The organism is Microbacterium sufflavum (genome assembly GCF_023091155.1).
GTDB classification, from domain to species: Bacteria; Actinomycetota; Actinomycetes; order Actinomycetales; family Microbacteriaceae; genus Microbacterium; species Microbacterium sufflavum.
Genome location: NZ_JAHWXK010000001.1, coordinates 497,627 through 606,736, shown reverse-complemented (window position 1 = coordinate 606,736; position 109,110 = coordinate 497,627). Strand labels below are relative to the sequence as shown.

Here is a 109,110-nt window from a genome sequence, read left to right as displayed (position 1 = left end):
CTGCTGAGGTGCTCGATCAGGCTGGCCAGATAGGCGTTGCCCGCCATCGCCACGATGTCGCGGTGGAAGCGGATGTCGTGGTCGACGAGCTCCTCGATGCTCACGCCGGCGTCGATGCCGGCGACCTCCTCCTGCACGGCCGCGATCGCCTCCTCGCTGCCGAGCGTCGCGGCGAGCCCGGTCGCCTGCGACTCGAGCATTCGCCGCACCGCGAACATCTCCAGCATCGAGTCGTCGTCGTGCATGTCGACCACGAACGCGATCGCTTCGAGCAGCAGATGTGGCTCCAGGCTCGTGACGTAGGTGCCGTCGCCGCGGCGCACGTCGAGCACGCGGATCACCTCGAGCGCCTTGACCGCCTCGCGCATCGAGTTGCGCGAGAGCCCGAGTCGTTCGGACAGCTCCTTCTCCGGGGGCAGGCGATCGCCGGGCGCCAGTTCGCCCGACACGATCATCGCCTTGATCTTCTCGATCGCCTCGTCAGTGACAGCCATGGCGTCATCCTTGCACAGTGATCGGATGTCTACGGCAGGATGGGGGCATGCGCACCCTCGACTCGCACCTGCACCTGTGGGACCCGGAGGTTCTGACCTACTCGTGGCTGGAGGGGCCCCTCGCCGCGCGGTTCGCCGCGGAGGAGATCGAGGGCGCCCGCATCGACGGGTCGACCGAGGAGCGCGCGATCTTCGTGCAGGCGGGCACCGCGGTCGACGACGAGCTCGACGAGGTGCGGTGGGTCGCGGGACAGGCCGAGCGGCTCGGGGTGGTCGGCATCGTCGCGGGTGCCCGACTCGACCGCGGCACCGACACGACCGTCCACCTGGAGAGCCTCACGGCGGAGCCGCTGGTGGTGGGCGTGCGGCACATCCTGCAGGACGAGCCGGATGCGGTGGCGCTGTCGTCCGCGTTCGTGACGGGCGCGCGAGAGGTCGCGGCCCACGGCTGGGCGTTCGACGCGTGCGTGCGGTCGTGGCAGCTGCCCGACGTCGCGCGGCTGTCCGCCGCGATCCCCGAGCTGCGCATGGTGCTGGATCACCTCGGCAAGCCCGCGGTCGGCACCGCGCACGCTCCGCTGGCCCCGACCGCGGAGTGGGAGCGCGACCTCGCCGAGCTCGCACGCCACCCGCAGGTGTACTGCAAGGTGTCGGGTCTTCCGGCGGAGGCGGGTGGTGACTGGAGCCTCGTGCAGCTCGAGCCGTTCCTGGACACCGCGGCCGACGTCTTCGGGCCGGAGCGCCTGATGTGGGGTACCGACTGGCCGGTCTCCGCGGTCGGCCCGGCCCGCACGGACGCCGCCTCGGACGCCCCGTCGACGTATCAGCCGACCGCCCGCAGCCGCTGGGCCGACGCGGTCTCGACGTGGGCGGACTCCCGCGGCATCGACCGGGCCGCCCTCTTCCACGACACCGCGGCCGCGTTCTATCGCCTCTGACCCCCCCCGCCCCGTCCGCCCCATCCCGTCGCGCGGTGCGCGTGCGATATGTCACCCCCGAAGCTCCTGCGCGGCACGTTTTCGATCCCGCACCGACTCCGCACGGCAGGCCACACGCGAGAGGGCCCGGCGGCTCAGGGAGTCGCCGGGCCCTCTCGTCGGGGAGGGTGCGAGGTCACTCGGGGCGGAGCCGCAGCTGCGCCATCCCGCCGTCCACCTCGAGGAACGTGCCCGTGGTCGAGCCCGCGCCCGGTCCCACCAGGTAGGCGACGGCCGCGGCGACCTCGTCCGGGCTGACGAGCCGTCCGTGGGGCTGTCGTGCTTCGAGGGCGGCGCGCTCGGCCGCGGGGTCGGCGGCGGTGTCGAGCAGTCGTCCGACCCAGGGGGTGTCGGCGGTGCCGGGGTTCACGGCGTTGACGCGGATGCCCTCGCGCAGGTGATCGGCGGCCATCGCGCGGGTGAGGGCCGACACGGCGCCCTTCGACGCGGAGTAGAGCGCGCGCTGCGGGAGGCCGGTGGTGGAGGCGATCGACGCGGTGTTGCACACGGCGGCGGCGGGCGACGTCCGCAGCCACGGCAGTGCGGCCGAGGTCACGCGGGCGATGCCGGTCACGTTGATCGAGAGCACGCGCGCCCACTCGTCGTCGTCGTTCGCGGCGATGTCGCCCTGCGCGCCGATGCCGGCGTTGTTGACCACGATGTCGATGCGGCCGAAGCGCTCGGCGACCGCGGCCACGGCCGCGTCGACGCTCGCGCGGTCGGACACGTCGGCGGTGAACGCGGCGAAGCGCTCGTCGGCGTTCGTCGTGTCGCGGTCGAGCACGGCGATCGTGGCGCCGTCGTCGTGCAGTCGGCGGGCGATCGCCGCGCCGATGCCGGAGGCTCCGCCCGTGACGATCGCCACCAGGCCGTCCATCGTTCCGCTCACTTCTGCGCCTCCCATGCCACGAACTCCTGTCGCTGCCGGCCGAGGCCGTCGATCTCGATCTCCACCACGTCGCCCGGGGCGAGGTAGGGGTACTTGCCCGACAGGGCCACGCCCTGCGGGGTGCCGGTGAGGATCAGGTCGCCGGGCTCCAGCGTCACGTACTGCGACAGGTGGTGCACGATCTGCTCGACGGGGAAGATCATGTCGCTCGTGTTCGAGTCCTGCCGCGGCTCGCCGTTGACGAAGCTGCGGAGGCCGAGGGCCCGGTGGTCCACCTCGTCGGGCGTGACCAGCCACGGTCCGGTGGGGTTGAAGCCGAACGCGATCTTGCCCTTCGACCACTGCCCGCCCGACACCGCCATCTGGAAGTCGCGCTCCGACACGTCGTTCGCGGCGACGAAGCCGGCGACGTGCGCCATCGCCTCGTCGGGGGAGTCGAGGTAGGCGGCGCGGGCGCCGATCACGATGCCGAGCTCGACCTCCCAGTCGGTCTTCTCGCTGCCGCGCGGAATCGTGACGGTGTCGTTCGGGCCGACCACGGTGTTCGGGGTCTTGAGGAAGATGATCGGGATGGTCGGCGGCTCGGAGCCGGACTCGGCCGCGTGCGCGGCGTAGTTCATGCCGATGCAGATGACCGCGCTGGGGCGGGCGATGGGGGCGCCGACGCGCATCCCCGCAGCGTCGGGCAGCTCGGGGAGCTCTCCGGCGTCGCGCGCGGCGGCGACGCGGGCGGCGACGTCTCCGGCGAGGAAGTCGCCGTTGACATCGGATGTCAGTGGGCGGAGGTCGAGGTAGCGGTCACCCTCCACGAGGACGGGGATCTCCGCCCCAGGGGTGCCGAGCCGCGCGAACTTCATGATTCTCCTGATCGTTCGGGAAGCCGCTCTGCGGCGGCCGGTCTCGTTGACAGTATAGACATCGGATGTTTACACTCCAAGGGATCCGCACGGAAGAAGTCCCGTGCATGGAGAGGAATCCCGTGAGCCGTATCGTCGCCCTCGACACCACCGACATCCGCTTCCCTACGTCCCTGAGCCTGGACGGGTCGGACGCGATGAACCCCGACCCCGACTACTCCGCCGCGTACGTCATCGTGCGCACGGATGCGGAGGACGACATCGAGGGGCACGCGTTCGTGTTCACGATCGGACGGGGCAACGACGTGCAGGTGGCTGCGATCGACGCCCTCGCGGGGCACCTGGTCGGCCGGGAGCTCGAGCCGCTGCTCGACGACATGGGCGGCACCTTCCGCGAGATCATCGGCGACTCGCAGCTGCGCTGGCTCGGGCCGGAGAAGGGCGTCATGCACATGGCCATCGGCGCCGTGATCAACGCGCTGTGGGACATCAAGGCCAAGCGCGCGGGCCTGCCGCTGTGGCAGCTCCTCGCCCGGATGACGCCGGAGGAGCTGGTCGACCTGGTCGACTTCCGCTACCTCACCAACGCCCTCACCCGCGACGAGGCGCTGGACATCCTCCGCGCCGCCGAGCCCGGCCGCGCCGAGCGCGAGCAGCAGCTGCTCGCCACCGGCTACCCCGGCTACACCACCAGCCCGGGGTGGCTGGGCTACTCCGACGAGAAGCTCGAGCGCCTGGCGCGCGAGGCGATGGCCGACGGCTTCACGCAGATCAAGCTCAAGGTCGGCGCCGACCTGCAGGACGACATCCGCCGCTTCCGCAAGGCGCGCGAGGTGTGCGGCCCCGACTTCCCGATCGCGATCGATGCCAACCAGCGCTGGGAGGTGTCGGAGGCGATCGAGTGGGTGAACGCCCTCGCCGAGTTCCACCCCGCCTGGATCGAGGAGCCCACGAGCCCCGACGACATCCTCGGGCACGCCGAGATCGCCCGCGGGGTGGCGCCCATCCGCGTCGCCACCGGCGAGCACGCGCAGAACCGCATGATCTTCAAGCAGCTGCTGCAGGCCGACGCGATCTCCGTCATGCAGATCGACGCCGTGCGCGTGGCCGGGGTCAACGAGAACATCGCGAACCTGCTGCTCGCCGCGAAGTTCGACGTGCCGGTCTGCCCGCACGCCGGCGGCGTCGGGCTGTGCGAGGCCGTGCAGCACCTGTCGATGTTCGACTTCGTCGCCGTCTCGGGCACGCGCGAGGGCCGGCTGATCGAGTTCGTCGACCACCTGCACGAGCACTTCGTCGTGCCGACCGACATCCAGGGCGGCTCGTACATGGCGCCCACCGCGCCGGGTACCGGCATGGAGATGAAGGCCGACAGCATCGCCGAGTACACCTGGACGGGTGCGCATGTCGGTGCCTGACCGCCTGGCCGTCCCGACGCTCGGCTACGGTGCCGCGAACGTCGGCAACCTGTTCCGGGAGCTGTCCGACGACGACGCCTGGGCCGTGCTGGACGCGGCGTGGGAGAGCGGCATCCGCTTCTACGACACCGCGCCGCACTACGGGCTCGGGCTGTCCGAGCGTCGTCTCGGCGCCTTCCTGCGCACGAAGCCCCGCGACGAGTACGTGCTGTCCACCAAGGTCGGACGGCTGCTGCGCCCCAACCCCGACCACGCGGGCGGTCTCGACACCGCGAACGACTTCCACGTGCCCGACGACCTGCAGCGCGTGTGGGACTTCTCGGCGGAGGGCATCCGCACGAGCCTCGACGAGTCGCGCGAACGCCTCGGCATCGAGCGCATCGACCTGCTCTACCTGCACGACCCCGAGCGCCACGACCTCGACCTCGCGCTGGCGGAGGCCCTCCCCGCGCTGGAGCAGGTGCGTGCGGACGGCGAGGTGACCGCGATCGGCATCGGCTCGATGGTGTCGGAGGCGCTCGCCGCGTCGGTGCGGGCCGCGGACCTCGACCTCGTCATGGTCGCCGGGCGGTACACGCTGCTCGAACAGCCCGCCGCGGTCGACGTGCTGCCGGCGTGCCGCGAGACCTCGACCGGCATCGTGGCGGCCTCGGTGTTCAACTCCGGGCTGCTCGCGTCGAACGAGCCGCGGCGCGACGGACGCTACGAGTACGGGCAGCTGCCCGACGAGCTGTGGGACCGGCTGGTGCGCATCGCCGCGGTGTGCGCCGACCACGGGGTGCCGCTGCCCGCGGCCGCGATCCAGTTCCCGCTGCAGTCCGACGTGGTGCGCTCGGTGGTCGTGGGCGGCAGTCGCCCCGCACAGCTGACGCAGAACGCCGAGTACGCTGCGCGGGAGATCCCGTCTGCACTGTGGGAGAACCTCGCCGCCGAGGGTCTCATCCCCGCCTGACCCGAGAGGAGCCGTCGTGCTCGAAGGAATCCACCCGCTGCTGACCGGCGAACTGCTGCTGCACCTCGACCGCATGGGGCACTCCGACGCCGTGGTCGTCGCCGATGCGCACTTCCCCGCGTGGGGGCTGGGCGCCCGGGTGGTCGACCTCCCCGGCACGACGACGCCCGAGGTCGTCGCGGCGATCCGCACGGTGCTGCCCCTCGACGATGCGCCCGGCCTCGACCTGATGGCGTCAGCCGACGGCGAGGTGCTCGACGTGCAGCGCGAGCTCATGGACGCGGCGGGCACGGCGGTCGACACGACCCGGTTCGTGGAGCGCTTCGCCTACTACGGCGTCGCGAAGGACGCGTATCTCCTGGTGCGCACGGGCGAGACCCGCAAGTACGGCAACGCCCTGCTCCGCAAGGGCGTCGTCGGCCACCCCTCCGCCTGACGATCGGTTCATGACTCAGGGGAACAGCGGGGACACCGCGCGCTACCGGCGCCGGACGCGCCCCTTCTCCGGAGGTGTGACCCGGATCCGGCGCCCACGGTGCGTGCGGTGTGATGCGGGTCAGCGGCCGCGGGTGGATTCGCGGATGATGAGCTCGGCGGGGAACGGCGGGGTCGCGGGCGGGGGAGCCGCGGGGTCGGCGAGCTGAGCCAGCAGCGCTGCACCGGCCGCGCGACCGATCTCGTAGCCGGGCTGGCGGACGCTCGTGAGCGGCACGACGCTCTGGTGCGCCTCGGCCACGTCGTCGAAGCCGACCAGCGCGATGTCCTCCGGCACGCGGATGCCGTGCCGCAGCAGCTGTGTCAGCACGCCGAGCGCCACCATGTCGTTCGCGGCGAAGATCGCATCCGGCCGTTCGTCCGCCGGTTGCGCCACGATCTCCGCGCCCGCGGTCAGTCCGTCCTCGGTGGCGAGGTGCCCGACCTCCCGCACCTCGACCTCCGCGCCCGTGCCCGCCGTGGCGTCACGCAGTCCCGCCAGGCGGTCGTTCGACTCGGTCACCGCGGGGTTGCCCAGGAAGAGGATGCGCCGCCGCCCGAGGTCGACGAGGTGCTCGCCGGCGAGCCGTCCGCCCGCGCGATCGTCGAACAGCACGGAGGCGACGGTGGCGGATTCGCGGATCGGCCCGACCACGACGGAGCGGATGCCGCGATCGGCGAGTCGCTCCAGGCGCGGCACCACGTCGCCGAGCGGGTAGATGACGATGCCCTGCACGCGATGCGCCTCGAACATGTCGATGTTGCGCTGCTCGCGGTCGGCATCCCGGTCGCTGTTGCTGAAGAAGAGCGACCAGCCGCCCTCGCGCGCCACGTCGTCGACACCGCGGGACAGCTCGTGGAAGTACGGCAGCCACGCGTCGAGGAGGATCAGCGCCAGGGCCTTGCTCGACCCCGCCCGCAGCTGCCGCGCCGATTCGTTCGGCACGAAGCCCAGCTGCTCGATGGCCGCCCGCACCTTCTCCCGGCTGCCCTCCCCGAGCACGTGGGGGTGGTTGAGGTAGTTGGAGACCGTCGAGGAGGAGACGCCGGCGAGGGCGGCCACGTCTTTCACGCTGGCGGGCATCGGTCTCCTTCGTCGGAACGGGCCGAGGCGACCCCGGCGGCGACACCAGGCTAGCCGAGGGATTGCAACGTGCCAAGAAAGTTCTTGACAGGCCGTCGTCGTCGGACGTAACGTGTGTCGAACCCGGAATTGGAACGTGCCAAGTCCGGACGGCGACGGTGCCGCACACCCGCCGGGAGAGGTCTCATGAACATCGGCTGTCACGGACTCGTCTGGACCGGAACCTTCGACGCCGACGGTATCCGCCTCGCGGTGGAGAAGACGAAGCAGGCCGGGTTCGACCTGATCGAGTTCCCGCTGATGGACCCGTTCACGTTCGACGTCGCGGCGGCCAAGGGCGCCCTCGCCGAGCACGGTCTCGCGGTCAGTGCCTCCCTCGGGCTCTCCGCGGAGACCGACGTCACGAGCTCCGACCCGGATGTGGTCGCGGCCGGTGAGGCGCTGCTGCTGCGCGCGGTCGACGTGCTGGCCGAGCTGGGCGGGACCCACTTCTGCGGCGTGATCTACAGCGCCATGCAGAAGTACATGGACCCGGTGACACCGGAGGGGCTCGCGTCGAGCCGTCGCACGATCGCCCGGGTCGCCGACCACGCCGCCGAGCGCGGGGTCTCGGTGTCGCTCGAGGTGGTGAACCGCTATGAGACCAACGTGCTCAACACCGCGCGGCAGGCCCTGGCGTACCTGGCGGAGGTGGACCGCCCGAACCTCGGCGTGCACCTGGACACGTACCACATGAACATCGAGGAGTCGGACATGTTCGCCCCGGTGCTCGACGCGGCTCCGGCGCTGCGGTACGTGCACATCGGCGAGAGCCACCGCGGGTATCTGGGCACCGGCACGGTCGACTTCGACACCTTCTTCAAGGCGCTCGGCCGCATCGGCTACGACGGGCCGATCGTCTTCGAGTCGTTCTCGTCGGCGGTGGTCGCTCCCGACCTCAGTCGCATGCTGGGCATCTGGCGCAACCTCTGGACCGACAACGACGAGCTCGGCGCGCACGCCAACGCCTATATCCGCGACAAGCTCGTGGCGGTCGACTCGATCCGGCTGCACTGAGCCGGGTCAGCGGCGACGGGATCCTCGGTCGAGATCAAGATGTTATTACAGGTCTTCCCGATCGAATGATCTTTAGATACATTTAGATACAACTTGCACCAGCCCGGGTGCAGGACGCAGAATTGATCCGATGTTTACGGCGGAATGATCCGCCAATCGCGAGACGACCTCCAAGGAAGCAGGTGAGCGCATGAGTGGACCCATCCTCAGGGTCGAGGGGATCAGCAAGGGATTCCCCGGCGTGCAGGCGCTGAAGGATGTGCACCTCGAGGTGCGCGAGGGCGAGGTGCTCGTGCTCGTGGGAGAGAACGGCGCCGGCAAGTCCACGCTGATGAAGATCCTCTCCGGCATCTACACCAAGGACGAGGGCACCATCACGTTCGAGGGCCGCGAGGTCGAGCTCACCAGCCCGCTGCAGGCGCAGGAGCTCGGCATCACGATCATCCATCAGGAGCTCAACCTGATGCCCGACCTCACCGTCGCCCAGAACATCTACGTCGGCCGCGAGCCCACGACCGGCCCGTTCCTGTCGGAGCGCAAGCTCAACACGCAGACGGCGGAGCTGCTCCAGCGCCTCGGCATCCACCTCAACCCGCGACAGCTCGTCGGCGAGCTCACGGTGGCCGAGCAGCAGATGGTCGAGATCGCCAAGGCGCTGTCGTTCAACGCCAAGGTGCTCATCATGGACGAGCCCACCTCGGCCCTCACCGACAGCGAGGTCGAGACGCTGTTCGTGCTGATCGAGCAGCTCAAGGCGCGCGGCACCGGCATCGTCTACATCTCGCACCGGATGGACGAGCTGCGGCGCCTCGCCGACCGCGTGACCGTCCTCCGCGACGGCACATACATCGGATCACTCGACAAGGCGGAGATCACGATCCCGAAGATCATCGAGATGATGGTCGGCCGCGTGATCGACGAGGGGACCCGCCCGCAGGCCCGCGAGCACCTGAACGACCCGGTCGTGCTCGACGTGCAGGGGCTGTCGACGAAGACCCTCCTGAAAGACGTGTCGTTCCAGCTGCACAAGGGCGAGATCCTCGGGTTCGCCGGCCTCATGGGCGCGGGACGCACCGAGACCGCCCGTGCCGTGATCGGCGCCGACCACCGCGACGGCGGCACCATCACCATCGGCGGGCGCCAGGCGCGGATCGCCCAGCCCGCCGACGCGGTCAAGCACGGCGTGGGCTACCTCTCCGAAGACCGCAAGCTGCTCGGGCTCATGCTCGAACAGGACGTCACGTTCAACACCGTGCTCGCCTCGCTCGGCAGCTACGCCAACGGCATCGGCTGGATGGGCGACGGCAAGGCCAAGAACCGCACCAAGGAGTACGTGCAGCAGCTGCGCGTGAAGACCCCCTCGGTCAACCAGGTCGTCAAGCTGCTCTCCGGAGGGAACCAGCAGAAGGTCGTCATCGCCCGGTGGCTGATGCGCGACTGCGACATCCTCATCTTCGACGAGCCGACGCGAGGCATCGACGTCGGCGCGAAGGAGGAGATCTACCGCCTCATGCAGCAGCTCGCCGACAGCGGCAAGTCCATCATCGTCATCTCGTCGGAGCTCCCCGAGATCCTGCGCGTCGCGAACCGCATCGCCGTGTTCGCGAACGGGCGCATCACCGGGACGCTCCGCAACGAGGAAGCCAGCCAGGAGAAGATCATGCAACTCGCAGCCCACGGGGAGGAAGACTGATGAGCACCCCACAGCAGCCCGGAGGGTCGACGACGACCATCATCCAGACGGCCGTGAACGAGAACACCGACAAGCGCGACATCGGCGGATTCCTGAAGCGCCAGTTCCAGCAGTCGCTGGCCTTCGGCACCCTGATCGTGCTGGTCATCTTCTTCTCGATCGCCAGCCCCAACTTCTTCACCTTCAGCAACATCGCCACCGTGCTGCTGTCGACCGCGGTCATCGGCATCCTCGCCCTCGGCACCACGTTCGTCATCATCACGGGCGGCATCGACCTGTCGATCGGCACCGGCATGGCCCTGTGCGCCGTGATGACCGGCGTGATCGTCACCAACCTCGGCCTCCCCGTCTGGCTGGGCGTGATCGGCGGCATCGCGACCGGTGTGCTGATGGGCCTCATCAACGGCGTGAACATCACGTTCCTCCGCCTTCCCCCGTTCATCGCCACGCTCGCGATGATGATGATCGCCGGCGGCCTCGCCCTCGTCATCTCGAACGTCGCGCCGATCTACTTCTCGACCTCGGCGCCCGACTTCAAGAAGATCGCGCTCGGCGTGATCATCCCCGGCATCCCCAACGCCGTGCTGATCACCGCCGCCCTCGCGATCGTCGCCTACCTCGTGCTGTCGAAGACGCTCCTCGGCCGCTACACCTTCGCGATCGGCTCGAACGAGGAGGCCACCCGCCTCTCCGGTGTGAACACGCGCCGCTGGACGATCCTCATCTACATGTTCGCCGGGGCCTTCACCGGAGTCGCGGGCATCGTGATCGCCTCGCGCCTCGACTCCGCCCAGCCGCAGATCGGCACCGGGTACGAGCTGCAGGCCATCGCGGCCGTCATCATCGGCGGCACCTCGCTCCTCGGCGGACGCGGCTCGATCCTCGGCACCGTGATCGGCGCGCTGATCATGAGCGTGCTCGTGAACGGACTGCGCATCATGTCGATCCAGACCGAGTGGCAGAACATCGTCGTCGGCGTGGTCGTGCTGCTGGCGGTCTTCCTCGACTCGCTGCGCAACCGGCAGCGCACCTGAGACCAGGGCGGCGGCGAAACCCGTGCCCGCCGCCGCCCCACCCGGCCCCGGCCGGACCCGCGGAGTCCCTCCGCACAGGCACCAGGAATGTCCCACAGCCGGCCCTGGCCGGCATCACACAGAACCATCCGGCTCGTACTCAAACAATGGAGTTTTCATGAAATTCGGGAAGAAGACCGCCTTCGCAGCCCTCGTGGCCGCTTCCGCGCTCGTGTTCGCCGGCTGTGCCGGCGGTGGCGGCGACGTCATCGAGGAAGGCTCCGGCTCCGGCAGCGGCAGCGGCGACGGCGAGATGTACATCGCGCTCGTCTCGAAGGGCTTCCAGCACCAGTTCTGGCAGGCCGTGAAGAAGGGTGCGGAGCAGAAGGCCGAGGAGCTCGGCGTGAAGATCACGTTCGAGGGCCCCGCCGCGGAGACCGAGATCGCGCAGCAGCTCGAGATGCTGACCGCCGCGATCGACAAGAACCCCGACGCCATCGCCTACGCCGCGCTCGACCCCGAGGCGTGCGTCGCCCCGCTCGAGCAGGCGAAGTCGAAGGACATCCCGGTGGTCTACTTCGACGCCCCGTGTGACGGCGACGTGGGCCTGAGCCTCTCCGCGACCGACAGCAAGGTCGCCGGTGCGCTCGCGGCCGAGCACATGGCCGAGCTGATCGGCGGCGAGGGGCAGGTCGCGATCGTCGGCCACTCGCAGATCAACTCGACCGGTGTCGAGCGTCGCGACGGCTTCGTCGAGAAGATCGAGTCGGACTACCCCGACATCGAGATCGTCGACATCCAGTACGGTGACGGCGACCACCTCAAGTCGGCCGACATCGCCAAGACGCTGATCGCCGCCCACCCCGACCTCAAGGGCATCTACGGCACCAACGAGGGCTCCGCGATCGGTGTCGTGAACGCCGTCAACGAGCTGGGCCTGGAGAAGGGCAAGATCACCATCGTCGGCTTCGACTCCGGCGCCGCGCAGATCAACGCGATCAAGGACGGCACCATGGCCGGCGCCATCACGCAGGACCCGATCGGCATCGGCGCGCAGGTCGTGCAGGCCGCATACGACGCCGCGAACGGCGACGACGTCGAGGAGTTCTACGACACCGGTTCCTACTGGTACGACAAGAACAACATCGACGACGACAAGATCGCCGCGGTGCTCTACGAGTGACACCCCGCTGAACCACGGAGCCCCTCGCCTTGCGGCGGGGGGCTTCGTGTTTCCGGGACAAGAGGATCATCAGGACAGGATCTGACCGCGGTGCACGGCATCCTGTGCGGAACGAAAGGATGCACCATGCCCACACCTGCTCCCGTTCCTGCCGGGTCGAACACCGTCAACCCCTTCCTCCTGACCGACGATGCCGCCCGCATCATCGATTTCGTGATCGAGGTCTTCGATGCCTCGGATGTGCCCCAGGCGCGAACGCTCGACACCGACGGCCTGATCCTGCATTCCGAGCTGCGCATCGGGGACTCGATGATCACGGTCGCCGACCGCAAGCCGGACTGGCCGTTCACCCCCGGGTTCCTCCAGGTGTACGTCGTCGACGTGGAGGCAACGCTGGCGCGGGCCGTCGCCCTCGGCGCCCGCGTCGTGACCACACCGACCGACTTCTTCGGTGACACGCTTGCGCGGTTCGTCGACCCCTCGGGCAACCTCTGGTGGGTCTACCGGCACGCCGCCCAGGAGCAGACCGACGACACGAGCGGTGAAGACGAGGCCTGGTCCACGGATGGCGCCGACACCGCCGAGGACTGGTCGAGCTTCACATCGCCGGAGTTGGACTACATCCACGAGAGCCTGGTCCAGGCGATCGCATCGCTCCGGGACCCGCGACTGCCGAGCTGACGGGATTGCAACCGTGTTGTTGATCCTCGCGCACACGCCCGTCGCCGACTCGACCTGAGCAGGGGAGGCCGGAGGACACCCCGGCGGTCTCCGTCGACGCTCCGTGCGACGGCGACGGGACGGGAGTCAGCAGCCGGCTGCGGTGGGCTGCTCGTCGCACGTGTAGCGGACGAGAGCGGACGTGGCCTCGTAGATGCGGATGCTGTGGGCGGGCCCGGCGACCGAGAGGTCTCCCGCGACGGGGAACCAGCCGTTGCCCAGGTCGACCTCGGCCGTGTAGCGGACCGTGGTGACGGCGGTGTAGGTGCCGCGGTCGCGGTAGACGTGGCTCGTCGGAGTCGGGGTGAACTGCGGCTGGTGGGCGGCGGCCCAGGTGCGGCCCCCGGTGGCGGTGGTGGCGCTGGTGCCGTCGCCGAACGTGGTGTCGAACGCGACAGGGGTGAAGCGCACCGTGACGGCCAGGTCGAGGATGGTGCCCTGCTGCGTGTGCGCGGTCGCAGCGGTGACGAAGTTCGTCGGAAGCCCGGCGACCCCGACCCCACCCGGCTCGGCCGCCGTGGCGACCGGCTCGGGAGCGAACCGGGCGAGATCCGAGATGGTGAGCGGGTCGCCGTCGGCGCTGGTGACACGGACACCGTAGATCCCGCACGAAGCCTTGTACGGGTACGGCACGGCGGCGCACGGGTCGGCCGGCTTCGGCTCGGCGCTGCCGTTCTTCCGACCGCGGGGAGCGCTGTCGCCGCGCGGTGCGGGGGTGGTCTGGGTTGCGGTGACGGTGAGGCTGGACGTACCGACGGTCGATAGCCAGGCTGATTCTTCACCGCCACCCGGGGGTGGCGATGTCGGCGGAACGGTGGTCGTCAGAGAAAGCAGGGCAAGCAGCGCCACTGTCGACGTCAGCATTCGAGCTCCTTGGTTGCATCACTCGAAACGATCGCCAATCCTGTGCTCGTCAGCGCAGGCTTCAATTGCAATTCCAGTGCCTGCCGAGGCTGCCGGTCGGTCGACACGACGGACGCTCCGGTGGAATCCAAGACATCAACGTGCGACACGTCAATGCACAGTCTGGCGGTCACGTCCTCGCCGTCGTAGGAGATGGGGGTGAAGTGATCGAAGGTGGTCTCGCCGACCCGCCTCCATCCCTCTGCGTCGTAGTAGCTGTACGCCTTCTTGGCAGAGGAAAGCGCGTCTGCTCGCAACCACTTGTAGACGTCCTCGAATGTCCTCGCGTCGGTCAGTACGGTCGCATTGCCGGCGTCGTTGTAGGCGCGATACGTGGCCTCGGCGGCGGCGAAGGCGTCCTTCTTCGAGGCGAACTGCGGGGTCGGCGTCGGAGACGGGGAGGGTTTCAGATCGGCAGTGCAGCCGGTGAGCAGGACGAGGGAGACGGCGAGGGCGGCGAGGGCGCGCGTCGAAAGGGAGTGGGGACGAGTCACCGGGCCACGGTACGTGCAACGCCGGCGCGTCGGTCCGGGTTGTCCACAGGAGCCCGCGCGCGCACCTCGGACAGGGGCTCAGACGCGGCGGAGGAAGGTGAGGATCGAGGCCGGCTCGACGATCAGCTCTTGCAGCGCGGCGTTGAACGGGACCCCGGCGGACGCCGCGAGGTGCTCCTGGAACGCGGCCTCGTCGCGGTACACCTCGTATACGAAGAAGCGGTCGGGGTCGTCGACGAGTCGCGTGGCGTCGAACACCACGTTGCCCTCCTCGGCGCGGACGATCTCGGCGAACTCCCGCAGGAGTGCGGCGACCCGGTCGGCTGCCCCGGGCTTCGCGGTGAAGACGGCGTGCAGGATGGTGGGTTCGGTCATGGGGGCTCCTCGGGTGGAGGCGACGAGACGGCGTCGGGCGGCGCGGTCTCAGTGGTCGAGGGTGAGCAGTCGTGCGGGCGTGTGCACGAGCATACGCTGCACGGCCGCATCGCCGACCGCGTCGCGCAGTCGCGGCAGGTACCGGTCGCCGAGGTAGGCGAGCCCGGGCATCCCGCCGTAGGCGATGTACCGCGTGCGCCGGGCGACGTCGCCGCCGAGCACGATGCGGTCGCCCGCGCCGCGTTCCACCACGGCGGCGGTCAGGGCCAGCAGTTCCGCGTCGGATCGGGTGCGCGGACGGGCGAAGCCGTCGTAGCCGAGGTGGGCGCCGCGCTCCGCGAGCGACACGTGAAGTCCGGGGTCGGGGTCGCGGTCGGCGTGGGCGAGCACGACCCGATCGCTCGCCACGCCCTCGGCCGCGAGCAGATCGAGCACCTCGTGCGCCGCCGTGCAGAACTCCAGGTGCACCATGACGGGGGCACCGGTCTCGCGGTGCGCGGCCGCCACCGCGCCGAGGGTCGTGCGCTCGAACGGGCTGATGCGCCAATAGTCGATGCCCGCCTTGAGCATCCCCGCGCGCACCGGGGCGCCCGTGGGCGAGGTCGCGACGGGCACATCGGGCGCGGCGAACACCGCGTCGTCGGAGGCGGGCATGCCGCGGGTGAGGTCCGCCACGAACAGCGCGGACAGCCGCTCCGCGTCCCACACCTGCATCGGGTGGTCGTCGCCGTAGTGGGCTTCGCGGTGCCGCCCCGTGGTCGCGACGATGCCCAGTCCGGTCGCCGCGCTGATGCGGACCAGGGCCTCCGGGTTCCGGGCGAGCCCGAACGGCGTGGCGTCGACCATCGCGTCGAAGCCGCTCGTCTGCAACGCCGCCGCCTCGTCGCCCGACGCCTGCTCGTCGTCGAGCTCGTCGCCCGGCAGCAGCGGCGACACCTGGAACAGGTGCTCGTGGTAGTTCACGCGCCCGAGCTCCGACGCGTCGACGTCGCCGAGCACCGTGCGCACGACGGGCATCAGCGCACCGACTCCGCTGCCGCGGCCAGCCGCTCCACGGTCTCGGGCGTCAGCTCCAGCTCGAACACGTCGGCCACCACCTGCGACCAGCCGTGGATGAAGTAGCGCCAGCCGTCGACCACGTGCAGGTCGCGCGACGCGCGCTGCGCCTCGGCCTGGTGCAGGAACTCCAGCGACCCGCGGTAGTTGAACTCCCACGCGTACGCGCCCGCGGGGAACACGACCGCGTCGCTGAGCGGCGAGCCGGGACGGTCCTTGCCGAGCCCCGTGGCGTTCGCGATCACGGAACCCGCGGGCGCCGCCGCCACCAGCGCATCGGCCTCCTCCGGCGTCTCCGTCACCACGTAGCGCAGCAGGCCGTCGGGGGTGCCGTGCTGGCGGTGCACCTCGCGCAGGTGGTCGAGCTTGTCCTGCGTGCGCGCGGTCACCGTGATGCGGGCGGGGGCGTCGGTGCGCTCCGCAAGGGCCCAGCTGAGCGCGGTGCCCGAGCCGCCCGCACCCAGGATGACGACCTCCGCCCCGGTGCGGGCGAAGTGGTCGGCGGGCAGGAAGTCGTTCAGGGCGAGGTCGACCGTGATCGGATCCTTCGCGCGGCCCGACAGGCGCGAGCCCCGCTTGGCGATGCTGGAGATCTCGGAGCACGACACCGCGAACGGGTCGAGCTCGTCGAACAGGTCGGACGCCGCCGCGTACACATTCATCTTGTGCGTGGTCACCAGGGCGCCCCGGTGGTGGGGGTCGTCGCGGATCTGCTCCACCATCGCGCGGTACTGCGCGGGGTCGGCGTCCATCGGCAGGTCGTGGCCCACGAGCCTGCGGGTCGGGAGGTCGAGGATGTCGGCCCAGAGCGGGAACACCTTCATGATCGACGACGAGGCGGTGGTCACGCCCACGAACCCCATGTAGTCGGCGGTGGCGGTGTCCGCGGCGGGTGCGGCGGTGTCGGCGGTGGTGGTCATCGCATCTCCTGGGGAACGGGCACGGGGTGGGCGGGCTCGGCGCCGCGCAGCACGGCGATCACGTCGTCGAGCGACAGGGAGCCCATGTTGTCGACGGCCTGGGTGGTCTGCGCACCGAGGTGGGGGGTGACGATCACGCGGTCGACGAGATCGGCCGCGAGCAGCGGACTGTCGTGGGCGGCGGTGTCGCCGTCGAGCGTGTCCGCCGCGTAGCCGGCGAGCGTGCCGTCGCGCAGGGCCTCGGCCACCGCCTGTTCGTCGACCAGGTCGCCGCGAGCCGTGTTCACCAGCGCCGTGCCGCGGCGCATGTCCGCGAGGCGCTCGGCGTCGACCAGCCGCTGTCCGCCCGGCGCGTGCAGGGTGATCACGTCGGCCGCGCGGAACAGCTCGTCGAGCGGGACCGGCTCCGCGCCCTGCGCCCGCACGAGCTCGACGGGAAGGAACGGGTCGGCCGCGAGCACCCGGGAGCCGAAGCCGCTCAGGCGCCGCGCGACACCCTGGCCGATACGGCCGAAGCCCACGATGCCCACGGTCGCGGCGCCGAGCTCGCGGCCGCGCCGCACACCCCAGTCGCCCGCTCGCACCCGGCGGTCGCCGTCTGGCACGAACCGGAGTGCCGCGAGCATGAGTCCCACCGCGTGGTCGGCGACCGCGTCGGCGTTGGCGCCCGGGGTGTTCGTGACGGGGATACCGCGCTCCCGGGCCGCCGCGAGATCGACGGCCTCGGTGCCCACGCCGTAGCGCGCCACCACCTTGAGCTTCGGTGCCGCGGCGAGGTGCGCCTCGGTCACGGGACCGGTGCCCGCGATCCACGCGTCGGCCCCGTGCAGCAGCGACCGCAGCTCGTCGAGGTCGTGATGCGCGGGCCCGCGGAGGATGCGGTGCCCCGCCCGCGCCGCGCGCTCCACCAGGTCGAGGTCGCCGTCGGAGAACGAGCGACTGGTGACGAGGATGACGCCCATCAGCGTGGCCGTCCGGCGAACCAGGGCGCGAGCGCGGTGTAGGCGTCGGCGAACCGGGCATGCCGTTCGGCGTACACCGCGTGCCGGGCGGGGTCGGGCGTGAACTCGGCTGTGACCTCGCTCAGCGCCCGCGCCGCCGAGAAGTCGGTGAGCCCGAGACCCACGGCTCCGGTGACCGCCGCGCCGAGGCTGTTCGCCTCCTCCACGATCGTGCGCCGCCGCACGGGAACGCCCCACACATCCGCGAGCACGGAGAGGTACACGTCGCTCTGGGCCCCGCCGCCCACCGCGTCGATGCGGTCGATCACGGCGCCCGACTCCCGGAACGCCTGGATGCACGTGAGCAGGTTGAACGCGGTGCCCTCCAGTACGGCCCGCACCAGGTGTGCCCGGCCGTGATGGCGCGCGAGACCCACGAACGCCCCGCGGGCGTCCGGGTCCCACAGCGGAGAGCGCTCGCCGAGCAGATAGGGGAGGAAGTAGAGGTCGTCGGTGTCGACGTCGGCCGAGGCCTCGGCGGTCAGGCGCCCGGTCTCGGGGTGCGCGGGATCGGGCGACAGCGCCTCCGCGATCCACTGCACCGACGCGCCGCCCGCCTGCATGGTGGCCGTCGGGACGAACGAGCCGGGCACGACGTTGTCGAACGTGAAGGTGCGCATGGCCGGGTCGTGCAGCGGGGCGTCCGCCGCGAACGAGATCCACGACGAGGTGCCCAGGCAGACATAGGCGCCGTCCTCGGGGGCCACGACGCCGGAGCCGACCGCGGCCAGGGGTCCGTCGCCGCCGCCCATCACCACGCGCACGCCGGTGTGCAGGCCCAGGGCCTCGGCCGCCGCGGGGGTGAGGGGACCTGCGATCTGCGTCGACTCCAGGATCTCGGGGAACAGGGCCGGGTCGAGCCGAGCGGCTGCCAGCACCTCGCTCGACCACGTGCCGGCGGCCTGGTCGTAGGCGTTCATGCCCGAGGCGTCGGAGCGGTCGGTGGCCAGGCGCCCGGTGAGCCGCAGCACGATGAAGTCCTTCGCGACGCACACCCGGCGCACGCGCGACCACACGTCGGGCTCGTTGTCGCGCACCCACATGATCTTCTCGACCGAGTAGGTGGGGTTCAGGCGGTGGCCGAGGATGCCGTACGCCCGCTCGGCGCCGAGCACGGCCTCGAGCTCGCGCTGCTGCGCACCGGCGCGGGTGTCGGCCCAGATGATGGCGGGACGCGCGGGCTCGCCGTCGCCGTCGAGCAGCACGGCGCCCATCATCTGTCCGCTCACCACGAGCCCCGCGACGTCGGAGGGTGCGGTGGCCGTGCGTGCGAGCAGGTTGCGGGTGGCGGCGACGACCGCGTTCCACCAGTCGTCGGGGTTCTGCTCGGCGATCCCGCCCGCGGCGAAGTGTGCGGGATACGGCACCGTGACCGCGGCGATCAGGCGGCCGTCGTCATGGTGCAGCGAGGCCTTGTTGCCGGTGGTGCCGAGGTCGTGCGCGATCAGCATGGCCGGAGCCTATTCCGCGTACGGGCGCAGGTCGACGCCGGACTCCGCACGGTAGGCGCGCGAGCCCATGCCGTGCTCCAGCACCCACCCGTAGTCGTGCCCCGCGCCGCCCGGGTAGACGGCGAGGAAGGCGTAGGGCTCGTCGCCGGTGTTGACCGAGCGGTGCGCCCAGCCCGGGGGGATGTAGCCGATGGTGCCGGGGAGCATGTCGAGCCACTCGGTGCGCTCGCCGTCGAACATGAGCAGTCCGCCGCGGCCCTTCAGCGCCAGGTAGATCTCGCCCTGGTGGTCGGGGTGCTGGTGGCCCTTCGTCATCCACAGCTCGCCCGACGTGTCGCCGGGCATGATCGTCGTGATCGACTGCGGCAGCTCGCGGTCGACCTCGGGCACGGGGGAGCTGACGACGGTGTAGACCACCGGGTCGTCGCCCGATGCGGAGGCGGCCCAGGCGTCGTGATCCCGGAACAGGCCCTCGAGGTCGGACATCCGCCGCGTGAGCGTGGGGCCCTCGGGGGAGAGCGTCAGCTTCTCGGCGTCGAAGGTGATGGCCATCGGCGGGATCGGCGGGGTCTGGTACTCGGGCATCGATGCTCCTCGGACGGGATGCTGCGGCGCTGCGCAACCTGTAATGACAAGCTCACTGTACCTGTTATGACAGGTTGCGTCCAGTGCTCGCGTGCGCGGACCCGCGTGCGCGCCTGCGGCATCTCCGGGCGCTCACCGGGCGAGCACGCGCTCCAGATGTTCCCGGCCCTCGCGGATCGCCGCCGCCGTGACGGCCGCCCACCCGGGGTACTCGGCGTGCCCGGCTGGGAGTACGGCGAGCTCGACCTCGCGGGCACCGGCGGCCACGGCGAACTGCCCCTGCGGCGGCACGTACTGGTCCCACAGGGCGGCCTCCACGCGCACCGGCATGCGCGCGAAGCCGATGCTCGTGGAGGAGTCGAACCAGCGCAGCACCTCCCGCGCCTCGGGGTGGCGGCGCACGTGCTGCCGCACGGTCTCGCCGCTGCCGAGGCACCGCACGGCGAGGCGCTCGTCGTACTGCCCGAAGCTCGGCACGATGAGCGTCGCGCCCACGAAGCGCTCGTCCCAGGGCAGCGCCAGCGCACCGATGCCGCCGCCGAAGCTCTCACCGACGTAGTACAGCGGCAGCTCCCCGACGAGGGCGGACAGGGCGTCGGCCGCCAACCACAGGTCGCGCGCGCAGAGGCCGAGCACGTAGCGCTCCGGGTCGTCGATGCCGGCGAGCACGTGCTCCGCGGTCGACTCGGGTGCGCCCACCCCGGCGTTGAGGGCGCCGAGGCCGCGGGCGACCGGGAAGATCGCCGCGAGGCCCTCGGGCACGCGCGCGAGGTCGACCTCCTCGCGGCCGCCGTAGCCGTGGCTGTGGACGACGCCGGCCCGCGGTCGCCCGTCGAGGGGCTCCACGACCCAGGCCCGCAGACGCACGCCGTCGACGCCGCTGTGCTCGACCACCGACACCCTCCGCCCGTGCTCGACCGCCGACGACAGCACGACGGGAGCCGCGTCCACCGCGGCGGCCTCACGGCGCCAGCGCCGCCACCGCTCCGCGAAATCCGGCGGCGCGGGCGCGGGCGCGACCGCGCGGAGGTCGGCCTCGGTGCGTCCGTAGCGGCCGTCGAACGCGGCAGCGGGGAACCAGGTGGCGTAGGGCTCGGGGAGGGTCATGCGACGTCGGGGATCCTGTTCCGGGAGTGGGGCGGGCGGGGGTGCGTCGACCCCGGCGGGCCGTGGGGGCGCGTGGCAGACTGGAGGCCCCACCGGAAGGAGACCGCGTGCTGGTCACGGAGCGACGCGAGCGCATCCTCGCCCTCACCCGCGACCGCGGTACAGCCTCCATCGGCGAACTCGCCGCCACGCTGCAGGTGAGCGAGATGACGGTGCGGCGCGACATCGACCAGCTCGCCGAGGAAGGCGCCGTCGAGCGCATCCGCGGGGGCGTGCGCGTGCGCGGCCCGCAGCGGCTGCTCCCGGCTCCCGCGATCTCGGACGAGCGGCGCGCGATCGTCGCCGCGGCCGCCGCGCTCGTGGAGCCCGGCATGGCCGTCGGCATCTCCGGGGGAGCCACCGCGCTGGCCCTGGCCCGCGCGCTCGTGCAGGTCCCCGAGCTCACGGTCGTCACCAACGCGCTCCCGGTGTCCGACCTCTTCTCGCCGCCCGAACGCGCCGACGCGCCCTACACGCAGACCGTCGTGCTCACCGGGGGCGTCCGCACGCCGTCGCAGGCCCTCGTCGGCCCCGTGGCCGTGCGCGCGCTCGAGCACCTGCACTGCGACCTCGTCTTCCTCGACGCGCACGGCCTCGACGTCCAGGCGGGCATGACCACGATGAACCTGCTCGAGGCCGAGACGAACCGCGCGCTCATGGCCGCCGGCCGCGAGGTCGTGGTGCTCGCCGAGCACGACCGCTGGGGCGTGGTCGGTCTCACGACGGTGGCCGACCTCAGCGACATCGACCGTCTCATCACCGACGACGGGCTCGACGACGCGGCCAGGGAGGCGCTCGACGCCCACGTCGGAACCCTGCACCTCGCGCCGCGCGACGCCGGCGACGAGCGGGCGCTCGCCACGGCCCTGGCGGACTGAGTCCGCGACGGTCATCGAGCCGTGCTCGCCCGACGGACGAGCCGGGCATCGACGGTCACGTGCCGCACCGGGAGGTCGGCTCCGGGCGGGGCGGCGATCTGACGCTCCAGCTCGGTGAACGCGGCATCGACGAGCTTCTCGTGGTCGGGGGCGATCGTCGTGAGCGCGGGGACCGCGAAGCGCGCGGCGCGGATGTCGTCGATCCCCACCACCGCGACATCGGCCGGCACCCGTCGCCCCCGCGCCTGCAGGGCAGCGAGAGCGCCGAGGGCCACCGAGTCGTTCGAGCACACGAGGCCGTCGAGGTCGGAGATCGCGGCCGCCATGGCCCCCGCCACCCGCTCGCCCTCCTCCGCCGTGAACGCATCGACCTGTGCGGTGAGGACGGGGTCGGCGGGAAGCCCCGCAGCCGCGAGGGCCTCCAGGTATCCGGTGTGCCGCCGGTCCGCCGCATCCGAGGGGCGCGCGTCACGGCGCCCGACGAAGCCGATGCGACGACAGCCGACCGCCAGGAGATGCTCGGTGGCCGTGAACGCCGCCGCGCGGTTGTCGATCGTCACGTGCGTGAACGGGCTCACCTGGATGTGCTCGCCCAGCAGCACGAGCGGGCCCGGCGACGTGCGGCGGGTGAGGTCGGCCACCGTGAGGGAGCGCGGGATGTGGATGAGACCGTCGATCGGCGGGAGCCCCACACCGTTCGCGACGTCGATCTCGCGGCCGTGGTCGCCCTCGGTCTGGACGATGAGCACGGCGAGACCGCGCTCATCGGCGGCGCGCACGATGCGCGACCCCAGCTCGGCGAAGTAGGGCTCCTCCAGGTGCGGCACCGCGAGCGCGATGAGGCCCGTACGGGTGGCGCGCGCGGCGGGGAGCACGCGGCCGCCGGGCGAGGTGGTCACCTGCGGCCTCCTGGAGGGACGACGGTCGCCGCCGTGCCGGCGGATGCCCTTCACGTTAGCGCTCTCCGTCACGATTGCACCCGGAACGCGACGACCCTGGCCTCCGCGGCGCCGTTCGTGCGCTCCACCACGAGGCGCGCCGCGGTGAACGGCCCGAGGTCGGCGGGGAGCGGGTGCACCCGCAGTCGATGGCGGTTGTCGTGCTCCTCGGCGACCACGCGCCACTCGTCCGCACCGGGCGCCTGCACCTCGACACGGTAGTCGCGCACGAGCGGGGGCATCACCTCGTCGGGGCTGCGGTGGTGGTGCAGCGTGTTGAGCTCGAGGTCGACGTCGTCGTCGAACACCAGGCGCACCTCCGCGGCTTCGACGGGGTGCTCCCAGTCCAGGCGGAGCCAGGCGGGCCCGTCCGCCGCGGGGTCCGACGCCCACAGGTGGGGTCCGCCGAAGGGCCGGTTGTACCCCGACGTCGCCCGCTCCGGGGCCAGCGCCTCCGAGGGCGGGCTCGTGCGGAACACGGGGCTGCGTCCGCGCAGGGGCTTCGTCGGCCACTGCACCAGCAGGCCGTCGCGGTCGACCTCGACGTTGCGGTCGTCGTTGTCGACGCGGTGCACCAGCGTGAGCACGCCGGGCGGCAGCGGAGACGTCAGGTGCGCGTGCACGCCAGGGGCGGCCCTCACCACGACGATCGCGTTCTGGGGCTCGTCCGGGGCGAACGGGGTGTCCGCGCGCACCCACGAGGGTCCGCCGGCCGGAACCTCCACCACGGTGCGGTGCTCGAGCCGCGCGGGCACGACGTTCTGCGGGCGACCCGTCGACCACACCTCGACGGTGACCTGCGTGTCGGCCTCGGCGGAGAGCAGGAGCTCGGTCGTCTCCAGTCGCGGATGCACCGGAACCACGATGCCGAGGTCTTCGACGAGCGCGTGCGGGACGGCGTCCGCGGTGGCGCTCGCCGCGGTGCCGATGGTGCGCAGCGTGCTGGAGGCGGTCACGGCGGCGGTGCGGGCGAGGTCGGAGTCGTCCTCGTTGGCGACGCCGATGAGGCTGGCGTCGGCGCGCAGCAGCGTCTGGCGCAGCTCCGCGCGGTGCTGCTCGTACAGCTCGCGCGGGGTGGCGTCGAACGCATAGCAGAGGGCGGCGGCGGTGCCCGCGGCCTCACCCATCGCGGCGCAGGTGGCCATGACCCGCGCGGCCCCGAACGCGATGTGCGTCGCGGAGATGTCGCGACCGGCCATGAGCAGGTTGTCGACGTTGACGGAGTACAGCGACCGGAACGGGATCTCGAACACCCCGTCGGAGAAGCGCTGCACCGCGCCGGCGCCCGACGCGTACATGCCCTCGGCGGGGTGCAGGTCGATGGACCAGCCGCCGAACGCGATGCCGTCGTCGAACGACGTCTGCTCCAGGATGTCCTGCTGGCGCAGCGTGTAGTCGCCGATGAAGCGGCGGTACTCGCGCTTGCCGGGGATGTTCCCGATCCACTCCAGGGTGAGGGTGTCGGCGTCGAACTCGCCGGAGTTCTTGATGTGGTCCCAGATACCCAGGATCACGGAGCGCAGCTCGTCGCGGATCGCCTCGTTGTCGTCGACGATGTCGAGCGTGCCACCCCATTCGATCCACCAGTAGTGGGCGCCGCTGTCGCCGCTGCGGATGATGCGGGAGGACGGGATCGGCGTCGTCGAGATGTCCTTCGCGCTCTCGGGGGCGACGTACTTGACCGGGTGCCCGAGGTCCTTCGTGTAGAACAGCAGCGTCGAGCCGAGGAACTCCCGCACCGGCTGCTCGGGGGCCCAGTCCTCGCCGAACTCGCTCCTGCTCTCCTTGCCGAGCCGGTGCCGCGCACCGACCAGGCGCCCCACCAGGCCGTCGCCCGTGCAGTCGATGAACAGCGGGGCACGGAACACCGTGCGGATCTCCGAGCCCATCGTCCACCCGGTGACCGACCGGACCCGACGGGCGTCGTCGGGTCCGGTGGCCTCGGCCTCGAGCACCTCGGTGTTGAGGAAGAGGGTGAGGTGGGGCTCCCGGCGCACGATGTCGAGCACCACGTCGTCCCAGTACACCGGGTTGCCCTCGGGATTGCGGTACTGGTTCTCGCGGTACATCTCGCCGATGATCCCGGTCTCGCGCGCCCAGCGCTGATTGCCGTGCGCGGTCGCCCCGCACACCCACACCCGCACCTCCGACGAGGAGTTGCCGCCGAGCACCGGCCGGTTGTTGATCAGCACGGTACGTCGGCCGAGGCGGGCGGCCGCGACGGCGGCGCTCACTCCGGCGAGGCCGCCGCCGACGACGATGATGTCGGCTTCGACGGTCTGGGTGCGCATGGGGGTCCTTTCGGGGGTGGGGAGAGGGGTGCCGCTCAGAGGGCGGCTGCGGCGACGGCGGTGGTCACGAGCCCGTGTCCGTGCAGCCGCCGGCGTCGCCGCGCAGGGCGGACACGATCGCGGCGAGGGAGGTGCCGCCCTGCTGCCCGTCGCGCGGCACCTCGGCGTGGCGGAGGGTGCCGCCGCCCGGAACCGCGGGTGCGCTCAGGTACACCACATCGGTGCCGTCATCGCGCGTGGCCGCCCGGAGGCGCTGCTGCCCGGTGACCGGGTCGCCGACGGCCTCGACCGCCCAGCCCGACGCGCCGGACGTGTGCGACAGCAGCACCGTCTGCGTGCGGGTCACTCCGCAGTCCTGCACCGACACCACGGCGTAGACACGGGTCTCGGAGCCCGCGGTCGTGGTGTCCAGCGCGGCGATCGTCTGCACGCCGCTGCCGAGGGCGCCGGTGTCCACGAGGGTCTCGCTCGTCCAGGCCGAGCCGTTCCAGGTGGCCCAGCGCACGTCGAAGTCGTTCTCGGTCGTGTCGGCGTAGCGGTAGGTGACACCGACCAGCGCGCCGTCGGCGATCGCCATCTTCGCGGTCTGCACGGCGGGCACGGCGTCGCCGATGGTCTCGCCCTGCTCGTGCCCGCGCCACACGACCGCCCCGGGGGTGTCCGGACGGATCGGGGTGGGCAGGGCCTGGCCGGCGACGTCGCGGAAGCCGCCCGTGGCCGGGTCGTACACCGCGTACGAGCCGAGGTGACGGTAGGGATCGGCGGGCCAGGGCCCCCACTCCCACAGCACGTGCACCCTGCCGTCGGCATCGACCTCGAGGTCGTCCGGGTAGAAGGAGTGGTTGACGGCGGCGGCGATCACGGTCTCGCGGGCCCACGTGCCGACGGCGGGATCGTAGTGGTACAGCACGCCGTCCCTGCGGGCCTGCGGGTCGGCGCCGACGCGGACCATGAGCCATACGTCCCCGTCCGCGCCCTGGGCGGTCACCGGGTACGAGATCGCGGCACCGGCGTCGGGCATCTCGGCGCTGACGTCGACGAGCGAGGTGACGTCGAACGGCGTCGTGGAGCGGAAGTACTTCCAGGGCTCGTGGTGCATCGACACGAACGCGTGGATGTGTCCGTTCCCGTCGACGGCGAGCGACGGCTGGTTGTGGCCATTGTCGTCGTCGTACTCGGCGCAGACGCCCGTGGCGAGCTTCAGGCACCCCGAGGTCCACGTGCCGTCCGCGGCGCGCACGGCGACGTTCACCCGGTGCTTCGCGGCGACCGAGCCCGGCACGTTGTAGGCGAAGAAGGTGCGGTCGCCGACGACGACGAGCGGGTTCCACCAGCCGGACTGGTTGGAGCTGTCGACCGTGACGGGCAGGGTCTCGACGGTGGTGGTCGTGACGTCGGCCTGTGCGGGCACGGCGAGCGCGACGGCGGCGACCACGGCGGCGACGGCGGCGCCGGTCTTCGAGCGGAAGGACATGGCGGCGGCCTCAGCCCAGCAGCTTCTGCGCTTCGTCGCCGGCCTGGGACATGGCGTCCTTGGCGCTCTGCTGGCCCACGAGCACGGCCTGCACGCGGTCGGCGATGGCGGTCTCGATCTGCGCGTACTGGGGGAACTGCCAGAACGGGTTGGTGGTGGCGGTCGCGGTGATCTTCTCCGCGAAGCGGGCGCCGAACGCATCGGACGAGACGACCTCGGACGTCTGGGCCTCTTCGGTCACGGGCGGCAGGCCCCGCAGCTCGTAGTCGCCGAGCACGGCGTCGAGGTCGCTCGTGGCCCACTGCCCGAAGTCGGCGGCGGTGCGGGCGCTGTCGCCCTCGCCTCCGCCCACGATCGCGATCGCGCCGCCCCACACGAGCGCGCGCGGGGTGTCGCCCTTCTTCAGGACCGGCCGCGACTCGGGCACGAGCTTGGACGCGAGGTCCGGGTCCGGCGAGTCCTTGGTGACGGAGCCGCGGCCCACCGGGGCGTCGTCGTAGATGGCGGCACGCCCCTGCGCGAACAGGGAGCGGGCGTCGAAGCGGTCGACGTCGGCGGCGATGAGGCCCTGGTCGTACAGCGACTTGTACCAGGACACCGCCTCGATGCTCGCGTCGTCGCCGATCGTGACCTCGCCGTCCTTGACGAGGTCGCTGCCGAAGGTCTGCATCCAGATGAGGATGTCTTTGAGCTGGGCGGCCTTGGTGGAGGCGGCGTAGGGGATGAGCCCGCCGCCGAGACCCTTGAGCTTCTTCAGCGACGACTCGAAGTCGTCGACCGTGGTCGGGAACTGCGAGATGCCGGCCTTGTCGAGGATCTCGGAATTGGTGATGAGGCCGATCGCGCCGATGGTCCACGGGAACGCGTACTGCACGCCGTCGAGCTGAGTGGCCTCGAGGCTGGAGGCCGTGTAGCCGCGGTCCTTCGTGAGCGCCGAGACGTCTTCGAGCTTGCCGAGGGCGGCGAGGGAGGCGAGCCAGGCGACGTCGACGTGGGCGGCGCCCGTGAACTGCCCGCCGCGCACCTGCAGCATGAGCTGCTTGAAGTACTCGTTGTAGGGGAACGACACCTCGGTGATGCCGACCTTCTGGGCGCTGGTGTAGCCCTCCAGCAGGGCGCGGGTGGCCGGGGCCGCGGCCTCTTCGGTGAGCGACCAGCTCGAGAACGAGAAGTCGGTGGCGGTGAAGTCGCCGGTGCCGAAGGCGGAGCCGGCGGACGACGCGGGGCTGGTGGAGCCGCTGCCGCCGCCGCTCGGCATGCAGCCGGCGAGCAGGAGGCCGGCGGCGCCGAGCCCGGCGAACTGGAGGAGCTGGCGACGGGAGACGGTGGTGTTCTCGGACATGGGGGTGCTCTCTCTTCTTCGAGGGACTGCGGGTGAGGGGTGGTGCGGGTCAGCCCTTGACCGCGCCGGCGGTGAGACCGCCGACGAGGAAGCGCTGCAGGGCGATGAACGCGATGGCCACGGGGAGCGAGACCACGAGCGAGGCCGCCATGAGCTCCGGCCAGGCGGTCGACGCCTCGCCGATGAACGTGTTGACGAGGCCGGGCGGCAGGGTCTGCTTGTCGGGTCCGGCCAGGGTGAGGGCGAAGATGAAGTCGTTCCAGCCGCGGACGAACGCGAACAGTCCGGCGGCGATGAGGCCGGGGGCCGCGAGCGGCAGGACGATCGAGTGGATGATGCGCATCCGGGAGGCGCCGTCGACGCGGGCGGCCTCGATGAGCTCGTCCGGGATCGTGTCGAAGAAGCCCTTCAGCATCCACACGCACAGCGGCAGCGTGAACGTGGTGAACGACAGCACCAGCGCCGTGTAGGTGTTCAGCAGCCCATAGGCCGAGAACACCGCGTAGAGGGTGATGAGCAGCAGCGCCTGCGGGAACATCTGCGATGCCAGCACGAAGTACATGAGGCTGCGGCGCCCGCGGTAGCGGAACTTCGAGAACGCGTAGCCCATGTAGGCGGAGACCAGCACCGAGAGGATCGCGGTGATGACCGAGACCACGATGCTGTTGCGGAGGTAGCCGAACAGCGCGGGGTTGTTCGCGAGCGCGGCATAGGCCTCGAAGGTGATCTCCGTGGGGAAGAGCTTGGGCGGGTAGCTGAACACCTCGGTGCGCGGGGTGAGGGAGGTCGCGAGCAGCCAGTACACGGGCAGCAGCGCGAACCCGCCGAACACGACCACGGCGATCCAGGCACTGATGGTGGAGGCGCGGCGGTCGGCGCGGGTGCGGCGGCGCCGCGGGGGAGCGGGCGGGGCGGCGACGGCGGTCACCGTCTCCTCGGTCAGCACGGCGGTCATCGCTTCTCTCCCTTCTCGGACAGGCGGACGTAGACGACGACGAGCGCCATCAGCAGGACCATCCAGAGGAGCCCGATCGCGCCGGCGTGACCGAGGTCGAAGCCGTCGAACGCGGTCTCGTACACCGCCGTGGCGAAGGTCTGGGTGGAGCCGGCGGGGCCGCCGCCGGTGAGGACATAGATGATGTCGAAGTGCTGGAAGTTCCAGATGAACTCCAGCAGGATCACGAGCCCGATGATGCCGCTCATCTGCGGGACCGTGATGGAGAAGAAGCGGCGGATGGTCCCGGCGCCGTCGATCTCCGCGGCCTCGTGCAGTTCGATCGGGACGGTCTGCAGGCCGGCGAGGAGCATGACCATCATCCAGGGGAACGACTGCCAGGTCTTCGCGACGATGACGGCGATCATGGCGGTGGTGGGGTTGGCGAGCCACGCCTGCGGGGAGTCGATGAGTCCCACGGTCTCCAGGGCCGCGTTGAGCACGCCGTAGTTGGCGTTGAAGATCCACATCCACAGGAACGACACGACCACGCCGGGGATCAGCCAGGGGATGAGCATGAGGCCGCGCAGCACCTTGGCGCCGCGGATGCGCGTGTTGAGGGCGAGCGCGAGACCGAAGCCGATGACGAACGGCGCGATGGTCGTGCCGAGCGTGAAGACGAGGGTCTGCACGAGGAGCTGGACGAACTCCCCGGTGAGGACGTCGACGATGTTCTGGAAGCCGACGAACTCGCGTCCCGGTTCGACGAGGCTCTGCTTGTAGAACGCGGTGATCAGCGCGGTGATGAGCGGGTACACGACGACCGCGGCGAGGAGCGCGAGGCCGGGGGCCGTGAGGAGGAGCGCGAACATCCCGTCGGAGAGGCGACGGGGGCGGCGACCTGTTCCTATCTGTGAGGAAATGGTCTGTTCTGTCATCTAGGTCATCCTTGGCCTGGGGTGATGTGTCCGCACGCTCGCGGTGCGGTCTCGGGCTTCCTCAGTATTTCCGGCAGATTACGGACTCGTCAACCGGAGAGCCCAAGAGTGATGAATTGGTATGAACTGTGAAATCTGTGAAGCGCTGCACATGCTTAAGAATCGATCCTTGATAGTCGATTATCGATTGGGTAGGGTCCTGTGCAGCCGCCCGCTGCGGCACCGCGCGAGCTCTTCGCGCGGGAATCGAGAGTTCGGAGACGCAATGAAGCGTGTGCTGGCAGGACTGGCCCTGGCCGCCGTGTTCGGATCCGCCCTCGGCGTCGCCCCCGCGGCGTCGGCCGCGGTCGACGACGACGCCCTCTACATCGCACCGGGGGGTGACGACGACGCCGCCGGAACCAAGGACGACCCGCTCGCCACCCTCGAGGGAGCCAGGGACCGCATCCGGGCACTCAAAGCCGACGAGCAGATCCCCGCAGACGGCCTCACGGTCTACCTGCGCGAGGGCGAGTACCCGCGCAGCGCCTCGTTCGAGATCGGCGAGCAGGACTCCGGTACCGCCGACGCCCCGATCACCTACCGCTCCTATCCGGGCGAGACCGCCACGCTCACCGGCGGTCGCGCGCTGCCCCGCGACGAGTTCGCGCCCGTCGAGGACGCCGCCGTCACCGACCGGATCATCGACCCCGCCGCCCGCGACCAGGTGGTCGCGGTCGACCTCGCCGACCTCGGCATCACCGACTACGGCCAGCTCAGCCGCCACGGCTACTGGAAGGCCAACGACGTCAGCACCACCCCGCCGATGGAGCTCTTCATCGACGGCCAGGGCATGACGCTCGCGCGCTGGCCCAACGCCGACGCCGCCACCCCCACCGTGCAGATGGGCGACATCATCGACGTCGGCCCCGACCGCAACGACCCGGATCTGCAGAACCGCGGCGGCACCTTCACGTACGGCTACGACCGGCCCCAGTACTGGACCCAGGCCGACGACGTGTGGCTGGACGGCATCTTCGGCTACAGCTGGGAGTGGTCGTACAACAAGATCGAGAGCATCGACACCGCGGCGAAGACGATCACCCTCCGCTACGGCGAGATGTCCGGGATCATGAAGAGCTGGTTCCCCGACTTCCACTTCGCGCAGAACCTGCTGGAGGAGCTCGACGCACCGGGCGAGTACTACATCGACCGCGCGGCGGGGAAGCTCTACCTCATCCCCAACGCCGCCTTCACGTCCGGACGCGGCGACGTCACCGTCACCACGCTCGACGAGCCGATGCTGCGCGCCGACGGGGCGTCGTACGTGAACTTCGACGACCTCGTCCTGGAGTACGGCCGCGCCACCGCCGCCGTGATCCTCGGCGGCTCCCACGTCACGATCTCGCACAGCGACATCCGCAACTTCACCGACGGCGGCGTGCTCATCAACTCGCCGGGGCGCTACACCTACGACGGCATCCCGGTGAACCGCGGCGGCCGCGACCATGCCGTCACCGACAGCCGGCTCACGCACGTCGGCGGCGTCGGCGTGGTGCTCCAGGGCGGCGACAAGACCACCCTCGAGCCGGGCCGCAACCGGGTCGAGAACTCCGAGATCGCCGACTTCGCGTACTACCACAAGGCCTACAACCCCGGTGTGATGTTCGACGGGGTCGGCAACGTCGCCAAGAACAACGAGATCCACGACGCGCCGCACCCCGGCATCATCGTGCACGGCAACGACCACCTCTTCGAGCGCAACGAGGTGTACGACGTCTGCAAGCAGTTCCACGACCTCGGCGCGATCTACATGAACTCCGGCAAGACGCCGCAGCAGCGCGGACACGTCTTCCGGGAGAACTACTTCCACGACATCGGCGCCGGCATGGCGGGCGTCGAGGGCATCTACGCCGACAACTTCACGTGGGACCTCACGATCGAGAAGAACGTGTTCGTCAACATGGGCAACGGCGCCATCAAGAGCGGATCCGCCGACTACATCGAGGCGCGCAACAACGTCTTCGTCGACGCCTACGCGCCCTACGACAACTACGAGCAGTGGATGGGCGACCACGAGGGCAACGTCGTCGACAAGGACTACATGCCCGCCTGGCAGCAGGTGTTCGCCGACAACAACGACTTCGTCGGCACGCCGTATCTGGAGAAGTACCCCGAGCTCGGGCACTTCTTCGAGGACGACCACTACTTCCCGAACCACAGCACGTTCGCCGAGAACGTGGTCTGGAACCCGAACCGCCCCCGCATGGCGGGCGTCAACGAGCACGGCGCCAAGGACGGCAAGAACCTGCTGAACTACGAGGACAACTGGGTGGCCGACGCCGACCCCGGGTTCGTCGACGCCGCCGGCGGCGACTACACGCTGAAGGCCGACGCCGCCGTGTTCGACCAGATCCCCGGCTTCGAGGCGATCGCGTTCGGTGAGATCGGGGTCGACGGACACATCGGCCAGACGCAGCAGCCGCAGTCCGTCCCGCTGGAGGACATCGCCTTCGACAGCGACTCGGTCACGATCGACGCCGGCGACCAGGTGCGCGTGCGCGCCGTGCCGCTGCCCTGGAACGCCGACGACACCGCGGTGACCTACGCCTCCGCCGACGCCGCCGTCGCGACCGTGGACGACACGGGCGTCGTGCTGGGCATGGGCCCCGGCACCACGACCATCACGGCGACCGCGAAGGCCGACGCCGCCAAGACCGCGACCATCGAGGTGATCGTGGAGGAGGGCGACGGCGTGCTGCACTTCACCGACTTCGAGTCGGGATCGAACGGCTGGGCGACCGACCCCAACCGCAGCATCCAGGCCGACGCCACGGGTGACAAGGTCTACCGGATCCTCAAGGGCGCGAACAGCATCCTGCCCCGCGACTTCACCGAGTTCGTGCTCGACTTCGACGTGACGACACCGGCGACGACGCCCACCAACGCGGGGCTCATCGTGTACGATCGCAACGGCAAGGGCGGCGGCTACATCCGCTTCCGTCAGGCCGCGGCCGGCCCGACCTGGACCATCTTCGACGACGCCTGGCAGGTCGTCGCCGAGAAGGTCGTGCCCGCCGAGCAGGGCCTCGTCCCCGGTGCGACCTCGCACGTGCGCATCGCGGTCCAGGACGGGCGGATCCGCATCTCCGTCAACGGCGCGATCGCCCTCGAGGGGGCCGATCCCGCGCCGGGTGCGGCCGGTCGCGTGGGCTTCTACGTCGAGAACTACCCGTCGCTGGACTTCGACGACATCGGGTTCTCCCTCTCCGGGGTGCCCGTGACCGGGGTCACCCTCGACGCCGACGCGGTGGCGCTCTCGGTGGGGGAGCGGCGGACGGTCGCCGCGACGGTCGCCCCGCAGGACGCCAGCGACGCCAGGGTGACCTGGACCAGCGACGCCCCCGCGGTCGCCACGGTGGCGGACGGCCGCATCGCCGCCGTCGCCGCGGGCACCGCGACCATCACGGCCACCTCGGTCGCGGACCCCGCGTTCAGCGACACCCTGACGGTCACCGTCGCCGACGCGGAGTACCCGACGACCTGGCTCGACGCGCAGCTGAAGGACCCCGCGGCCTGGAGCACATCCGACCACATCGCCGTCGACGACGCGGGCGTGGTGATCAGCGGCGAGGGGGTGCACGGCTACGAGGGCGAGCGCTTCGGCGACACGCTCCTGCAGTTCGACGCGGACTTCGGTGCCTTCTCCGGAGGGTGGTACGGCTTCCAGGCGCGGTCCGACCAGACCGGTGTGCCCGCGTGGCAGAACTCCAACACCGGGTACCTCGTGGTGATCAAGCAGGACACGATCGAGTTCCAGAGCTGGACCCCCGGTCAGACGATGCTCGACGCGATCCCCAACACCGTCATCGCCCCCGACACCTCGCACCGCATCGAGTTCGGCGCGATCGCGGAGGGCGAGGGCACGCGCATCGTGTTCCGGGTGGACGGCGTGACCGTGTGGAGCATGGTCGATGCGCGGGAGAACCTGCGCATCGGAGCGGACGGCTTCTTCAACGTGTACCACTACGGCAAGACGACGGCCCTCGCCGTGCGCCCCACGCCGCCGCCCGCGAGCGTGACCGGCATCTGCTGGGCCGCGGAGGCCGACCCCAAGACCCGCTACCTGCGCGGCGAGGAGCTCGACGTCACCGGGATGATCCTCGGGGTGCGCTGGAGCGACGGCACCCTCACGACGCAGCAGGTCACGGCCGATATGGTGAGCGGGTTCGACAGCAGCAAGGTGCGTCCGCACCAGACGCTGACCGTGGCCTACGCGGGCGCGACGGTCGAGCTGGAGACCTCGGTCAAGCCCAAGCTCAAGGACGATGAGGAAGAGGTGCCCCGGTGCGAGTGACGTTCATCGGAGACTCCATCACGGATGCGGGGCGCGACCGTGCCGACCCCGACTCCCTCGGTGACGGCTACGTGGCCCTCCTCGCCCCGGAGCTGCGGGCGGCCGGCGCGACCGTGCGGAACCTCGGCATCGCCGGGAACCGTGCGCGCGACCTGGCCGCCCGGTGGGACTCCGAGCTCCTGCCGACCGCGCCGGAGCTGCTGACCGTGTACGTCGGCGTGAACGACATGTGGCGACGGTTCGACAGCGACGACCCGACGTCGGCGGAGGAGTTCCGGGCGACGCTCGACCCGCTGCTGGCCGGCGTCGCGGGGGAGCGCGGCCCCCGCCTGATCCTCATGGAGCCGTACTTCCTTCCGGTGACGGAGGAGCAGCGCGAGTGGCTCGACGACCTCGACGGCAAGCGGGCGGTCGTGCGCGACCTGGCCGCGTCGCATGGCGCCGCCTTCGTGCCGCTCCACGAGGTGCTCACGGCCGCCGCCACACGGCAGCCGGTGGCGGAGCTCGCCCCGGACGGCGTGCATCCGACGCCGCGCGGATCGGCGCTGATCGCCGAGGCCTGGCGCACGGCCGCGTCCATTAGCGATAGTCGATAATGGACGTAGACTGATGGTCATGACGGATGCTCTGGGCACAGCGGGACTGCAGCGAGGACTGCTGTCGGATCAGATCTACGCGATGATCAAGGCGATGATCAAGGAGTCGACCCTCGCCCCGGGCGAGCAGCTCGTCGAGTCCCAGCTCGCGCGACAGCTCCAGGTGAGCCAGGCTCCCGTGCGCGACGCCCTCAAGCGCCTCGCGCACGAGGGGCTCGTGTCGCACGTGCGGCACCAGGGCAACTTCGTCGCGAGCTACTCCGCCGAGGAGGCCGAGCAGGCCAAGGTCGCCCGGGTCGAGCTCGAGGGCCTGGCCGGCCGGCTCGCGTGCGGCGCGCTCGACGCCGCCCGCCGCGACGAGCTCGTGTCGCTCATCGCGCAGATGCATGAGGCGGCCGAATCCGCCGACCTCGCCCGTTTCCGCGAGCTCGACTTCACGTTCCACCGCGCCGTGATCGAGGCGAGCGGCAACGTGTACCTGCCGCGGATGTGGGATCTGCTCGAGCCGAGCCTGCGGGTGATGCACGTGCTGGGCGACCCGACGTTCACCGGCGACTGGCACGAGGTGGCCGACTGGCACAAGGGGCTGCTCGACGTGCTCGACGCGGGCGATGTCGAGGCCGCGTCCGCGCTGTTCCGTCGCCACGCCGCCGGCACCCTCCTCGACGACGCCTAACCTTCCCGCGCCGTCCCGCGACTCCGTGCCAGCCGCCGCGCGACGAGACAGACGGCGGGGGTCAGGCGCCCGTGGGGTAGAGGCGGTCGGCGGTCGCGGACCAGAACGCCCGTTCCTCGGCGCCGGAAAGGCGGGGCAGCGCCGCGCGCGTCGCGGCGAGCACGTCCGCATAGCCGATGCTCCGCGTCGACATCGGCCAGTCGCTGCCGAACGCCAGCCGCTCCGCGCCGAAGAGGTCGAACGCCAGCCGCAGCAGGCCGCGCGATTCCTCCGCGCCGCGGGCCGAGAGGTCGAGCCCGGAGACCTTCGCCGACACCCCCGGCGCCGACGCGGCCTCGTCCAGTGCTGCCCGCCACGTGCCGTCGGCCGTCCGCGCCCCGAGGCCCAGGTGGCACACCACGATCGCGGTGCCCGGGTGCCGGCGAGAGAGGGTGGCGGCGGCGGGCAGCTGCTCCGGGCGGATCAGCAGCTCGAGCGCACGGCCGGTCGCGCCGAGGTGGTCGGCGAGCGCGTCGAGGCCGTCCACGTCGGACAGGTCGGCGGCGAACTGGGGCACCGCCGCCCGCACGCCGACGACCGCGGGGGTGACGGCGACGCCGGTCGCACCGGCCGCTCGTCCGGGCGCGGGGGAGTACTGCAGCACCACGCGCCGCAGGAACGGGTCGCGCGCGGCGGTCGCGGTCAGCCACTCCGCCTCCGCCACGGAGTCCGCGGCCTGCACCGCGATCGCGGAGGCGACACCGGCCGCGGTCACCTCCCGTCCGAGCCCGACGGCGGAGGCGTGCCGCGGCAGGTCGAGGTCGTCGCGGAACCAGGGGATCGGCACGGCGTCCACATCCCAGACGTGCACGTGGGCATCGACGATCCGCATGTCAGGTCCCGTGCGGCGCCATCAGGCGGCGACCGCGATGACCGCGGCGCCCGCGGCACGGGGGAGCCGCCGTCGCCGCCCGCTCACACGGCCTCCTCGTCGAGTGCATCCCACAGCGCCGCGGGGAGCGCGGCGTCGAGGCCGTCGACGAACGCGTGCACCTCGGTCGGCGTCCGCGCGCCCACGACCACCGCGTCGGCGCCGTGGCGCAGCGGGAACTGCACGGCGGCGTCGGCCAGCCGCACGTCGTGTGCCGCACACACGGCCTGCAGTTGCAGCGCCCTCTCCTGCAGCGCGGCGGGCGCCGGCTTGTATTCGTAGAACGGCGAGCCGACCGGGTCGACGAGGATGCCGGAGTTGAACACCGCCGCCGCCAGGACACCGATGCCCCGTGCCCGAGCGGTGGGGACGAGGCGGTCGAGCGCCGTGCGGTCGAGCAGCGTGAGCCGCCCGGCCTCCATCACCACGTCGAGCGGCACCTCGGCCACATAGCGCTCCAGCGGGTCGAGGCGCCCGAGCCCGACGCTGATCGCCCGCACCACGCCCTGGTCCCGCAGGTCGAGGAGGGCCGGGAAGGCCGTCGCGAACGCGGCCTCCACATCGAGGGGGTCGTGCAGGTGCAGCACGTCCACCCGGTCCACGCCGAGGCGGGCGAGGCTGCCGTCGAGGCTGCGGAGGATGCCGTCGCGGCTGAGGTCGACCACGGAATCGTGCCCGCTCACCGCACCGCGCACCGGGGCGCCTTCGGCGTCGACGAGCACCCGTCCCACCTTGGTCGCCAGCACGTAGTCGTCGCGGGGCACGCCGCGCAGGGCGAGGCCGAGCTTGCGCTCGCTCTCTCCCGAGCCGTACAGCGGCGCCGTGTCGAAGAACCGCACGTCGCGGGCGAGGGCCGCGTGCACGGTGTCGACGGCATCCGCGTCCGGCACCGGCGCGAACAGGTTGCCGATGGGGGCGCAGCCGAGCCCGACGTCGTCGCGGGCGGCGATGGCCGGGTTCAGAGGACGGAGCTGCGGACGGAACGCCATGCCTCGTACTCCTCGCGGCTGTCGGGGGTCAGTGGGTAGTAGTCGCTCAGCCGGGCGCCCTCGTCGAGGCGCTTGCGGCTGAACACCTCCCACTCCTCATGATCCTGCGCGTCCTCGACCACCTGGGGCGCCATCGCCTGCGGAACTACGACCGGTCCGTCGTCGTCGGCCACGACCAGGTCGCCGGGCATGCACAGCGCACCGCCCACCGCCACGGGCACGTCGAACGCCCACGGCACGAGCTCCGACTGCGAGGCGTAGTGCGGGGTCGTGCCGGTCGACCACACGGGAATCCCGAGCTCGCGGATGCGGCCGGCGTCGCGGATGCGCCCGTCCACGACGATGCCCGCGCCGCCCTTGCGGGCGAAGTAGCGCGCGAGGATGTCGCCCACGCAGCCGGAGAAGCGGCTGCCGTACGCCTGGATCACCAGCACGTCCCCCGGCTGCACCGCTTCGAGCACGTGCCACAGGGCCGTGTGCCGTTCGGCGTACTCCTGGCCGTCGCCCGAGGCCATGTCCTCCCGCTGCGGCATGAACTGCAGCGTCAGGGCGGAGCCGACCACGCGCTGGCCGAGGCTCAGCGGCTCCGGTCCCTCGATGTAGCTGCGGCGGATCCCGAGGCCGTGGAGCTTGGCGCAGGCGGTCGCCGCGGAGATCGCGTCGAAGGAGTCGAGCACGTCGCGGGACGGCCGCTGGTACGCCGCCCCCCGCACGGGCAGGGGGAAGTCGGGTCGGATCAGGTCGCTCATGCGGCTCCTTCGGGGAAGAGGTGGCGCGGCGAGCCGGTCGCGCGCGCGATGGTCAGGTCGAGGTCGGCGAGGTGCGCCGGTGGCAGGGTCACGACGAGGTCGTCGTCGCAGGGGAAGGTGTGCGTGACGATCTCGCCCTCCGGTCCGGCGTACGTGCCGGAGGCGCCGGGCCAGCCCGAGGCGTCCTCCGCGGTCGCGGTCACCTCCACGATGCGGTCGAGGCCGAAGCGGCCGCCGCGCAGCCGCACGGTGCGGGTGTGCACGGCCGAGGTGTTCACCAGCTGCACGCCGATCCCGCGGTCGTCGAGGCGGTGCACGAGCGCGGCGACGTCGGGCGGGAGCCCCGGCCGGCCGCGGTCGGCGTCCTCGTAGCGGAGCGCGGTGAACCCGAGCCCGCCGTTGTAGAGCACCTGCGGGGCCCCGGCGACGAGCTGCGTGAGCACCTCGGTCACGACGGGGTTGACGCGCTGCCAGAAGTGCAGGTGGGCGGCATCCGGATCGCGGTCGTCGGCGAGCATCATGGCCGTGCGCCGCGCGACCTGACCGAGCGCCATCTCGAGCGCGCGCACCGGGTACTCCGGCAGGTCTCCGCGGAGATAGGCGAACCATCCGGCCTCGTGCCCCGCCTCCTCCTTGTCGCGGAAGGGCGCGACGGGGTCGGCGGAGGAGGGGAGTCCCGCGATCGCGCGCTCCAGGCGGCTGCGGTCAGCGGTCGAGCGCGACCACCACCACAGCCACAGCGGCAGGTCGAGCTGCAGCGGACCGAAGTCGAACCACCCGTCGGGTCCGTGGCGGTAGGGCACGAGGACCCCGGGCTGCGTGGCTGCGGCTCCGAGCCGGGCCATCCAGCCGCCGCGCAGGCTGTAGGTCGAGTCGGCGACGGTGCCCGTGCGGCCCTCGGCGAGCACGGTGTCGAGCATCGTGCGCACGAGGTCGAGGGCGGCATCGTCGCCGGTGACGAGCGCGTGGTTGAGGGCGCCGATGAGGGCGCTCATGCCGACGGAGTGCAGTCCGTGCGGCCACGCCCACCCGTAGTGGCCGCCCCACCAGCGCCCGTCGTGGAGCTCGCCCACCGTGCCGCCGGGGCCGACGTTGTCGGGGAGCAGCCCGCCGTCGGCCCGTGTCCGCCACCCGTCGACGTACTGCTCGATCCAGTCGGCCGCGGCGGCGTCGCCGTCGTACAGCCACCGGTTCGCCGCGAGCGAGGTGGCGGCGAGGTTCACGGCGATGTCGCCCGCGGCGCGACGCTGCATCTCCTCGGCCATGCGGTGCGCGTTGTCCGGGTCGGCGAGGTCGTCCCAGGTGCGGATGCCGTCGAGCCCGTGCAGGGGCAGACCGTAGGGTCGCATCTCGGCCCGGTCGGCCACATACGGCACGATCTTCTCGTCCAGGCCCGATCGAGCGCCCAGGGCACCGTTGTGCGGCGCGCGGATGATGGTGTGCTCCGGGTCGTAGTTGCCCTTCGCGGGATCGGTGAAGAGCGCGGAGAACCGGGCGGCGCGCGCCGCGAACGCCGTGTCGGCCGGGTCGGCCTGGCAGATCCCCGCGAACAGCAGCAGCGACTCGCCCTGGTGGAACCAGTCGTAGCCGTTGTCGTACTCGTCGGCGAGCATGCCCGCCTCCGCGAGCTGCACCGTCACGCCCTCCCAGTGCCGCTTGGCGTCGGCCAGCACCTCGTCGGGCCCGCCGAGCAGGTAGAAGGCCGGCCAGTTGAAGAACGGCTCGTAGAGGTCGTCGACCCCGTCGCGGTCCACGAACTCGGCGACGCCGCGGAGGCGGCCGTCGGGGAGTGTGTACCGGTCGCGGAAGACGCGGCGGGCCTCCTCGATCTCGGCGAAGAGGCGCCGCTGCAGCACGGCCCAGGCCGGGATCGCCCGCAGGGGGCGGGTGAGCGGATGCGCGGGCACGGTCATCCCTTCGTCGCGCCGGCCACGAGGCCGCCGATGATGTGGCGCTGCATCACGATGAAGAACACCATCGCGGGCAGCACGGCGAGCAGCAGGGTCGGGAACACCTGCGTGTAGTCGGTGGAGAACTGCCCGACGGCGGCGTACACACCCGTGGTGACGGTGTAGATGCCGGAGCTGGGGCCGAGGATGATCTGCGGACTCACGAAGTCGTTCCACACGCCGATCGAGTTCAGCACCACCGCCGTCGCCACGACCGGCTTCATGATCGGGAAGACGCACGCCCAGAACGCGCGGATCGGACCGGCGCCGTCGAGGGACGCGGCCTCGTCGATGTCGCGCGGCACGCTGCGCAGGTACGCGGTGAACAGGAAGATCGTCACGGGGAGCGTCGCCGCCGTCTCGAAGAGGATGAAGCCCGGGATCGTGTTGATCAGTCCGAGCACCCGCAGCACGAACACGACGGGGATCAGCGTGACCTGCCCCGGGATGAACAGGCCGGAGACGAACAGCAGCAGCAGCCCCAGGTGCCACTTGGAGCGGCCGCGGGCGATCACGTAGGCGACCGGTGCGGCCAGGGCGATGCAGCAGAGGTTCACGAGCACGACGAACAGGAGCGTGATGCCGTAGGCCGCGATCACGTTGAACTTGCTGCTCGTGATCGCCTCCCACAGGTACTCGAACGTGAACATCTGCGGCGTGATCAGGAGCGGGTTCTCGATGATCTCCGCCTGCGGCTTGAAGGCGTTGATGACCATCGTGTACATCGGGATCAGCATGGTGATCGCCACGACGCCGAGGACGATCCAGCGGATCGCGCTCACCGCGAGCGCCGGCCGGTTGCGGGTCTGCTTCATCAGTCGGTCGCCTTCTTCTCGGAGCGGCGTCGCACCAGCGTGACGGCGAGACCGATGACCGCGGTGACGATGAGGAGGATCATGGACTGCGCGGCGCCGAACCCGAGGGCCGAGTTCGCGAACGAGTCCTTGAGGATCTGGTAGACGATCGTCTGGGTGGAGCCCGCCGGGCCGCCGTCGGTGAGGGAGAGCACCACGTCGTAGGCCTTGAGGAGCCCGACGAGGGTCAGCACCAGGTTCACCGTGAACACCGGCGCGATGAGCGGCAGGGTGATGGAGCGGAACTGCTGCCAGCGCGAGGCGCCGTCCACGGTCGCGGCCTCGTAGTACTCGGCGGGCACCGACTTGATGCCGGCGAGGAACAGGATCATGTTGAAGCCGAAGTGCGACCACACGATCGTGAAGATCACGCTCGCCTTCGCGAAGGTGGGGTCGGTGAGGAAGGGCATCGCGGGCAGGCCGACGGTGGTGAGGAACCCGTTGACGGCGCCGCTGGGGGAGAGCATCGCCGACCACAGGAACCCGATGATGAGGGCGCTGATGACGTACGGGTAGAAGAAGATAGTGCGCAGGATCGTGTTCGAGCGGCCGGGACCGGCGATGAGCGCGGCGATCGCGAGACCGATGGCGTTGCAGAGGATCGTGCCGACCACGGCGATGATGCCGGTGAAGATCGCGGCCTGGGTGGAGCGGGGGCTGCGGAACGCCTTGATGTAGTTCTCCCAGCCGACGAACGTGAAGTTGAGGCTGTACCCGTTCCAGTCCGTGAAGCTCAGCACCGCGGCGAGGATCATCGGGATGACGAACATCGCCAGGAAGACGGCCACGGCGGGCCCTCCCATGAGGATGCCGGGGAGGCGGTGCCGCCACCGCTGCAGCGCGGAGCGCTTGCGGGGGGCGGGGGTCGAGCTCATCGGCGTCGATGGTCCTGTCGGGGCGGTTGCCGCGGCCGGGGGCGGCGCGGTCGTGGTGGGCGGAGTCATGGCGGCACTCTCGTTCTCGGTGGCGCGTTGGTGGGGGTGGCGCGGATGCGGCGCCGGGGAGGCGCCAGGGACGGATGCGGTCCCCGGCGCCTCGAGCGGTCAGCCGGCGTTCGCGGCGAACCAGTCGTCCATGGCCTTCAGGACCTGCTCGGCGGAGGCGCCGCCGATGAGGGCCTGGGTCTGGGTGTTGATCTCGCCCGGGTAGCCGTCGGGGAGCGTGCGCTCGCCGTAGCCGCCGCCGGTGGGGGTGTAGGCCTCGGCGGGCGTGTCGGCGACGATCTGCAGCAGCTCTTCGCCCAGCGGCGTCATGTCGTACTCGTAGCCGTCGCGGAAGTTGCCGTCGACCGCCAGCTGGTCGCTGACCGCGGTCTGGTCGGTGGTGAGGAACTCGACGAGCTTCGCCGCGGCGTCCTGGTGCTCGCTGGACTTGAGGATCGAGTACGGGCTGGCGATGTTGGCACCCATCGCGGGCTGCTCGTCGCCGTCGAACGACGGGGCGCGGAAGACCCCGATGTCGGCCGACTCGGCCGCCTTGGCCTGCGTGCCGGCGAACCAGCTGCCCATCGAGTACACGGCGGTCTTGCCCGACAGGAACGCCTGCTCGGCGTCGGGGTACTTGATGCCGAGCGCGTCGGTGGGGATGTAGCCCTCGGACACCCACTCCGCGTAGGTCTCGACCGCGTCGCCGTAGGTCTCGCTGAAGGTGTCCTCGCCGGACGACATCTTCTGGAACCATTCCGGGTCCTCGGCGATGATCGTCGGCAGGCCGAGGGCCTGCAGCGTGTGGCTGCTCATCCAGTCGCCGCCGGTCTGGATCGGGGTCCACCCCGCCGCCTTCAGCTTGCCGAGGGCCTCGGTGAGCTCGTCGACGGTGGTGGGCACCTCGGTGATGCCGGCCTCCTCGAACGCGGTCTTGTTGTAGAAGAAGAGGCTCTGCAGCTGCACGCCGATCCCGGCCATGTAGTTCTTGCCGTCGATCGAGTACTGGTCGGCGAGGGGACCGGACGAGGCCCACTCGTACCCGGACAGGTCGACGAGCTCGGGCGCGAGCTTCGTCGTCGGGGCGATCGACTGCACGACGTCGGGGGCGTCGCCGGCCGCGAGCAGGCGGGGCACGGCGGCCTCCACGCCCTCCGCGCCGGGGTTCTGGATGACGACGTCGATGTTCGGGTTGGCCTCCTCGAACGGGGCGACGAGGTCGTTCCAGAACTCCTCGGTCAGGTTCGGGGTGACGTTGACGAGCATGCGCACCTCGACGTCCTCCGAGGAGGAGCCGCCGTCGTCTCCGGCGGGGGTGGAGCAGCTGGCGAGGGCGAGCGCGGACACTGCCGCGATGCCGACGAGGGGGAGGAGTCGGGCCTTGATCATCGTTGATCCTTTCCTGATGCATGAGGGAGGGCCGCTGGCGACATTACACTAATCGATAATCGTTTGTGAAGAGCGCAGTCAATCCGCGAATGAGCGCAGCGGGACGAAGGACGGTCACTGTTCAGGGGCCGTGGAGCGAGATGGGCCCCTTCGCTCGGGAGCTGCGCGAGACGGGCGCGGGCGACCGGCGAGGCGTCGGTGTCAGGCGTGTGCGCGCCGAGCGCGGTAGGCCGCGACCGCGTTGCGGTTCGCGCACGTCGTGGAGCAGTACCGCTTGGAGCGGTTGCGCGAGAGGTCGAGCGCGATCGCCTGGCAGGTGTCGTCCTCGCAGACCGTGAGGCGCGAGCCCTCGTCCGCGCGGATCACGTCGATGAGCGCCATCACCGTCTCGACGAGCACGCGCTCGGCGAGCGGCCGCTCGTCGTGCACCGCATGGAGGTGCCAGTCCGCTCCGTCGTGCCGCACCAGCCGCGGAGTGAGCTGCAGCTCGGCGAGGGCGTCGTTCACGTGTGCGGCCATCTCGTCGCGCGGGGCGAGCAGCATCGCTCGCAGCCGCGGGCGGAGGGCGCGCAGGTCGTCGAGTTCCACGCCGTCGCGGTCGAGCCTCCCGGTGTAGGGGAACACCTCGAGGAACGTCTTCTCGTCGTCGATGTCGACGAGGGTGTCGGGCTCTTCGGCGGAGTTCGCGAGCCAGACCGCCGCGCGCAGCGCATCCTCGGTGTCATCGGTGAAGACCATGTTGACATCTTACTCCGTCCGCGAGTAGCGTCATCGTCCATGAGCACCGTGGCGGATGACAGGAACCGCACGCGGAGCGATGTGCGCCTCGGGCTCCCGCTGGCCGTCGCCGCCGCGTTCGCGTTCGGCTCCTCCGGGGCGTGGGCGCGCGGACTCATCGACGCGGGGTGGACGCCCGGCGCGGCCGTCACCGTACGGGTGGGGGTCGCAGCGCTCGTCCTGCTGCTCCCGACCCTCCTGGCGCTGCGGGGGCGGTGGCGCGCCCTCCGCCGGAACGCCGGGATGGTCCTCGCCTACGGGCTGCTCGCCGTGGCGGCCACTCAGCTCTGCTACTTCCAGGCCGTCGCCGTCATGGATGTCGGGATCGCGCTGCTCATCGAGTACACGGCTCCGGTCGCGGTGCTGCTCTGGCTGTGGCTGCGCCGCGGCGAGCGACCGACACGGCGCAGCGTGCTCGGGGCGGGGATCGCCTTCGTCGGACTCGTGCTGATGCTCGACATCGTCACCGGTGCGCAGGTGAACGTGGTCGGCGTGCTCTGGGCGCTGGGGGCGATGGTGGGGGCGGCGAGCTACTTCGTGCTCTCGGCGAAGGCCGACACCGGACTCCCGCCGATCGCGCTCGCCGGGAGCGGGCTCCTGCTCGGTGCCGTCGGTCTGGCCCTCGCCGGTCTGGTCGGGGTGCTGCCGTTCGCGTGGACGACGGCCGATGTCGCGTACCGCTTCGGCACTGTTCCCTGGTTCGTGCCCGTCCTCGCGATCGGGCTCATCGCGACGGCGCTCGCCTACGTGCTCGGCATCGTGTCCACGAGGATGCTCGGCTCGCGTCTCGCCTCGTTCGTCGCGCTCGCCGAGGTCGTGGCCGCCCTGCTGTTCGGGTGGCTGCTGCTCGACCAGCTCCCCGGCCCGCTGCAGGCGCTGGGGGGCGTGCTCGTGCTCGCCGGCGTGGTCGTGGTGAAGCTCGGCGAGCCGCGGGTCGCCGCATCCGAGCCTATGTATACGAATACAGCCTGAACGCGACCGCGCGTCCACCTCGAGCGGGTTTATGTATACACTGAGGGCATGGTTCTCCCTGTCGAGCGCACGTCCGCGAGCGATCGCGCCTATGCGGCCCTCCTCGACGGCATCCAGTCGGGCGCCCTCCCCGCGGGGTTCGTGCTGGGCGAGGTCGAGCAGGCCGAGCGCCTCGGCGTCAGCCGCACCCCGATGCGCGAAGCCCTCCGCCGCCTCGCCGCCGACGGACTGGTGGTGCAGCAGTCCCCCCGGGTCACGGTGGTGGCCGCCCTCGACGCCGACGACATCCGCTCGCTGTTCGAGATCCGCCGCGCGCTGGAGGAGACCTCGGCCCGCCTCGCCGCCGCCCGGGGTGACGCGGATCTCTTCGCCGCCCTCGCCGACGAGTTCTCCCACGTCGACCTGACGCGGGCCGCGGGCCGTGACGCCTACTACGCCCTGATCGCCCGCTTCGACGCGGCCCTCGACGACGCCGTCGACAACGACTACATCGCCGCGGCCCTGCGCACCGTGCGCACGCACCTGGTGCGGGTGCGGCGCATGGCCAAGGACAAGCCCGCCCGGCTCGCCGCGTCGGCCGCCGAGCACCGCACGATCGCGCAGGCGCTCGCCGCGCGCGACGGCGACCTGGCCGCCCATGCCACGCACGTGCACCTGCACAACGCGCTCACCGGCATCCTCGACTCCCTCCCCGACAGCGAAGGACACTCATGACCGTCACCCACCACGTCCGCGTGCACGCCAGCTCCGAGAACCTCGCCCGCGAGGACCAGCTCGCGTGGAAGATCGCCGAGGTCGCCGTCGACCGGGTCGAGGTCGAGCAGCCCGTCGTCGACATGATCGTCAACCGCATCATCGACAACGCCGCCGTCGCCGCGGCCTCGCTCACCCGCGCCCCCATCGTGGCCGCCCGCGCGCAGGCGTTCAGCCACCCGGTGTCGACCGGGGGTGCCGGGGCGAACCTGTTCGGCGCCGCGCTCGACCACCGCACCAGCCCGGAGTGGGCGGCGTGGGCGAACGGTGTCGCCGTGCGCGAGCTCGACTACCACGACACGTTCCTCGCCGCCGAGTACTCGCACCCCGGTGACAACATCCCGCCGATCCTCGCGGTGGCCCAGCACGCGGGCAAAGACGGCCGGGCGCTCGTGCGCGGCATCGCCACCGGCTACGAGATCCAGATGGATCTGGTGCGCGCGATCTGCCTGCACCGGCACAAGATCGACCACGTCGCCCACCTCGGCCCGTCGGCCGCGGCCGGCATCGGCACCCTGCTCGACCTCGACGTCGAGACCATCTACCAGGCGGTCGGCCAGGCGCTGCACACCACCACCGCGACCCGGCAGAGCCGCAAGGGCGAGATCTCCACGTGGAAGGCGCACGCCCCGGCCTTCGCGGGCAAGATGGCCGTCGAGGCGGTCGACCGGGCGATGCGCGGACAGACCAGCCCGGCACCGATCTACGAGGGCGAGGACGGCGTGATCGCCTGGATGCTCGATGGCAAGGACGCCGCGTACGACGTGCCGCTGCCCGCCGCGGGTGAGCCGAAGCGCGCGATCCTCGACTCGTACACGAAGGAGCACTCCGCGGAGTACCAGGCGCAGGCGCTGATCGACCTCGCCCGCCGCCTCGGCCTCGCGAACCCGGCCCTCCGTGACCCCGCGAACATCGAGTCCATCGTCATCCACACCAGCCACCACACGCACAACGTGATCGGCTCCGGCGCGAACGACCCGCAGAAGTACGACCCCACCGCGTCGCGCGAGACCCTCGACCACTCGGTGCCGTACATCTTCGCGGTCGCGCTGCAGGACGGCGGCTGGCACCACGTCGACTCGTACGCCCCGGAGCGCGCGGGCCGCGCAGACACGGTCGCCCTGTGGCACAAGATCACCACGGCCGAGGACCCGGAGTGGACGCGTCGCTACCACTCGGAGGATCCGGACGAGAAGGCGTTCGGCGGTCGCGTCGAGATCCGCCTCACCGACGGCAGCACCGTGGTCGACGAGATCGCCGTGGCCGATGCGCACCCGCTCGGCGCGCGACCGTTCGCCCGCGCCGACTACATCGCGAAGTTCCGTCTGCTCGCGGAGCCCGTGCTGGAGCCGGCCGAGATCGAGCGGTTCCTGGAGCTCGTGCAGCGCCTCCCCGAGCTCACGGCCGCCGAGGTCGCCGAGCTGTCGATCGTCGCGAAGCCCGGTGTGCTCGACGCCGCCCCGGCTCCCCGAGGCCTGTTCTGATGCTGTACTCCACCGTCACGCCCGCCGAGAAGCGGCGGCTGTTCCGGGAGCGCCTGTCCTCGGGCGAGCTGCTGCGGTTCCCCGGCGCGTTCAACCCGCTCAGCGCCCGGCTGATCGAGCAGAAGGGGTTCGACGGCGTGTACATCTCGGGCGCGGTGCTCTCCGCCGACCTGGGGCTGCCCGACATCGGCCTCACGACGCTGACCGAGGTCGCCGGACGCGCCAAGCAGATCGCGCGCATGACCGACCTGCCCGCGATCGTCGACGCCGACACCGGCTTCGGCGAGCCCATGAACGTGGCCCGCACCATTCAGGAGCTGGAGGACGCGGGACTCGCCGGCACCCACATCGAGGACCAGATCAACCCGAAGCGCTGCGGTCACCTCGACGGCAAGAGCGTGGTCGATCAGGACACCGCGATCAAGCGCATCCGTGCCGCCGCCGACGCCCGCCGCGACGAGAACTTCCTGATCATGGCGCGCACCGACATCCGGGCGATCGAGGGACTGGACGCCGCGATCGACCGCGCGAAGGCCCTGGTCGACGCGGGTGCCGATGCGATCTTCCCCGAGGCGATGCGCACGCTCGGCGAGTTCGAGGCGATGGCGGAGGCGCTCGACGTGCCGATCCTCGCGAACATGACCGAGTTCGGCAAGAGCGAGCTGTTCTCGGTCGACCAGCTCCGCAGCGCCGGGGTGCGGATGGTGATCTGGCCGGTGTCGCTGCTGCGGATCGCGATGGGCGCCGCGGGCCGTGCGCTCGATACGCTGAACGACGAGGGGCATCTGACCTCGACGCTCGGCGAGATGCAGCACCGCGCCGATCTCTACGACCTGATCGACTACGAGTCGTACAACCACTTCGACTCCGGGGTCTTCAACTTCACTATCACGAAGGAGTGAGCATGACCGAGCCGGACATCAAGAAGGGCCTCGCGGGGGTCGTCGTCGACACGACCGCGATCTCGAAGGTCAACCCCGAGACGAACAGCCTGCTGTACCGCGGCTACCCGGTGCAGGAACTCGCCGACACGCAGCCGTTCGAGGCCGTCGCGTATCTGCTGTGGAACGGCGAGCTGCCCACGGGGGAGGAGCTCGCGGCGTTCCGGCTGGAGGAGCGGCGGCACCGCGCCCTCACGCCCGAGGTGAAGGATGCGATCGACCGGCTGCCGCTGGACGCCCACCCGATGGACGAGGTCCGCACGGCGGTGAGCGTGATCGGCGCGGTCGAGACGGCCGGCATCCGCAACGTGCTCGATGCGGTCGGCACGCCCGAGGTCAACCTGGAGCGCAGCCTGCGCCTGTTCGCGGCCCTTCCGGCGATCGTCGCCTACGGGCAGCGGCGGCGGCGGGACCTGCCGGCGGTCGAGCCGCGGGACGACCTGGACTACGCGGCGAACTTCCTCTGGATGACGTTCGGCGAGGAGCAGGACCCGGTGGTGGTCGATGCGTTCAACCGCTCGATGACGCTCTACGCGGAGCACTCCTTCAACGCGTCCACCTTCACGGCGCGCGTGATCACCTCAACGCTCAGCGACCTGTACTCCGCGGTCGTCGGGGCGATCGGGGCGCTCAAGGGCCCGCTGCACGGCGGTGCGAACGAGGCCGTGATGCACATCTTCGACGAGATCGGCGCGGCCGACCGCGTGACCGAGTGGCTCGACAAGGCGCTGGCCGAGAAGCGCAAGATCATGGGGTTCGGTCACCGCGTCTACAAGCGCGGCGACTCGCGGGTGCCCACCATGAAGGCCGCGCTCGACACCCTGGTACGCCACTACGACCGCCCGGAGGTGGCCGAGCTCTACGAGCGTCTGGAGGGCGAGTTCGTGGAGCGCAAGGGCATCTACCCGAACCTGGACTACCCGTCGGGCCCCGCCTACAACCTGATCGGCTTCGACACCCTGACCTTCACGCCGCTGTTCGTCGCGGCGCGGATCACGGGGTGGACGGCGCACATCCTGGAGCAGCAGTCGTCGAACGCCCTGATTCGGCCGCTCTCGGCGTACGTCGGAGCCGAGGAGCGGCACGTCGAGGGGTACACGCCGGACACCGCCGCGATCGAGGTGCAGGAGCGCCCCGAGGAGGCGTCGGCCTGACCGCCGCGAGCACGATCTGACAGCGCCGCCGAGGGTTCTCGGCGGCGCTGTAGCGTGATGGAGCCCTCGGGGTCAAGGCGATGCGGCGAATTCCCGGGCGGAGTAGAACCGGATGCGGGCCGTTCGCGCCCCGCACGAAGGAGGGTTCATGTCCGCATCCGAGGTCACCGTCAAGGAGGTCCGGTCGCTCGTCCCGGCGCGCATGGACCGGCTGCCGTGGTCGCGCTTCCACTGGATGATCGTCGTCGGCCTCGGCTTCTCGTGGATCCTCGACGGGCTCGAGGTGCAGATCGTCGCCGCGAACGGCTATGCCGAGACCCTCGGCATGGGCCCGGCCGAGGTGGGTCTCGCCGGCACGTGCTACCTGCTGGGCCAGGTGTTCGGGGCGCTGGTGTTCGGTCGCCTCGCCGATCGCCTCGGCCGCAAGAACCTCTTCCTGATCTCGCTCGCGGTCTACCTCGTGGGCTCCGCGGTGGCCGGTCTCGCGTTCGCCCCGTGGTTCTTCTACATCTGGCGGTTCGTCGCCGGCGCGGGCATCGGCGGCGAGTACGCCGCCATCAACTCCGCGATCGACGAGATCATCCCGGCGAAGTACCGCGGCCGCGTCGACATCGCGATCAACGGCACCTACTGGGGCGGTGCGGCCCTGGGTGCCGTGGCGAACATGTTCTTCCTCAACACCGACCTCCTGCCCGCCGACCTGGGCTGGCGGCTCAGCTTCTTCGTCGGTCCGATCCTCGGCCTGCTGATCATCTGGCTGCGTCGGCACATCCCGGAGAGCCCGCGCTGGCAGATGACGCACGGCCGTGAGGAGGAGGCGGAGCGCAACGTCGACGCGATCGAGGAGCGCATCCGCAAGGAGGGCAAGACGATCGACCCGGTCGACGAGGACAAGGCGATCACGGTCAAGGAGTACGGCAGCGTGCCGTTCCTGGTGATCGCGAAGGTGCTGTTCCAGAAGTACCCGCGCCGTACGCTGGTCGGCATCACGATGATGGTGACGCAGTCGTTCCTCTACAACGCGATCTTCTTCACCTACGCGCTGGTGCTCGAGAACTTCTACGACACCCCGCCCGCCTCCGCCTCGCAGTACTTCATCGTCTTCGCGGTCGGCAACCTCGCCGGCGCCCTCATCCTCGGTCACTTCTTCGACACGTGGGGCCGGCGCCGCATGCTCTTCGGCACGTACGTGCTCGCCGGGCTGATCCTGCTGGTCAGCGCCTTCCTGTTCAACGCGGGCGTTCTGAACGCGGCGACGCACACGGCGTTCTGGTGCGCCTCGTTCTTCTTCGCCTCCGCCGGTGCGTCCGCCGCCTACCTGACGGTGAGCGAGATCTTCCCGCTGGAGCTGCGCAGCCAGGTGATCTCGTACGTCTTCTCCATCGGCCAGCTCGTCGGCGCGATCGCCCCGGTGCTCTACGGGGCGCTGATCGGGGCGAGCGCCGAGTCCGGCGACCGCGGCCCGCTCTTCTGGGGCTACGTGCTCGGTGCCGCGATCATGATGTTCGGCGGCGTGGTCTGCGGGGTGTTCGGGGTGAGCGCGGCGGGCAAGTCGCTGGAGGACATCGCGGATCCGCTGTCGCTCGTCGAGCCGGGGAAGAAGAAGGTCACGCCGGACGGCGCGTGAGCGTCAGCGGGCGAGCCAGCCGCGCAGGGAGCGGGTGACCCAGGGGAGCACCCAGTAGGTCATGATCGGCGTGAGCACGAGCGTGGTCGCGAGAACGCGCAGCCAGATCGGCAGGCCGTCCCATCCCGGCACCGGGCTCATGGCGTACGTGAAGGCGAGGTTGACGGGGAAGAAGCCGAGCCAGATCGACACCGCCTGCTTCCAGCGCGGCGGTGCGGGGGCCACCGCGACCGTGGTCGTGCCGTCGGGCTCGACCACGGGGATGGAGCCCGTGGACGGCTCGTCGAACCACCCCTCGATGCCGGTGCGGCGCTTGGAGCGCTCGCTGCGCACGAAGCCCTCGCCCATGGAGAGCCACCAGGTGCGCTCGCCCGACTGCTCCCAGGCAGTCAGCGACTCCTCGCTCGCGAAGCGGTAGAGCATGTGCCACACCTGCGAGTCCTCGCCCGCGCGCACCCACCCCGAGCCGAGGAAGCCCGGGTACTTCGTCGCCAGGTTCACGCCGGTCTGCACCCAGGCGGTCGCCTCGGCGATGCGCTCGGGGTCGACCTCGCGGCGGATGGAGACGGTGACGGGCTCGGACACGGGGGCGGTTGCGGACATGGTGCGGTCCTCGGGGGTGGGGGCATCGGGGTGCGGACGCCGGGTGGGGTGGGGGCGCCAGGGTCGCGGCGCCAGCACGATTCTATTTCGCCGGAGCGCGGCGGCGTCCGCACGGAGAAGACCCCCGCCGACCCGATTCGGCGGGGGTCACGCGGCGTTGGGGGCCGCGACGGGAGCGAGAGCGCTCACCGTGCGCACGGAGGACGCGATTACCCGATCCGGTCTGAGTCACTGTCCGTGCACCTGCAGTTGTAATCGGCCGAGGTGACGCGCGGGTGAACGGGGTGCGAACGGCGCCGCTCGGGGTGGGGACCGGCCGTGCGCGGAGATACAAGGACGTCCTCGTATTTTCACGGACGCCGGAGTAAACTTGCGATGTGCCAACGACGGCACGGAGGGATGTCACACAATGACCCGTACGATCCCGCACTTCGTGGGCGGAACGCTTCTCACCCCCGACGACGGACGCTTCGCCGACGTCTTCGATCCGAGCACCGGCGCGGTGCAGGCGCGCGTGCCGCTCGCCTCCGCCGAGGAGGTGCGCCGCGTGATCGCCACCGCCGAGGAGGCGCAGGCCGCCTGGGCCGCGACCAATCCGCAGAAGCGCGCGCGGGTGCTGCTGCGGTTCCTCGACCTGGCGCAGCGCGAGATGCAGTCGCTCGCCGAACTGCTGGCGAGCGAGCACGGCAAGACCGTCGACGACGCGAAGGGCGACATCCAGCGCGGCCTCGAGGTGATCGAGTTCTCCGCCGGAGCGCCCCACCTGCTCAAGGGGGAGTACTCCACCGGCGCGGGCGCGGGCATCGACGTGTACTCGATGCGACAGCCCCTGGGTGTCGTCGCCGCCATCACCCCCTTCAACTTCCCGGCCATGATCCCGCTGTGGAAGGCCGGGCCCGCGCTCGCCGCCGGCAACGCCGTGGTGCTCAAGCCCAGCGAGCGCGACCCCTCGGTGCCCGTCCGGCTGGCGGAGCTGTTCCTCGAAGCCGGGCTCCCGGCGGGGGTGCTCAACGTGGTGCACGGCGACAAGGAGGCGGTCGACACGCTGCTGAGCGACGACCGGATCCGCGCGGTCGGCTTCGTGGGCTCGACGCCCATCGCCGAGTACATCTACGCCACCGCGGCCGCGCACGGCAAGCGGGCGCAGTGCTTCGGCGGGGCCAAGAACCACATGATCGTGATGCCCGACGCCGACCTCGACCAGGCGGTGGACGCGCTGATCGGCGCGGGCTACGGCTCGGCGGGCGAGCGCTGCATGGCGATCTCGGTCGCGGTGCCCGTGGGGGAGGAGACGGCGGACGCGCTCGCGGCCAAGCTCGTCGAGCGGGTCGCCCAGCTGCGGGTCGGGCCCTCGCTCGCGGCCGACGTCGACTACGGCCCGCTGGTCTCGCGCGACGCCGTGGACCGCGTCACCGGCTACATCCAGCAGGGCGTGGACGAGGGGGCGACGCTCCTCGCCGACGGCCGCGGCTTCACGGTGCCAGGGCACGAGGAGGGGTTCTACCTCGGGCCGACGCTGTTCGACCACGTGACGACCGACATGGCGATCTACCGTGAGGAGATCTTCGGTCCCGTGCTCGTGATCGCGAGGGCCGCGGACTACGAGGAGGCGCTGCGGATGGCGTCGGAGCACGAGTACGGCAACGGTGTCGCGATCTTCACGCGCGACGGCGACGCGGCCCGCGACTTCGCCGCCCGTGTGGAGGTCGGCATGGTCGGGGTGAACGTGCCGATCCCGGTGCCCATCGCGTATTACACCTTCGGCGGCTGGAAGCGCAGCGGCTTCGGCGACCTCAACCAGCACGGCGCCGATGCCTTCCGCTTCTACACCAAGACCAAGACGGTGACGAGTCGCTGGCCCAGCGGCATCCGCGACGGCGCCAGCTTCGTCATCCCCACCATGCACTGATCGCCCGAGGAACCGACATGACCATGACCAGCGTCACCACCACCGCCGAGGAGCGCGAGGCCATCCTCGACGCCGTCCGCGAGTTCGCCGAGACCGAGCTCGCCCCGCAGGCCGCCGAGCGCGACGAGAAGCACCTGTTCCCACGGGAGTCGCTCAACCGCGGCGGCGAGCTCGGGCTCGGCGGCATCTACGTGAGCGAGGAGTACGGCGGCACCGGCCTGTCCCGCGTCGACACCGTCGCGATCTTCGAGGAGCTCGCCAAGGCCGACCCCGCGGTCGCCGCCTACATCTCCATCCACAACATGGTGGTGTGGATGATCGACACCTACGGCGACGACACCCAGCGTGCCGCCTGGCTGCCGCAGCTCACGGCCATGCAGGAGTTCGGCGGCTACTGCCTCACCGAGCCGGGGGTCGGATCCGACGCCGCCAACGTGGCGACCAGCGCCGTGCGCGACGGCGACGACTACCTGCTCACCGGCGTCAAGCAGTTCATCTCGGGGGCGGGCGAGGCGGCCGTGTACGTCGTGATGGCGCGGACGGGCGAGCCGGGAGCGCGCGGCATCAGCGCCTTCCTCGTGCCGGGCGACGCCGAGGGGCTGAGCTTCGGCGCCCCGGAGAAGAAGATGGGCTGGCACGCGCAGCCCACCCGGCAGGTGATCCTCGACGGCGTGCGGGTGCCCGCGGCCGCGATGCTCGGCGACGAGGGTCGCGGGTTCGCGATCGCGATGTCGGCGCTCAACGGCGGGCGCCTCAACATCGCCGCCTGCTCGCTCGGCGGAGCCCAGGCGGCCCTCGACCGCGCCGTGCAGTACGTGCACGAGCGGGTGGCGTTCGGGGAGCCGCTGGCCGAGAAGCAGTCGATCCTGTTCGCGATCGCCGACATGCGCACCGACCTCCAGGCCGCGCGGCTCATGGTGCGCGACGGTGCGGAGGCGGTGGACGCGAAGGCGCCGGACGCCACGATGCGCTGCGCCATGGCGAAGCGGTTCGCCACCGACGCCGGCTTCGACGTCGCCAACCGCGCGCTGCAGCTGCACGGCGGCTACGGCTACCTGCAGGACTACGGCATCGAGAAGATCGTCCGCGACCTGCGCGTGCACCAGATCCTCGAGGGCACCAACGAGATCATGCGACTCATCGTCGGCCGGGAGATGCTGCGGCCGGCGGGGTCGGCGTCGATGCGGAGCGCCTCATGACCCGCGTGGCCTTCCTCGGCCTCGGCCACATGGGCCTGCCGATGGCGAAGAACCTCGTCGCGGCGGGACACGAGGTGCACGGCTTCGACCTCGTGCCCGCGGCCGTGGAGGCGGCGCGGGCGGCCGGGATCCTGGTGGCGGCCAGCGGCGCGGAGGCCGTGACCGACGCGGAGGTCGTGATCACGATGTTCCCCGCCGGGAAGCACGTGATCGAGGCGTATCGCACCGAGCTGCTGGCGGCGGCGCGCCCCGGCACCCTGTTCATCGAGTCGTCCACGATCGCGGTCGACGAGGCCCGCGCCGCGCACGCGCTCGCGCTCGCCGCCGGTCACCGCAACATCGACGCCCCGGTGTCCGGCGGGGTCGTGGGCGCCGAGGCCGGGACGCTGGCGTTCATGGTGGGCGGCTCGGACGAGGACTACGCGGCGGCACTGCCGCTGCTCGAGGTCATGGGCAAGCGGATCGTGCACTGCGGTGGCTCGGGTCTCGGCCAGGCGGCGAAGGTCTGCAACAACATGGTGCTCGCGGTGTCGCAGATCGCCGTGGCGGAGGCGTTCGTGCTCGGCGAGCGGCTGGGGCTCGAGCACCAGGCGCTGTTCGACGTGGTGTCGCAGGCGTCGGGGCAGTGCTGGTCGATCACGACGAACTGCCCCGTGCCCGGTCCGGTGCCCACGAGCCCCGCCAACCGCGACTATCAGCCCGGCTTCGCGGGGGCGCTCATGGCGAAGGATCTCGGGCTCGCGCTGCAGGCGATCGAGCAGACCTCCACCGACGCGAAGATGGGCCGGCTCGCGCAGCAGCTCTACGCCGCGTACGCCGCGGGCGACGGGGCCACGCGCGACTTCTCCGGCATCATCACCGACATCCGCGACGACCGCGTGTAGCACCCCCGTCGCGGAGCGCGGAGCGCCGGCGACCGGACGACCGGTGCCCGAGCGGGAGCGCCGGCGACGGGGCGACCGACGCGACGGGCGATACTGAAGCAGAACCACGACGGAGAGGGAGACAGATGACCGAGTACGAGACGATCCTGGTGGAGCAGCGCGGACGGGTCGGATGGATCACCCTGAACCGCCCGCAGGCCCTCAACGCGCTGAACAGCACCGTCGCCGAGGAGGTCACGGCCGCCGCGCTCGCCTTCGACGCCGACGACGGCATCGGCGCGATCGTCGTCACGGGTTCGGAGAAGGCGTTCGCCGCCGGAGCCGACATCAAGGAGATGGAGGGGATGTCGGCGGCGCAGATGCGCGAGACGGATCACTTCGGGGCGTGGCGGGACTTCGCCGCCGTGCGCACCCCGGTCATCGCCGCGGTGTCGGGCTTCGCGCTCGGCGGGGGGTGCGAGCTGGCCATGATGTGCGACATCATTCTCGCGGCCGACACCGCGCAGTTCGGACAGCCCGAGATCAACCTCGGGGTCATCCCGGGCATGGGCGGCACGCAGCGGCTCATCCGCGCGGTCGGCTACTACAAGGCGGCCGAGCTCGTGCTGTCCGGCCGCTTCCTCGGCGCGGAGGAGGCCGAGCGGGCGGGACTGGTGTCGCGCGTCGTGCCCGCGGCGGAGCTGCTGGCCGAGGCGACCGCGCTCGCGGACGGCATCGCGGCGAAGTCGCTGCCGTCGGTGTACGCCGCCAAGGCCGCCCTCGATGCGGCCATGGAGACCACGCTCGCGGAGGGCCTCGCTCATGAGAAGGAGGCGTTTGCGGCGCTGTTCGACACGGCCGACCAGAAGGAGGGCATGGCCGCGTTCCGCGAGAAGCGCCAGCCCGACTTCCAGAACCGCTGACCCTGGTTCACGGCTCCTCAGAGACGCGGGACTGTTGCGCGCACCGCGCGGTGTGGCGCCGGTTCGCCCGGGGTCCTGAGGGCTGTGAACGGTCAGCCGCGGAGACCGTCGAGGATCTTCGCGATCCGGCGGTCGCGCGTCGCCGGCTGCTTGGCCTCGGCGACCGCGCGCGCGTGCTCCTTGCGGGCGCTGGGGGAGAGGGCGTCGAAGGCCGCCCGCAGGGCGGGGTCGGCGTCGAGCGCCTCGGCCAGCGCGGGCGGCACGTCGACGGTGCGCTCGGCGGTGTCGAGGCGGATCACGGCGTCGACCTCCTGGTCGATCTCCACCCCGAGGTCGGCGCGAACCGCCTTGCTGAAGCCGATGAGGTTCTCGCCGCCCATGCGGGCCAGCCGCAGTCGCGCGGTGCGGCCGCCGATGGTGACGGCGACGGGGAAGCTCTTGCCGGCCCCGAACGAGGCGACCTGCTCGTCGGTGAGCTGGATCGCCGCGGCGGGACCGCGACCGGTGAGGACGGTGTGCAGGCGCAGTTCGCTCATGCCCAGAGGTTACGCCCGCCGCCCCTCGATCGCAGCGACCAGGGCGTCGTTGCGCTCGCGGATGAGCCGTTCCATGTAGCGGCCGAGCACCAGGGCGTCGACGAGGCGGCCGAGCGGCCCGAGGGGCGAGTGGAACGCGATGGTGTCGCGCATGAGGGTGCCGCGCGGATGCGGTTCGAAGACGTGCTCGTGCCGGAGGTCGCCGAACGGCCCGCGGAGCTGGCGGTCGGTGAACCGGGACGGCGCCTCGATGTCGAAGACCACGGAGCGCAGCCGGAAGGGGATGCCGAAGTGCCGCGCGCGCCAGGTCACCGTCGACCCCTCGGAGAAGCGGCCACCCGCGGGTTCTTCGATCATCGTCTCGCCGTAGCGGGCCATCGACGCGAGGTGCAGGGCCGGGTCGAGCGCGGCGTCGAACACCTCCTGCGGGGGCGCGGCGACGACGGTCTCGATCACGAACCGGGGCATCAGAGGGGCTCGGGGAGGGGGCGGGGGTCGATGAAGTCCCCGGCGTCGCGGCGCATGCGGGCGACGATCGCGACCAGTTCGGCGGCGTCGTCGTGGCTCAGGCCGGGGTCGGCGAACACGTCGGCGTTGAGCGCGGCGGTGGCACGCTCGACCAGGTCGCGTCCCTCCGCGGTCAGTGCGAGCATCGCGGCCCGGCCGTCGTGCGGGTGCGGCTCGCGCACGACGAGGCCGTCGCGGACCAGGCGCTCGGCGGTGCTGGTGACCGTGGTCGCATGCACCTGGAGGCGCGCGACGACGCTCGACAGCGGAAGCCGCCCGGTGCGGCTGAACGCGAGCAGCCGCAGCACCTCATACCGCGCGAAGCTCAGCGCGAAGGGCTTGAGGGCCGCGTCGACCCGGGCGAGCAGCAGCTGCTGCGCGCGCATGACCGAGGTGACGACCGTCATGCCGTCGGCCGCGTCGGTCCAGCCGTGCGCCACCCACTGCCGCTTGGCTTCGGCGAGCGGATCGACGGGGAGAGGGCGAGGGCGGACCACGTCTCTACGGTACCGGCGCGTCGCGGGTTGCCTCGGACGCGGTCGCGCAGGGCGTGGCTGTCGGTTATGTATACATTCACCGCGGATTCGCGGGCCGCAGCCGGGGGTTTCCTCGGTTTTTGGCTACATAGACCGCCATGCCGATAGACTCGCCGTGTCGTGAGGAGCATTCGATGAAGATCTTCGTCCTGGTCAAAGAGGTGCCGGACACCTATGGCGATCGCAAGCTGGATCTCGAGACGGGGCTCGCGGATCGTGCGGCCGGAGACGTCGTGCTCGACGAGATCACGGAGCGGGCCCTCGAAGTGGCCCTGAGCCACGCCGACAAGAACGAGGGCACGGAGGTCGTCGCCCTCACCATGGCACCCGAGGGGTCCACCGCGTCGGTGCGGCGCGCGCTCGCGATCGGTGCCGGTTCGGCCATCCACATCGCGGACGAGCAGCTCGCCGGTGCCGACCTGGGGCTCACCGCGGAGGTCCTCGCCGCGGCCATCCGTCGTGGCGCCCCCGACCTCGTCATCACGGGCAACCTCTCGACCGACGGCTCCGGCGGTGTGATCCCCGCCATGCTCGCCGAGCACCTGGGCTGGGCGCAGGCCACCGCGCTCACGTCCGTGGAGATCACGGCGGACGGCGTCTCGGGCACCCGGGGTGCGGACTTCGGCGGGCAGCAGGTCACGGCACCGCTGCCCGCGGTCATCTCGATCACCGAGGCGCTTCCCGACGCCCGGTTCCCGAACTTCAAGGGCATCATGGCGGCGAAGAAGAAGCCGCTGGAGGTGGTGACCCTCGCCGACCTCGACGTGTCGGCCGATCCCGCCGCGGCGCCCCGCACCATCATGACCGCGGTCGCGGAGAAGCCGCCGCGCGCCGCGGGCGTCAAGATCACCGACGAGGGCGATGCCGCCGACAAGCTCGTCGACTTCCTCGTGCAGAACAGGCTGGTGTGACATGGCGTACCCCGAGAACCCGATCCTCGTCCTGGTCGACCTCGACCCGTCGGGCAACGCCGCCAGCAGCACCGCCGCTCTGTTGGGGGCTGCGGCCGGCATCGGCACCCCCGTGGCTCTCGTCGTGGGCGGCGGGAAGGAGGCCGTGGATCAGGCCGCGGCCGCCGGTGCCGCCGTCGTGCTGACCGCCGAGGGCGATGCGACCGCGCTCACTGTGCCGCTCGTCGACGCCCTGCAGGCCGCGGTCGCACAGGTGCAGCCCGATGCGGTGCTCGTGTCGAACTCGATCTCCGGACGCGACGTCGCCGGTCGCCTCGCGGTGCGCCTCCCCGGTGCGCTCGCCGTCGACGCCGTGGGGGTCTCCCGCGACGAGGAGGGCGTCGTGGCCCACCACTCGGTGTACGGCGGGGCCTACCTCGTCGATGCGGCCGCGACCTACGGCACGCTCGTGGTCACGGTGCGGCAGGGCGCGGTCGACGCGCGGGCCGAGGCCGTCGCCTCCCCGCAGGTCGAGCAGCTGACGGTCGCCCCGTCGGGTGCGGTCGCGGCGACCGCCGGTCCGGTCGAAGCCGTCGAGGCCACGTCGACCCGGCCCGAGCTGCGCGGGGCGACCCGTGTCGTCTCCGGGGGGCGCGGCCTGGCGTCGAAGGAGAAGTTCGTGCTCGTCGAGGAGCTCGCCGACGCCCTCGGTGCGGCGGTCGGCGCCTCGCGCGCGGCCGTCGACGCGGGCTACATCCCCCAGTCGCACCAGGTCGGGCAGACGGGTGTCTCGGTGTCGCCGCAGCTGTACGTCGCACTCGGCATCTCCGGCGCGATCCAGCACCGGGCGGGCATGCAGACGTCGAAGAACATCGTCGCGATCAACAAAGACCCGGAGGCGCCGATCTTCGACGTCGCGGACTTCGGCATCGTCGGCGACGTGTTCACGATCGTGCCGCAGGTGATCGCCGCGCTCGAGGCGCGGAAGAAGTAGTCATGGCCACGCGGATGCTGCGACGCGGTCTGCCGCGTGTGCCCGGTGGCGAGCCGTGGCCGCCGGCCGACGTGTCCGTCGAGGTCGCGGATGCGGCCTCCGTCGGTGCGGATGAGGCGTCGGCGGCCCTCTCCGGCTCGCAGGCGCAGTCCGGGACCGCTGTCGGTTCCGCGGCCGCGGAGGACGGTGCGAGCGGTGTCGGCGTCGCGGCCGCATCGCCCGTGATCGAGACCAGCGCCGAGACGACCCCGCCGGCCGAGCCGAGCGCGAGCTCTGCGGCCTCCTCTGTCGCCGCGACGCCTCCCGCGACGGCCGCATCCGGGCCGTCGCGTCTTCGTCGAGGCCTGCCGCGCGTTCCGGGCGGAGAGCCCTGGCCGCCCGCGTCGGCCTCCGCCGGGCTCGGATCTGCGACCGGCGCCGAGCCCGCCCCCGTTCCCGAGGCCGCTTCGGTGACGGCTGCGCCCGGTGCCGCTGCTTCGGTGGCAGCTGCTTCGGTGGCGGCTGCGCCCGGTGCCGCGGCACCCGGTGCCGCGGCACCCGGGATCGCCTCGCCCGCCGAGGGTGCCGCGACTGATGCGCCCGGAGCCTCGATCGCGGACGGCGCGCCGTCCGCCCCCGCGCCCACACCCGGCGCCGCGACGGTGCGCCGGGGTCTGCCGCGCGTCGCCGGTGGCGAGCCGTGGCCGCCCGCCGGGACCGTGCCGTCGTCCGCCGGGACCGTGCCGTCGTCCACCGGGACAGCTGCCGCTCCCGCCGCTGCTGCCGCTTCCGCCGCCACTGCTGCTGCCGCTCCCGCCGCTGCTGCCGCTCCCGCCGCCGCCGCTGCTGCAGCTTCCGCCGCCGCTGCCGCTGCTGCCGCTCCCGCCGCCGCCGCTGCTGCAGCTTCCGCCGCCGCTCCCGCCGCTGCCGCCGCTCCCGCTGCCGCCGCTGCCGCTTCCGCCGCTGCCGCCGCTTCCGCCGCTGCCACCGCTCCCGCCGCCGCGACGCCGAGCACGACGGAGATCGTGCCGGCCGCCGACCTCGCGACGCCGCTGCCGTGGACGCGGACGGTGTGGAACGGCCGTGCGCCGCGTCACCTCACGACCGCTCCGGACACGGGTCGCCGCCGCCCGACCTGGACGCAGGCGATCACGGGGCTCTTCGGTGCCGCGGCCCTGGGCGTGCTCGCCGGCGCGGCCGTCGCGCTGGTGCGGGCGCTGCTGAGCGTCCCGTTCATGCAGGACTTCCTGGCTGCGTTCCCCGGCGAGTACGAGCCGGCGATCCCGGTCGAGCCGGGCTTCGCGCCGTGGGTCAACTGGGCGCACTTCTTCAACATGTTCCTGATCGTGCTGATCATCCGCTCGGGGCTGCAGGTGCGCACCGAGAAGCGGCCGACCGTGTTCTGGACGCCGCGGAACAACCCCAAGGGAAAGATCAGCCTGAACCTCTGGTTCCACCAGGCGCTCGACATCCTGTGGCTCGTGAACGGCGTGGCCTTCGTGGTGCTGCTCTTCGTCACCGGGCACTGGGTGCGCATCGTGCCGACGAGCTGGGAGGTCTTCCCGAACGCGCTGTCGGCGGCCCTGCAGTACGTCTCGCTCGACTGGCCGCACGAGAACGGCTGGAACAACTACAACAGCCTGCAGCAGCTCGCCTACTTCGTGACCGTGTTCGTGGCGGCGCCGCTCGCCGCCGCCACCGGTTTCCGCATGTCGGGGCTGTGGCCGAAGAGGGCGGAGCGGCTGTCGAAGGCGTACCCGGTGGAGTGGGCGCGCGCGCTGCACTTCCCGATCATGCTGTACTTTGTGGCGTTCATCGTCGTGCACGTGGCACTCGTGATGCTCACCGGGTTCCAGCGCAACCTCAACCACATGTTCGCGGCGCAGGATGCGGCGACCTGGACCGGGTTCTGGGTGTTCGTGCTCTCGCTCGTCGTGATCGCGGGCGCGTGGGCGGCGGCGCGTCCGCTCGTGCTCGCCCCGATCGCGAAGCTCTTCGGCAAGGTCTCCGGTCGCTGATCGCCCGAGGCGAGCGGGTGTTGACAGGTCACCAAGCAAACGCTTGACTGGGGCGTGTCGCTGCCTCTCGCCTTCTTCTCCTTCGTCCGTCTCGACGACCGCTCACAGCACGCCGAGTACAACCGCTGGCATCAGCTCGACCACCGGCCCGAGAACCTCGCCCTGCCCGGCGTCGCAGGGGGAGACCGGTGGGAAGTGCGACCGACGGGTGATGGTCTGGCCACAGGGTCACTCGCCGGCGCTGTGGACTTCGTCGCCATGTACTGGTTCCGCGACCCGGTCGACGAGTCCGTCGCCGCGTGGGATGCGCTCGGGGAGGCCTCGTTTCAGTGGGGTCGCGGGCCGCTGCTCCCGGGCATCCAGCGCCCCCTGCTCGCGTTCTTCCGTCCGGTGAAGGGCTATGCCGCCCCGCGCGCTCTGGTGTCGCCCGACGTGCTGCCCTACCGCCCGAACCGCGGACTGCACCTCACCGCCACCCGCTTCGCCGAGCCGCATGGCCACAAGGCCCACGAGGCGCATCGGCGAGAGGACCGCGAACTCATCCCGGCCCTGCTCGACGTGGACGGCGTCGCCGGCGCCTGGACCTTCTCGTACAGCCACCCGCAGCGGCACTCCTCCCTGCCGTTCGACGAGAGCCCGGCCGATGAGCCGGGGTCCCTGCGCCTCCGCCTGCTCTATCTGGAGGACGATCCCGACCTCGTGACCCCGGCTCTGCGCGCCGTGGAAGAGCGGTTCCCCGGGGCGGGCGAGGTCGTTCTGTCGACCCCGGTGCACACGATCATCCCGTGGCAGGACTGGTGAGCGCCGATCTCGAACGGCGGCTGCGGGCGCTCGAGGACCGCGCAGAGATCGCCGAGCTGATCGCGCGGTACGGGCCCGCCGTGGACAGCGCGGACGCCGCCGAGGTCTCGGCGCTCTGGGCGGCGGATGGCACCTACCGCTTTGACGACACGGTTCTGGACGCGGACGGTATCCGGACCCTGGTCGACCTGCCGTCGCACCGCGAGTATCTGCGCCGCGGCTGCGCGCACGTACTCTCCGCCCCTCGGATCGAGATCGACGGGGACACAGCGGTGGCCGTGACGCACTCCGTGGTGCTGCTGCGCGACGGCGACCACTGGGAAGCGGAGCGGGTCAGCGCCAACCGGTGGGAACTGGTGCGCACGACGAACGGATGGCGCGTGCGGGAGCGCCGCAATCACCTGCTCGACGGGGATGCGGTCGCCAGAGAGCTGCTCGCTCCCTGAGTGCTCGGGCTCCGGCTCAGCCCTCGAAGCGCGAGAGCGGGGTCTCACCCGCGGCGGCGAGCCGGGCGAGCGTCCGCGCGCGCGGACCGAGGGCGCTGCCGAACCGCACGTCCCATCCCTCGTGGCTGTCGTCGCCGAGCGCCGCGCGCGCGTGATGCGGCCAGTTGGGGTCGTCGAGCGCCTCCCGGCCGAGCAGCACGAGATCGGCGTCGCCGTGGTCGAGCAGTCGATCGGCCTGCACGGGGTCCACGATCAGGCCCACCGTCGCGGTCGGCACCCCGGCCTCGTCGCGGATGCGGCGGGAGAAGTCGGCGTGGAAGGCGAAGCCGCGACGGACCCTGGTGTCCGTCGAGCGGTCGGTGGTGATGCTCCCGGACGAGGTGTCGATGAGGTCCACGCCCTCCGCGGCGAGGGCGCGCGCGATGCCGACCGTGTCGTCGATCCCCAGTCCGTCCGCGGCGCCGTCGACCGCGGACAGCCGGAACGACAGCGGGATGCCGTCGCCGATCGCCGACCGCACGGCGGCGACCACCTCGCGCGGGTAGCGGAGCCGGTTCTGCGGACTGCCGCCGTACGCGTCGGTGCGACGGTTCGACACGGGGGAGAGGAACGAGTGCAGCAGGTAGCCGTGGGCGCCGTGCAGCTCGACGAAGCGGAACCCCGCGGCGACCGCCCGCACCGCGGCGTCGTGCCAGTCCTGCACGGAGCGGGCGATGTCGGCCGCGGTGACCGCCGCGGGCACGGCGTGGCCCGGTCCTGCCGCCAGGGCGCTCGGGGCGTCGAGGGGCCAGGGGCCGTGGCCGACCGCGGCGTCGGTCTCGTCCAGGGGTGCACCGGCCCGCCACGGCTCGCGCACCGCTGCCCGCCGCCCCGCGTGGCCCAGCTGCACCCCGGGAACGGCGCCCGCGGCACCCACGACCTCGGCGACCCGACCCCACCCCGGCACCTGCTCGTCGCTCCACAGCCCCGCGTCGAACGGCGAGATGCGGCCCCGCGGATGCACGGCCGTCGCCTCGGCGATCACGAGCCCCGCACCACCCAGGGCGAAGCGTCCGAGATGCGCGACGTGGAAGTCGGTCACGAAGCCCTCACGGGACGCGTACATGCACATGGGGGAGATGCCGATGCGGTTGGGCAGCGTCACGGAGCGCAGGGTCAGTGGCGAGAACAGGGTCATGGCGACTCCGGGAGACGGGGGAGGCGGAGGACGGTGGCGAGCACGGCGGTCACGGCACCGCACAGCGCTGCGGCGCCGAAGCACAGCAGAAGCGCCTGCTCGGACAGGAAGGACGGATCGGCGGCCGAGGGCAGGGCGGTGATCGCGAACGCGAAGAGAGCGGCGACGACCGCGCCGGACAGCGTGCGGATGACCGAGTTCACACCGTTCGCGGTGGCGACCTCGTCTGGAGGGACCGAGGCGGTGATGAGCGACGGCATCGCCGCGAACGCGAACGCCACCCCCGCGCCGACCAGTGCCGAGCCGAGCAGGACGGGCAGGGCCGCGCCGTGGAACAGCATCCGCAGCAGGAACGCCGCGGCCATGAGCGACGACCCCAGCAGCAGGGCGCGCTGCCCGCCGAAGCGGCTGATCACACGGGCGGCGAGGGGCGCGAGGGCGATCATCGTCACGGCGGACGGCAGCAGGAAGAGCCCGGCGGCGGCGGTCGTGGTGGCCAGGCCGTAGCCGGTCGCGGCGGGTGCCAGGGCCTCCTGGGTGGTGAGCAGGTGGTTGGCGTACATGCCGGCCGTCGCGAAGAACGAGGCCACGTTGATCGGCAGGATCGGTGCGCGCAGGCTCGTGCGCACGTCGATCAGCGGTGCCGGGTGCCGTCGCTCCCACAGCAGCCAGGCGAGCAGTGCCGCGGCCGCGAGTGCCGCGAGTCCGAGCGTCGGCACGCTGGCCCATCCCCAGTACTGACCCCGCGAGATGGCGAGCAGCAGGGCCGTGAGCCCGAGCGCGAGCAGCACGGCCCCGATGCCGTCGAATCCCCGCACGGGTCGCGTGGGGGCTTCATCGATGCGCAGCCGGATGAGCACGCAGAACACGGCGCCCACGATGGCGGAGCACCAGAACACGGCCGGCAGTCCGCCCCACGCGAGCAGCGGCCCGGCGAGCACGAGGCCCAGCGCGGAGCCCATGCCGAGCGTGCCGCTCATGAGGGCGATGCCGAGCACGGCGCGGCGGCGGGAGACGAGGGCGCTCAGGAGGGCGATGCCGATCGGCACCACGGCGGTGCCGAATCCCTGGAGCGCCCGGCCGATGAGCACCGCGAGGAATCCGGGCACGACGGCCGCGATGACCGATCCGGCGACGAGCAGCGCCATGGCCACGAGCAGCATCCGCCGGCGGCCGTGCAGGTCGGCGAGCCGCGTCACCACCGGTGTGCCGACCACCCCGGTGAGCAGGGTGACCGTGATGAGCCAGGACGCATCGGCGGCCGTGGTGCCGAGCAGGGCGGGCATGAGCGGCAGGATGGGCACGATGAGCGTGAACTGCAGGGAGGTCAGCATGCCGCATGCGGCGAGCAGTGCGACCACTGCGCGCTCGTGGCGCTCTCGTCCCGACTCCACTGTCACCGTCCCGCTCGCGGGACCGCGTCCCAGGCGTCAGGCTAGCCGGATCTCGTGAAATGAACAAGCGATTGCTAGGGTGGTGTCATGAACGCGGTAGCGGACGACGTGGTCCCCGTCGACGAGGCGGAGCGGACGGCGTGGGATCGCGGCGAACTGTGCCCGCCCGCCGAGATCGCCCCCGGCCTGTGGTGCATCCCGGTCGAGATCCCCGAGGGTACGCTGCCCGGCACGCTCGCCTACGCCGTGCTCGGCGGCGACGGCGTGCACCTGATCGATCCGGGGTGGGACACCCCGGGCAACCTGTCCCGCATCGAGGAAGCGCTCGCCGCCGCCGGCCGCGCGCTGTCCGAGCTCGCGACGGTCGTCGTGACCCACCACCACCCCGACCACCTCGGGCTCGCCGCACGGCTCCGCGACCGCACGGGAGCCCGCATCGCGATGTCGTCCGCCGAGCGACGGGTGCTGGGTGTCGTGGTCGATCCCGCGGCCACCGACCCCGCGGCCTACCGCCATACGGTCGAGCGCTGGGGCGTCCCCCGCGATCGCCACGCCGAGCTCCTGGCGTCGTTCACGCGTCCGTCCCTCACCGGCGACGTGGAGCCCGACGTGCTGCTCGCCCACGGCGACGTGCTCGACCTCGGCGGGCGGCGCCTCGAGGTCGTCGCGACCCCGGGGCACACGGGCGGTCACGTCTGCCTCGCCGACCGAGAGGCGCGACTGCTGTTCACGGGCGATCACGTGCTGCCGCGCATCTACTCGGGTGTCGGCATCGGCGTGCTGCCGGGCGATGAGCCCCTGGGCGACCTGCTCGACTCGCTCGACCGCCTGGCGCCGTTCGACGCCTTCACGGTGCTGCCCGGCCACGAGTTCCGGTTCACCGGGCTGAGGGAACGGCGGGCTCGGATCGCGGCCCACCATCTGCGTCGCACGGCCGAGGTGGCAGCGCTGGTCGACGAGCTCGGCGACAGCCCGGTGTGGGAGTACGCGCAGCGCCTCACGTGGACCGCGGGATGGCAGGGGCTCGACGGATTCTGGCTGCACTCCGCGCTGCGGCAGACCGAGATGCACCGCGAGCTCGTACGCAGCGGCCGGGCCCGCGCGTGGCTCAGCCCCGGCTGATCACGCGTCGCCGCAGCAGCCAGCGGTCGCCGTCGCGCACGAACTCGTCGGCGTACACCCCCATCGCCGCGAGCACCGGCGCCCCGTCGGTGCCGCGGTAGTAGCGGAAGTAGGCGCGCGACCGCGCCCGGTCGCCGTCCACCTCGACCGCGATGCTCGACACGTCGTGCCGCGTGTGGGTGCCCGGGCCCTGGATGCCGGCCGCACGGCGCTCGTGCACGCCCGCGAGCAGCGCCGCCCTCCCGGAGATCGTCTGCACGTCCATCGGCAGGTCGGTCGCGTCGGTGAGGTCCCAGACCGCGTCCGGAGTGAAGCACCGCACGTACTCCGCGGGGTCTCCCGCGTCGGCCAGGTGGGCGATGCGGGCGAGCAGCATCGCGATCTCCTGACGGTCGCCGATCGTGCGCAGGTCGACGCTCATGCGGCGCCCCGTCCCGCCCAGCGCTCCAGGTGCGCGCGCAGGTCGGCGGGGATGCGCACGGGCTCCTGCGCGGGGGAGACCGTCACGACCGTGTTCTCGGCGCGCGCGACCGGCACGTCGTCGTCGAGTCGGGTCATGCGGAACGCGAACCGGAATGACGAGGCGCCGATGCGTCCCAGACGCAGGTCGATGCGCACCTCGTCGAACAGGCGGGCTGCGGCAAGGTACTCGCACGTCGTGGCGCGTGACACCGTCCACCACCCGAAGCGCTCGACCAGCGTGTCCTGCCGTAGCCCCTGCAGATAGAGGAACTCCGACTGCAGCGCCTCCATCTTCGGGAACCAGGCGGCGTAGTAGAGGATCCCCGCGGGGTCGGTGTCCGCGTAGCTGAGGCGGGTCGTGTGGGAGTGCAGCACCGGGCGCTCGGGCTCCGTGCTCACTGGGTGACCGTCCAGCCCCCGTCGACCGGGAGGAAGACGCCGTTGACGTAGCCCGCGAGCGGCGAGAGCAGGAACAGTGTGGCCCAGGCGATGTCGTCGGGCGTGGCCATGCGCTTCAGCGGAATGCGCGTGAGGACACGCTGTCCGGTCTCGCTGCTCGCGAACCCGGCGAGCCGCGGGGTGTCGGTCATCCCGGGCGCGACGCCGTTGGAGCGGAACTCGTGGGCGCGGTGGGCGGCGAGGTGGCGGACGTAGCCCATGATGGCGGCCTTCGCGGCGGAGTACCACGCGCTGTCGGTGCCCACGAGGTTGCCGGCGACCGAGGTGGTGGCGACCATCGCGGCGCCGGTGCCGGGACCGGCCGCCGCCCAGGCGTCGGTCACACGGCGCACGCTGCCCACGCAGATCTCCAGGGCACGGTCGAAGGGGAGTGTGGAAGCAGACGCGGGGCCGGCGTTGTTGTGCAGGTAGCGCACCGGGCCGAGGGTGGCGGCGGCGTCGGCGAAACCCGCGGACACGGCGGCATCGTCCGACACGTCGGCCACCCAGGTGTGCACCGCGGGGGCGATCGCGCGCACCTGCGTCGCGGTCTCCTCGAGTCCCTCGGGGTTCAGATCCCACAGGCTCAGGGCCAGTCCGAGCTCGGCCGCGCGCACGGCGGTCGCCCGGCCGATGCCGCTGCCCGCGCCGGTGATGAGCACCGCGTCTCCCGTGGTGAATCCGAGGTCGATGGCACTCATCCCGCGCTCCTTTGCCCAAGCATTTGCTTGTTTGACTCTAGCGGCGAGGTCGTCCGAAGGCCAGCCAGACTGCGCGATCAGCGCGACGACAGCACGAAACCGCGGAATCCGGCGGCGGCGACCTCCTCGCACCGGTCGATGTAGGCCTTGAAGCCGCCGATGTACGGCAGGAAGCCGCGAGCCTTCCCCGCGATGTTGGCGCCGGTGTACCACGAGGGTGCGGAGCCGAACAGCGTGCGGTCGGCGAGCTCGAGGGAGTGCGCCGTCCACGCCTCCGCCGCATCCGCGCGCGCCTCGATCGACGTGAACCCGCGGTCACGGCAGTGCGCGATCATCCGCAGCGCCAGGTCGCCCTGCTGCTCCGACGTCAGCGCCATGTTCGACAGCACGCTGGGGCTGCCCGGGCCGTTCAGCACCAGCAGGTTCGGGTACCCGGGCAGTCCGATACCGAGGTAGGTGGAGGGAAAGCCGCTCCAGTCCTCGCGCAGCGAGTGGCCCTCGCGGCCCCGGATGTCGATCGCCGTCAGGGCCCCGGTCATGGCGTCGAAGCCCGTGGCGTACACGATCACGTCGTGCTCGCGGTGCCGGGCGGCCGTGCGGATGCCGGTCGGGGTGACCTCGGCGAGAGGCTCCGTGCGCAGATCCACGAGCGTCACGTGCGGGGCGTTGAACGTCTCGTAGTAGCCCGAGTCCGTGCAGATGCGTTTGGTGCCCACGGGGTGATCGCGCGGGGTCAGCGTCGCGCGCACCTCGGGATCATGCACCCGCTCGGCGAGCTTCTCCTCGAAGAACAACCGCGCGGCGTCGTTGATCACCGGGTCGACCGTGAGGCCCTGAAACGCCTTCGCGAACAGCACGCCGCCGCGGGTCCAGCTCTCCTCGAACACCGCCCGCCGCTCCTCCTCGCCGGTCTCCGCGAAGGGCACGGGATGACTCGTCCACGGCGAGCCCGCGGCACCGTTCCACGACAGCTCGCGCCGTCGCGGCAGGGCCCGCTGCTGCTGTGCCCACTCCTCGTCGTCGATCGGACGGTTGAACGCGGGCACGCTGTAGTTGGCGCTGCGCTGATACACCGTGAGCTCGGACGCCTGCTCCGCGAGCAGCGGGATGGCCTGCACACCGGACGACCCCGTGCCGATCACGGCCACGCGCCGCCCCCGCAGGTCGACCGGGCCCTCGGGCCAGGCGGAGGTCTGCAGCACGGTGCCGGCGAAGGTGTCGCGCCCGGGGAGATCGGGCAGCTGCGGCTTCGAGAGCCCGCCCGTCGCCATCACCAGCCACCGCGCGGTCGCCGTCAGCCCGGTCTCCGTGCGCACCTCCCAGTGCTGCAGCCCCTCGTCCCAGGTCGCGGCGGACAGGCGCTGCCCGAACCGGTAGTGGCGGCGCACGTCGAAGCGGTCGGCCACGTGGTTCAGGTAGCGCAGGATCTCGGGCTGTGTCGCATAGCGCTCGGTCCATCGCCATTCGCGCTGCAGCTCGTCGTCGAACGAGAACGAGTAGTCGATGCTCTCCACGTCGCACCGCGCACCGGGGTAGCGGTTCCAGTACCAGGTGCCTCCCACGTCGTCGCCGGCCTCCAGCCCGAGCACGTCGAGCCCGGCCCGTTCGGCGTGGATCGTGGTGTACAGCCCGGCGAGGCCGGCGCCGACGACGAGGAGGTCGTGCTGGGTGGTCATGTCTGCTCCTTCGCAGGGGTGGGGGTGAGCGCGCGCACGTCGCTCCAGAGGAGGGCCGCGGCGGACGCGGCGGGGCCGTAGCCGGGGATCGTGAGGAATCCGTGGAACTGGTCGGGATGGTGTCGCTCGACCACGGGCACCCCGGCGGCGCGGAGACGCCGGGCGTACAGCGCCCCCTCGTCGCACAGCGGGTCGAGCCCGGCGGTCACGACGACGGCGGGCGGCAGATCGCCCAGGTCGTCGACCGCGAGCGGCGTGACGTCGGGGTGGACCCGGTCGGCGGTGTCACCGAGGAAGGTGCGCCAGTAGTGGGCGAGCAGCTCGGCGGTCACGAAGTACCCCGCGGCTCGCGTGCGATGGCTCTCCGTGGCCATGGCCGGGTCCAGGAACGGGTACAGCAGCACCTGGCCGACGACGGGGCTGTGGCCGCGGTCGCGGAGGGCGATCGCGGCGCCGGCGGCGATGTTGCCCCCCGAGCTGTCCCCTGCGGGGAGCAGCCCGTGCGGCGCGAGGCCCGCCGCCACCGCCCAGTCCGCGGCGGCCACGAGGTCGTCCCGGGCGGCGCCGGGTCCTGCCTCCGGCGCGAGCCGGTAGTCGACCGACACGACGATCGACTCCGTCTCCCGCGCCCAGCGCCGGCAGAAGCCGTCGTGTCCGGCGATCGAGCCGTGCAGAAAGCCGCCGCCGTGCGCGTACACGGTGGTGGGCGCGCCATCGCGGATCGTCGCGGGGCGGTACACGCGGATCGGGATCGGGTGCGTGCCGCGCGCGACCACCGCGTCCTCCGCGTCGGCGTCGTCGAGGTTCGCGGCGGGGCGGATGCGCGCATCCACGGCGGCGCGTCCCGCCAGCGGGTCCATCGTCCAGATCGGCGGGAACGTCGCGTTGAGCAGGTCCAGCATCCGGGTCGTCTCGTCCACCTGATCTCCTTCGATCGGCGTCGGTATGACTGTTAGTCATAGTACGATCAGGAATATCTCACTCAACGACGAGGAGGTCAAGTGACCGATCACGAGAACACCCCGGAGCTGCCGGAGCTGCCCGCCACGAGCTGGGCCGTCCTGGGCATCCTGTCGTTCGACACCGAGCTGTCGGGCTACGACGTCAAGCAGTGGGCCGACCAGAGCCTCGCGTTCTTCTACTGGGCTCCGTCGCAGAGCCAGATCTACACCGAGCTGCGCCGGCTGGAGGACCTCGGCCTCGCGGTCTCCCGGGTGGAGCAGACGCACGCCGCGAAGAGCCGGCGCCTGTACGCGATCACCCCGCTCGGACGCGACCACATGCGGCGCTGGACCGACGACGTGCCGCCCGAGCCGGTGGTGCTCAAGCACCCGCAGATCCTGCGCCTGTGGGCCGCGCACAACGGCGATCTCGACCGCCTGCGCGCCGCGCTCACCGCCTACCGCGACGAGGCACTGCGGACCGCTGAGGACGCGGGGGCGCACGCCAGGGGAGCCGAGCGCGAAGAGGCGTGGCGGTTCTCCGGGGTCGCCCTGGAGTGGGCGGAGCGGTTCAACCGCGACGAGGCCGCCCGCATCGACTGGCTGCTCGAGCGCCTGCAGGGCATGCGATGACGCCGGGCCGCGCGTGACCGTCCCCGGGGCTCAGAGCCCGAAGCCCCCGTCGACGTCGAGCTTCTGCCCCGTGATGAACCCGGCCGCGGGCGACGCGAGGAAAGAGACCGCCGCGGCGATGTCGTCCGCGGTGCCGAAGCGGCGCATCGGGATGTTGGCCATGGCCACGTCGAGCGCCCGCTGGTCGAGGTCGCCCGAGGCCATGAGGCGGGCCGACATGCCGTCCCACAGCATCCCGGGGCCCACGGCGTTCACGCGCACGCCGAAGCGGCCCTCCTCCGCGGCGAGCCCGCGCGCCAGTGCTTCCACCCCGCCCTTCGGGGCCACCGAGAGCCCGTCGCGGACGGGGTATCGGCGGGTGCCGGCGCTGGTCACGACCGTGAGCGAGCCGGACGCCTGGCGCAGGGCGGGCAGGAATGCCGAAGCGATCGTGAAGAAGCCCACGAGGTCGTCGTCCACCTGGCGGGCGAACTGCGCTACGGGGACCTTCGACAGGTGCACCATCGGCACGTGGGGACCGGCGGCGTGCACCACCGTGTGGATCGCACCGTGGCGCGCCACGAGGTCGTCCGCGAGGGCGCGGGCGGCCTCCTCGTCGCGCACGTCCAGGCGGTGCAGCTCGATGTCGGCACCCAGGGCCGTGCGCACCTCGGGGGCGGGCACGGAGCGGTGGGTGACGACCACGCGCATGCCCGCCGCGGCCAGGCTGCGCGCGATCGCCGAGCCGATCCCTCCGGTGCCTCCCGTCACCACGGCGACGCCGTCGAGGGGGGAGGGCTGGCGGGCGTCGATGCTCTGCTGAGTGTCCATGAGCGGCGAATCTAACAGCAGTTCCGTCATCAACCAAGCAATTGACCGGTTGGGCATTGTCCGGGTGATCCGAGTGTGATTTACTAAGCAAGCGTTTGGTCGCTCTAACTCAACGATGAGAGAGGTTCGGAAATGCGATTCAAGAGGCTCGCGGCAGTCGCCGCAGGGATCGTGGTGTCGTCCATGGCGCTCGCCGGCTGCTCCGGCGGCGATGCGGACGCCGACAACAGCGGCGGCGGGGACGCCGGGGGCGACCCGATCAAGATCGTGGTGCTGGGCGGCATGGGCGCGGAGGGCATCCTGGCGGACAACGCCACCACCGCCGTCACGGCAGCCCTCGCCTCCGTCGACGCCGTCAACGACATGGGCGGCATCCTCGACCGCGAGGTCGAGATCACGCATCTGGAGGACAACGCCGACCCGACCGTCGCCGTCACCAAGCTGCGCGAGTACATCGCCACCGAGGGCAAGCCCGCCCTCGTGATGAACTCCGGCCCTTCCACCATCACCGAGGCGATGCTGCCGATCCTCACGCAGAACCAGATCGTGTCGTTCAACATCGGCCCGACCACCGGCTCCGGCGACCCCTCGGTCAACCCCTACAGCTTCGACCTGAGCGCGTCCGTGCCCGACTACCTCGGCTCGTTCGTCGCCGAGATGGAAGATCGCGGCTACGAGGACGTGGCCATCCTGCACGGCTCCAGCGCCTACGGCGAGCTGTTCGGACAGCTCGGTGAGACCACCTTCGCCGACGCGGGCTTCACCGTCACCGGCAACGAGGGCTTCGACAACGCCGCGCTCGACATGACCCCGCAGCTGTCGGCGCTCCAGCAGGGCGACCCCGACGTGCTCGTTCTCGACGCCTACGGCGCCCCGCTCGGCTACGTGCTGCAGAGCCTCGAGAAGCTCGGCTGGGACGTGCCGGTGATGGGCAACTCCTCCGTCGCCGCGACCGGTCTGATCGCCACGCCCGCCCCCGACGGCGTGCTCGGCACCGATCAGGTGAAGAACCTCACCATGCAGGTGTACTCCAGCACCCAGTACAACCCCGACGACACCAAGGTCAACGACGCCGTGGAGCGCATGCTCGCCGCGGGCGACATCAAGTCGTCGCTGATCCTCGCGTACAACTACGACTCGGCGCTGCTGTTCAAGGCCGCCGCGGAGAAGGCCGGTGGCATCGACGACCCCGACGCCCTGGTCGAGGCGCTCATCGACCCCGAGGTGCAGAAGGCGGCCGAGACGGCGATCCTCGCCAACTACGCGTTCGAGAAGGACGCGCACAGCCCGCACGTGAGCCCGGACCAGTTCGCGTTCATCCCGCCGGGCGAGCTCGTCAACGGTCAGTTCCAGCCCTGACCCGGCCGGCGAGCGACCACGGCCGGCGGCTCGGATCCCCCGCGGATCCGAGCCGTCGGCACACGGAGCCCGCCGCCTCGAAGCCACAATGATGGAAGGACCCGACCGCAATGACCATCATCTGGTCCGGCCTCGCGCTCGGTGCGATCTACGCACTGGTGGCGATCGGCTACAACATCGTCTTCCTCTCCCAGAAGACCTTCAACTTCGCCCAGGCGGCGCTCATGATGCTCGGTGCGTTCCTCGCGTACGTCGGCATCGTCGTCTGGGGTCTGCCCTGGTGGCTCGTCGCGATCGGCGCGGCCGTGATCGTCGGCGGGATCGCCGCGCTGGAGGAGCGCGTCGCCATCCGACCGGTGAAAGACCCGCACAACCTGCTCGTCACCACGCTCGGCGCGTCGATCATCATGGAAGGCGTCGCACAGGTGATCTGGGGCGGTGAGCCCAAGCGTGTCCCCTTCTTCATGGGCGACCAGGTGCTCGAGTTCCTCGGCGGCCGCGTGTACCCCGTCGAGATCGCCCTGATCGTGCTCGTGATCGTGCTCGTGGTGGTGCTCACCCAGTTCGCGAAGCGGAGCATGACCGGCATCGCCCTGCTCGGCATGAGCGAGAACCGGGAGGCGGCCCAGCTGCGCGGCGTGAACGTGCGGCGCTTCGCCCTGCTGGCCTTCATCTTCACGGGGGTGCTCGCCGGGTTCCTCGGCGTCTTCGTCGGGCCCAAGACCTACGCGGTCGCGACCCTCGGCGCCTCGCTCGCGCTCAAGGGCTTCGTGGTGCTCGCCATCGGCGGCTTCGGGTCGCTGGGCGGCGTGCTGGTCGGGGGGCTGATCGTCGGACTCGCCGAGGCCCTCGCCACGCGCTACATCGGCGCGGACTACGCGGGGCTGACGGTGTTCTTCATCCTGATCGTGATCCTGATGGTCAAACCGACGGGGCTCTTCACCCGTCGCGTGGAACGGACGGTGTGACCATGGCCGCTCTCTGGCTGAAACTGCGTGCCGTCCCCGGGTGGCTCTGGCCGCTCGCCATCGGCGCGGTGCTGCTCGTGCTGCCCTTCCTGGGGCTCAACTACGGCGCGACCCGGCAGATCGAGCTCACGCTCATCCTCGCCCTCATCGTGCTCGGCCTGAACCTCTCGCTCGGCTACGCCGGCGAGCTCGCGATGGGTCAGGTCGCCATGTACGCCGCCGGTGCCTACGCGGCGGGTCTCGCCAACAAGGCCGGCGTGACCGACATCTGGCTGCAACTGCTGATCGGCGGAGGGGCCGCCCTGATCGTCGGCCTGATCTCCGGCATCCCCGGGCTCCGGCTCGGCAGCTGGTCGCTCGCGATGACCTCGTTCTTCCTGATCCTGATCGTCCCCGACGTGCTGTCGATCTTCAAGGAGGAGACCGGCGGTCGCAACGGCCTGGCCGGCATCATGCCCGCGACCTCCTTCGGGCAGATGATCGACGGGCGGACGTACTACGTGCTGATCGTCGCGATCGCGATCGTCGTGTTCGCCCTCATCCGCAACCTCGTCGTGTCCGACCACGGCACCGCCCTGCGCGTGCTCAAGCAGAGCCCCGTGCTGGCGTCGTCCATGGGCATCTCGGTCTTCCGCGCCAAGCTCACCGCGTACGCGATCGGCGCGGTGCCGGCCGGCATCGCGGGCGTGCTGTTCGCCAACCTCGACCTGTTCATCTCGCCGGAGGCGTTCGCGTTCTCCTTCGCGATGACGGTGCTCGCGGCGTCGATCTTCGGCGGATCCGCAAGCATCTACGGGGCGCTCATCGGCGCGGCCGTGCTGCAGTTCGGCATGAACCAGTCGACGAACTTCAGCAAGTTCGGCCTCATCATCTCCGGTGCGTTCCTGCTCATCGGAGGGGTCGCATTCACCGGCGGTCTCTCCGGGCTCGTGCGCAGCCTCGTGCGCAAGGCCGACATCGCTGCGAAGCGCAGGGTCGGCATCGAGCCCGTGCCCGCAGCCCCGGCCGACGTCGAGAGGCTCGACGGCGCCCTGCTGCGCACCGACGGTGTCTCGAAGGCGTTCGGTGGCAACCAGGCGCTCTCGAAGGTCTCGATCGAGGCGGCGCCGGGCGCGGTCACCGCGATCATCGGGCCCAACGGCTCGGGCAAGACCACGCTGCTGAACATGATCTCGGGGTTCTACCGCACCGACGCCGGCACGATCGAGCTCGACGGGCGGCCCATCCAGGGGCTCTCGTCGTATCGGGTCGCGCGGGCCGGAGTGTCGCGCACGTTCCAGACCCCCAACATCCCCGAGAAGCTCACCGTGTTCGAAGCCGTGCAGGCCGGGTGCTACGCGACCGAGCGCGCCAGCGTGTTCGCGTCGGTGCTGCGCCTGCCGTCGTTCTGGCGGGCGCGTCGGGAGAACCGCGCGGCGGCCGAACGTGCCCTGGCACTGGTCGGGCTGAGCGCGCAGCGCGACGAGCCGGCCGACTCCCTCCCGCTCGGCAACCGCCGCCTGCTGGAGGTCGCCCGCAGCCTCGCGGCCTCGCCCCAGGTCGTGCTGCTCGACGAGGTCGCCTCCGGCCTCGACGAGGACGAGCTGGAGGTGCTGGAGAGCCTGGTGCGCCGGCTGCGCGACGCCGGGATGACCGTGATCCTCGTGGAGCACAACTTCCAGCTGGTGCTGCGTCTCGCCGACGACATCTACGTGCTCGCCCAGGGCGCGGTTATGGCGCACGGCACACCGGAGCAGATCGAGAGCAACCCGCGCGTGATGGAGGAGTACCTCGGCGTCACGGCGGAGACCAACGCGGCGGGAGGCGGCGACCATGAGTGACGTGCTGCTGGAGGTGTCGGCGCTGCAGACCGGCTACGGCGACCTGACCGTGGTGCGCGACGTGTCGCTCACGGTGCGGTCGGGAGAGATCACGGTGCTGCTCGGTCGCAACGGCGCCGGCAAGACCACCACGCTGCGTGCCATCACCGGATTGAACCGGGTCACGGGCGGGTCCGTCTCCTACCTGGGGGCGCCCCTCGCCGACGCGCCGCACAAGCGGGTCGCGCGCGGGATCTCCTACGTGCAGGAGGGCAAGAAGGTCTTCCGTGAGCTGACGATCGAGCAGAACCTGATCCTCGGCGGCTTCTCGCGACGCCTCGGCAAGCGCGGCCTCGCCTCCTCGGTCGACGAGATCTACCAGCTGTTCCCGATCCTCGGCAGCAAGCGGGCCCTCCCGGCTGCGAGCATGTCGGGCGGACAGCAGCAGATGCTCGCGATCGGGCAGGCGCTCATGGCGAAGCCGAAACTGCTGATCCTCGATGAGCCGAGCCAGGGCCTGGCCCCCGTGATCGTGAAGGAGGTCATGGAGCGGGTGCACGAGCTGAAGGCGACCGGCATCGGCATCCTCCTCGTCGAACAGGCGGTGCAGGAGTCCGTCGCGATCGCCGACGAGGTGGCCGTGATAGAGATGGGCCGCACGACGCTCGCGGGCGCCGCGGCCGACGTGTCCCTGGAGGATCTGCAGCGGGCGTACTTCGGCGCGGTCGCGTGACGGCAGGCGGTCCCGGGGGTGTCCGCCGCTAGTCTGGGCGGGTGGATGACGGTGCGGGGATCGAGCAGTACTGGCGCGACGCGAGGGCGGCGCTGCCGCACCTTCCCGAAGCGGTGCCGGAGGCATGGGCGTTCGGTGCCACCCCGGCGCACGCCGACGAGCTGCTCGCGCTGGTGCTCGCCGGTGTGAAGGTCGGCACCGCGTCGTCGCTGTGGGACTACGAGGCAACCGGCGACCCGCTGCCCGAGGTGGGCGAGTTCAGCATCATCCTCGACGGACGCGGGGAGCCGCGCGCCGTGATCGAGACGACCGCGCTCGAGGTCGTGCCGTTCGACCGGGTCGATGCCGCGCACGCCTTCGCCGAGGGGGAGGGCGACCGCACGCTGGAGCACTGGCGCGAGGTGCACGAGCGCTACTGGCGCACCCACTCCGAGAACCCGCGTGGCTACGCCCCGGACATGCCCGTGCTCTGCGAGCGGTTCCGGCTCGTCCTCCCCGTCTGACAGGGGCCACGCCTGACCGTGATCTCGCCCGACCTCCGCTCGGATCAATCCGGCAGCACGGCCGCGGGCGGATAGCCGAGCACCGTTGTCTGTTCGCGTCCGAACGCCGTGGTGACGCGGTGGGCGATGCGCCAGCGACCGTCCACCCGGCGATACGCCACGTCGTAGTACCCGCGCATCGCCACGCGGGGTGCGCCCGGGTCTGCCGGGTGGTCGCCGTGGAACTCGAGGTGCACGCGGGCGGTCGCCCGGTCGCCGTCGAACCGCAGCTGCGGCAGGTGCAGGAAGTGGATGCCCGAGAACGGGGCGTCGCGGCAGAACGCCTCCAGCGCAACACGACCCTGTACGAACGTGACGGGCGGCGCGTCGCCTACGGGCCGGGACTGGTACACCCCGTCGTCCGTGAAGAGCGCGCTCCACACGGCGCCGTCGCGTTCGTCGAACGAGCGCGCGTACGTCGCCTCCAGGTCGATGAGCTCCAGGCGGTCCTCCAGCAGCCGCAGCCGCCGTTCGATGTCCGCGGTCATGTCATCCTCCTCGCGCTCTCGGCTGTCGTCCGCACCCGCTCCCGGAACGCGGTGGAGGGGTCGTCCGGTCCTCGCCGTCCGCGTGGGCCGTCGCCCTCGGGATCGCGCAGGCGCCCGGCGTCGGACCGGGTCCAGTCGCGCACCGCGAGGCGCTCGACGATCCGCCAGCCGTCCGGGTCGCGGCGCAGGTGGTCGAGGTAGCGGAAGCCGCTCGTGAAGTTGCGGGTCTCGTCGTCGGCCGGGGATCCCCAGTGCACAGCGGTGCCGGAGGTCTCCGCGTACGCGTGGTCGCCGAGCAGCTCGACCGTGTGGTTGGCGGTGAGGTGCGCAGTGCCGTCGAAGACCGCGGTCCGTTCGCGCAACCAGGCCACGTAGGCGTCGGCGTCACCGGAGAAACCGGTGTGGTGGTCGACGCCGTCCGTGGCATACACCGCACGCACCGCGCCCCAATCCGCCCGGTCGACCGCAGCACAGTAGCGGAGCACGAGGGCGTGGATCTCCTGACGATCGACCAGCTCCGCGAGGTTCATGCTCGATCCGGCAGGTTGGTCCAGCCGCGGCCCTCCGCGCGGCCGTACCAGCCGGAGGCGGCGAGCGTGCCGCCGTCGACCGGAATGGTGTGTCCGGTCACGAAGGCGGCGTCGTCGGAGGCGAGGAACGCCACCACGCCCGCGAAGTCCTCCGGTCGACCGAAGCGCCCGGCAGGGAGCCAGGAGCGCAGCAGAGCGGGGTCGCGTCCGGCGAGCATCAGCTCGGCCGGTGTCTGAGGGGTGTCGGCGAGGTCGGGGGCGATCGCGTTGACGCGGATGCCGGAGGGGCCGAGCTCGACCGCCAGGCTCTTGGTGAAGGCGGACACGCCGGCGTTGTAGGCGGAGTACACCGCGTTGCCGGGGATGCCGCGGAAGGCCTCCACGGTGGACACGTTCACGATGCTGCCGCGGCCGGCCGCGATCATTCCGGGCAGCAGGGCGTGCGTCACCGCGAACACGTGCCAGAGGTTCAGCTCGTGCAACCGCTGCCACTGCTCCGGTGGGCTCTTGGCGAAGAACGACTTCGCGGGGCGGAAGTCGCCGACGTTGTTGACGAGCACCTCCGCATGACCGTGCTGCTCCTGAACGTGGGCCGCCAGGCGGGCGACCGTGTCGTCCCGGGTGATGTCGCCGACGAGCGCGGTGCAGCTCCCGCCGTCTTCCTCGATCTCCGACGCTGTCGCCTCAGCGGCGTCGGCGTCGATGTCGACCAGCACCACGTGGTCGCCCTCAGCGGCGAAGCGGCGGCTGATGCCGCCACCGATGCCGAGCGCACCGCCGGTGACGACGATCGTGCGCGGAGAGCGGGGAGGTACGTCTTCGTGACCCATGCAACAAACCTAGCATTTGGTTGGTAGCATGGACAGGCCGTCGCACCGGAGCGCGGTACGGAGGAGTGCGCAGTGAGTCTGGTCATCGATTTCGCGGGGAAGGTCGTCGCGGTCACCGGCGGCGGTCGCGGTGTCGGCCGGGGCGTGGTCGACGCGTTCCTGGACGCCGGGGCCGAGGTCGAGTTCTGCGGGCGCTCCGAGCCCGACGGGGTTCCCGAGCGCGACGGGCGCCGCGCTTCCTTCCGCCCCGTCGACGTGCGCGACGCGGCGCAGAACGAGGCGTGGATCCGCGACGTGGCCGAGCGCCACGGACGGCTCGACGTACTCGTCAACAACGTCGGCGGCTCCCCCTTCGGCCGGTTCGAGGCGGGCTCGCCCCGCTACTTCCAGGCGATCACCGAGATCAACTTCCTCTCGGCCGCCGTCGCCACGCGCGCCGCGTTCGAGCCTCTGCGCGCAGCGAAGGGCAGTGTCGTCAACATCACCTCGATCAGTGCGCGCCGTCCGAGTCCGGGCACCGCCGTCTACGGGGCGGCCAAGGCGGCACTGGAGAGCCTGACCCGCAGCCTCGCCGTCGAGTGGGCCCCCGAGATCCGCGTCAACGCGGTCAGCAGCGGGCTCGTGCACACCGAGAGCGCCGCCGATCACTACGGCACGCCCGAGCAATACGCCGAGATCGCGCGCACCATCCCGCGCGGACGTCTCGCCGACCCCGCCGAACTCGGGGCCGTGTGCGTCGTGCTCGCCTCCCCCCTCTCCGCGCACCTCACCGGTGCCGTGATCCCGGTCGACGGCGGCGGCGAATGGCCGGCCTTCCTCGCCCACACCCCGAACGCCGACATCGTGCGGCAGGCCGACCGCCTGCCCGACTCTGGAGGAACCCCCTCATGACCGAAGCCGTCATCGTCTCCGCCGTGCGCTCGCCCATCGGCCGCGCGTTCAAGGGCAGCCTGAAGGACATGCGCGGCGACGACCTCGCGACGCAGATGGTGCGCGCCGCCGTGGAAGCCGTGCCGGGACTCGACCCCGCCGAGATCGACGACCTGATGATGGGGTGTGCGCAGCCGGCCGGTCAGCAGGGGTACAACATCGGCCGCATGGTCGCGCTGCAGCTCGGGTGGGACGGCGTGCCCGGCGCCACCGTCAACCGCTACTGCGCGTCCTCGCTGCAGACCACTCGCATGGCCTTCCACGCGATCAAGGCAGGCGAGGGCGACGTGTTCGTGTCGGCCGGGGTCGAGGCGGTGTCGCAGTTCGGGTCCGGCAAGGCCGACGGCATGCCCGACACCAAGAACCCGCGGTGGGCCGACGCCGCTGCCCGCACCGCCCGGGACGCGCAGGACCCGGAGTTCGTGTGGTCCGACGCGCGCGCGCGCGGCGAGCTCGCCGACATCTACATCGCGATGGGCGAGACCGCCGAGAACGTGGCCTCGTTCCGCGGCGTCTCCCGGCGCGAGCAGGACGAGTGGGCCGTGCTCAGCCAGAACCGTGCCGAGGCCGCGGCCGCCCGCGGCTTCTGGCAGAAGGACATCACTCCCGTGCGTCTGACCGACGGCACGCTGGTCTCGGCCGACGACGGCCCCCGCGCGGGGGTGACCCTGGACGGCATCAGCGGGATGCAGCCCGTGTTCCGCCCGCACGGCACCGTGACGGCCGCGAACTGCTGCGCGCTGAACGATGGGGCGGCGGCGCTCGTGGTCATGAGCGACACCCGAGCCGCCGAGCTGGGGCTGACCCCGCTCGCTCGCATCGTGTCGACCGGGGTGTCGGCGCTGTCGGCCGAGATCATGGGGCTCGGTCCCGTGCAGGCCGTCGAGCGGGCGCTCGCCCACGCCCGCATGAGCATCGGCGACATCGACCTCCTGGAGATCAACGAGGCGTTCGCGGCCCAGGTCGTGCCGTCCATCGCGGACATCGGCATCGATCCGGAGCGCGTGAACGTCAACGGCGGCGCGATCGCCCTCGGCCACCCCTACGGCATGACGGGTGCGCGCATCACGACCACGGCGATCAACGCGCTGCGGGAGCGAGACGAGCAGTTCGCGGTCGAGACCATGTGCACCGCGGGTGGCCAGGGCATGGCGATGGTGCTCGAGCGCCTGAGCTGAAGCCCCGGATCCCGGTCAGGCCTCTTCGGCCTGGAACACGATGCTGTGATCCTCGCTGCCGCCGTCGCGCAGCAGCGTGAGGGTGAGCGTGGTGGGCCACGCCGCGGCGACCGGGAATCCCTGCACCCCCGCCGCGATGGTGGCGGACGAGCCGGGCGGGACCGTCGTCGAGCCCGTGGTGGGCCCGGTCATCCAGTCCAGCTCGGGTGACACCGCGACCGACCACGTCACGGTGATCGGCGTCGTCCCAGGGTTGCCGACCACCGCTCCCGGCCAGGTGAAGGTCGCGCGGTCGATGGTGACGGGCAGCATCTGCACCGCCGGGCGCGCGGTGGACGCCGCCGCCAGTGGCGCCGCGCAGGTCACCGCCACCACCGGTACCGTCCACACCGCCGCCCGCATCGCCGTGCGTCGCGTGATCCCCGCCGATCGGTCGTGTACCCGCATCCCCGTCCTTCCCCGTGGCCGACCTCGAAGGCTACCGGCCGGGGGTCGCGCGGGCCAATCGACCGCGGCGGGTCAGGCGCGGTCGCGGAGCTCGGACTTGAGGATCTTGCCGGTGGCGTTGCGGGGGAAGTCCTCCACGAGCACGAACTCGCGCGGCACTTTGAAGTTCGCCAGGTGCCGGCGGCAGAAGGTCTCGAGTTCGGCGGCGTCGGGGCGCGGCTCCGCATTGTGCAGCAGCAGCACGTAGGCGCGGCCGACGGTGCCGAGCCGGTCGTCGTCCACACCGATCACGGCCGACTCGTTCACCGCCGGGTGCTTGCGCAGCGCGTTCTCGACCTCGGCGGGGTACACGTTGAAGCCGCCGACGATGAACATGTCCTTCAGGCGGTCGGTGATCTTGAGGCAGCCGTGCTCGTCGAGACGGCCGACGTCGCCGGTGTGGAACCAGCCGTCCGCGTCGAGCACGGCGTCGGTCGCGGCCGGGTCCTCGAAGTAGCCGAGCATCACATTGGGGCCGCGCAGCAGGATCTCGCCGTCCACGTCGACCCCCGCGTCGTTCCCCTTCTCGTCCACGACCCGGATCTCCACGCCCTCGACCGCGGGTCCGGTGGTCTGGGCCGTGTGCTCCAGCGACTCGCCGGGGCGGGAGAGGGTGGCGACGACGCACTCGGTGAGGCCGTACGCCTGGGCCACGGTCTCGAAGCCGAGCACGTTCACCATGTCGTGGAAGAGCGTCGCGGGGGCGGCCGTGGCCCCGGCGATCGCGAACCGCAGCGACGACAGGTCGTACTCGCTGAGGCGGGGGTGGTCGAGCAGCGATGTGAAGATGGTGGGCACGCCGGGCAGCACGCTGATGCGGGCGGACTGCACGAGGTCGAGCAGGCGGTCGGCGTCGAACACGGCCAGGGGGTAGATCGTGGTGCCGGCCATGAGCGACGTGATCATGCCCGCCTTGTAGCCGAAGCCGTGGAAGAAGGGGTTCACGACGGCGTAGCGGTCCTCCGGCGTGAGGCGGGCTCCGAGGCCCCAGGCGCGCGCGACCGACAGGGTCTGCCGGTGCGCGCTGAGCACGCCCTTGGGCACGCCCGTGGTGCCCGAGGTGAACAGCACGTCCATGATGTCGTCCGGACCGACCGCCGCGGCAGCCTCGGCCACCCGTGACGGTGCCACGGCTCCACCGCCGGCGAGGAAGGCGTCCCACGACAGCAGCCCGCCGGCACCGTCGCCGTCCAGGCAGACCACGGTGCGGAGGTGCGGGAGCCCGGGGAACACCGGGCCGTCCCCGCCGCGCTCGGCCGCTGCATCGCGCAGCATCTCGCTGTAGGACTTGCCGAGGAAGCCGTCCGCCAGCACGAGCGCGGTGGCGCGGGAGCGGGCGAGGATCTCGGCGGCTTCGTGACCCGTGAAGCGGGTGTTCAACGGCACGACCGCGATCCCGACCAGCTGGGCGCCGAGCATCGCGAGGATGAACTCGTACCGGTTGGGCGCCCAGAGACCGATGCGGTCGCCGGGCGCCACGCCCTGCGCCAGGTAGGCGCGGGCGACGTCCTCCACGCGGTCCCGCAGCTCGGCGTAGCCGATCGTCACGTCGCCGTCGACGATGGCGGGGTGATCGCCGAGCGCCGCCATCTCCGTGAGGAGGGCGGGGACCGTAGTGGCTTCCGAGACTGTCATGGACGTCCTTTCCCAGATCATGCGTACACTCCGAAGGGATGTTTCGGGAAACCGCTCGCATGCGGCACACTTGAGCAAGCGCTTGTGAGATTTTCTGTGAAGGAGCAGCAATGGCAACGACCAAAAGCGGAGGCCGCCAGGAGCAGAGCTCCGAGCGGCGCGATCAGATCCTCTCGATCGCCGCGCGCCTGATCGCCAAGCGCGGGTACTCCGCGACCACGGTCCGCGACATCGCCGACGAGGCCGGCATCCTCTCCGGAAGCCTCTACCATCACTTCTCCTCCAAGGAGGCGATCCTCCAGGAGATCCTGGGCAGCTTCATGACCGGGCTGCTCGATCGGTTCGAGGAGATCGTGGCCGAGGGCGGCAGCCCCCGCGACATCCTCGACAAGCTCATCGCGCACGCCTTCACGACGATCGAGAGCCAGCCCGACGCGGTCGGCCTCTACCAGAACGAGCTGTCGTTCCTCGGCCGCCAGCCCGGCTTCGAGTTCCTGCGCGAGAACAGCGAGCGCATCGAGGAGCTGTGGCTGTCGCAGATCCGTGAAGGGCAGAAGGTCGGCGTGTTCCGCGACTCCATCGACGCGCCCATCGCCTACCGCTTCATCCGCGACGCCGTGTGGTCCACGGTCGCGTGGTACCGGCCCGGCCGCGGGCACACCGCCGCCAGCCTGACCGACAACTTCCTCGACCTGCTGCACAAGGGCCTCCTCTCCGACTGAGCGGAGGCCGCGTCAGTCTGCGACCTCGCGGCTGCGGGTGCCGCGCGGGTCGAGCACGTCGCGGATCAGCCGCAGCTCCTCCGCGTCGGGCGTGCGCGTGAGGGGTGCGGCGCTCGCATCCAGCGCGAAGCCGGTGCTGTCCGCCACGAGCTGCGGGTCGACGCCGGGGTGCACCGAGAGCACCGTCACGATGCCGTCCGCGTCGAAGCCGAGCACGGCGAGGTTGGTGACGATCACGCCGAGGCGGTGGTGCTCCAGCCCGGCTTCGGCCGCACGGTCGGTGCCGACACCCGACACCATGTCCACCGACTCCACGAACACGCGGGGGCTGTGCCGGGCCACCCAGTAGTCCACACGGTGGTTGGCCGTGTTGCCCGGAGCCCCGCGCACGCCGATCAGCTGCTTGGTGGGGCGGTCCCAGTCGCCGATGAGCGAGATGTTCTGGTTGCCGTGCCGGTCGATCTGGCTGGCGCCCATCATGCTCTGGCGTCGGCCGGTCGCGAGGATGTCGAAGATGCGGCGGAACGGCGCCCACCCCTCGATCGTCGGTGCGGGGGCTGCGGTGTCGCCGGGCATCGGCGGACCGCTGAGGAAGAAGGCCTCGCCGTCGCTGAGCACCAGGTCGGGCGCCGTGGTGAGCTTGGCCAGACGGGCGCCGAGGGACGGGATGATCCCGACGGCGTGGGCGAGCACCTCGCCGGAGTCGCGGTAGGTGTCGGCGCAGGCCGCGACGCAGACCTCGGCGGTGGTGGCGACGGTCGCGGGCGTGGGGGCGACGGTGGTCATGACTCTCCTCGGTCGGCGTGGAAGCGGGCGACGGCGGCGTGGTACCCCGCCTCGTCGGTGTGCAGGTACGTGCGCGCGAACTCCGCCCACGCGTCGGGGTCCTTGGCGGATGCGGCGTAGTGCTTCTGGAACGCCTCGTCGCGGTCGTAGTCGGGCGCGCACGTGGTGAAGTGCGCCCCGCGTGGTGCCTCGACCACGGCGGAGGCGTAGAGGCGGCTGAACAGCAGCGTGTGGAACGAGCCCTCGTCGAGCAGTGCGGCGGTCGGCACGACCTTCTCGGCCGAGACGATCGTGCGCTGCGCGGCCATCGCGAACAGGTCGTCGAAGTACGGGTCGGGGCCGAGGTACTGCGCGTTGCCCTGCGGGTCGGCGCGGTTCACGTGCACGAGGGCGACATCGAGGGGGAGCGCCGGCATCGCGACGTACTCGGCGTCGGAGTAGGGGGAGCGGACGGTGCGCAGCCGAGGGTTCGCCGGGAGCACGTCGGAGCCGAGGCCCGCGCGGATCGGGAGGAAGTCGAGGCGGGCGTTCGCGGCACGCAGCCCCGCGACGAACATCCCCTCGTCGTACTCCTCGACCTCGATCGCCCCGCGCTCGCGCGCCCGCGTGAACAGCGGATCGAGCGGGATGCTGTCGAGCGACACGAAGCCGTAGACGAGGCGACGGATGCGCCCGGCCTCGGCGAGCAGCCCCACGTCGGGGCCGCCGAAGGCCACCACGGTGAGGTCGGTGATGTCGCGGCGCAGGATCTCGCGCACCAGGCCCATGGGCTTGCGCCGCGACCCCCACCCGCCGATGCCGACCGTCATCCCGCTCTCGAGGGTGCCGATCGCCTCCTCGATGCTGACCTGCTTGTCCGCCATTCCCGCTCCTTCGCGCGACCGACGCTAAACCTAGCGCTTGTTTGGGAATCACAGTAGCATGCCCGGGAGGGCGAGCAGCGAGGGAGCTGGATGATGCCGGAGCAGGCGCAGGATCGACCCGCCGACCACGTCGTGGTCACCGGGGGAGCGAGCGGGATCGGCGACGCGGTGGTGCGGCTGCTCCGCGAGCGCGGACTCACCGTGACGGTGTTCGACCTGAGCCCGAGCGCCCACGACGACGTGAGCTCCGAGGCGGTCGACCTGCGTGACGAGGCGGCGGTCGAGGCCGCGATGGAACGCGCCTGGCAACGCGCGCCCGTGGGCGGCGTGGTCGTGTGCCACGGAATCCGCGGGGCGTACATGCCCGCGCTGGAGATCGGCCTCGACCGGCTGCGGCTGCTGTACGACGTGCACGTCGTCGGGGCGCTCGCCGTGTCGCGGGCCCTCGTGCGGCGTCTCGATGGAGAACCAGGGTCGATCGTGATGGTGTCGTCGACCACGGCCTATCGCGGCTGGGCGAACCAGGCCGACTACGGTCCGGCGAAGGCGGCGGAGCGGCAGCTGATGGAGAACCTCGCGGTCGAGTGGGCGCCGCTCGGCGTGCGCGTGAACGCGGTCGCCCCCGGCCACACGCTCACCCCGATGGTGCAGGAGCTGGTGGCCGGCGGCTACGACCTCGCCGCGGTCGAGCGCCGCACGCCGCGCGGCCGTCTCGCCGATCCCGAGGAGATCGCCGCCGCGATCATCTGGCTGCTGCGCGATGCCACGCACGTGATCGGCCAGTGCCTGCCGGTGGATGGTGGCTGGACGGTCGTGGGCCGATGATGCCGCAGCGCGCGCTCGGCGACCTGCGGGTCTCGGCGCTCGGGATGGGCGCGATGACGCTCACGCAGACCCCGGAGTCGGATGTCGAGCGGGGCGTCCGCGCCGTGCACGCCGCGGTCGATGCCGGCATCACGCTGTTCGACACCGCCGACTCGTACGGACCGTCGAGCGAGATGGGCGTGAACGAGCGCGCCCTCGCCGCGGCCCTGCGCCGGCACCCCGACGCGAGGGACCGCGTGGTCGTCGCCACGAAGGGCGGCCACACGCGCGGGCCCGCCGCGACGTGGTGGGTGGACGGCACCCCCGCGCATCTCGCCGCCGCCGCGCGTGCCTCGGCGCGGCGTCTCGGACTCGACGCGCTCCCGCTCTACCAGCACCACCGGCCCGACGTGCGCGTGCCCTATGCGGACTCGATGGGGGCCCTGCGGCAGCTGGTGGACGACGGGGTCGTGGTGCGGGTCGGGGTGTCGAACGTCGACGTTGCGCAGCTCGACCTCGCCCGGGGCGTCCTCGGCGACGCGCTCGTGAGCGTGCAGAACGAGTACAGCTTCCTGGAGCGGTCGAGCGAGCCCGTGCTGCGGCGCTGCGAGGAGCACGGCCTGGCGTTCCTCGCGTGGGGTCCGCTCGGCGGCATGCGCCAGGCGAAGGCGCTCGGCGGGGCGGCGGCGCCCGTGGCCGAGGTGGCGGCGCGCTCCGGCGTCAGCCCGCAGCGCGTGGTGCTGGCGTGGCTGCTCGCACGATCGCCCGTGCTGATCCCGATCCCCGGTGCGAGCCGGCCGGAGAGCGTGCGGGATTCCGTCGCGGCGGTCGAGCTGACGCTGGACCCCGCCGACCTGCGGCTGCTCGACGGCGCCGGTCAGGCGGTGCCGGGATGAGGCTCCTGCAGCAGCTCGACCCGCACGTCGTCGGGCCCGAGCACGTACACGTAGCGGAAGCCGTCGAGCGGTCCGGCCGTCGCGGTCATGACCGCCGAGAGCGGGTGGTGGCCGAGCTCCGCCAGCCGCGCGAGGCTCTGCGCGATGTCGGGCACCGTGATCGCGGGGTGGGCAGCGCCGATGTGGCCGTTGTGCGGGTCGATGCGCGCAGCGTCGACCCCGCGGTACTCCGCGAGCTCCAGGAAGACGCCGTCGTCGAGCCGCACGAACGTGAGCAGGATCTCGGCACCGGGGCGTCCGGTCGCGGCCTCGACCGCGGGGCCGCTCTTGACCAGGGGGCCGGTCACCGTGCCGCCCGTCGCGGCGGCGTAGAACGCGGCGGCCGCCGCCGTGTCGCTCACGGTGATGCCCATGTGGTGCAGGCGCGGCATGCCGTCCCCCATCTCTCAAGCAAACGTTTGTTCGATCACTATCGCGGAGGAACCCCATGAGTGCAACACCCGTCATCGACCTGACCGGACGCGTCGCCGTCATCACCGGCGCCGCCGGAGGGCAGGGCCGCTCGCACGCCGCTCTGTTCCACGAGCTCGGCGCCGACCTGGTGCTGACCGACCTCGACGGGGCGGCCGTGCAGGAGGTCGCGGCCGGGTACGGCGATCGCGCGATCGGCCTCGCGCACGACGTCTCCTCCGCCGACGCGTGGGGCGCGGTCGCCGAGGCTGCGCGCGAGCGGTTCGGCCGCGTGGACGTGCTGGTGAACAACGCCGGGTTCTGCCCCGAAGGACCGCTCGCGGAAACGGCCGAGCGCGTCATCCGTCTCACGCTCGACGTGAACCTCATCGGCCCCATGCTCGGCGTGCAGGCGCTGCTCCCGCTCCTGGGCGACGGCGGCTCGATCATCAACATCGCCTCGACGGCCGGGGTCGCCGGCTACGCCAACCGCGTGCCCTACTCGGCGTCGAAATGGGGGCTGCGGGGGGTCTCCCACGCGCTGGCCCGCGAGCTGGCGGGCAGCGGCATCCGCGTGAACACCGTGTGTCCCGGCGCCGTCGACACGCCCATGATCACCGAGGACACCCGGGCGGGGGTCGGGTTCATCTCACGCATCCCCATCCCGCGCGCGGGCCGGCCCGAGGAGATCTCGGCACTCGTCGCCTACCTCGCGAGCCCGGCCAGCAGCTACTGCACCGGACAGGACTTCGTCATCGACGGCGGTCAGGTCGCCTGATGCCGTCGTACGCGTTCGACGGCGTGGTGCCGGTGGTCGACCCGACCGCGTTCGTGCACGAGACCGCGAGCCTGATCGGTGACGTCGTGATCGGTCCCGGCTGCTACATCGGACCCTTCGCGAGCCTGCGCGGAGACTTCGGTCGCATCGTCGTGGGGGAGGGGTCGAACGTGCAGGACTCGTGCGTCATCCACGCGTTCCCCGGTGCGGACGCGGTGCTCGACCCGCACAGCCACGTCGGCCACGGTGCGGTGCTGCACGGCTGCCGCATCGGGTCGTTCGCGCTGATCGGCATCGGGGCCACCGTGCTCGACGGCGCCGAGATCGGGGCGGACGCGCTGCTGGGCGCAGGTGCCGTGGTCACCGCGGGCACCGTGATCCCGCCCGGGTCGAAGGCGCTCGGAGCCCCGGCGCGGGTGGTCGGGCTCCTCGACGACGACGCGCAGGAGTGGAAGCGGAACGGCGTGCGCATCTACCAGGAGCTCGCCCGGCGCAGCCGTGAGACCCTGGTGGCGGTGGAGCCGCTGCCGGCTGCGGAGCCCGACCGCCGACGCACCACCTGGGCCGCGGACGCCGCGACCCCGCTGCACCGTCGACGCGCGGAGGGACCCCGGTGAGCACGGCCGAGTTCGCGGACTGGCTCGACATCACCCGCACGATCCTGCGGTACGGGCGCTACGCCGATCAGCGGAGGTTCGCCGACATGGCGTCGTTGTTCGTGCCGGACGGGCGGATGCTCCTGTATCGGCCGCGTGCCGATCACCCGGCCGAGACGCCGCGGGGGACGGCGGAGCTGGTCGCGGCGTTCGAGGCCCTCACGGCCTTCGTGGCGACCAGTCACGCGCTGTCTCCGAGCGATGTGGAGGTGCGAGGCGACACCGCCCGGGTGCATACGGCCTGCCTGTCGCACCACATCCGCGAGACCTCGGAGGGACGCATCCGCTTCACCCTCGCCGACCGCTACGACGACGACCTCGTGCGGGTGGGCGGCCGCTGGCTGTTCCGCGAGCGCCGCAAGTACACCGACTGGACCGAGACCACCCCGCTCCGCCGCTGAGGCCGCCGCCAGGGCTGCGGTCAGAGGCGTGCGAGGGCCCAGGGCTCGGCGGCGGCGCGGAGCTCGCGCGGGGTGCCGAACAGGGTGCCGAGGGCGTGCGCGCGCTTGAACACCAGGTGCGCGTCGTGCTCCCACGTGATCGCGATCCCGCCGTGCAGCTGGATCATCTCTCCCGCGACCCGGGTGAGCGCTTCCGAGCACACGGCCTTCGCGATCGTGGCCAGCTCCGCGCGGTCGGGGGCGCCGGACGCGAGGGCGTCGGCGGCCGCGCGGGACGCGGTGCGCGCCACCTCCACCCGCACGTGCAGGTCGGCCATGCGGTGCTTGAGCGCCTGGAACGAGCCGATGGGTCGCCCGAACTGCACCCGCTGCTGTGCGTAGGCCACGGTGTCGTCGAGGGCCCGCGCCGCTGTGCCCGCCTGCACCGCCGCGACCGCCGCGAGCGCGAGCGCCCGCACGTCGTCGAGCACGGCGGGATCGCCGTCGCCGAGCGGACGGGCAGGGACCCCGTCGAACCGGAGGGTGGCGAGCCGCAGGGTCTGGTCCATCGTCGGGTCGTCCTCGCGCGCGACCGCCGCGGCGTCGAGCACCTCGAACAGGCGCGGGCCGTCGGCGGTGCGGGCCACCGCGACCAGCACGTCGGCGGGCAGCCCGTCCAGCACGAAGCCCGCCGTGCCGGTGAGCGTCCACGCCTCCCCGTCGGCCTCGGCGTGCACGTCGATGCGGTCGGGGGCGAAGCGTCCGGACGGGTCGGCCCACACGAGCGCCGCCGCCGACGATCCCTCCGCGATGCCGGGCAACAGTCGGGCGGACGCCTCCGCATCGCCCGCGGCCAGGATCGCCTGCGCCGCGATCGCGACCGAGCCGAGGTACGGCGACGGCGCGAGCGCGTAGCCGATCTCCTCCAGCGCCAGCTGCGCCTCCCGCAGTGTGAAGCCGGCGCCGCCGTGCTCCTCGGGGACGGCCATGCCGGCGATGCCGATCTCCTCGCAGAGCAGACGCCACAGGTCGGCGTCGAACCGTTGGTCCGACTCCAGGGCCCGACGCGTCGCCGCACTGTCGGCGCGTTGGCTCAGGATCCCGCGCACGAGGGCGACGAGCTCCTGCTGATCCTCATCGGGTTCGAAAGACATCACCGCTCCTTCGGAAGGATGTCGCGGGCGATGCGCGCCCGATGGAAATCCGGCGTGCCCCACGCCGCGGACAGCGCGGGCGCGAGGCCCAGCCAGATCCGCAGCGTGTGCTCGGCCGTGTAGCCGATCGCGCCGTGCACCTGCAGCGAGGTGCGCGCGGCGCGCAGCGCGGCGTCGCCCGCGGCGACCTTGGCGGCCGACACCGCCCGGTCCTCGTCGGGCTCGTCGGCGCGCAGTGCCGCGTTCCACACGAGCGGCCGCGCGAAGCTCAGCGCGATCCGCACATCCGCCAGCTGGTGCTTGAGCGCCTGGAACTCCCCGATCGGACGGCCGAACTGTTCGCGCACCTTCGCGTACGACACGGCCTCCGCGAGCAGCCGCTCTCCCGCGCCCACGAGCAGCGCGGCGGCGGCGAGGGCTGCTTCGTTCAGGGCTGCGTCGAGGGCGCCGGGCACGAGCGGGGTCGAGGCTCCCGTGGGGGAGAGCCGGGCGAGACGCCGGGTGGGCGCGACCGAGGTCAGCTCCGCGCCCGGCTCGCCCTCGTGCAGCGCGTCACCGCGGACGAGGTAGCGGTGCGTGGCCACGGCGGCGTCCACGGCGGCGGGAGCGACACCGTCGACCGCCGCGGTGGCGATGGCTCCCGCGGCGAGGGACTGCCGCGTCTCGTCGTCCACCAGGGAGGGCAGCAGCGCGACCGTCTCCAGGTAGGGGCCGGGCACGCCGTGGTAGCCGAGCCGCTCGAACACCACCACCAGGTCGCCGAGGGTGCCGCCGAAGCCGCCCGCCTCCTCGCTCACCCGCAGCCCCAGCAGCCCGAGCTCGGCGAACTGCGCCCACAGGGCGAGCCCGGGGGCGGTGTCGCCGTCGGCCCAGGCGCGTGCGACGTCGGCGCCGCCCGCGCCCTCCACGATCTCGTCGATGGCCTCCGCGAACGCGGTCTGTTCTTCCGTGGGCAGGAACCGCATCAGGCGCGCCTTCCGTCTCCGCCGCGGGGGAGTCCGAGGATCCGCTCCGCGATGATGTTCCGCTGCACCTCGTTGGTGCCCGCGTAGATGGGACCGGCGAGCGCGAACTGGTAGTCGTCGACCCAGCGCCCGCCGTCGACCGCCGACTCCCCGCGCAGCTCGGACTCCGGTCCCAGGATGCGCAGCGCGGTCTCGTGGATGTGCACGTCGAGCTCCGACCAGAACACCTTGTTGATGCTGCCCTCCGCGCCGACCGCACCACCGTCGAGCAGGGTGCTCACGGTCTGCCACGTGAACAGCCGGTAGGCCTCCGCGCCGATCCAGGCGTCCACCACGGCGTCATCCTCGCCGGTCGCGCCCCGCTCGGACTGCAGTGCGATCAGGCGGTCGGTCGCGGCGAGGAACCGTCCCGGCGCCCGCAGCGACAGTCCGCGCTCGTTGCCCGCGGTGCTCATGGCCACGCGCCACCCGTCGCCGGGGGCGCCCAGCACGTCCTCATCGGGCACGAACACGTCGTCGAAGAAGATCTCGGCGAACCCGGTCGTGCCGTCGAGCTGGGCGATCGCCCGCACCGTGATGCCCTCGGCGTCCATCGGGAACAGGAAGTACGTCAGGCCGCGGTGCCGCTGCGCTTCGGGGTCGGACCGGAACAGGCCGAACCCGCGGTCGGCCCACACCGCGCGCGAGCTCCAGATCTTCTGGCCGTTGAGCACCCATCCGCCGCGGTCGTCGTCGCGGCGGGCGGTGCTGCGGATCGCGGCGAGGTCGCTGCCCGCTCCGGGCTCCGACCAGGCCTGCGCCCAGATCAGCGAGCCGTCGGTCATGGCGCGCAGGTACCGCTCGTGCTGATCCGGGGTGCCGTGCTCGAACAGGATCGGCGCGAGCAGGGAGATGCCGTTCTGCGCCACCCGGGTCGGGGCGCCCGCGCGGTAGTACTCCTCCTCGAACAGCACCCACTCCGTGATTCCGGCGTCGCGGCCGCCGAACTGCTCGGGCCAGGAGACGACGGACCAGCGGCCCTCCGCCAGCTCGGCCTCCCACGCGCGGTGCGCCGCGAAGCCCTCGGCCGTGTCCATCGAGGGCAGCGGTGTGGACGGCACGTGCTCGGTGAGCCAGGCGCGCGCCTCCGCGGCGAAGGCCTCCTGCGCGGGGGTGAGGTCGAGGTTCATCGGGATGCTCCGTCCGCGGTGTCGGCCTTGATGGTGCGCACGTCCACGCCGCCGAGGGAGTCGCCGCCCACCTCGGCGTTGTGCGCGTGGGCGGCGTGGTGCAGCCCGAACACGGAGTCCATGCCGGGGCGCAGGCCCTGCAGATCCTCCGCCTGGTTCACGGCCTTCTTCGCGAGGGCGAGCCCGAGTCGGGGCATGCGGCCGATGCGCTCGGCGAGCTCGAGCGTGCGCTGCTCCAGCTCGGACGACGGGACGACGTGGTTGACCATGCCGAGTTCGTGCGCGCGGGCGGCGGGCATCCGGTCGCCGGTGTACAGCATCTCCTTGGCCGCGCGGGGGTTGGTCACCCAGGGGTGTGCGAAGTACTCGACGCCGGGGATGCCCATCGCGACGACCGGGTCCTGGAAGAACGCGTCGTCGGAGGCGACGATGAAGTCGCACGACCAGGCGAGCATGAGCCCTCCGGCGATGCAGGCACCCTGCACCATCGCGATCACGGGCTTGGGGATCTCGCGCCAGCGGCGGCACATCCCCAGGTAGACCTCGGACTCGCGGGCGAAGCGGGAGTCGACGCCCTGGGCTCCGACGTGGTCCCACCAGATGACGGCCCTGCGCTCGAAGCTCTGGTCGATGTCGCGCTCGGGGGTGCCGATGTCGTGCCCGGCGCAGAAGTGCTTCCCGTTCCCGCCGAGCACGATGACCTTCACGGCGTCGTCGTCCACGGCGCGGGTGAACGCGGCGTCGAGGGCGTAGGTGACCTTCGAGTTCTGGGCGTTGCGATACTGGGGGCGGTTCAGCCGGATGATCGCGGTCGCGCCGCGCACCTCGTAGGTGACCACGGCGTCCGAGTCGTCGGTCATGGCGGGTTCCTCTCTGAACTCCCGGGAGCGAAACCAAACAATCGCTTGGTTTAGTTTGATACTATACGGGAACGGTCCGCCGAAGACCACGACTCGATGAGGAGCACAGATGGACGCGACGCAGCACGACGCGGACGAGCGATTCCGCGCCGAGATCCGCGGCTGGCTGGAAGAGAACCTCACCGGTCGCTTCGCCGCGCTGCGCGGCCGCGGCGGCTCCGGTCGCGAGCACGAGGACTTCGAGGCGCGCCTGGAGTGGAACCGGCACCTGGCCGCTGCGGGGTGGACGTGCGTGGGCTGGCCGGTCGAGCACGGCGGCCGCGGACTCAGCATCGCGCAGCAGGTCATCTTCCACGAGGAGTACGCCCGCGCCGACGCCCCCGCCCGCGTGAACCATCTGGGGGAGGAGCTGCTCGGCCCCACCCTCATCGCGCATGGCACGCCCGCGCAGCAGGCCCGCTTCCTGCCGCGCATCGTCGCGGTCGAGGAGCTGTGGTGCCAGGGCTACTCGGAGCCGGGCGCCGGATCCGACCTCGCCGCGGTGGCGACCAAGGCTCAGCGCACGGGCGACGAGTGGTCCGTCACGGGGCAGAAGGTGTGGACGTCCCTCGCGCAGCACGCCGACTGGTGCTTCGTGATCGCCCGCACCGAACCGGGATCGAGCCGCCACCAGGGTCTGTCGTATCTGCTCGTGCCGATGGACCAGCCCGGCGTCGAGGTGCGCCCGATCCTGCAGCTCACCGCGACCAGCGAGTTCAACGAGGTGTTCTTCGACGACGCCCGCACCGATGCCGACCTCGTCGTAGGCGGCGAGGGGAACGGCTTCCGCGTCGCGATGGCGACCCTCGGCTTCGAGCGCGGCGTCTCCACCCTCGCGCAGCAGATCGCGTTCCGTCGCGAGCTCGACGCCGTGATCGAGACGGCGCAGCGCACCGGCGCGATCGACGATGCCGTGATCCGCGACCGGCTCGTGCGCGCCCGCATGGACCTGGAGGTGATCCGCCAGCACGCCCTCCGCACGCTCGGCGGTGCCCAGGGCGACGGCGCCTCCGTCGCGAAGCTGCTGTGGTCGAACTGGCACCGCGCGCTCGGCGAGCTCGCGATGGAGGTCGCCGGACCCGAGGCCCTGCGGGTCGGCGCGGACTACGCGCTGGACGACCTGCAGACGCTGTTCCTGTTCAGCCGCGCCGACACGATCTACGGCGGTTCCGACGAGATCCAGCGCACCGTCATCGCCGAGCGCGTGCTCGGCCTACCCCGAGAGGCCCGCCCATGAGCTCTTCCGCCCCCGCCTACGTCCCCGGTCACGGCCTGCTCGACGGGAAGCGCGTCGTCATCACGGCCGCCGCCGGAGCCGGCATCGGTCAGGCCGCCGCGGTCCGCTGCCTGGAGGAGGGCGCGGCGCTCGTGGTGCTCGGCGACACGCACGCCGGCCGCCTCGCCGAGACGCAGAGCGAGCTGGGTGACCGTTTCGGCGCCGACCGCGTGCGCACCGCCGTGTGCGACGTGACCGTCGAGGACCAGGTCGCCGCCCTCCTCGACCTCGCGGAGGACGGCGGCGCGATCGACGTGATGATCAACAACGCCGGGCTCGGCGGGTCGGTGTCGATCCTCGACATGACCGACGAGCAGTGGGACAGGGTGATCGACGTGACCCTCACCGGCACGTTCCGGTGCCTGCGCGCGGTCGGCCGCCGCATGGTCGCGGCGGGCACGGCCGGCGTCATCGTCAACAACGCGTCCGTGATCGGCTGGCGCGCGCAGGTGGAGCAGGCCCACTACGCCGCCGCGAAGGCCGGCGTGATGGCGCTCACCCGCAGCGCGGCGATGGATTTCGCGCCGCACGGCATCCGCGTGAACGCCGTGTCACCGAGCCTCGCGATGCACCCGTTCCTGGAGAAGGTCACCTCGCCCGAGCTGCTGGAGCAGCTGAAAGCGCGCGAGGCGTTCGGCCGGGCCGCGGAACCCTGGGAGGTCGCCAACGTCATGGTGTTCCTCGCCAGCGCATACTCCTCTTATATGACCGGCGAGGTCGTCGCCGTCAGCAGTCAGCACGCGTGAACCCGGAGAGAAGGAACACCATGGCAGAGGCATACATCGTCGACGCGGTCCGCTCGCCCGTCGGGAAGCGGGGCGGCTCGCTGTCCGGCATCCACCCGGCCGACCTCGGCGCGCACAGCCTGAAGGCGCTCGTGGAGCGGACGGGCATCGACCCTGGCGCGCTCGACGACGTGATCATCGGCGCGACCGACACGATCGGAGGACAGGCGGGCAACGTGGGTCGCTCCGCCGTGCTCGTCGCTGGCTTCCCCGAGCACGTGCCCGGCGTCACGATCGACCGGCAGTGCGGTTCGAGCCAGCAGGCCGTGCACTTCGCCGCGCAGGCCGTGATGAGCGGGACCAGCGACCTGGTGATCGCCGGCGGTCTCCAGAACATGTCGCAGCTGCCGATCTCCTCGGCCATGGTGGCCGGAGAGGCATACGGCTTCACCACGCCGTTCGCCGAGTCGCCGGGCTGGCAGGAGCGCTACCCCGGGCAGGAGATCTCGCAGTTCGTCGGCGCGGAGATGATCGCCGAGAAGTGGGACATCACGCGCGAGGAGATGGAGCGGTTCGCGCTGGAGAGCCATCAGCGGGCGGCCAGAGCGCAGGACGAGGGTCGGTTCGACGGCGAGATCGCCCCGCTGAACGGGCTCGACCGCGACGAGGGCGTGCGCCGCGACACCTCGCTCGAGCGCATGGCGGGCCTGCAGACGCTCACCCCCGGCGGACGGCTCACGGCTGCCGTGGCCTCGCAGATCAGCGACGCCTCTAGCGCGGTGCTCGTCGCGAGCGCGCAGGCGGTGAAGGACCACGGGCTCACGCCCCGCGCGCGCATCCACCACCTGTCGGTGCGCGGCGACAGCCCGGTGTTCATGCTCACCGCGCCGATCCCCGCCACGCGGTACGCGATGGAGCGCACGGGCATGAGCCTCGACGACATCGACCTGTTCGAGGTGAACGAGGCCTTCGCGTCGGTCGTGCTCGCCTGGATGCGCGAGACCGGGGTGCCGCACGAGAAGGTGAACGTGAACGGGGGCGGCATCGCCCTCGGTCACCCGATCGGCGCGACGGGCACCCGTCTCATGACGACGCTGCTGAACGAGCTCGAACGCACCGGCGGTCGCTACGGTCTGCAGACCATGTGCGAGGGCGGCGGTCTCGCCAACGTCACCATCATCGAGCGCCTCTGAGGCTGCGCATCCGGGCCTGACGACGGACGACCCGCGGATGGCGTGCGTCCGGGCCCCGGGGGCGCGGCTCCCCGGGGCTCAGGCGAGGACGCAGGAGGCGGCGGCGCGGAGGTGGGCCACGGCGTCGCGCACCACGCGGTCGACGAGCTCCTCGCAGCTGGGGAGGTCGTCGATCAGCCCCACCACCTGGCCGGCGGCGAGCATGCCCGCGGAGGTGTCGCCGTCGACGAGCCCGGCCTTCAGCAGCATCGGAGTGTTCGCGGCGAGGGTCATCTGCGTCCAGGAGCGCCCGGTCGCCTTCTTCATCGACACGGCATCCCGCACCAGCTGCGGCCAGCTCAGGCCGCTCAGCTTCTTGAACTCCCACGACCGGCGCAGCGTCGGCAGCAGGCGGGACACCCCGCTTCCGCCCTCCAGTCCCTCCACGAACTCGGTGCGCAGCAGGCGGTGGGGCATGCCGTCGGCCTTCGTGGTGACGACCGTGCCGTCCAGCCCGAAGTCGAGGTATCGCCGCTTCACGGCCTCGGGCACCGAACTGTCGCTCGTGAGCAGGAACCGCGTGCCCATCCCGACCCCGGCGGCGCCGTACGCGAGCGCGGCGGCGAGACCCCGTCCGTCGTGGAAGCCGCCGGCCGCGATCACGGGGATGTCGACGGCCGCGACCACCGAGGGCAGCAGGATCGAGGTGGGCACGGCGCCGGTGTGACCGCCGCCCTCACCGCCCTGCACCATCACGGCGTCCGCACCCCACGCCGCGACCTTCTCGGCGTGCCGCACGGCCCCGATCGAGGGGATCACGACCACGCCGTGGTCCTTGAGTCGCTCGATCAGCTCGCGTCGTGGGGCGAGAGCGAAGCTGGCGACCTTCACGCCGTGCCGGATGAGCAGTTCGACGCGCTCGGTGGCATCCCCGGCGTCGGCGCGCAGGTTCACGCCGAAGGGCCGGTCGGTGCGCTCGGTCACCTCGATGATCTGCCGTTCGAGCTCGTCGATGGTCATGGTGGCGGAGGCGAGGATGCCCAGCGCTCCGGCCTGCGCGGTGGCGGTGACCAGGCGGGCGCCGGCGACCCAGCCCATGCCGGTCTGCACGATCGGATGGTCGACGCCGGTCAGGCGCGTGAGCGGCGTGGAGAGCTGCGGGGGCGTGGTCATGATGCGATCACCTCTCGGTCGCGGAGTCCGCGGGGGTCGAGACGCTCGCGCACCAGGCGCAGCTCCTCGGCGGTGGGCTGCCGGGTCTCGGGGACGACGGCGGGGATGTGCAGCGGGAAGCCGGTGGCCGCGACCACCCGGTCGAGGGTCACGCCGGGGTGCAGGCTGACGAGGGCGACCGTGGCGCCGGGGCCGGTCAGGTCGAGCACCGCGAGGTCGGTGACGATGCGGCGCACGTCGTGGAAGCGGTGGGCCCCGGCCGTGCGCGCCCTGGCCGGCCCGACGCCCGTGACCACGTCCACCCGGTCCACGAACACGCGCGGGCTGTGGCGGGCGACCCAGTAGCTGGTCGCGTGGTTGACGGTGTTCGTGGCGGCGGCCCTGGCGCCGAGCAGCTGCCGGGTGGGACGGTCGCGGTCGCCGATCGCGGACAGGTTCTGGTCGCCGTGGCGGTCGAGCTGTGCGGCCCCCATGATCACGTGGCGGCGACCGCGGGCGATCAGCTCGAACAGCTGCGCGTAGGGGAGCGGCGCCTCCGGCTCGCGGAACGGCTCGTCGACGGCGGGGGTGTCGGCGTACAGGGTGGCTTCGCCGTCGCTGAGCAGCAGGCCGGGCGCGTGCGTGAGCCGCGCGAGCCGCACCCCGACGGTGGGCACGATGCCGACGGGGCTCGCGAGGATCGTGCCCGCGCCGCGGAAGAGGTCGCTGCACGCGGCGATCGCGACCTCGGCGCGCGTGGCCGTCATTGTGTCGCCGCCTCACTCGTCCGCGGGGCGAGCTCGCCCGCCCGGAACCGGGTCAGATACGCCTCACGGTCCGCGGGCGAGGCGGCCGCGGCGGCGTAGGCGCGCTGCCCCTCCTCGTCGCGGTCGTGATGGGGCGGATGCGCCGTGAACCCGGCTCCGCCCGGGGCATGCACGATCCGGTCGGTGAGCGTGCGGTCGAGGAAGCGCGCCGTGGGGCCGAGCCCCGTCCACAGCGCGGCGGTGTCCACCACCTCCTCCACGCTCACCACGGTGTGCGCCGCCGCGCCCGCGAACAGGTCGTCGAAGAACAGGTCCGGCCCGAGGCACACGGCGGTGCCGGCGGCGTCGGCCCGGTCGAGGTGGAGCAGGGCGAGGTCGAGGGGCACGGCGGGCATCGCCACCAGCACCTCGGCGTCGGCGTAGGGCGATGTGATCGTGCGGATCTGGGGGTTGCGGCTGACGGCGTCCGAGCCCGCCCCCGCCCGGGTGGCCTCGAAGGGCAGGCGCCGGGCGGCGGCGCGGAGTCCGGCGACCAGCATCGCCTCGTCGTACTCCACGCTGCGCACCGCGCCGGACTGCCGGGCGTCCGCGAAGTAAGGGTCGATCGCGATGCTGTCGAGCGAGACGAACCCGTGCACGATCTCGGACGCCTGGCCAGTGGCGCAGAGCAGGCCCACGTCCGGTCCGCCGAAGCTGACGATGCGCAGGTCGCGCGCCCCGGAGAGCACGATCTGCCGCACGAGGGCCATCGGCTTACGCCGTGAACCCCAGCCGCCGACGCCGATCGTCATGCCGTCGCGGATCAGCGGCGCGAGATCGGCGGCGGATCCGGCGGTGGTCATGTCGTCAGGTTCTCGCCGGTCGCGACGAACGCGTCGCGGTGCTGGTCGGCGACGCCGGCGAGGTTGAGCTCGAACGTGAAGCCCTGCTCGAACCGGTAGCTGCGGTTGACGTCGATCGGGTCGATGCCGTTCAGCGCCTCCTTGGCGGCGCGGATGACGCGCGGGTCCTTCGCGGCGATCTCCTCCGCGAGCGCGAGCGCGGTCGCGTCGAGGTCGGCGCGTGGCACCACCGCGTCGACGGATCCGAACTCCGCGAGACGCTGCGCCGTCACCGTGCGGCTCGTGAAGTACAGCGAGCGCAGCAGATGCTGCGGCACGAGGCGGGCCAGGTGGGTGGCGGCGCCGAGCGCGCCGCGGTCCACTTCGGGCACGCCGAAGGTCGCGTCGTCGGAGGCGACGATCACGTCGCTGTTGCCGACGAGGCCGATCCCGCCGCCCAGGCAGAAACCGTTGACGGCGGCGATGACCGGAACGGCGCACTCGTAGATGGCCTTGAACGCCTCGTAACAGCCGCGGTTGGCGCCGAGGATGCCGGAGAAGCCCTCGATGCGCTGCATCTCCTTGATGTCGACGCCCGCGTTGAACCCGCGGCCCTCGGCGCGGAGGATGACGACGCGGGTCTCGGCGTCGGCCGTGGCCTCGCGCATCGCGGCGGCCACGTCGAACCACCCGGCGACGGGGAGTGCGTTCACCGGCGGGTAGTCCATCGTGACGGTGCGGACGCCGCGAGGGTGCAGGGTGGAAGTGATCGTCATCGGACACCTAACCTAACGTTTGCTCAAGCACCCTAGCAGTTGCTTGGTTATCGACGGAACCCTCACCGTGCATTTGCCCTAGCAATTGCTTGGTTGGTATGCTCGGGCGCATCCCACCCGCGTCCGCCGACGCCGCTCGAAGGAGAGTCGACCATGGCAGGAATACTCGAAGGCCGCGTGGCCATCGTCACCGGTGCCGGTCGCGGCCTCGGCCGAGAGCACGCGCTGGAGCTCGCGCGCCAGGGGGCGAAGGTGGTCGTGAATGACCTCGGCACGACCCTCGACGGTGACGGCGTCTCGGTCGGTCCGGCGCAGGAGGTCGTCGAGCTCATCGAGGCCGCCGGGGGAGAGGCGATCGCGAACGGCGCCGACATCGCCGACTTCGCGCAGGCCGGGGCCCTCGTCGAGCAGGCGCTCACGGCGTTCGGACGACTGGACATCCTCGTGAACAACGCCGGGTTCGTGCGCGACCGCATGCTGGTCAACGCCGGCGAGGACGAGTGGGACGCGGTGATCCGCGTGCACCTCAAGGGGCACTTCGCGCCGCTGCGCCACGCGAGCGCGCACTGGCGTGCCGAGGCCAAGGCCGGGCGGCAGCCGGTCGCCCGCGTCGTGAACACCTCGTCCGGCGCCGGGCTCCAGGGCAGCATCGGGCAGGCGGCCTACTCCGCCGCGAAGGGCGGCATCGCCTCCCTCACCCTCGTGGCCGCCGCCGAGCTGCAGCGGTACGGCGTGCACGTCAACGCGATCGCCCCATCCGCCCGCACGCGCATGACCGAGGGGCCCTTCGCCGACGCGATGGCCGCGCCCGCGGACGGCTTCGATCGCATGGACCCGGCGAACGTCTCGCCCGTGGTCGCCTGGCTCGCCAGCGCGGACTGCGACGTCACCGGCCGCGTGCTGGAGATCGAGGGCGGCCGCCTCTGCCTGGAGGAGGGATGGCGGCACGGGCCCCGGCGTGACCGGGATCGGCGGTGGGACGCGGCCGAGGTCGGCGAGGCGGTGCGGGCCCTGGTCGCCGAAGCTGCTGCCCCCGAGCCGGTGTACGGCGCATGAGCGCGGGCGACTGGGCCGGGCGCGACCTCGGCGAGCAGACAGTCGGCTACGACGAGCGCGACGCGATCCTCTACGCGCTGTCGGTCGGGGCCGCCGCGACCGACCTCGATCTCGTGTTCGAGGACCGTCTGCGCGTGCTCCCGTCGTTCGGGCTGACGCTCGCGCAGTGGGCGCCCGACGTGCTCGCCGAGGCGGGGGCGTTCGACGACCGCGCCGTGCACGGCTCGCAGACGCTGGAGGTGCACCGGCCGCTGCCGCGCTCGGGCGAGCTGCGGCTGTCCGCCCGCGTTGGCGACGTGTGGGACAAGGGTTCCGCGGCCGTGTTCGACGTGATCGTGGAGTGCGCCGAGTTCACCGCGACCTGGTCACTGTTCGCACCCGGTGCGGGCGGGTTCGGTGGGGAGCGGGGCCCGGCGCGGGCTGCCACCGACGAGCGACCGGTGGGTGCGACGGCCGCCGTGACGACGTTCCCGACGCAGGCCGCCCTGTACCGGCTGACCGGCGACCGCCACCACATCCACATCGATCCCGCGGCGTCCGCGCGGATCGGGCAGACCGTGCCGATCCTCCAGGGGCTGTGCACGCTCGCCGCCACCACCCTCGTCCTCGCTTGCGAGCAGGGCGCGCATCCGGCCGACCTCCGCTCGCTACGGGGCCGGTTCAGCGGTCCGGTCATCCCGGGCGATGTGCTCGAGGTCGAGTCGTGGCACGGCGGCGACTTCGAGTTGCGGCGCGACGGGACGTCCGTGATCTCCGACGGCCGGGCGGTGTTCGCATGAGCCGGGTGCTGGTGGTCGGCGCGACCGGGATGATCGGCAGTCACGTCGCCGCCGACCTCGCCGCGCGCGGTGACGCGGTGACCGTGATGGCGCGGCGCGAGCCGTCCGAGCGCGACCCCCGGGCCATCGCCGGGATGCCGCGCCTCCGGGGCGACTACACCGACGCCGGGTCCGCCGCGCTGCTCGACGGTTTCGACGCGGTCGTGTTCGCGGCGGGCAACGACATCCGCCACGTGCCCGCCGCGCAGGAGGACGACGCGTTCTGGGAGCGCACGCAGAGCGTCGGGGTGCCGCGCTTCGCCGCGCTCGCGAAGACCGCGGGCGTCGGCCGGTTCGTGCAGATCGGCAGCTACTACCACCAGCTGCACCCGGAGTGGGCGGAGCGGATCCCCTACGTGGCGGCGCGGCGCGACGCCGACGAGCGCACCCGCGCCCTGAGCGACGACGGTTTCGCGGCGATCACCCTGAACCCGCCGTCGATCGTCGGCGCCGATGAGCGCGGCCTGCGGCGGTTCGCCCGCATGATCGCGTGGACGCGCGGCGAGCTCGACGAACCCGCGCTGTTCGCCCCGCCCGGCGGCACCAACTACCTGTCGGTGCGCTCGCTCTCGCAGGCCGTACAGGGCGCGCTCGATGCGGGCGAAGGCGGGCGGGCCTACCTGGTGGGCGACGCGAACCTCACGTATCGCGACTACTTCCAGCTGCTCGCCGACGCCGCCGGCAGCGCGCACACGATCGAGGAGCGCGACGAGGAGCATCCGTTCCAGCCCGACCGCTTCATCGTGCAGGGCCGCGGCGCGGTGATCGCGTACGAGCCGGACCCCGCGGAGACCGCCCTGCTCGGCTACGACCGGGGCGATGTCGAGCGCGCGCTGGCGGAGATCGTCACCGCGGCGGACGCGCAGCGCTGAGCCGCTCCCACAGCACGGCCGTCGCGGCGAGAGTGTCGGCGAGGGTGCCGTCCGTGCGCAGCACCTCGTCGGCAATCGCGATCCGGTCGGCCTCGGCGCCCTGTGCGCGGAGCCGCCGCTCGGCCTCGGCCGCATCGTGCCCCCGCTCCTCCCGCAACCGTCGCAGGCGCATGGCCTCGGCGGCCTCGACCGTCACGACCCGGTCGTACGTCCAGGGCAGGGGGGCGGTGGTGCGGCTGAGCAGCGGGATCTCGTGCACCACGACACCCGGTTCGCGGCGGGCCTCGGCGATGCGCGCAGCCACCTCGGCCAGCAGAGCCGGGCGCAGCAGGGCGTTGTAGCAGGAGAGGAGGGCGGGATCGTCGAACACGCGTGCCGCGACCGCCGCCCGGTCGAGAGACCCGTCCGCCGTGCGGACCTCGGCCCCGAGCAGCGCCGTGATCCGGTCGAGCAGCGCCGCGCCGTCCGTGGTGCCGGGATCGACGATGGCACGTGCGGCCGCGTCACCGTCTACGATGCGGGCACCGTGCGCGGCCAGGGCGCGCGCGACCGTGCTCTTCCCCGCGGCGATCCCGCCCGTGAGTCCGACCAGGATCGCCGCCGTCACGAGGGTTCTCCCGGTCGCGACGCGTCAGGGACGGACGAAGCGGACCTCGGTGAGCGTCTCGCCGAGGAAGGGCTCGGTGTGCGAGGCGCCGTCGAGGTGGAAGCCGTTGCGCGTGTAGAAGCGGTGCGCGCGGGGGTTGTCCTCCGCGACCCACAGGTAGAGCGGCTCGTCCTTCTCGACCGCGGCGTCGAACAGCTTCTGGCCGATGCCGGTGGAGTGGTACGCGTCGAGCAGGTAGATGAAGTAGAGCTCCCGGAAGGCGGGGGCGTCCTTGTCGCGGGCGGGGCCGGAGCCGACGAAGCCGACGATCTCGCCGTCGACGAGGGCCGCGTTCATCTTGAAGTCGGGGCCCTGCGCGGCCCAGTGGGTCCACAGCTCGGCCATGCGGCGGGGCGAGACCTTCTCCAGCGCGGCCTTGCTGATCAGGTGATCGTAGGTCTCGTGCCAGCACTGCGCGTGCACGCGACCGAGGGCTTCGGCATCCACATCACGGACCGGACGGACGATGACTTCGGGCTGGGCTTCGGCGCTCATGCGGTGACTCTACGCGCGGCCCGTGAAAACTCGAAATCGGCGCGGAGCGGGGTGACGCGCGGGTGAACGGCCTGGAGGAACCGCACAATGATATTCACGGTTCGTGCGCCGCTGGCTACGATCGTCCCTCGTGAACGTGATCTGGCGGACCCTCCTCGTGATCCTCGGCGCGCGGCGTCGCGTGCGGCAGGGGAAGACCCTCGACCCGACCGCGGTGAGCAGCGTCACCGTCACGACCCTCCCCACCGACCTCGACATCCTCCGGCACATGAACAACGGCCGCTATCTGTCGCTGTTCGACCTCGGCCGCTGGGATCACCTGATCCGCACCGGGCTGTTCGACGTGATGAAGCAGCGCGGCTGGTACGCGGTCGTCTCGAGCGAGACCATCACGTTCCGCAAGTCGCTGCAGCTGTGGCAGCGCTTCGAGGTGCAGTCGCGGTTCATCGGCCACGACGACAGGGCGCTGTTCCTGGAGCACCGGGCCGTGGTCGACGGCGAGGTGTACGCCAGGGCCATCGTGCGGGCGCGCGTGCTGCGGCGCACGGGCGGCACCGTGAGCAACGAGGAGCTGTTCGCCGCGGTCGGCAAGCCGGAGGGCGTGCCGGAGATCGACGCCTGGGTGCACGACTGGGCGGCGGCGTCCGCCCTCCCGCCCGTGCGCACGCCCGCCCCCAGCGTCTGGAACTGATCAGGCGCGCGGCGGGCGCACTGCCGATATATTGACGCTGTGCTGGCCATCCTGACGACCGCCGGGCGCGTGCTGCTGCGGCACTGGCCCGCGCTCATGGCGTGGTACCTGGCCGGGGTCCTCGTGCACTACGTGATCACCGAGATCGCCGGTTTCGTGGGTGCCACCTCGGCCACGCTGGGCTTCCTGGTGCTGCCCATCGCGATCCTCGCCCGGCTCGTCAGCCTGGTGGCCATGTTCCTGGTGCTGCGCGACGGGCTGCGCAACCTGCAGGAGGTCGCCCCGCTCCCGGAGTCCGCCGCCGACCGGCGCCGGACGTTCCTCACCGCGCTGCTCGCCGGGATCCTCCCCTTCTTCGCCGTGTACTGGGCGCAGGGCCTGCTCGGCGAGGACGTGCGCACCTACTCGGCCCGTGCCCTCGAGGTGCGCTCCGGGATCATCTGGACGGCGAGCGTCAACGGCGAACCGGCCGTCGGCTCCGAGGACACGGTGCTCAACCTGCCCCTCAACGTCTGGACGATCGCGATCATCGTCGTCGCGTTCGCCGGGCGATGGGCGTGGTCGAAGTGGTCGCCGAAACTCGCCGCCTGGCTCTCGCCCGTGGCGGTGTACTTCGAGGTCGTCTGGGTGTTCTTCTCGGTCATGGTGCTCGGCGACGTGTTCGACGCGATCAAGGCCTGGGTAGACAGCCGAGCCGCGATGGCGGTCCTGGAAGACGTGCGCGAGGGACTGCTGGACGCGGTCGCGCCGCTGCGGTGGCTGTGGGACGGGGTCGGCTGGGTGCTGTCGGAGGCCGGTCCGGTGCTGCTGGCGCCGCTGGCGTGGCTCACGATCGCCGGCGTCGTGTTCGGGCAGGCGATCGTGGCCGAGAAGCTGCGCGTCGAGAGCCGGTTCCTGTCGCGGTTCCGTCAGCACGCCGAGGCCATCCCCAACCCGCTCGTGCGCCGGCTCAGAGACCTCGGCGACGAACTCGGCGCCCGGTTCCGCCCGATCGGTCGCGCGCTGCTGCTGATGTGGCGGGCCGGCCCGCTCCTGGTCGCGTCCTACGCCCTGCTGTACGTGGTGGTGAAGGCGCTCGAGTCGTACCTGGCCTTCGGTCTCACCCGCCTGATCGGTCCGCACGACTTCGTCTTCTGGGCGGTCGCGACGCCCCTCGTGTCCCTCGTCCCGATGCTGCTGATCGAGCCCGTGCGCATCGCCGTGATCAGCGGCGCGTACGACGCCACGCTCGGGCGACTGCGACGCAAGCAGCAGGAGCGCTCCGACACCACCACCGGTTCCGCGGCCGAGGCGGAGATGCGCGCCGTCGCCGATGCCGCGGGGCTGCTGCCCTCCTCGGTCGACGCGGTCGCCGCGGCCGTCGTCGCCGCCCCGCCGCGCGATGCCGTGGGGGGTCAGAGCTCGAACGCGAACCTGAGGAACGAGCCGCCCGCGTCGTAGGGTCGCACGTCCACCCAGAACGGGCCCTCCGCGTCGTCCGGCACCACGAACGGCACGACCAGCTCGTACTCCCCGGCCTCTGCGCTCAGGCACGTCTCCGGCTCGTCCGGGTCGGACAGCAGCCCGATCTCCAGACGCACGGGGCGCCACTCGCGGCCCGTCGCCCGCTCCACCAGCTTCGGGGTCTCGCAGCCGATGCCCGCGGTGCTCGCGTCGACCGGCACCGCCACGGCGATCAGCCGCGTGCCGTCGGGGACGTCGAGGCCGCTCACGTCGTCGATCTCGCCCCCGCGCACCGGACCCCACTCGGCTCCGGCGAGGTCGGCCGAGGCGTCTTCGTCGACCGTGATCGCGGTGACCGCCCTGGCTCCGAACCCGAAGTACTGATACCACTCCTGCCAGCCGACGGCCGCGGCGGTGACCGGGGCGAGCACCGCGAGGGCGACGAGCGCGACGGCGTTGCGACGCCACCACGACGGCCGACGCGGCGCCGGTGCGGGCTCGACCGTGGGCGCGGGCGGGAGCGGCGGAGGCGGGATCGTCATCGGCGGGCCCACCCGTTCTCGTCGAGGAGGATCGCGGACTCGACCGGGAGGTCGGCGAGGTCGAGCGGCAGGTCGACGACCCCGTCGAGCAGCACCTTGCCGATGCCGGCGCCCGCGACCCCGAGGCGCAGGGTGGCGCGGGCGTCCGTGACGTCGTCTGGCAGCTCGAAGGCCAGGCTCCCCGCGCGGGGGACGCCGGTCACCAGCCGCTGCTGCGAGAACGTCGTCCCGCGATCGGTGGCGCTGAACGTGCGGTCGCCGATGGCGAGCTGCGCGAGCGAGAGGGTGCTGAGGTCCTGCGTCACGGCGGACGCGGCCTCCAGGTCGACCACCAGCCAGGTGCCGTCGGCCGACCAGCCGTCCGCGTCTTCGACCCGGTCGGCCAGGCGCACGTCGGTGATCGTCACGACGAGGTTGCGCACGGCGGCCTCCTCGCCGATCCGCGTGACCCGGGGGAACGCGGCCGTCGCGGCGTCGTCCGGAAGCGTGACCTTCGACACCACCCACGCGCCGGCGAGCAGCGCCGCGGTGAGCAGCCACACGAGGACGTGCTTCTTCACGGTGCCGTCTCCTCCCCGATCCGCGCCGTGAGGGTCGCGCCGACCCGCACGTCGGTCCAGTAGTCCCCGCGGATCACCCGCGAGCCGACCGCGTGCGTGGAGTCCGGCAGGGTGAGCGTGAGCTCCTCGCCCTCCCGGTAGTCGTCCGGCCCCACGAGCCAGGCGAGCAGCAGTCGTGCGGGGACGTCGGGCTGCAGCGTCGGGGCCCCGCGTCCGTCGTCGGCCCGCGACACCTGCCCCTTCTCGTCGAGGCCCTCGATGCGGATGCCGTCGACCACCGCCGACTCGGGGACGCCCGAGGTCGAGCCGCGCGGGGCGTGGAAGGTGTTCACCGCGTCGACCGTGACCACCAGCACGCGCTCGCCCTTCTCCTCCTCGGGGAACACCCACGTCTGCCCGCGGTCGTCGCGCAGCTCCACCGCCACGACCGTCAGCTCCAGGTCGGACCCCGCGTACGTCTCACCCACCGCGACCTCGGGGATCGGGTCGACCGCGGCCGCCTCCAGCCCGCCGAACACCGCGGTGCCGGCGAGGAGCAGCGCCCCCGCGCCGGTGAGCAGCCACGGGGTCGGGATCAGGTCGATGCTGCGCCGCGCCCACCCCAGCACCCTGGCCCGGGCGGCGGACGCGTCGCTGCGGCCCTGCGGCGCCGTCCCCTCCGGCGGTGTCGTGGTCACGGCAACAGCATAGGGGCGAGGTCGTGCGGCCCGGGCTCCCGCCGAAACAGGGGCCCGGTCATAGGCTGAGGATCATGGCCGAGCTCCCGCCGGATGCCGCGTCGTCCGCCCCCCTCTCCGACCGTGCGATCGACCTCGCGCGCCGCTGGGTGATCGAGGCCGCGGCGGCCGACGTCGACCCCGCGGCCGCACGCCTGGCCGGGGTGCTGCGCGACGCGAACGGCCTCCCCTTCACGCTCGGCTTCGTCGACGGGGTGATGCGCCCGGAGAGCCTGACCGCGGCCGCCGCCCGCCTGCACCGCATCGCGCCGATCGTGCCCGAGTTCCTGCCCTGGTACCTGCGCTCGGCCGTGCGTCTGGGCGGGGGTGTCGCGCCCGTGCTGCCGACCCCGGTCGTGCCGATCGCGCGGCGGGCGCTGCGCGACATGGTCGGGCACCTCGTGGTCGA

The 109,110-nt window shown here is 71.7% G+C and carries 112 protein-coding genes (2 of these 112 only partly in view); 52 read left to right on the top strand and 60 right to left on the bottom strand.

Annotated elements, in window-relative coordinates:
- A protein-coding gene (locus KZC56_RS03105; RefSeq protein WP_136029458.1) for a FadR/GntR family transcriptional regulator crosses the window boundary here: on the bottom strand, window positions 1–494 show its 5' portion. It extends 184 nt beyond the left edge of the window; the window shows 494 of its 678 coding nt (coding positions 1–494); its start codon is at window positions 492–494; the stop codon falls past the left edge of the window.
- Between the two features lie 47 nt (window positions 495–541).
- Between KZC56_RS03105 and KZC56_RS03100 the strand changes: the two genes are divergently transcribed.
- The gene (locus KZC56_RS03100; RefSeq protein WP_206252532.1) at window positions 542–1,432 is read left to right on the top strand and encodes an amidohydrolase family protein; all 891 of its coding nucleotides are present in this window, start codon (window positions 542–544) and stop codon (window positions 1,430–1,432) included.
- 175 nt (window positions 1,433–1,607) lie between these two features.
- Here KZC56_RS03100 and KZC56_RS03095 read toward each other — a convergent pair whose 3' ends face one another.
- Window positions 1,608–2,375, bottom strand: a complete 768-nt coding sequence (locus KZC56_RS03095; RefSeq protein ID WP_372490546.1) for an SDR family NAD(P)-dependent oxidoreductase — start codon at window positions 2,373–2,375, stop codon at window positions 1,608–1,610.
- On the bottom strand, window positions 2,357–3,217 hold the full coding sequence (locus KZC56_RS03090) for a fumarylacetoacetate hydrolase family protein (RefSeq protein ID WP_247637841.1): 861 nt from the start codon (window positions 3,215–3,217) through the stop codon (window positions 2,357–2,359). Before KZC56_RS03090 ends, KZC56_RS03095 begins: the two co-directional genes overlap by 19 nt.
- Window positions 3,218–3,339: 122 nt before the next feature.
- Here KZC56_RS03090 and KZC56_RS03085 point away from each other — a divergent pair, with 122 nt between their 5' ends.
- Genes KZC56_RS03085 through KZC56_RS03075 form a run of 3 tightly spaced genes read left to right on the top strand, consistent with a single transcriptional unit; the run spans window position 3,340 to window position 6,023 of the window.
- Complete coding sequence (locus KZC56_RS03085) at window positions 3,340–4,635, top strand: L-fuconate dehydratase (protein ID WP_247637840.1); 1,296 nt, start codon at window positions 3,340–3,342, stop codon at window positions 4,633–4,635.
- Window positions 4,622–5,587: an aldo/keto reductase gene (locus tag KZC56_RS03080; RefSeq protein WP_247637839.1), complete on the top strand. Its 966-nt coding sequence runs from the start codon at window positions 4,622–4,624 to the stop codon at window positions 5,585–5,587. The genes KZC56_RS03085 and KZC56_RS03080 overlap by 14 nt, the downstream gene beginning before the upstream one ends.
- Before the next feature lie 16 nt (window positions 5,588–5,603).
- Window positions 5,604–6,023, top strand: a complete 420-nt coding sequence (locus tag KZC56_RS03075; protein ID WP_247637838.1) for an RbsD/FucU family protein — start codon at window positions 5,604–5,606, stop codon at window positions 6,021–6,023.
- Window positions 6,024–6,143: 120 nt separating this feature from the next.
- Here KZC56_RS03075 and KZC56_RS03070 read toward each other — a convergent pair whose 3' ends face one another.
- Entirely contained in the window at window positions 6,144–7,145 is a 1,002-nt protein-coding gene (locus KZC56_RS03070) for a LacI family DNA-binding transcriptional regulator (protein ID WP_136044848.1), read from the bottom strand.
- Window positions 7,146–7,331: 186 nt separating this feature from the next.
- Between KZC56_RS03070 and KZC56_RS03065 the strand changes: the two genes are divergently transcribed.
- The 5 genes from KZC56_RS03065 (at window position 7,332) to KZC56_RS03045 (ending at window position 12,771) form a co-directional block, all read left to right on the top strand.
- Complete coding sequence (locus KZC56_RS03065) at window positions 7,332–8,201, top strand: sugar phosphate isomerase/epimerase family protein (RefSeq protein ID WP_136044847.1); 870 nt, start codon at window positions 7,332–7,334, stop codon at window positions 8,199–8,201.
- 190 nt (window positions 8,202–8,391) lie between these two features.
- Window positions 8,392–9,894, top strand: coding sequence for a sugar ABC transporter ATP-binding protein (locus KZC56_RS03060; protein ID WP_136036281.1), 1,503 nt, complete (start codon window positions 8,392–8,394; stop codon window positions 9,892–9,894).
- Window positions 9,894–10,928, top strand: a complete 1,035-nt coding sequence (locus tag KZC56_RS03055) for an ABC transporter permease (RefSeq protein ID WP_206252545.1) — start codon at window positions 9,894–9,896, stop codon at window positions 10,926–10,928. Before KZC56_RS03060 ends, KZC56_RS03055 begins: the two co-directional genes overlap by 1 nt.
- 157 nt (window positions 10,929–11,085) lie before the next feature.
- Window positions 11,086–12,090 carry an ABC transporter substrate-binding protein gene (locus KZC56_RS03050; protein ID WP_136029478.1) on the top strand — a complete coding sequence of 335 codons (1,005 nt, stop codon included), beginning with the start codon at window positions 11,086–11,088 and terminating at the stop codon, window positions 12,088–12,090.
- A gap of 126 nt (window positions 12,091–12,216) precedes the next feature.
- Window positions 12,217–12,771, top strand: a complete 555-nt coding sequence (locus KZC56_RS03045) for a VOC family protein (protein ID WP_247637837.1) — start codon at window positions 12,217–12,219, stop codon at window positions 12,769–12,771.
- A 126-nt stretch (window positions 12,772–12,897) separates the two neighbouring features.
- Here the strand turns inward: KZC56_RS03045 and KZC56_RS03040 are convergent, their stop codons facing one another.
- From KZC56_RS03040 to KZC56_RS03000, 9 genes are all read right to left on the bottom strand, one after another.
- Window positions 12,898–13,674 carry a hypothetical protein gene (locus tag KZC56_RS03040; RefSeq protein ID WP_247637836.1) on the bottom strand — a complete coding sequence of 259 codons (777 nt, stop codon included), beginning with the start codon at window positions 13,672–13,674 and terminating at the stop codon, window positions 12,898–12,900.
- Window positions 13,668–14,207 (bottom strand): hypothetical protein, encoded by a 540-nt coding sequence (locus tag KZC56_RS03035; protein ID WP_247637835.1) that lies wholly within the window; start codon window positions 14,205–14,207, stop codon window positions 13,668–13,670. Before KZC56_RS03035 ends, KZC56_RS03040 begins: the two co-directional genes overlap by 7 nt.
- A gap of 78 nt (window positions 14,208–14,285) precedes the next feature.
- Window positions 14,286–14,582 carry a putative quinol monooxygenase gene (locus KZC56_RS03030; RefSeq protein ID WP_136029484.1) on the bottom strand — a complete coding sequence of 99 codons (297 nt, stop codon included), beginning with the start codon at window positions 14,580–14,582 and terminating at the stop codon, window positions 14,286–14,288.
- 48 nt (window positions 14,583–14,630) lie between these two features.
- Window positions 14,631–15,599, bottom strand: a complete 969-nt coding sequence (locus KZC56_RS03025) for a phosphotriesterase family protein (RefSeq protein ID WP_247637834.1) — start codon at window positions 15,597–15,599, stop codon at window positions 14,631–14,633.
- Window positions 15,599–16,558 (bottom strand): shikimate dehydrogenase family protein, encoded by a 960-nt coding sequence (locus tag KZC56_RS03020; RefSeq protein WP_247637833.1) that lies wholly within the window; start codon window positions 16,556–16,558, stop codon window positions 15,599–15,601. The genes KZC56_RS03025 and KZC56_RS03020 overlap by 1 nt, the downstream gene beginning before the upstream one ends.
- Window positions 16,555–17,520, bottom strand: a complete 966-nt coding sequence (locus KZC56_RS03015) for a phosphoglycerate dehydrogenase (protein WP_247637832.1) — start codon at window positions 17,518–17,520, stop codon at window positions 16,555–16,557. The genes KZC56_RS03020 and KZC56_RS03015 overlap by 4 nt, the downstream gene beginning before the upstream one ends.
- Window positions 17,520–19,010 (bottom strand): xylulokinase, encoded by a 1,491-nt coding sequence (xylB, locus tag KZC56_RS03010; protein ID WP_247637831.1) that lies wholly within the window; start codon window positions 19,008–19,010, stop codon window positions 17,520–17,522. The genes KZC56_RS03015 and xylB overlap by 1 nt, the downstream gene beginning before the upstream one ends.
- 9 nt (window positions 19,011–19,019) lie before the next feature.
- Window positions 19,020–19,595, bottom strand: coding sequence for a glucose-6-phosphate isomerase family protein (locus KZC56_RS03005; RefSeq protein WP_247637830.1), 576 nt, complete (start codon window positions 19,593–19,595; stop codon window positions 19,020–19,022).
- A gap of 132 nt (window positions 19,596–19,727) precedes the next feature.
- Complete coding sequence (locus tag KZC56_RS03000) at window positions 19,728–20,702, bottom strand: acetylxylan esterase (protein WP_247637829.1); 975 nt, start codon at window positions 20,700–20,702, stop codon at window positions 19,728–19,730.
- A 107-nt stretch (window positions 20,703–20,809) separates the two neighbouring features.
- Between KZC56_RS03000 and KZC56_RS02995 the strand changes: the two genes are divergently transcribed.
- Window positions 20,810–21,619, top strand: a complete 810-nt coding sequence (locus tag KZC56_RS02995) for a DeoR/GlpR family DNA-binding transcription regulator (RefSeq protein ID WP_136029496.1) — start codon at window positions 20,810–20,812, stop codon at window positions 21,617–21,619.
- 11 nt (window positions 21,620–21,630) lie between these two features.
- Here the strand turns inward: KZC56_RS02995 and KZC56_RS02990 are convergent, their stop codons facing one another.
- The 6 genes from KZC56_RS02990 to KZC56_RS02965 all read right to left on the bottom strand — a co-directional run bounded on the left by KZC56_RS02990 (window position 21,631) and on the right by KZC56_RS02965 (window position 29,470).
- Window positions 21,631–22,518, bottom strand: coding sequence for a LacI family DNA-binding transcriptional regulator (locus KZC56_RS02990; protein ID WP_240744503.1), 888 nt, complete (start codon window positions 22,516–22,518; stop codon window positions 21,631–21,633).
- A 68-nt stretch (window positions 22,519–22,586) separates the two neighbouring features.
- Window positions 22,587–24,848: an FAD-dependent oxidoreductase gene (locus tag KZC56_RS02985; protein WP_247637828.1), complete on the bottom strand. Its 2,262-nt coding sequence runs from the start codon at window positions 24,846–24,848 to the stop codon at window positions 22,587–22,589.
- 64 nt (window positions 24,849–24,912) lie between these two features.
- A complete protein-coding gene (locus tag KZC56_RS02980) occupies window positions 24,913–26,322 on the bottom strand; it encodes a BNR-4 repeat-containing protein (protein WP_247637827.1) in 1,410 nt (469 codons plus the stop codon).
- A 10-nt stretch (window positions 26,323–26,332) separates the two neighbouring features.
- Window positions 26,333–27,664, bottom strand: coding sequence for a type 2 periplasmic-binding domain-containing protein (locus KZC56_RS02975; RefSeq protein ID WP_136035244.1), 1,332 nt, complete (start codon window positions 27,662–27,664; stop codon window positions 26,333–26,335).
- 49 nt (window positions 27,665–27,713) lie between these two features.
- On the bottom strand, window positions 27,714–28,619 hold the full coding sequence (locus KZC56_RS02970; protein ID WP_247637826.1) for a carbohydrate ABC transporter permease: 906 nt from the start codon (window positions 28,617–28,619) through the stop codon (window positions 27,714–27,716).
- A complete protein-coding gene (locus tag KZC56_RS02965) occupies window positions 28,616–29,470 on the bottom strand; it encodes a carbohydrate ABC transporter permease (protein WP_205812600.1) in 855 nt (284 codons plus the stop codon). Before KZC56_RS02965 ends, KZC56_RS02970 begins: the two co-directional genes overlap by 4 nt.
- Window positions 29,471–29,801: 331 nt before the next feature.
- Between KZC56_RS02965 and KZC56_RS02960 the strand changes: the two genes are divergently transcribed.
- From KZC56_RS02960 to KZC56_RS02950, 3 genes are read left to right on the top strand one after another with little or no spacing between them, the layout of a single operon-like run.
- The gene (locus tag KZC56_RS02960; protein ID WP_247637825.1) at window positions 29,802–33,872 is read left to right on the top strand and encodes an Ig-like domain-containing protein; all 4,071 of its coding nucleotides are present in this window, start codon (window positions 29,802–29,804) and stop codon (window positions 33,870–33,872) included.
- Window positions 33,869–34,468 (top strand): SGNH/GDSL hydrolase family protein, encoded by a 600-nt coding sequence (locus KZC56_RS02955; RefSeq protein WP_206252573.1) that lies wholly within the window; start codon window positions 33,869–33,871, stop codon window positions 34,466–34,468. Before KZC56_RS02960 ends, KZC56_RS02955 begins: the two co-directional genes overlap by 4 nt.
- Before the next feature lie 19 nt (window positions 34,469–34,487).
- Window positions 34,488–35,144 carry a GntR family transcriptional regulator gene (locus KZC56_RS02950; protein ID WP_136044536.1) on the top strand — a complete coding sequence of 219 codons (657 nt, stop codon included), beginning with the start codon at window positions 34,488–34,490 and terminating at the stop codon, window positions 35,142–35,144.
- 61 nt (window positions 35,145–35,205) lie between these two features.
- On the opposite strand, the gene KZC56_RS02945 is transcribed toward KZC56_RS02950, so the two are convergent.
- The 8 genes from KZC56_RS02945 to KZC56_RS02910 all read right to left on the bottom strand — a co-directional run bounded on the left by KZC56_RS02945 (window position 35,206) and on the right by KZC56_RS02910 (window position 43,645).
- Window positions 35,206–36,015 carry an amidohydrolase family protein gene (locus tag KZC56_RS02945; RefSeq protein ID WP_247637824.1) on the bottom strand — a complete coding sequence of 270 codons (810 nt, stop codon included), beginning with the start codon at window positions 36,013–36,015 and terminating at the stop codon, window positions 35,206–35,208.
- A gap of 83 nt (window positions 36,016–36,098) precedes the next feature.
- Window positions 36,099–37,043 (bottom strand): aldo/keto reductase, encoded by a 945-nt coding sequence (locus KZC56_RS02940; RefSeq protein WP_247637823.1) that lies wholly within the window; start codon window positions 37,041–37,043, stop codon window positions 36,099–36,101.
- Entirely contained in the window at window positions 37,013–37,792 is a 780-nt protein-coding gene (locus tag KZC56_RS02935; RefSeq protein ID WP_136029516.1) for an RraA family protein, read from the bottom strand. The genes KZC56_RS02940 and KZC56_RS02935 overlap by 31 nt, the downstream gene beginning before the upstream one ends.
- The gene (locus tag KZC56_RS02930; RefSeq protein ID WP_247637822.1) at window positions 37,789–39,705 is read right to left on the bottom strand and encodes a DUF8034 domain-containing protein; all 1,917 of its coding nucleotides are present in this window, start codon (window positions 39,703–39,705) and stop codon (window positions 37,789–37,791) included. The genes KZC56_RS02935 and KZC56_RS02930 overlap by 4 nt, the downstream gene beginning before the upstream one ends.
- The gene (locus tag KZC56_RS02925; RefSeq protein WP_136029520.1) at window positions 39,702–40,556 is read right to left on the bottom strand and encodes a carbohydrate ABC transporter permease; all 855 of its coding nucleotides are present in this window, start codon (window positions 40,554–40,556) and stop codon (window positions 39,702–39,704) included. Before KZC56_RS02925 ends, KZC56_RS02930 begins: the two co-directional genes overlap by 4 nt.
- Window positions 40,556–41,470, bottom strand: coding sequence for a carbohydrate ABC transporter permease (locus KZC56_RS02920; RefSeq protein ID WP_136029567.1), 915 nt, complete (start codon window positions 41,468–41,470; stop codon window positions 40,556–40,558). Before KZC56_RS02920 ends, KZC56_RS02925 begins: the two co-directional genes overlap by 1 nt.
- A 168-nt stretch (window positions 41,471–41,638) precedes the next feature.
- Window positions 41,639–42,907, bottom strand: coding sequence for an ABC transporter substrate-binding protein (locus KZC56_RS02915; RefSeq protein WP_247637821.1), 1,269 nt, complete (start codon window positions 42,905–42,907; stop codon window positions 41,639–41,641).
- A gap of 201 nt (window positions 42,908–43,108) precedes the next feature.
- Complete coding sequence (locus tag KZC56_RS02910; RefSeq protein WP_247637820.1) at window positions 43,109–43,645, bottom strand: CGNR zinc finger domain-containing protein; 537 nt, start codon at window positions 43,643–43,645, stop codon at window positions 43,109–43,111.
- Between the two features lie 39 nt (window positions 43,646–43,684).
- Between KZC56_RS02910 and KZC56_RS02905 the strand changes: the two genes are divergently transcribed.
- From KZC56_RS02905 to KZC56_RS02880, 6 genes are all read left to right on the top strand, one after another.
- Window positions 43,685–44,656 (top strand): EamA family transporter, encoded by a 972-nt coding sequence (locus tag KZC56_RS02905; protein WP_247637819.1) that lies wholly within the window; start codon window positions 43,685–43,687, stop codon window positions 44,654–44,656.
- A gap of 48 nt (window positions 44,657–44,704) precedes the next feature.
- Window positions 44,705–45,370 carry a GntR family transcriptional regulator gene (locus KZC56_RS02900; RefSeq protein WP_136029526.1) on the top strand — a complete coding sequence of 222 codons (666 nt, stop codon included), beginning with the start codon at window positions 44,705–44,707 and terminating at the stop codon, window positions 45,368–45,370.
- Window positions 45,367–46,893: an MmgE/PrpD family protein gene (locus tag KZC56_RS02895; protein WP_136029528.1), complete on the top strand. Its 1,527-nt coding sequence runs from the start codon at window positions 45,367–45,369 to the stop codon at window positions 46,891–46,893. The genes KZC56_RS02900 and KZC56_RS02895 overlap by 4 nt, the downstream gene beginning before the upstream one ends.
- Window positions 46,893–47,795 (top strand): methylisocitrate lyase, encoded by a 903-nt coding sequence (prpB, locus tag KZC56_RS02890; RefSeq protein WP_247637818.1) that lies wholly within the window; start codon window positions 46,893–46,895, stop codon window positions 47,793–47,795. Before KZC56_RS02895 ends, prpB begins: the two co-directional genes overlap by 1 nt.
- Before the next feature lie 2 nt (window positions 47,796–47,797).
- Window positions 47,798–48,988 carry a bifunctional 2-methylcitrate synthase/citrate synthase gene (locus tag KZC56_RS02885; protein ID WP_247637817.1) on the top strand — a complete coding sequence of 397 codons (1,191 nt, stop codon included), beginning with the start codon at window positions 47,798–47,800 and terminating at the stop codon, window positions 48,986–48,988.
- Between the two features lie 148 nt (window positions 48,989–49,136).
- Window positions 49,137–50,615, top strand: coding sequence for an MFS transporter (locus KZC56_RS02880; RefSeq protein WP_136029535.1), 1,479 nt, complete (start codon window positions 49,137–49,139; stop codon window positions 50,613–50,615).
- 3 nt (window positions 50,616–50,618) lie between these two features.
- Here the strand turns inward: KZC56_RS02880 and KZC56_RS02875 are convergent, their stop codons facing one another.
- Window positions 50,619–51,218, bottom strand: coding sequence for an antibiotic biosynthesis monooxygenase (locus KZC56_RS02875; RefSeq protein WP_205812669.1), 600 nt, complete (start codon window positions 51,216–51,218; stop codon window positions 50,619–50,621).
- A gap of 409 nt (window positions 51,219–51,627) precedes the next feature.
- Here KZC56_RS02875 and KZC56_RS02870 point away from each other — a divergent pair, with 409 nt between their 5' ends.
- The 4 genes from KZC56_RS02870 (at window position 51,628) to KZC56_RS02855 (ending at window position 56,112) form a co-directional block, all read left to right on the top strand.
- A complete protein-coding gene (locus tag KZC56_RS02870) occupies window positions 51,628–53,127 on the top strand; it encodes a CoA-acylating methylmalonate-semialdehyde dehydrogenase (RefSeq protein ID WP_136029537.1) in 1,500 nt (499 codons plus the stop codon).
- A gap of 17 nt (window positions 53,128–53,144) precedes the next feature.
- Window positions 53,145–54,326, top strand: coding sequence for an acyl-CoA dehydrogenase family protein (locus tag KZC56_RS02865; protein WP_136029539.1), 1,182 nt, complete (start codon window positions 53,145–53,147; stop codon window positions 54,324–54,326).
- Window positions 54,323–55,210 (top strand): 3-hydroxyisobutyrate dehydrogenase, encoded by an 888-nt coding sequence (mmsB, locus tag KZC56_RS02860; protein WP_247637816.1) that lies wholly within the window; start codon window positions 54,323–54,325, stop codon window positions 55,208–55,210. The genes KZC56_RS02865 and mmsB overlap by 4 nt, the downstream gene beginning before the upstream one ends.
- 125 nt (window positions 55,211–55,335) lie before the next feature.
- Window positions 55,336–56,112: an enoyl-CoA hydratase-related protein gene (locus KZC56_RS02855; RefSeq protein WP_136029543.1), complete on the top strand. Its 777-nt coding sequence runs from the start codon at window positions 55,336–55,338 to the stop codon at window positions 56,110–56,112.
- Between the two features lie 92 nt (window positions 56,113–56,204).
- Here the strand turns inward: KZC56_RS02855 and KZC56_RS02850 are convergent, their stop codons facing one another.
- Genes KZC56_RS02850 through KZC56_RS02840 form a run of 3 tightly spaced genes read right to left on the bottom strand, consistent with a single transcriptional unit; the run spans window position 56,205 to window position 57,652 of the window.
- Entirely contained in the window at window positions 56,205–56,648 is a 444-nt protein-coding gene (locus KZC56_RS02850; protein ID WP_136029545.1) for a YdeI/OmpD-associated family protein, read from the bottom strand.
- 9 nt (window positions 56,649–56,657) lie between these two features.
- Complete coding sequence (locus tag KZC56_RS02845) at window positions 56,658–57,116, bottom strand: SRPBCC family protein (RefSeq protein WP_136029547.1); 459 nt, start codon at window positions 57,114–57,116, stop codon at window positions 56,658–56,660.
- The gene (locus KZC56_RS02840) at window positions 57,116–57,652 is read right to left on the bottom strand and encodes a MarR family winged helix-turn-helix transcriptional regulator (protein ID WP_136029549.1); all 537 of its coding nucleotides are present in this window, start codon (window positions 57,650–57,652) and stop codon (window positions 57,116–57,118) included. Before KZC56_RS02840 ends, KZC56_RS02845 begins: the two co-directional genes overlap by 1 nt.
- Before the next feature lie 173 nt (window positions 57,653–57,825).
- On the opposite strand from KZC56_RS02840, the gene KZC56_RS02835 reads away from it, so the two are divergent.
- From KZC56_RS02835 to KZC56_RS02815, 5 genes are read left to right on the top strand one after another with little or no spacing between them, the layout of a single operon-like run.
- On the top strand, window positions 57,826–58,602 hold the full coding sequence (locus tag KZC56_RS02835) for an electron transfer flavoprotein subunit beta/FixA family protein (RefSeq protein WP_247637815.1): 777 nt from the start codon (window positions 57,826–57,828) through the stop codon (window positions 58,600–58,602).
- Between the two features lies 1 nt (window position 58,603).
- Entirely contained in the window at window positions 58,604–59,575 is a 972-nt protein-coding gene (locus KZC56_RS02830) for an electron transfer flavoprotein subunit alpha/FixB family protein (protein WP_247637814.1), read from the top strand.
- 2 nt (window positions 59,576–59,577) lie between these two features.
- Window positions 59,578–61,572 (top strand): cytochrome b/b6 domain-containing protein, encoded by a 1,995-nt coding sequence (locus KZC56_RS02825; protein WP_247637813.1) that lies wholly within the window; start codon window positions 59,578–59,580, stop codon window positions 61,570–61,572.
- Between the two features lie 54 nt (window positions 61,573–61,626).
- The gene (locus tag KZC56_RS02820; protein WP_136034426.1) at window positions 61,627–62,373 is read left to right on the top strand and encodes a hypothetical protein; all 747 of its coding nucleotides are present in this window, start codon (window positions 61,627–61,629) and stop codon (window positions 62,371–62,373) included.
- On the top strand, window positions 62,370–62,819 hold the full coding sequence (locus KZC56_RS02815; RefSeq protein WP_168443058.1) for a nuclear transport factor 2 family protein: 450 nt from the start codon (window positions 62,370–62,372) through the stop codon (window positions 62,817–62,819). Before KZC56_RS02820 ends, KZC56_RS02815 begins: the two co-directional genes overlap by 4 nt.
- A 16-nt stretch (window positions 62,820–62,835) precedes the next feature.
- On the opposite strand, the gene KZC56_RS02810 is transcribed toward KZC56_RS02815, so the two are convergent.
- On the bottom strand, window positions 62,836–63,996 hold the full coding sequence (locus KZC56_RS02810) for an NADH:flavin oxidoreductase/NADH oxidase (protein WP_247637812.1): 1,161 nt from the start codon (window positions 63,994–63,996) through the stop codon (window positions 62,836–62,838).
- Window positions 63,993–65,357 (bottom strand): MFS transporter, encoded by a 1,365-nt coding sequence (locus KZC56_RS02805; protein WP_136034043.1) that lies wholly within the window; start codon window positions 65,355–65,357, stop codon window positions 63,993–63,995. Before KZC56_RS02805 ends, KZC56_RS02810 begins: the two co-directional genes overlap by 4 nt.
- 120 nt (window positions 65,358–65,477) lie before the next feature.
- Between KZC56_RS02805 and KZC56_RS02800 the strand changes: the two genes are divergently transcribed.
- The gene (locus KZC56_RS02800; protein WP_247637811.1) at window positions 65,478–66,512 is read left to right on the top strand and encodes an MBL fold metallo-hydrolase; all 1,035 of its coding nucleotides are present in this window, start codon (window positions 65,478–65,480) and stop codon (window positions 66,510–66,512) included.
- Here KZC56_RS02800 and KZC56_RS02795 read toward each other — a convergent pair.
- The 5 genes from KZC56_RS02795 to KZC56_RS02775 all read right to left on the bottom strand — a co-directional run bounded on the left by KZC56_RS02795 (window position 66,499) and on the right by KZC56_RS02775 (window position 70,709).
- Window positions 66,499–66,933 (bottom strand): nuclear transport factor 2 family protein, encoded by a 435-nt coding sequence (locus KZC56_RS02795; protein WP_136034047.1) that lies wholly within the window; start codon window positions 66,931–66,933, stop codon window positions 66,499–66,501. The two genes, KZC56_RS02800 and KZC56_RS02795, sit on opposite strands and share 14 nt — an antisense overlap.
- Window positions 66,930–67,373 (bottom strand): acyl-CoA thioesterase, encoded by a 444-nt coding sequence (locus KZC56_RS02790; RefSeq protein WP_247637810.1) that lies wholly within the window; start codon window positions 67,371–67,373, stop codon window positions 66,930–66,932. Before KZC56_RS02790 ends, KZC56_RS02795 begins: the two co-directional genes overlap by 4 nt.
- The gene (locus KZC56_RS02785) at window positions 67,370–68,113 is read right to left on the bottom strand and encodes an SDR family NAD(P)-dependent oxidoreductase (protein WP_247637809.1); all 744 of its coding nucleotides are present in this window, start codon (window positions 68,111–68,113) and stop codon (window positions 67,370–67,372) included. Before KZC56_RS02785 ends, KZC56_RS02790 begins: the two co-directional genes overlap by 4 nt.
- Before the next feature lie 77 nt (window positions 68,114–68,190).
- On the bottom strand, window positions 68,191–69,789 hold the full coding sequence (locus KZC56_RS02780; RefSeq protein WP_247637808.1) for a flavin-containing monooxygenase: 1,599 nt from the start codon (window positions 69,787–69,789) through the stop codon (window positions 68,191–68,193).
- Entirely contained in the window at window positions 69,786–70,709 is a 924-nt protein-coding gene (locus KZC56_RS02775; RefSeq protein WP_247637807.1) for an alpha/beta hydrolase, read from the bottom strand. The genes KZC56_RS02780 and KZC56_RS02775 overlap by 4 nt, the downstream gene beginning before the upstream one ends.
- A gap of 81 nt (window positions 70,710–70,790) precedes the next feature.
- On the opposite strand from KZC56_RS02775, the gene KZC56_RS02770 reads away from it, so the two are divergent.
- Window positions 70,791–71,363, top strand: coding sequence for a PadR family transcriptional regulator (locus tag KZC56_RS02770; RefSeq protein WP_247637806.1), 573 nt, complete (start codon window positions 70,791–70,793; stop codon window positions 71,361–71,363).
- Between the two features lie 30 nt (window positions 71,364–71,393).
- Here the strand turns inward: KZC56_RS02770 and KZC56_RS02765 are convergent, their stop codons facing one another.
- Complete coding sequence (locus KZC56_RS02765; protein ID WP_136034058.1) at window positions 71,394–72,173, bottom strand: SDR family NAD(P)-dependent oxidoreductase; 780 nt, start codon at window positions 72,171–72,173, stop codon at window positions 71,394–71,396.
- A gap of 132 nt (window positions 72,174–72,305) precedes the next feature.
- On the opposite strand from KZC56_RS02765, the gene KZC56_RS02760 reads away from it, so the two are divergent.
- The 5 genes from KZC56_RS02760 to KZC56_RS02740 all read left to right on the top strand — a co-directional run bounded on the left by KZC56_RS02760 (window position 72,306) and on the right by KZC56_RS02740 (window position 77,535).
- Window positions 72,306–73,532: an ABC transporter substrate-binding protein gene (locus tag KZC56_RS02760; RefSeq protein ID WP_136034060.1), complete on the top strand. Its 1,227-nt coding sequence runs from the start codon at window positions 72,306–72,308 to the stop codon at window positions 73,530–73,532.
- A 110-nt stretch (window positions 73,533–73,642) separates the two neighbouring features.
- Window positions 73,643–74,500, top strand: a complete 858-nt coding sequence (locus KZC56_RS02755; RefSeq protein WP_136034062.1) for a branched-chain amino acid ABC transporter permease — start codon at window positions 73,643–73,645, stop codon at window positions 74,498–74,500.
- 2 nt (window positions 74,501–74,502) lie between these two features.
- Window positions 74,503–76,320 (top strand): branched-chain amino acid ABC transporter ATP-binding protein/permease, encoded by a 1,818-nt coding sequence (locus KZC56_RS02750; protein ID WP_136034064.1) that lies wholly within the window; start codon window positions 74,503–74,505, stop codon window positions 76,318–76,320.
- Window positions 76,313–77,032 carry an ABC transporter ATP-binding protein gene (locus tag KZC56_RS02745; RefSeq protein WP_136034066.1) on the top strand — a complete coding sequence of 240 codons (720 nt, stop codon included), beginning with the start codon at window positions 76,313–76,315 and terminating at the stop codon, window positions 77,030–77,032. The genes KZC56_RS02750 and KZC56_RS02745 overlap by 8 nt, the downstream gene beginning before the upstream one ends.
- Window positions 77,033–77,073: 41 nt before the next feature.
- Entirely contained in the window at window positions 77,074–77,535 is a 462-nt protein-coding gene (locus KZC56_RS02740; RefSeq protein ID WP_247637805.1) for an ASCH domain-containing protein, read from the top strand.
- Window positions 77,536–77,579: 44 nt separating this feature from the next.
- Here KZC56_RS02740 and KZC56_RS02735 read toward each other — a convergent pair whose 3' ends face one another.
- The 3 genes from KZC56_RS02735 to KZC56_RS02725 are packed head-to-tail and all read right to left on the bottom strand — an operon-like array spanning window position 77,580 to window position 79,422.
- The gene (locus tag KZC56_RS02735; RefSeq protein ID WP_136034070.1) at window positions 77,580–78,062 is read right to left on the bottom strand and encodes a nuclear transport factor 2 family protein; all 483 of its coding nucleotides are present in this window, start codon (window positions 78,060–78,062) and stop codon (window positions 77,580–77,582) included.
- Complete coding sequence (locus tag KZC56_RS02730) at window positions 78,059–78,592, bottom strand: nuclear transport factor 2 family protein (RefSeq protein WP_247637804.1); 534 nt, start codon at window positions 78,590–78,592, stop codon at window positions 78,059–78,061. The genes KZC56_RS02735 and KZC56_RS02730 overlap by 4 nt, the downstream gene beginning before the upstream one ends.
- Window positions 78,589–79,422: an SDR family NAD(P)-dependent oxidoreductase gene (locus tag KZC56_RS02725; RefSeq protein WP_136034075.1), complete on the bottom strand. Its 834-nt coding sequence runs from the start codon at window positions 79,420–79,422 to the stop codon at window positions 78,589–78,591. Before KZC56_RS02725 ends, KZC56_RS02730 begins: the two co-directional genes overlap by 4 nt.
- Window positions 79,423–79,494: 72 nt before the next feature.
- Between KZC56_RS02725 and KZC56_RS02720 the strand changes: the two genes are divergently transcribed.
- Complete coding sequence (locus KZC56_RS02720; RefSeq protein ID WP_136034077.1) at window positions 79,495–80,313, top strand: SDR family oxidoreductase; 819 nt, start codon at window positions 79,495–79,497, stop codon at window positions 80,311–80,313.
- Window positions 80,310–81,530, top strand: a complete 1,221-nt coding sequence (locus KZC56_RS02715) for an acetyl-CoA C-acetyltransferase (protein WP_247637803.1) — start codon at window positions 80,310–80,312, stop codon at window positions 81,528–81,530. Before KZC56_RS02720 ends, KZC56_RS02715 begins: the two co-directional genes overlap by 4 nt.
- Before the next feature lie 15 nt (window positions 81,531–81,545).
- Here the strand turns inward: KZC56_RS02715 and KZC56_RS02710 are convergent, their stop codons facing one another.
- Together KZC56_RS02710 and KZC56_RS02705 are read right to left on the bottom strand one after the other, a co-directional pair.
- Window positions 81,546–81,977 (bottom strand): hypothetical protein, encoded by a 432-nt coding sequence (locus tag KZC56_RS02710; RefSeq protein WP_247637802.1) that lies wholly within the window; start codon window positions 81,975–81,977, stop codon window positions 81,546–81,548.
- Window positions 81,978–82,049: 72 nt separating this feature from the next.
- Window positions 82,050–83,651, bottom strand: coding sequence for an AMP-binding protein (locus tag KZC56_RS02705; protein WP_247637801.1), 1,602 nt, complete (start codon window positions 83,649–83,651; stop codon window positions 82,050–82,052).
- Between the two features lie 110 nt (window positions 83,652–83,761).
- On the opposite strand from KZC56_RS02705, the gene KZC56_RS02700 reads away from it, so the two are divergent.
- On the top strand, window positions 83,762–84,373 hold the full coding sequence (locus KZC56_RS02700; protein ID WP_136034085.1) for a TetR/AcrR family transcriptional regulator: 612 nt from the start codon (window positions 83,762–83,764) through the stop codon (window positions 84,371–84,373).
- 12 nt (window positions 84,374–84,385) lie between these two features.
- On the opposite strand, the gene KZC56_RS02695 is transcribed toward KZC56_RS02700, so the two are convergent.
- The gene (locus KZC56_RS02695) at window positions 84,386–85,159 is read right to left on the bottom strand and encodes a CoA-transferase subunit beta (RefSeq protein WP_136034087.1); all 774 of its coding nucleotides are present in this window, start codon (window positions 85,157–85,159) and stop codon (window positions 84,386–84,388) included.
- The gene (locus KZC56_RS02690) at window positions 85,156–86,022 is read right to left on the bottom strand and encodes a CoA transferase subunit A (protein WP_247637800.1); all 867 of its coding nucleotides are present in this window, start codon (window positions 86,020–86,022) and stop codon (window positions 85,156–85,158) included. Before KZC56_RS02690 ends, KZC56_RS02695 begins: the two co-directional genes overlap by 4 nt.
- 90 nt (window positions 86,023–86,112) lie before the next feature.
- On the opposite strand from KZC56_RS02690, the gene KZC56_RS02685 reads away from it, so the two are divergent.
- Together KZC56_RS02685 and KZC56_RS02680 are read left to right on the top strand one after the other, a co-directional pair.
- Complete coding sequence (locus KZC56_RS02685) at window positions 86,113–86,847, top strand: SDR family NAD(P)-dependent oxidoreductase (protein WP_205812726.1); 735 nt, start codon at window positions 86,113–86,115, stop codon at window positions 86,845–86,847.
- Complete coding sequence (locus KZC56_RS02680) at window positions 86,844–87,722, top strand: aldo/keto reductase (RefSeq protein ID WP_308194334.1); 879 nt, start codon at window positions 86,844–86,846, stop codon at window positions 87,720–87,722. The genes KZC56_RS02685 and KZC56_RS02680 overlap by 4 nt, the downstream gene beginning before the upstream one ends.
- Here KZC56_RS02680 and KZC56_RS02675 read toward each other — a convergent pair.
- Complete coding sequence (locus KZC56_RS02675; protein WP_168442885.1) at window positions 87,704–88,153, bottom strand: VOC family protein; 450 nt, start codon at window positions 88,151–88,153, stop codon at window positions 87,704–87,706. The two genes, KZC56_RS02680 and KZC56_RS02675, sit on opposite strands and share 19 nt — an antisense overlap.
- A gap of 56 nt (window positions 88,154–88,209) precedes the next feature.
- Between KZC56_RS02675 and KZC56_RS02670 the strand changes: the two genes are divergently transcribed.
- The 3 genes from KZC56_RS02670 to KZC56_RS02660 are packed head-to-tail and all read left to right on the top strand — an operon-like array spanning window position 88,210 to window position 90,007.
- Window positions 88,210–88,950 carry an SDR family NAD(P)-dependent oxidoreductase gene (locus tag KZC56_RS02670; protein ID WP_247637799.1) on the top strand — a complete coding sequence of 247 codons (741 nt, stop codon included), beginning with the start codon at window positions 88,210–88,212 and terminating at the stop codon, window positions 88,948–88,950.
- A complete protein-coding gene (locus KZC56_RS02665; protein WP_136035313.1) occupies window positions 88,950–89,567 on the top strand; it encodes a gamma carbonic anhydrase family protein in 618 nt (205 codons plus the stop codon). Before KZC56_RS02670 ends, KZC56_RS02665 begins: the two co-directional genes overlap by 1 nt.
- Window positions 89,564–90,007, top strand: a complete 444-nt coding sequence (locus KZC56_RS02660; RefSeq protein ID WP_247637798.1) for a nuclear transport factor 2 family protein — start codon at window positions 89,564–89,566, stop codon at window positions 90,005–90,007. The genes KZC56_RS02665 and KZC56_RS02660 overlap by 4 nt, the downstream gene beginning before the upstream one ends.
- A gap of 20 nt (window positions 90,008–90,027) precedes the next feature.
- Here the strand turns inward: KZC56_RS02660 and KZC56_RS02655 are convergent, their stop codons facing one another.
- The 4 genes from KZC56_RS02655 to KZC56_RS02640 are packed head-to-tail and all read right to left on the bottom strand — an operon-like array spanning window position 90,028 to window position 94,134.
- Window positions 90,028–91,140: an acyl-CoA dehydrogenase family protein gene (locus KZC56_RS02655; protein WP_247637797.1), complete on the bottom strand. Its 1,113-nt coding sequence runs from the start codon at window positions 91,138–91,140 to the stop codon at window positions 90,028–90,030.
- Window positions 91,140–92,105 (bottom strand): acyl-CoA dehydrogenase family protein, encoded by a 966-nt coding sequence (locus tag KZC56_RS02650; RefSeq protein ID WP_247637796.1) that lies wholly within the window; start codon window positions 92,103–92,105, stop codon window positions 91,140–91,142. The genes KZC56_RS02655 and KZC56_RS02650 overlap by 1 nt, the downstream gene beginning before the upstream one ends.
- A complete protein-coding gene (locus KZC56_RS02645) occupies window positions 92,105–93,274 on the bottom strand; it encodes an acyl-CoA dehydrogenase family protein (RefSeq protein WP_206252613.1) in 1,170 nt (389 codons plus the stop codon). The genes KZC56_RS02650 and KZC56_RS02645 overlap by 1 nt, the downstream gene beginning before the upstream one ends.
- Window positions 93,271–94,134, bottom strand: a complete 864-nt coding sequence (locus KZC56_RS02640) for an enoyl-CoA hydratase (RefSeq protein WP_136034104.1) — start codon at window positions 94,132–94,134, stop codon at window positions 93,271–93,273. Before KZC56_RS02640 ends, KZC56_RS02645 begins: the two co-directional genes overlap by 4 nt.
- 109 nt (window positions 94,135–94,243) lie before the next feature.
- Here KZC56_RS02640 and KZC56_RS02635 point away from each other — a divergent pair, with 109 nt between their 5' ends.
- The 3 genes from KZC56_RS02635 to KZC56_RS02625 are packed head-to-tail and all read left to right on the top strand — an operon-like array spanning window position 94,244 to window position 97,367.
- Entirely contained in the window at window positions 94,244–95,410 is a 1,167-nt protein-coding gene (locus KZC56_RS02635; protein WP_136034106.1) for an acyl-CoA dehydrogenase family protein, read from the top strand.
- Window positions 95,407–96,195: an SDR family oxidoreductase gene (locus tag KZC56_RS02630; RefSeq protein ID WP_136034109.1), complete on the top strand. Its 789-nt coding sequence runs from the start codon at window positions 95,407–95,409 to the stop codon at window positions 96,193–96,195. The genes KZC56_RS02635 and KZC56_RS02630 overlap by 4 nt, the downstream gene beginning before the upstream one ends.
- Before the next feature lie 20 nt (window positions 96,196–96,215).
- A complete protein-coding gene (locus KZC56_RS02625; protein WP_136034111.1) occupies window positions 96,216–97,367 on the top strand; it encodes an acetyl-CoA C-acetyltransferase in 1,152 nt (383 codons plus the stop codon).
- Window positions 97,368–97,445: 78 nt separating this feature from the next.
- Here the strand turns inward: KZC56_RS02625 and KZC56_RS02620 are convergent, their stop codons facing one another.
- Genes KZC56_RS02620 through KZC56_RS02605 form a run of 4 tightly spaced genes read right to left on the bottom strand, consistent with a single transcriptional unit; the run spans window position 97,446 to window position 100,862 of the window.
- A complete protein-coding gene (locus KZC56_RS02620) occupies window positions 97,446–98,519 on the bottom strand; it encodes an NAD(P)H-dependent flavin oxidoreductase (protein WP_136034114.1) in 1,074 nt (357 codons plus the stop codon).
- Window positions 98,516–99,265, bottom strand: coding sequence for a CoA-transferase (locus KZC56_RS02615; RefSeq protein WP_136034115.1), 750 nt, complete (start codon window positions 99,263–99,265; stop codon window positions 98,516–98,518). The genes KZC56_RS02620 and KZC56_RS02615 overlap by 4 nt, the downstream gene beginning before the upstream one ends.
- Window positions 99,262–100,107 (bottom strand): CoA transferase subunit A, encoded by an 846-nt coding sequence (locus KZC56_RS02610; protein WP_136034117.1) that lies wholly within the window; start codon window positions 100,105–100,107, stop codon window positions 99,262–99,264. The genes KZC56_RS02615 and KZC56_RS02610 overlap by 4 nt, the downstream gene beginning before the upstream one ends.
- A complete protein-coding gene (locus tag KZC56_RS02605; protein ID WP_136037419.1) occupies window positions 100,104–100,862 on the bottom strand; it encodes an enoyl-CoA hydratase family protein in 759 nt (252 codons plus the stop codon). The genes KZC56_RS02610 and KZC56_RS02605 overlap by 4 nt, the downstream gene beginning before the upstream one ends.
- A 153-nt stretch (window positions 100,863–101,015) precedes the next feature.
- On the opposite strand from KZC56_RS02605, the gene KZC56_RS02600 reads away from it, so the two are divergent.
- Genes KZC56_RS02600 through KZC56_RS02590 form a run of 3 tightly spaced genes read left to right on the top strand, consistent with a single transcriptional unit; the run spans window position 101,016 to window position 103,608 of the window.
- A complete protein-coding gene (locus tag KZC56_RS02600) occupies window positions 101,016–101,918 on the top strand; it encodes an SDR family oxidoreductase (RefSeq protein ID WP_136034121.1) in 903 nt (300 codons plus the stop codon).
- Window positions 101,915–102,697 carry a MaoC/PaaZ C-terminal domain-containing protein gene (locus KZC56_RS02595; protein ID WP_247637795.1) on the top strand — a complete coding sequence of 261 codons (783 nt, stop codon included), beginning with the start codon at window positions 101,915–101,917 and terminating at the stop codon, window positions 102,695–102,697. Before KZC56_RS02600 ends, KZC56_RS02595 begins: the two co-directional genes overlap by 4 nt.
- On the top strand, window positions 102,694–103,608 hold the full coding sequence (locus KZC56_RS02590; protein ID WP_136034126.1) for an NAD-dependent epimerase/dehydratase family protein: 915 nt from the start codon (window positions 102,694–102,696) through the stop codon (window positions 103,606–103,608). Before KZC56_RS02595 ends, KZC56_RS02590 begins: the two co-directional genes overlap by 4 nt.
- On the opposite strand, the gene coaE is transcribed toward KZC56_RS02590, so the two are convergent.
- Together coaE and KZC56_RS02580 are read right to left on the bottom strand one after the other, a co-directional pair.
- Window positions 103,583–104,215 (bottom strand): dephospho-CoA kinase, encoded by a 633-nt coding sequence (coaE, locus tag KZC56_RS02585; RefSeq protein ID WP_247637794.1) that lies wholly within the window; start codon window positions 104,213–104,215, stop codon window positions 103,583–103,585. The two genes, KZC56_RS02590 and coaE, sit on opposite strands and share 26 nt — an antisense overlap.
- 24 nt (window positions 104,216–104,239) lie before the next feature.
- On the bottom strand, window positions 104,240–104,749 hold the full coding sequence (locus tag KZC56_RS02580; protein ID WP_136034128.1) for a GNAT family N-acetyltransferase: 510 nt from the start codon (window positions 104,747–104,749) through the stop codon (window positions 104,240–104,242).
- A 130-nt stretch (window positions 104,750–104,879) separates the two neighbouring features.
- Between KZC56_RS02580 and KZC56_RS02575 the strand changes: the two genes are divergently transcribed.
- The gene (locus KZC56_RS02575) at window positions 104,880–105,440 is read left to right on the top strand and encodes an acyl-CoA thioesterase (protein ID WP_136034130.1); all 561 of its coding nucleotides are present in this window, start codon (window positions 104,880–104,882) and stop codon (window positions 105,438–105,440) included.
- Between the two features lie 39 nt (window positions 105,441–105,479).
- The gene (locus KZC56_RS02570; protein WP_136034132.1) at window positions 105,480–106,880 is read left to right on the top strand and encodes a hypothetical protein; all 1,401 of its coding nucleotides are present in this window, start codon (window positions 105,480–105,482) and stop codon (window positions 106,878–106,880) included.
- On the opposite strand, the gene KZC56_RS02565 is transcribed toward KZC56_RS02570, so the two are convergent.
- The 3 genes from KZC56_RS02565 to KZC56_RS02555 are packed head-to-tail and all read right to left on the bottom strand — an operon-like array spanning window position 106,835 to window position 108,662.
- Complete coding sequence (locus tag KZC56_RS02565; protein WP_247637793.1) at window positions 106,835–107,425, bottom strand: hypothetical protein; 591 nt, start codon at window positions 107,423–107,425, stop codon at window positions 106,835–106,837. The genes KZC56_RS02570 and KZC56_RS02565 overlap by 46 nt on opposite strands.
- Window positions 107,422–107,985 carry a DUF4352 domain-containing protein gene (locus KZC56_RS02560; protein ID WP_247637792.1) on the bottom strand — a complete coding sequence of 188 codons (564 nt, stop codon included), beginning with the start codon at window positions 107,983–107,985 and terminating at the stop codon, window positions 107,422–107,424. The genes KZC56_RS02565 and KZC56_RS02560 overlap by 4 nt, the downstream gene beginning before the upstream one ends.
- Window positions 107,982–108,662, bottom strand: a complete 681-nt coding sequence (locus tag KZC56_RS02555; RefSeq protein WP_168442887.1) for a hypothetical protein — start codon at window positions 108,660–108,662, stop codon at window positions 107,982–107,984. Before KZC56_RS02555 ends, KZC56_RS02560 begins: the two co-directional genes overlap by 4 nt.
- A 74-nt stretch (window positions 108,663–108,736) precedes the next feature.
- On the opposite strand from KZC56_RS02555, the gene KZC56_RS02550 reads away from it, so the two are divergent.
- Window positions 108,737–109,110, top strand: the start of a protein-coding gene (locus tag KZC56_RS02550; protein WP_247637791.1) for a proline dehydrogenase family protein. 3,280 nt of this gene lie beyond the right edge of the window; the window shows 374 of its 3,654 coding nt (coding positions 1–374); its start codon is at window positions 108,737–108,739; its stop codon lies off the right edge, out of view.

Excerpts from the sequence above, each read along its gene's own strand:
- KZC56_RS02690 (WP_247637800.1), bottom strand. The coding sequence starts at position 86,022 with ATGGCGGACAAGCAGGTCAGCATCGAGGAGGCGATCGGCACCCTCGAG.
- KZC56_RS02785 (WP_247637809.1), bottom strand. The coding sequence starts at position 68,113 with ATGAGTGCCATCGACCTCGGATTCACCACGGGAGACGCGGTGCTCATC.
- KZC56_RS02915 (WP_247637821.1), bottom strand. The coding sequence starts at position 42,907 with ATGATCAAGGCCCGACTCCTCCCCCTCGTCGGCATCGCGGCAGTGTCC.
- KZC56_RS02870 (WP_136029537.1), top strand. The coding sequence starts at position 51,628 with ATGACCCGTACGATCCCGCACTTCGTGGGCGGAACGCTTCTCACCCCC.
- KZC56_RS02705 (WP_247637801.1), bottom strand. The coding sequence starts at position 83,651 with ATGACAGTCTCGGAAGCCACTACGGTCCCCGCCCTCCTCACGGAGATG.
- KZC56_RS03055 (WP_206252545.1), top strand. The coding sequence starts at position 9,894 with ATGAGCACCCCACAGCAGCCCGGAGGGTCGACGACGACCATCATCCAG.
- prpB (WP_247637818.1), top strand. The coding sequence starts at position 46,893 with ATGCTGTACTCCACCGTCACGCCCGCCGAGAAGCGGCGGCTGTTCCGG.
- KZC56_RS02620 (WP_136034114.1), bottom strand. The coding sequence starts at position 98,519 with ATGACCACGCCCCCGCAGCTCTCCACGCCGCTCACGCGCCTGACCGGC.
- KZC56_RS02975 (WP_136035244.1), bottom strand. The coding sequence starts at position 27,664 with ATGTCCGAGAACACCACCGTCTCCCGTCGCCAGCTCCTCCAGTTCGCC.
- KZC56_RS02675 (WP_168442885.1), bottom strand. The coding sequence starts at position 88,153 with ATGCCGCGCCTGCACCACATGGGCATCACCGTGAGCGACACGGCGGCG.
- KZC56_RS02625 (WP_136034111.1), top strand. The coding sequence starts at position 96,216 with ATGGCAGAGGCATACATCGTCGACGCGGTCCGCTCGCCCGTCGGGAAG.
- KZC56_RS02670 (WP_247637799.1), top strand. The coding sequence starts at position 88,210 with ATGAGTGCAACACCCGTCATCGACCTGACCGGACGCGTCGCCGTCATC.
- KZC56_RS02680 (WP_308194334.1), top strand. The coding sequence starts at position 86,844 with ATGATGCCGCAGCGCGCGCTCGGCGACCTGCGGGTCTCGGCGCTCGGG.
- KZC56_RS03065 (WP_136044847.1), top strand. The coding sequence starts at position 7,332 with ATGAACATCGGCTGTCACGGACTCGTCTGGACCGGAACCTTCGACGCC.
- KZC56_RS02710 (WP_247637802.1), bottom strand. The coding sequence starts at position 81,977 with ATGCGGGTACACGACCGATCGGCGGGGATCACGCGACGCACGGCGATG.
- KZC56_RS02795 (WP_136034047.1), bottom strand. The coding sequence starts at position 66,933 with ATGAGCGTCGACCTGCGCACGATCGGCGACCGTCAGGAGATCGCGATG.
- KZC56_RS03100 (WP_206252532.1), top strand. The coding sequence starts at position 542 with ATGCGCACCCTCGACTCGCACCTGCACCTGTGGGACCCGGAGGTTCTG.
- xylB (WP_247637831.1), bottom strand. The coding sequence starts at position 19,010 with ATGCTGATCGCGCACGACCTCGGCACCACCGGCAACAAGGCCTCGCTG.
- KZC56_RS02935 (WP_136029516.1), bottom strand. The coding sequence starts at position 37,792 with ATGAGCGACCTGATCCGACCCGACTTCCCCCTGCCCGTGCGGGGGGCG.
- KZC56_RS03015 (WP_247637832.1), bottom strand. The coding sequence starts at position 17,520 with ATGGGCGTCATCCTCGTCACCAGTCGCTCGTTCTCCGACGGCGACCTC.
- KZC56_RS02750 (WP_136034064.1), top strand. The coding sequence starts at position 74,503 with ATGGCCGCTCTCTGGCTGAAACTGCGTGCCGTCCCCGGGTGGCTCTGG.
- KZC56_RS02875 (WP_205812669.1), bottom strand. The coding sequence starts at position 51,218 with ATGTCCGCAACCGCCCCCGTGTCCGAGCCCGTCACCGTCTCCATCCGC.
- KZC56_RS02900 (WP_136029526.1), top strand. The coding sequence starts at position 44,705 with ATGGTTCTCCCTGTCGAGCGCACGTCCGCGAGCGATCGCGCCTATGCG.
- KZC56_RS02780 (WP_247637808.1), bottom strand. The coding sequence starts at position 69,789 with ATGACCACCCAGCACGACCTCCTCGTCGTCGGCGCCGGCCTCGCCGGG.
- KZC56_RS02695 (WP_136034087.1), bottom strand. The coding sequence starts at position 85,159 with ATGACCACCGTCGCCCCCACGCCCGCGACCGTCGCCACCACCGCCGAG.
- KZC56_RS02700 (WP_136034085.1), top strand. The coding sequence starts at position 83,762 with ATGGCAACGACCAAAAGCGGAGGCCGCCAGGAGCAGAGCTCCGAGCGG.
- KZC56_RS03080 (WP_247637839.1), top strand. The coding sequence starts at position 4,622 with ATGTCGGTGCCTGACCGCCTGGCCGTCCCGACGCTCGGCTACGGTGCC.
- KZC56_RS02985 (WP_247637828.1), bottom strand. The coding sequence starts at position 24,848 with ATGCGCACCCAGACCGTCGAAGCCGACATCATCGTCGTCGGCGGCGGC.
- KZC56_RS02910 (WP_247637820.1), bottom strand. The coding sequence starts at position 43,645 with ATGGTCTTCACCGATGACACCGAGGATGCGCTGCGCGCGGCGGTCTGG.
- KZC56_RS02725 (WP_136034075.1), bottom strand. The coding sequence starts at position 79,422 with ATGGGTCACGAAGACGTACCTCCCCGCTCTCCGCGCACGATCGTCGTC.
- KZC56_RS02640 (WP_136034104.1), bottom strand. The coding sequence starts at position 94,134 with ATGACCGACGACTCGGACGCCGTGGTCACCTACGAGGTGCGCGGCGCG.
- KZC56_RS02970 (WP_247637826.1), bottom strand. The coding sequence starts at position 28,619 with ATGACCGCCGTGCTGACCGAGGAGACGGTGACCGCCGTCGCCGCCCCG.
- KZC56_RS02830 (WP_247637814.1), top strand. The coding sequence starts at position 58,604 with ATGGCGTACCCCGAGAACCCGATCCTCGTCCTGGTCGACCTCGACCCG.
- KZC56_RS02765 (WP_136034058.1), bottom strand. The coding sequence starts at position 72,173 with ATGGACACTCAGCAGAGCATCGACGCCCGCCAGCCCTCCCCCCTCGAC.
- KZC56_RS02925 (WP_136029520.1), bottom strand. The coding sequence starts at position 40,556 with ATGAAGCAGACCCGCAACCGGCCGGCGCTCGCGGTGAGCGCGATCCGC.
- KZC56_RS03020 (WP_247637833.1), bottom strand. The coding sequence starts at position 16,558 with ATGACCACCACCGCCGACACCGCCGCACCCGCCGCGGACACCGCCACC.
- KZC56_RS02845 (WP_136029547.1), bottom strand. The coding sequence starts at position 57,116 with ATGCCCCGGTTCGTGATCGAGACCGTCGTCGCCGCGCCCCCGCAGGAG.
- mmsB (WP_247637816.1), top strand. The coding sequence starts at position 54,323 with ATGACCCGCGTGGCCTTCCTCGGCCTCGGCCACATGGGCCTGCCGATG.
- KZC56_RS02810 (WP_247637812.1), bottom strand. The coding sequence starts at position 63,996 with ATGACCCTGTTCTCGCCACTGACCCTGCGCTCCGTGACGCTGCCCAAC.
- KZC56_RS02865 (WP_136029539.1), top strand. The coding sequence starts at position 53,145 with ATGACCATGACCAGCGTCACCACCACCGCCGAGGAGCGCGAGGCCATC.
- KZC56_RS02605 (WP_136037419.1), bottom strand. The coding sequence starts at position 100,862 with ATGACGATCACTTCCACCCTGCACCCTCGCGGCGTCCGCACCGTCACG.
- KZC56_RS03040 (WP_247637836.1), bottom strand. The coding sequence starts at position 13,674 with ATGCTGACGTCGACAGTGGCGCTGCTTGCCCTGCTTTCTCTGACGACC.
- KZC56_RS02665 (WP_136035313.1), top strand. The coding sequence starts at position 88,950 with ATGCCGTCGTACGCGTTCGACGGCGTGGTGCCGGTGGTCGACCCGACC.
- KZC56_RS03090 (WP_247637841.1), bottom strand. The coding sequence starts at position 3,217 with ATGAAGTTCGCGCGGCTCGGCACCCCTGGGGCGGAGATCCCCGTCCTC.
- KZC56_RS02590 (WP_136034126.1), top strand. The coding sequence starts at position 102,694 with ATGAGCCGGGTGCTGGTGGTCGGCGCGACCGGGATGATCGGCAGTCAC.
- KZC56_RS02885 (WP_247637817.1), top strand. The coding sequence starts at position 47,798 with ATGACCGAGCCGGACATCAAGAAGGGCCTCGCGGGGGTCGTCGTCGAC.
- KZC56_RS02630 (WP_136034109.1), top strand. The coding sequence starts at position 95,407 with ATGAGCTCTTCCGCCCCCGCCTACGTCCCCGGTCACGGCCTGCTCGAC.
- KZC56_RS02880 (WP_136029535.1), top strand. The coding sequence starts at position 49,137 with ATGTCCGCATCCGAGGTCACCGTCAAGGAGGTCCGGTCGCTCGTCCCG.
- KZC56_RS03050 (WP_136029478.1), top strand. The coding sequence starts at position 11,086 with ATGAAATTCGGGAAGAAGACCGCCTTCGCAGCCCTCGTGGCCGCTTCC.
- KZC56_RS02745 (WP_136034066.1), top strand. The coding sequence starts at position 76,313 with ATGAGTGACGTGCTGCTGGAGGTGTCGGCGCTGCAGACCGGCTACGGC.
- KZC56_RS02650 (WP_247637796.1), bottom strand. The coding sequence starts at position 92,105 with ATGCGGTTCCTGCCCACGGAAGAACAGACCGCGTTCGCGGAGGCCATC.
- KZC56_RS03000 (WP_247637829.1), bottom strand. The coding sequence starts at position 20,702 with ATGACCCTCCCCGAGCCCTACGCCACCTGGTTCCCCGCTGCCGCGTTC.
- KZC56_RS02850 (WP_136029545.1), bottom strand. The coding sequence starts at position 56,648 with ATGAGCGAACTGCGCCTGCACACCGTCCTCACCGGTCGCGGTCCCGCC.
- KZC56_RS02735 (WP_136034070.1), bottom strand. The coding sequence starts at position 78,062 with ATGACCGCGGACATCGAACGGCGGCTGCGGCTGCTGGAGGACCGCCTG.
- KZC56_RS02855 (WP_136029543.1), top strand. The coding sequence starts at position 55,336 with ATGACCGAGTACGAGACGATCCTGGTGGAGCAGCGCGGACGGGTCGGA.
- KZC56_RS02580 (WP_136034128.1), bottom strand. The coding sequence starts at position 104,749 with ATGAGCGCCGAAGCCCAGCCCGAAGTCATCGTCCGTCCGGTCCGTGAT.
- KZC56_RS02645 (WP_206252613.1), bottom strand. The coding sequence starts at position 93,274 with ATGAACCTCGACCTCACCCCCGCGCAGGAGGCCTTCGCCGCGGAGGCG.
- KZC56_RS02755 (WP_136034062.1), top strand. The coding sequence starts at position 73,643 with ATGACCATCATCTGGTCCGGCCTCGCGCTCGGTGCGATCTACGCACTG.
- KZC56_RS02980 (WP_247637827.1), bottom strand. The coding sequence starts at position 26,322 with ATGTCCTTCCGCTCGAAGACCGGCGCCGCCGTCGCCGCCGTGGTCGCC.
- KZC56_RS02715 (WP_247637803.1), top strand. The coding sequence starts at position 80,310 with ATGACCGAAGCCGTCATCGTCTCCGCCGTGCGCTCGCCCATCGGCCGC.
- KZC56_RS02800 (WP_247637811.1), top strand. The coding sequence starts at position 65,478 with ATGAACGCGGTAGCGGACGACGTGGTCCCCGTCGACGAGGCGGAGCGG.
- KZC56_RS03045 (WP_247637837.1), top strand. The coding sequence starts at position 12,217 with ATGCCCACACCTGCTCCCGTTCCTGCCGGGTCGAACACCGTCAACCCC.
- KZC56_RS02655 (WP_247637797.1), bottom strand. The coding sequence starts at position 91,140 with ATGTCTTTCGAACCCGATGAGGATCAGCAGGAGCTCGTCGCCCTCGTG.
- KZC56_RS02615 (WP_136034115.1), bottom strand. The coding sequence starts at position 99,265 with ATGACGGCCACGCGCGCCGAGGTCGCGATCGCCGCGTGCAGCGACCTC.
- KZC56_RS02635 (WP_136034106.1), top strand. The coding sequence starts at position 94,244 with ATGGACGCGACGCAGCACGACGCGGACGAGCGATTCCGCGCCGAGATC.
- KZC56_RS03025 (WP_247637834.1), bottom strand. The coding sequence starts at position 15,599 with ATGCCCGTCGTGCGCACGGTGCTCGGCGACGTCGACGCGTCGGAGCTC.
- KZC56_RS02835 (WP_247637815.1), top strand. The coding sequence starts at position 57,826 with ATGAAGATCTTCGTCCTGGTCAAAGAGGTGCCGGACACCTATGGCGAT.
- KZC56_RS03060 (WP_136036281.1), top strand. The coding sequence starts at position 8,392 with ATGAGTGGACCCATCCTCAGGGTCGAGGGGATCAGCAAGGGATTCCCC.
- KZC56_RS02610 (WP_136034117.1), bottom strand. The coding sequence starts at position 100,107 with ATGACCACCGCCGGATCCGCCGCCGATCTCGCGCCGCTGATCCGCGAC.
- KZC56_RS03070 (WP_136044848.1), bottom strand. The coding sequence starts at position 7,145 with ATGCCCGCCAGCGTGAAAGACGTGGCCGCCCTCGCCGGCGTCTCCTCC.
- KZC56_RS02760 (WP_136034060.1), top strand. The coding sequence starts at position 72,306 with ATGCGATTCAAGAGGCTCGCGGCAGTCGCCGCAGGGATCGTGGTGTCG.
- KZC56_RS02960 (WP_247637825.1), top strand. The coding sequence starts at position 29,802 with ATGAAGCGTGTGCTGGCAGGACTGGCCCTGGCCGCCGTGTTCGGATCC.
- KZC56_RS02920 (WP_136029567.1), bottom strand. The coding sequence starts at position 41,470 with ATGAGCTCGACCCCCGCCCCCCGCAAGCGCTCCGCGCTGCAGCGGTGG.
- KZC56_RS02965 (WP_205812600.1), bottom strand. The coding sequence starts at position 29,470 with ATGTTCGCGCTCCTCCTCACGGCCCCCGGCCTCGCGCTCCTCGCCGCG.
- KZC56_RS02730 (WP_247637804.1), bottom strand. The coding sequence starts at position 78,592 with ATGAACCTCGCGGAGCTGGTCGATCGTCAGGAGATCCACGCCCTCGTG.
- KZC56_RS02940 (WP_247637823.1), bottom strand. The coding sequence starts at position 37,043 with ATGGCGTTCCGTCCGCAGCTCCGTCCTCTGAACCCGGCCATCGCCGCC.
- KZC56_RS02600 (WP_136034121.1), top strand. The coding sequence starts at position 101,016 with ATGGCAGGAATACTCGAAGGCCGCGTGGCCATCGTCACCGGTGCCGGT.
- KZC56_RS03030 (WP_136029484.1), bottom strand. The coding sequence starts at position 14,582 with ATGACCGAACCCACCATCCTGCACGCCGTCTTCACCGCGAAGCCCGGG.
- KZC56_RS02945 (WP_247637824.1), bottom strand. The coding sequence starts at position 36,015 with ATGCGGATCGTCGATGCCCACGTGCACGTCTGGGATGTGGACGCCGTG.
- KZC56_RS02565 (WP_247637793.1), bottom strand. The coding sequence starts at position 107,425 with ATGACGATCCCGCCTCCGCCGCTCCCGCCCGCGCCCACGGTCGAGCCC.
- KZC56_RS03095 (WP_372490546.1), bottom strand. The coding sequence starts at position 2,375 with ATGGGAGGCGCAGAAGTGAGCGGAACGATGGACGGCCTGGTGGCGATC.
- KZC56_RS02595 (WP_247637795.1), top strand. The coding sequence starts at position 101,915 with ATGAGCGCGGGCGACTGGGCCGGGCGCGACCTCGGCGAGCAGACAGTC.
- KZC56_RS02685 (WP_205812726.1), top strand. The coding sequence starts at position 86,113 with ATGATGCCGGAGCAGGCGCAGGATCGACCCGCCGACCACGTCGTGGTC.
- KZC56_RS02950 (WP_136044536.1), top strand. The coding sequence starts at position 34,488 with ATGACGGATGCTCTGGGCACAGCGGGACTGCAGCGAGGACTGCTGTCG.
- KZC56_RS02930 (WP_247637822.1), bottom strand. The coding sequence starts at position 39,705 with ATGACCGTGCCCGCGCATCCGCTCACCCGCCCCCTGCGGGCGATCCCG.
- KZC56_RS03005 (WP_247637830.1), bottom strand. The coding sequence starts at position 19,595 with ATGCCCGAGTACCAGACCCCGCCGATCCCGCCGATGGCCATCACCTTC.
- KZC56_RS02825 (WP_247637813.1), top strand. The coding sequence starts at position 59,578 with ATGGCCACGCGGATGCTGCGACGCGGTCTGCCGCGTGTGCCCGGTGGC.
- KZC56_RS02905 (WP_247637819.1), top strand. The coding sequence starts at position 43,685 with ATGAGCACCGTGGCGGATGACAGGAACCGCACGCGGAGCGATGTGCGC.
- KZC56_RS02895 (WP_136029528.1), top strand. The coding sequence starts at position 45,367 with ATGACCGTCACCCACCACGTCCGCGTGCACGCCAGCTCCGAGAACCTC.